104 protein-coding genes and 1 tRNA gene (2 of these 105 running past the window's edge) are annotated in these 113,221 nt (G+C 71.8%); 70 read left to right on the top strand and 35 right to left on the bottom strand.

What is annotated here, in order from left to right; translation table 11 throughout:
* Positions 1-903, bottom strand: partial view of a branched-chain amino acid ABC transporter permease gene (locus FDF13_RS11580; RefSeq protein WP_254668788.1) — the 5' portion only. The gene continues 528 nt to the left of window position 1, outside the view; only the first 903 of its 1,431 coding nucleotides appear in the window; it begins with the start codon at positions 901-903; its stop codon lies beyond the left edge, outside the window.
* A 255-nt stretch (positions 904-1,158) separates the two neighbouring features.
* Between FDF13_RS11580 and uvrB the strand changes: the two genes are divergently transcribed.
* Both uvrB and FDF13_RS11570 read left to right on the top strand, forming a co-directional pair.
* Complete coding sequence (gene uvrB / locus FDF13_RS11575) at positions 1,159-3,336, top strand: excinuclease ABC subunit UvrB (RefSeq protein WP_137319774.1); 2,178 nt, start codon at positions 1,159-1,161, stop codon at positions 3,334-3,336.
* 265 nt (positions 3,337-3,601) lie between these two features.
* Positions 3,602-4,858 (top strand): TerC family protein, encoded by a 1,257-nt coding sequence (locus tag FDF13_RS11570; protein ID WP_137319773.1) that lies wholly within the window; start codon positions 3,602-3,604, stop codon positions 4,856-4,858.
* Here FDF13_RS11570 and FDF13_RS11565 read toward each other — a convergent pair whose 3' ends face one another.
* Positions 4,859-5,152: a YciI family protein gene (locus FDF13_RS11565; RefSeq protein ID WP_137319772.1), complete on the bottom strand. Its 294-nt coding sequence runs from the start codon at positions 5,150-5,152 to the stop codon at positions 4,859-4,861.
* 105 nt (positions 5,153-5,257) lie between these two features.
* Here FDF13_RS11565 and FDF13_RS11560 point away from each other — a divergent pair, with 105 nt between their 5' ends.
* From FDF13_RS11560 to secG, 10 genes are all read left to right on the top strand, one after another.
* Positions 5,258-7,774 (top strand): RNA helicase, encoded by a 2,517-nt coding sequence (locus tag FDF13_RS11560; RefSeq protein WP_137319771.1) that lies wholly within the window; start codon positions 5,258-5,260, stop codon positions 7,772-7,774.
* Between the two features lie 113 nt (positions 7,775-7,887).
* Positions 7,888-10,791: an excinuclease ABC subunit UvrA gene (gene uvrA, locus FDF13_RS11555; protein ID WP_137320482.1), complete on the top strand. Its 2,904-nt coding sequence runs from the start codon at positions 7,888-7,890 to the stop codon at positions 10,789-10,791.
* Complete coding sequence (gene uvrC / locus FDF13_RS11550; RefSeq protein ID WP_137319770.1) at positions 10,778-12,724, top strand: excinuclease ABC subunit UvrC; 1,947 nt, start codon at positions 10,778-10,780, stop codon at positions 12,722-12,724. Before uvrA ends, uvrC begins: the two co-directional genes overlap by 14 nt.
* On the top strand, positions 12,717-13,622 hold the full coding sequence (rapZ, locus tag FDF13_RS11545; protein WP_137319769.1) for an RNase adapter RapZ: 906 nt from the start codon (positions 12,717-12,719) through the stop codon (positions 13,620-13,622). Before uvrC ends, rapZ begins: the two co-directional genes overlap by 8 nt.
* 2 nt (positions 13,623-13,624) lie before the next feature.
* Positions 13,625-14,656, top strand: a complete 1,032-nt coding sequence (yvcK, locus tag FDF13_RS11540) for a uridine diphosphate-N-acetylglucosamine-binding protein YvcK (RefSeq protein WP_137319768.1) — start codon at positions 13,625-13,627, stop codon at positions 14,654-14,656.
* 13 nt (positions 14,657-14,669) lie between these two features.
* The gene (gene whiA / locus FDF13_RS11535) at positions 14,670-15,653 is read left to right on the top strand and encodes a DNA-binding protein WhiA (protein ID WP_137319767.1); all 984 of its coding nucleotides are present in this window, start codon (positions 14,670-14,672) and stop codon (positions 15,651-15,653) included.
* Positions 15,654-15,792: 139 nt separating this feature from the next.
* Positions 15,793-16,800, top strand: a complete 1,008-nt coding sequence (gene gap / locus FDF13_RS11530; RefSeq protein ID WP_137319766.1) for a type I glyceraldehyde-3-phosphate dehydrogenase — start codon at positions 15,793-15,795, stop codon at positions 16,798-16,800.
* Between the two features lie 43 nt (positions 16,801-16,843).
* On the top strand, positions 16,844-18,076 hold the full coding sequence (pgk, locus tag FDF13_RS11525; RefSeq protein ID WP_137319765.1) for a phosphoglycerate kinase: 1,233 nt from the start codon (positions 16,844-16,846) through the stop codon (positions 18,074-18,076).
* 1 nt (position 18,077) lies between these two features.
* On the top strand, positions 18,078-18,866 hold the full coding sequence (gene tpiA, locus FDF13_RS11520) for a triose-phosphate isomerase (protein ID WP_137319764.1): 789 nt from the start codon (positions 18,078-18,080) through the stop codon (positions 18,864-18,866).
* Positions 18,867-18,944: 78 nt separating this feature from the next.
* A complete protein-coding gene (gene secG, locus FDF13_RS11515; RefSeq protein WP_137319763.1) occupies positions 18,945-19,187 on the top strand; it encodes a preprotein translocase subunit SecG in 243 nt (80 codons plus the stop codon).
* 93 nt (positions 19,188-19,280) lie between these two features.
* On the opposite strand, the gene FDF13_RS11510 is transcribed toward secG, so the two are convergent.
* From FDF13_RS11510 to tkt, 3 genes are read right to left on the bottom strand one after another with little or no spacing between them, the layout of a single operon-like run.
* A complete protein-coding gene (locus FDF13_RS11510; RefSeq protein WP_137319762.1) occupies positions 19,281-20,900 on the bottom strand; it encodes a glucose-6-phosphate isomerase in 1,620 nt (539 codons plus the stop codon).
* The gene (gene tal / locus FDF13_RS11505) at positions 20,897-22,012 is read right to left on the bottom strand and encodes a transaldolase (protein ID WP_217494857.1); all 1,116 of its coding nucleotides are present in this window, start codon (positions 22,010-22,012) and stop codon (positions 20,897-20,899) included. The genes FDF13_RS11510 and tal overlap by 4 nt, the downstream gene beginning before the upstream one ends.
* Positions 22,009-24,087, bottom strand: a complete 2,079-nt coding sequence (gene tkt, locus FDF13_RS11500; protein ID WP_137319760.1) for a transketolase — start codon at positions 24,085-24,087, stop codon at positions 22,009-22,011. The genes tal and tkt overlap by 4 nt, the downstream gene beginning before the upstream one ends.
* 271 nt (positions 24,088-24,358) lie before the next feature.
* On the opposite strand from tkt, the gene FDF13_RS11495 reads away from it, so the two are divergent.
* Both FDF13_RS11495 and FDF13_RS11490 read left to right on the top strand, forming a co-directional pair.
* Positions 24,359-25,234 carry a heme o synthase gene (locus tag FDF13_RS11495; RefSeq protein ID WP_247424990.1) on the top strand — a complete coding sequence of 292 codons (876 nt, stop codon included), beginning with the start codon at positions 24,359-24,361 and terminating at the stop codon, positions 25,232-25,234.
* A gap of 21 nt (positions 25,235-25,255) precedes the next feature.
* Positions 25,256-26,047: a bifunctional 2-polyprenyl-6-hydroxyphenol methylase/3-demethylubiquinol 3-O-methyltransferase UbiG gene (locus tag FDF13_RS11490; protein ID WP_137319758.1), complete on the top strand. Its 792-nt coding sequence runs from the start codon at positions 25,256-25,258 to the stop codon at positions 26,045-26,047.
* Position 26,048: 1 nt separating this feature from the next.
* Here the strand turns inward: FDF13_RS11490 and FDF13_RS11485 are convergent, their stop codons facing one another.
* The 5 genes from FDF13_RS11485 to FDF13_RS11465 all read right to left on the bottom strand — a co-directional run bounded on the left by FDF13_RS11485 (position 26,049) and on the right by FDF13_RS11465 (position 32,466).
* The gene (locus tag FDF13_RS11485; protein WP_254668787.1) at positions 26,049-27,962 is read right to left on the bottom strand and encodes an ABC transporter ATP-binding protein; all 1,914 of its coding nucleotides are present in this window, start codon (positions 27,960-27,962) and stop codon (positions 26,049-26,051) included.
* 1 nt (position 27,963) lies between these two features.
* The gene (locus tag FDF13_RS11480) at positions 27,964-29,697 is read right to left on the bottom strand and encodes an ABC transporter ATP-binding protein (protein WP_137319756.1); all 1,734 of its coding nucleotides are present in this window, start codon (positions 29,695-29,697) and stop codon (positions 27,964-27,966) included.
* A gap of 96 nt (positions 29,698-29,793) precedes the next feature.
* A complete protein-coding gene (locus tag FDF13_RS11475; protein WP_137319755.1) occupies positions 29,794-30,765 on the bottom strand; it encodes a heme A synthase in 972 nt (323 codons plus the stop codon).
* Between the two features lie 10 nt (positions 30,766-30,775).
* On the bottom strand, positions 30,776-31,552 hold the full coding sequence (locus tag FDF13_RS11470; protein WP_137319754.1) for an ABC transporter permease: 777 nt from the start codon (positions 31,550-31,552) through the stop codon (positions 30,776-30,778).
* Positions 31,549-32,466: an ABC transporter ATP-binding protein gene (locus FDF13_RS11465; protein WP_137319753.1), complete on the bottom strand. Its 918-nt coding sequence runs from the start codon at positions 32,464-32,466 to the stop codon at positions 31,549-31,551. Before FDF13_RS11465 ends, FDF13_RS11470 begins: the two co-directional genes overlap by 4 nt.
* A gap of 159 nt (positions 32,467-32,625) precedes the next feature.
* On the opposite strand from FDF13_RS11465, the gene FDF13_RS11460 reads away from it, so the two are divergent.
* The 8 genes from FDF13_RS11460 to FDF13_RS11425 are packed head-to-tail and all read left to right on the top strand — an operon-like array spanning position 32,626 to position 39,153.
* On the top strand, positions 32,626-33,351 hold the full coding sequence (locus tag FDF13_RS11460; protein ID WP_137319752.1) for a metalloregulator ArsR/SmtB family transcription factor: 726 nt from the start codon (positions 32,626-32,628) through the stop codon (positions 33,349-33,351).
* Positions 33,348-34,784: a Fe-S cluster assembly protein SufB gene (sufB, locus tag FDF13_RS11455; protein ID WP_295688735.1), complete on the top strand. Its 1,437-nt coding sequence runs from the start codon at positions 33,348-33,350 to the stop codon at positions 34,782-34,784. The genes FDF13_RS11460 and sufB overlap by 4 nt, the downstream gene beginning before the upstream one ends.
* A 52-nt stretch (positions 34,785-34,836) precedes the next feature.
* Complete coding sequence (gene sufD, locus FDF13_RS11450; protein ID WP_137319751.1) at positions 34,837-35,988, top strand: Fe-S cluster assembly protein SufD; 1,152 nt, start codon at positions 34,837-34,839, stop codon at positions 35,986-35,988.
* On the top strand, positions 35,985-36,308 hold the full coding sequence (locus FDF13_RS11445; protein WP_137319750.1) for a non-heme iron oxygenase ferredoxin subunit: 324 nt from the start codon (positions 35,985-35,987) through the stop codon (positions 36,306-36,308). Before sufD ends, FDF13_RS11445 begins: the two co-directional genes overlap by 4 nt.
* Positions 36,309-36,316: 8 nt before the next feature.
* A complete protein-coding gene (sufC, locus tag FDF13_RS11440) occupies positions 36,317-37,075 on the top strand; it encodes a Fe-S cluster assembly ATPase SufC (RefSeq protein WP_137319749.1) in 759 nt (252 codons plus the stop codon).
* On the top strand, positions 37,075-38,346 hold the full coding sequence (locus FDF13_RS11435; protein WP_137319748.1) for a SufS family cysteine desulfurase: 1,272 nt from the start codon (positions 37,075-37,077) through the stop codon (positions 38,344-38,346). The genes sufC and FDF13_RS11435 overlap by 1 nt, the downstream gene beginning before the upstream one ends.
* Complete coding sequence (gene sufU, locus FDF13_RS11430) at positions 38,343-38,825, top strand: Fe-S cluster assembly sulfur transfer protein SufU (protein WP_137319747.1); 483 nt, start codon at positions 38,343-38,345, stop codon at positions 38,823-38,825. The genes FDF13_RS11435 and sufU overlap by 4 nt, the downstream gene beginning before the upstream one ends.
* Complete coding sequence (locus FDF13_RS11425; protein ID WP_137319746.1) at positions 38,818-39,153, top strand: metal-sulfur cluster assembly factor; 336 nt, start codon at positions 38,818-38,820, stop codon at positions 39,151-39,153. The genes sufU and FDF13_RS11425 overlap by 8 nt, the downstream gene beginning before the upstream one ends.
* Before the next feature lie 43 nt (positions 39,154-39,196).
* On the opposite strand, the gene FDF13_RS11420 is transcribed toward FDF13_RS11425, so the two are convergent.
* Both FDF13_RS11420 and FDF13_RS11415 read right to left on the bottom strand, forming a co-directional pair.
* On the bottom strand, positions 39,197-40,201 hold the full coding sequence (locus FDF13_RS11420) for a DUF1731 domain-containing protein (RefSeq protein ID WP_254668786.1): 1,005 nt from the start codon (positions 40,199-40,201) through the stop codon (positions 39,197-39,199).
* Between the two features lie 28 nt (positions 40,202-40,229).
* Positions 40,230-41,147 (bottom strand): neutral zinc metallopeptidase, encoded by a 918-nt coding sequence (locus FDF13_RS11415; RefSeq protein ID WP_137319745.1) that lies wholly within the window; start codon positions 41,145-41,147, stop codon positions 40,230-40,232.
* A gap of 58 nt (positions 41,148-41,205) precedes the next feature.
* On the opposite strand from FDF13_RS11415, the gene FDF13_RS11410 reads away from it, so the two are divergent.
* Both FDF13_RS11410 and FDF13_RS11405 read left to right on the top strand, forming a co-directional pair.
* Positions 41,206-41,898 carry a ribonuclease H gene (locus FDF13_RS11410; RefSeq protein WP_137319744.1) on the top strand — a complete coding sequence of 231 codons (693 nt, stop codon included), beginning with the start codon at positions 41,206-41,208 and terminating at the stop codon, positions 41,896-41,898.
* A complete protein-coding gene (locus FDF13_RS11405; RefSeq protein ID WP_137319743.1) occupies positions 41,895-43,493 on the top strand; it encodes an ABC-F family ATP-binding cassette domain-containing protein in 1,599 nt (532 codons plus the stop codon). Before FDF13_RS11410 ends, FDF13_RS11405 begins: the two co-directional genes overlap by 4 nt.
* 1 nt (position 43,494) lies before the next feature.
* On the opposite strand, the gene FDF13_RS11400 is transcribed toward FDF13_RS11405, so the two are convergent.
* Genes FDF13_RS11400 through FDF13_RS11390 form a run of 3 tightly spaced genes read right to left on the bottom strand, consistent with a single transcriptional unit; the run spans position 43,495 to position 45,220 of the window.
* Complete coding sequence (locus tag FDF13_RS11400) at positions 43,495-44,517, bottom strand: SURF1 family protein (protein ID WP_137319742.1); 1,023 nt, start codon at positions 44,515-44,517, stop codon at positions 43,495-43,497.
* Entirely contained in the window at positions 44,517-44,726 is a 210-nt protein-coding gene (locus tag FDF13_RS11395; protein WP_137319741.1) for a hypothetical protein, read from the bottom strand. The genes FDF13_RS11400 and FDF13_RS11395 overlap by 1 nt, the downstream gene beginning before the upstream one ends.
* Positions 44,723-45,220, bottom strand: a complete 498-nt coding sequence (locus FDF13_RS11390) for a DUF3099 domain-containing protein (RefSeq protein ID WP_137319740.1) — start codon at positions 45,218-45,220, stop codon at positions 44,723-44,725. The genes FDF13_RS11395 and FDF13_RS11390 overlap by 4 nt, the downstream gene beginning before the upstream one ends.
* 163 nt (positions 45,221-45,383) lie before the next feature.
* On the opposite strand from FDF13_RS11390, the gene fabG reads away from it, so the two are divergent.
* The 3 genes from fabG to FDF13_RS11375 are packed head-to-tail and all read left to right on the top strand — an operon-like array spanning position 45,384 to position 47,386.
* The gene (fabG, locus tag FDF13_RS11385; protein WP_137319739.1) at positions 45,384-46,094 is read left to right on the top strand and encodes a 3-oxoacyl-ACP reductase FabG; all 711 of its coding nucleotides are present in this window, start codon (positions 45,384-45,386) and stop codon (positions 46,092-46,094) included.
* A 58-nt stretch (positions 46,095-46,152) separates the two neighbouring features.
* Entirely contained in the window at positions 46,153-46,911 is a 759-nt protein-coding gene (gene fabI, locus FDF13_RS11380; RefSeq protein WP_137319738.1) for an enoyl-ACP reductase FabI, read from the top strand.
* A gap of 52 nt (positions 46,912-46,963) precedes the next feature.
* Positions 46,964-47,386: a histidine phosphatase family protein gene (locus tag FDF13_RS11375; protein WP_137319737.1), complete on the top strand. Its 423-nt coding sequence runs from the start codon at positions 46,964-46,966 to the stop codon at positions 47,384-47,386.
* Positions 47,387-47,407: 21 nt separating this feature from the next.
* Here FDF13_RS11375 and serB read toward each other — a convergent pair whose 3' ends face one another.
* Both serB and FDF13_RS11365 read right to left on the bottom strand, forming a co-directional pair.
* Positions 47,408-48,205, bottom strand: coding sequence for a phosphoserine phosphatase SerB (gene serB, locus FDF13_RS11370; protein ID WP_175406963.1), 798 nt, complete (start codon positions 48,203-48,205; stop codon positions 47,408-47,410).
* A 51-nt stretch (positions 48,206-48,256) separates the two neighbouring features.
* Entirely contained in the window at positions 48,257-49,012 is a 756-nt protein-coding gene (locus FDF13_RS11365) for a hypothetical protein (protein ID WP_137319736.1), read from the bottom strand.
* A 41-nt stretch (positions 49,013-49,053) separates the two neighbouring features.
* Here FDF13_RS11365 and FDF13_RS11360 point away from each other — a divergent pair, with 41 nt between their 5' ends.
* Genes FDF13_RS11360 through FDF13_RS11345 form a run of 4 tightly spaced genes read left to right on the top strand, consistent with a single transcriptional unit; the run spans position 49,054 to position 52,456 of the window.
* A complete protein-coding gene (locus FDF13_RS11360; RefSeq protein WP_137319735.1) occupies positions 49,054-49,839 on the top strand; it encodes an ABC transporter ATP-binding protein in 786 nt (261 codons plus the stop codon).
* An 11-nt stretch (positions 49,840-49,850) separates the two neighbouring features.
* Positions 49,851-50,744, top strand: a complete 894-nt coding sequence (locus FDF13_RS11355) for a sulfite exporter TauE/SafE family protein (protein WP_137319734.1) — start codon at positions 49,851-49,853, stop codon at positions 50,742-50,744.
* A gap of 7 nt (positions 50,745-50,751) precedes the next feature.
* Positions 50,752-51,669: an RNA methyltransferase gene (locus tag FDF13_RS11350; RefSeq protein ID WP_137319733.1), complete on the top strand. Its 918-nt coding sequence runs from the start codon at positions 50,752-50,754 to the stop codon at positions 51,667-51,669.
* Positions 51,656-52,456: a phosphatase gene (locus tag FDF13_RS11345; RefSeq protein ID WP_137319732.1), complete on the top strand. Its 801-nt coding sequence runs from the start codon at positions 51,656-51,658 to the stop codon at positions 52,454-52,456. Before FDF13_RS11350 ends, FDF13_RS11345 begins: the two co-directional genes overlap by 14 nt.
* A gap of 16 nt (positions 52,457-52,472) precedes the next feature.
* On the opposite strand, the gene FDF13_RS11340 is transcribed toward FDF13_RS11345, so the two are convergent.
* Positions 52,473-52,874, bottom strand: coding sequence for a VOC family protein (locus tag FDF13_RS11340; protein ID WP_101650165.1), 402 nt, complete (start codon positions 52,872-52,874; stop codon positions 52,473-52,475).
* A gap of 128 nt (positions 52,875-53,002) precedes the next feature.
* Between FDF13_RS11340 and FDF13_RS11335 the strand changes: the two genes are divergently transcribed.
* Positions 53,003-53,584, top strand: a complete 582-nt coding sequence (locus FDF13_RS11335) for a TetR family transcriptional regulator (protein WP_101650167.1) — start codon at positions 53,003-53,005, stop codon at positions 53,582-53,584.
* Between the two features lie 59 nt (positions 53,585-53,643).
* Here FDF13_RS11335 and FDF13_RS11330 read toward each other — a convergent pair whose 3' ends face one another.
* Positions 53,644-54,195, bottom strand: a complete 552-nt coding sequence (locus FDF13_RS11330) for a YbaK/EbsC family protein (RefSeq protein ID WP_137319731.1) — start codon at positions 54,193-54,195, stop codon at positions 53,644-53,646.
* 223 nt (positions 54,196-54,418) lie between these two features.
* Between FDF13_RS11330 and FDF13_RS11325 the strand changes: the two genes are divergently transcribed.
* Positions 54,419-54,676 carry a type B 50S ribosomal protein L31 gene (locus tag FDF13_RS11325; protein WP_137319730.1) on the top strand — a complete coding sequence of 86 codons (258 nt, stop codon included), beginning with the start codon at positions 54,419-54,421 and terminating at the stop codon, positions 54,674-54,676.
* Positions 54,677-54,773: 97 nt separating this feature from the next.
* On the opposite strand, the gene FDF13_RS11320 is transcribed toward FDF13_RS11325, so the two are convergent.
* Positions 54,774-55,598 (bottom strand): PfkB family carbohydrate kinase, encoded by an 825-nt coding sequence (locus tag FDF13_RS11320; RefSeq protein WP_137319729.1) that lies wholly within the window; start codon positions 55,596-55,598, stop codon positions 54,774-54,776.
* Positions 55,599-55,843: 245 nt separating this feature from the next.
* Positions 55,844-56,311 (bottom strand): tRNA (cytidine(34)-2'-O)-methyltransferase, encoded by a 468-nt coding sequence (locus FDF13_RS11315; protein ID WP_137319728.1) that lies wholly within the window; start codon positions 56,309-56,311, stop codon positions 55,844-55,846.
* 1,167 nt (positions 56,312-57,478) lie between these two features.
* Here FDF13_RS11315 and FDF13_RS11310 point away from each other — a divergent pair.
* The 6 genes from FDF13_RS11310 (at position 57,479) to FDF13_RS11285 (ending at position 68,026) form a co-directional block, all read left to right on the top strand.
* Positions 57,479-59,155, top strand: coding sequence for an HNH endonuclease signature motif containing protein (locus FDF13_RS11310; protein ID WP_175406962.1), 1,677 nt, complete (start codon positions 57,479-57,481; stop codon positions 59,153-59,155).
* Positions 59,156-59,393: 238 nt separating this feature from the next.
* The gene (locus tag FDF13_RS11305) at positions 59,394-60,125 is read left to right on the top strand and encodes a porin (protein WP_175406961.1); all 732 of its coding nucleotides are present in this window, start codon (positions 59,394-59,396) and stop codon (positions 60,123-60,125) included.
* Positions 60,115-61,878 carry a DNA polymerase Y family protein gene (locus FDF13_RS11300; RefSeq protein WP_254668785.1) on the top strand — a complete coding sequence of 588 codons (1,764 nt, stop codon included), beginning with the start codon at positions 60,115-60,117 and terminating at the stop codon, positions 61,876-61,878. Before FDF13_RS11305 ends, FDF13_RS11300 begins: the two co-directional genes overlap by 11 nt.
* 40 nt (positions 61,879-61,918) lie before the next feature.
* Complete coding sequence (locus FDF13_RS11295) at positions 61,919-65,443, top strand: error-prone DNA polymerase (RefSeq protein WP_137319726.1); 3,525 nt, start codon at positions 61,919-61,921, stop codon at positions 65,441-65,443.
* Between the two features lie 157 nt (positions 65,444-65,600).
* Positions 65,601-66,911 (top strand): bifunctional o-acetylhomoserine/o-acetylserine sulfhydrylase, encoded by a 1,311-nt coding sequence (locus FDF13_RS11290; protein ID WP_137319725.1) that lies wholly within the window; start codon positions 65,601-65,603, stop codon positions 66,909-66,911.
* Between the two features lie 5 nt (positions 66,912-66,916).
* A complete protein-coding gene (locus tag FDF13_RS11285; RefSeq protein WP_137319724.1) occupies positions 66,917-68,026 on the top strand; it encodes a homoserine O-acetyltransferase in 1,110 nt (369 codons plus the stop codon).
* On the opposite strand, the gene FDF13_RS11280 is transcribed toward FDF13_RS11285, so the two are convergent.
* Both FDF13_RS11280 and FDF13_RS11275 read right to left on the bottom strand, forming a co-directional pair.
* Positions 68,027-70,078 carry an acyl-CoA dehydrogenase gene (locus FDF13_RS11280; RefSeq protein WP_137319723.1) on the bottom strand — a complete coding sequence of 684 codons (2,052 nt, stop codon included), beginning with the start codon at positions 70,076-70,078 and terminating at the stop codon, positions 68,027-68,029. It lies immediately after the preceding gene.
* Positions 70,075-70,665, bottom strand: a complete 591-nt coding sequence (locus FDF13_RS11275; protein ID WP_137319722.1) for a TetR/AcrR family transcriptional regulator — start codon at positions 70,663-70,665, stop codon at positions 70,075-70,077. Before FDF13_RS11275 ends, FDF13_RS11280 begins: the two co-directional genes overlap by 4 nt.
* Positions 70,666-70,729: 64 nt before the next feature.
* Here FDF13_RS11275 and FDF13_RS11270 point away from each other — a divergent pair, with 64 nt between their 5' ends.
* From FDF13_RS11270 to FDF13_RS11245, 6 genes are all read left to right on the top strand, one after another.
* Positions 70,730-72,019: an acetyl-CoA C-acetyltransferase gene (locus FDF13_RS11270; RefSeq protein WP_137319721.1), complete on the top strand. Its 1,290-nt coding sequence runs from the start codon at positions 70,730-70,732 to the stop codon at positions 72,017-72,019.
* Positions 72,016-73,404 (top strand): 3-oxoacyl-ACP reductase, encoded by a 1,389-nt coding sequence (locus FDF13_RS11265; protein WP_137319720.1) that lies wholly within the window; start codon positions 72,016-72,018, stop codon positions 73,402-73,404. Before FDF13_RS11270 ends, FDF13_RS11265 begins: the two co-directional genes overlap by 4 nt.
* 1 nt (position 73,405) lies before the next feature.
* Positions 73,406-74,293 carry a MaoC/PaaZ C-terminal domain-containing protein gene (locus FDF13_RS11260; protein ID WP_137319719.1) on the top strand — a complete coding sequence of 296 codons (888 nt, stop codon included), beginning with the start codon at positions 73,406-73,408 and terminating at the stop codon, positions 74,291-74,293.
* Positions 74,294-74,411: 118 nt separating this feature from the next.
* Positions 74,412-74,499 (top strand) — tRNA-Leu (locus FDF13_RS11255).
* Between the two features lie 91 nt (positions 74,500-74,590).
* Positions 74,591-75,322, top strand: coding sequence for a hypothetical protein (locus FDF13_RS11250; RefSeq protein WP_137319718.1), 732 nt, complete (start codon positions 74,591-74,593; stop codon positions 75,320-75,322).
* A gap of 54 nt (positions 75,323-75,376) precedes the next feature.
* Positions 75,377-76,042, top strand: coding sequence for a hypothetical protein (locus FDF13_RS11245; RefSeq protein ID WP_137319717.1), 666 nt, complete (start codon positions 75,377-75,379; stop codon positions 76,040-76,042).
* A 43-nt stretch (positions 76,043-76,085) separates the two neighbouring features.
* On the opposite strand, the gene FDF13_RS11240 is transcribed toward FDF13_RS11245, so the two are convergent.
* Complete coding sequence (locus tag FDF13_RS11240; protein WP_137319716.1) at positions 76,086-77,273, bottom strand: glycosyltransferase family 1 protein; 1,188 nt, start codon at positions 77,271-77,273, stop codon at positions 76,086-76,088.
* Between the two features lie 7 nt (positions 77,274-77,280).
* Positions 77,281-78,555 carry an NAD-dependent epimerase/dehydratase family protein gene (locus tag FDF13_RS11235; RefSeq protein WP_137319715.1) on the bottom strand — a complete coding sequence of 425 codons (1,275 nt, stop codon included), beginning with the start codon at positions 78,553-78,555 and terminating at the stop codon, positions 77,281-77,283.
* A gap of 153 nt (positions 78,556-78,708) precedes the next feature.
* Between FDF13_RS11235 and FDF13_RS11230 the strand changes: the two genes are divergently transcribed.
* From FDF13_RS11230 to FDF13_RS11215, 4 genes are all read left to right on the top strand, one after another.
* Positions 78,709-79,347 carry an ATP-binding cassette domain-containing protein gene (locus FDF13_RS11230; protein WP_137319714.1) on the top strand — a complete coding sequence of 213 codons (639 nt, stop codon included), beginning with the start codon at positions 78,709-78,711 and terminating at the stop codon, positions 79,345-79,347.
* Positions 79,344-80,138, top strand: a complete 795-nt coding sequence (gene fetB / locus FDF13_RS11225; RefSeq protein ID WP_137319713.1) for an iron export ABC transporter permease subunit FetB — start codon at positions 79,344-79,346, stop codon at positions 80,136-80,138. The genes FDF13_RS11230 and fetB overlap by 4 nt, the downstream gene beginning before the upstream one ends.
* Before the next feature lie 21 nt (positions 80,139-80,159).
* Entirely contained in the window at positions 80,160-80,849 is a 690-nt protein-coding gene (locus tag FDF13_RS11220; protein WP_137319712.1) for a PIG-L deacetylase family protein, read from the top strand.
* Positions 80,850-80,916: 67 nt separating this feature from the next.
* A complete protein-coding gene (locus FDF13_RS11215) occupies positions 80,917-82,281 on the top strand; it encodes a M20/M25/M40 family metallo-hydrolase (protein ID WP_137319711.1) in 1,365 nt (454 codons plus the stop codon).
* Between the two features lie 12 nt (positions 82,282-82,293).
* Here the strand turns inward: FDF13_RS11215 and FDF13_RS11210 are convergent, their stop codons facing one another.
* Both FDF13_RS11210 and FDF13_RS11205 read right to left on the bottom strand, forming a co-directional pair.
* Positions 82,294-83,235 (bottom strand): DMT family transporter, encoded by a 942-nt coding sequence (locus tag FDF13_RS11210; RefSeq protein WP_137319710.1) that lies wholly within the window; start codon positions 83,233-83,235, stop codon positions 82,294-82,296.
* 2 nt (positions 83,236-83,237) lie between these two features.
* Complete coding sequence (locus FDF13_RS11205; protein ID WP_137319709.1) at positions 83,238-83,441, bottom strand: DUF5703 family protein; 204 nt, start codon at positions 83,439-83,441, stop codon at positions 83,238-83,240.
* Positions 83,442-83,535: 94 nt separating this feature from the next.
* Here FDF13_RS11205 and FDF13_RS11200 point away from each other — a divergent pair, with 94 nt between their 5' ends.
* Positions 83,536-84,234: a histidine phosphatase family protein gene (locus FDF13_RS11200; RefSeq protein ID WP_137319708.1), complete on the top strand. Its 699-nt coding sequence runs from the start codon at positions 83,536-83,538 to the stop codon at positions 84,232-84,234.
* 34 nt (positions 84,235-84,268) lie between these two features.
* On the opposite strand, the gene FDF13_RS11195 is transcribed toward FDF13_RS11200, so the two are convergent.
* Positions 84,269-85,096, bottom strand: a complete 828-nt coding sequence (locus FDF13_RS11195; protein WP_137319707.1) for an undecaprenyl-diphosphate phosphatase — start codon at positions 85,094-85,096, stop codon at positions 84,269-84,271.
* 108 nt (positions 85,097-85,204) lie between these two features.
* Between FDF13_RS11195 and FDF13_RS11190 the strand changes: the two genes are divergently transcribed.
* Positions 85,205-86,107 carry an aldo/keto reductase gene (locus FDF13_RS11190; RefSeq protein WP_137319706.1) on the top strand — a complete coding sequence of 301 codons (903 nt, stop codon included), beginning with the start codon at positions 85,205-85,207 and terminating at the stop codon, positions 86,105-86,107.
* Positions 86,108-86,146: 39 nt separating this feature from the next.
* Here FDF13_RS11190 and FDF13_RS11185 read toward each other — a convergent pair whose 3' ends face one another.
* The gene (locus FDF13_RS11185) at positions 86,147-86,476 is read right to left on the bottom strand and encodes a hypothetical protein (protein ID WP_137319705.1); all 330 of its coding nucleotides are present in this window, start codon (positions 86,474-86,476) and stop codon (positions 86,147-86,149) included.
* 111 nt (positions 86,477-86,587) lie between these two features.
* On the opposite strand from FDF13_RS11185, the gene FDF13_RS11180 reads away from it, so the two are divergent.
* From FDF13_RS11180 to mshC, 3 genes are all read left to right on the top strand, one after another.
* Positions 86,588-87,154 (top strand): DUF3090 domain-containing protein, encoded by a 567-nt coding sequence (locus FDF13_RS11180; RefSeq protein WP_137319704.1) that lies wholly within the window; start codon positions 86,588-86,590, stop codon positions 87,152-87,154.
* Positions 87,154-87,969 (top strand): SCO1664 family protein, encoded by an 816-nt coding sequence (locus FDF13_RS11175; protein ID WP_137319703.1) that lies wholly within the window; start codon positions 87,154-87,156, stop codon positions 87,967-87,969. Before FDF13_RS11180 ends, FDF13_RS11175 begins: the two co-directional genes overlap by 1 nt.
* 66 nt (positions 87,970-88,035) lie before the next feature.
* Entirely contained in the window at positions 88,036-89,268 is a 1,233-nt protein-coding gene (mshC, locus tag FDF13_RS11170; protein ID WP_137319702.1) for a cysteine--1-D-myo-inosityl 2-amino-2-deoxy-alpha-D-glucopyranoside ligase, read from the top strand.
* Between the two features lie 31 nt (positions 89,269-89,299).
* On the opposite strand, the gene FDF13_RS11165 is transcribed toward mshC, so the two are convergent.
* A complete protein-coding gene (locus tag FDF13_RS11165; RefSeq protein WP_137319701.1) occupies positions 89,300-90,130 on the bottom strand; it encodes a proteasome assembly chaperone family protein in 831 nt (276 codons plus the stop codon).
* A gap of 25 nt (positions 90,131-90,155) precedes the next feature.
* Here FDF13_RS11165 and FDF13_RS11160 point away from each other — a divergent pair, with 25 nt between their 5' ends.
* Positions 90,156-90,824 carry an HAD family phosphatase gene (locus FDF13_RS11160; RefSeq protein WP_137319700.1) on the top strand — a complete coding sequence of 223 codons (669 nt, stop codon included), beginning with the start codon at positions 90,156-90,158 and terminating at the stop codon, positions 90,822-90,824.
* 16 nt (positions 90,825-90,840) lie between these two features.
* Here FDF13_RS11160 and FDF13_RS11155 read toward each other — a convergent pair whose 3' ends face one another.
* Positions 90,841-91,662, bottom strand: a complete 822-nt coding sequence (locus FDF13_RS11155) for a PD-(D/E)XK nuclease family protein (protein ID WP_137319699.1) — start codon at positions 91,660-91,662, stop codon at positions 90,841-90,843.
* A gap of 69 nt (positions 91,663-91,731) precedes the next feature.
* On the opposite strand from FDF13_RS11155, the gene FDF13_RS11150 reads away from it, so the two are divergent.
* From FDF13_RS11150 to arc, 3 genes are all read left to right on the top strand, one after another.
* Entirely contained in the window at positions 91,732-92,919 is a 1,188-nt protein-coding gene (locus FDF13_RS11150; RefSeq protein ID WP_137319698.1) for a site-2 protease family protein, read from the top strand.
* 68 nt (positions 92,920-92,987) lie between these two features.
* Positions 92,988-94,097, top strand: a complete 1,110-nt coding sequence (locus FDF13_RS11145) for a tRNA (adenine-N1)-methyltransferase (protein ID WP_137319697.1) — start codon at positions 92,988-92,990, stop codon at positions 94,095-94,097.
* A complete protein-coding gene (gene arc, locus FDF13_RS11140; protein ID WP_137319696.1) occupies positions 94,094-95,767 on the top strand; it encodes a proteasome ATPase in 1,674 nt (557 codons plus the stop codon). Before FDF13_RS11145 ends, arc begins: the two co-directional genes overlap by 4 nt.
* A 30-nt stretch (positions 95,768-95,797) precedes the next feature.
* Here arc and FDF13_RS11135 read toward each other — a convergent pair whose 3' ends face one another.
* Positions 95,798-96,175 carry a DUF3054 domain-containing protein gene (locus FDF13_RS11135; protein WP_137319695.1) on the bottom strand — a complete coding sequence of 126 codons (378 nt, stop codon included), beginning with the start codon at positions 96,173-96,175 and terminating at the stop codon, positions 95,798-95,800.
* Between the two features lie 104 nt (positions 96,176-96,279).
* On the opposite strand from FDF13_RS11135, the gene dop reads away from it, so the two are divergent.
* The 7 genes from dop to FDF13_RS11100 are packed head-to-tail and all read left to right on the top strand — an operon-like array spanning position 96,280 to position 102,499.
* Positions 96,280-97,830: a depupylase/deamidase Dop gene (gene dop / locus FDF13_RS11130; RefSeq protein ID WP_137319694.1), complete on the top strand. Its 1,551-nt coding sequence runs from the start codon at positions 96,280-96,282 to the stop codon at positions 97,828-97,830.
* A 1-nt stretch (position 97,831) separates the two neighbouring features.
* Positions 97,832-98,026, top strand: coding sequence for a ubiquitin-like protein Pup (locus tag FDF13_RS11125; protein ID WP_137319693.1), 195 nt, complete (start codon positions 97,832-97,834; stop codon positions 98,024-98,026).
* Complete coding sequence (gene prcB, locus FDF13_RS11120; RefSeq protein WP_137319692.1) at positions 98,023-98,829, top strand: proteasome subunit beta; 807 nt, start codon at positions 98,023-98,025, stop codon at positions 98,827-98,829. Before FDF13_RS11125 ends, prcB begins: the two co-directional genes overlap by 4 nt.
* On the top strand, positions 98,826-99,587 hold the full coding sequence (gene prcA / locus FDF13_RS11115; RefSeq protein ID WP_137319691.1) for a proteasome subunit alpha: 762 nt from the start codon (positions 98,826-98,828) through the stop codon (positions 99,585-99,587). The genes prcB and prcA overlap by 4 nt, the downstream gene beginning before the upstream one ends.
* Complete coding sequence (pafA, locus tag FDF13_RS11110) at positions 99,584-101,056, top strand: Pup--protein ligase (RefSeq protein ID WP_137319690.1); 1,473 nt, start codon at positions 99,584-99,586, stop codon at positions 101,054-101,056. Before prcA ends, pafA begins: the two co-directional genes overlap by 4 nt.
* Before the next feature lie 59 nt (positions 101,057-101,115).
* The gene (locus tag FDF13_RS11105; RefSeq protein WP_137319689.1) at positions 101,116-102,072 is read left to right on the top strand and encodes an FKBP-type peptidyl-prolyl cis-trans isomerase; all 957 of its coding nucleotides are present in this window, start codon (positions 101,116-101,118) and stop codon (positions 102,070-102,072) included.
* Between the two features lie 52 nt (positions 102,073-102,124).
* Complete coding sequence (locus FDF13_RS11100; protein WP_137319688.1) at positions 102,125-102,499, top strand: FKBP-type peptidyl-prolyl cis-trans isomerase; 375 nt, start codon at positions 102,125-102,127, stop codon at positions 102,497-102,499.
* Positions 102,500-102,580: 81 nt separating this feature from the next.
* Here FDF13_RS11100 and FDF13_RS11095 read toward each other — a convergent pair whose 3' ends face one another.
* Positions 102,581-103,594 carry a DUF3866 family protein gene (locus tag FDF13_RS11095; RefSeq protein ID WP_368074038.1) on the bottom strand — a complete coding sequence of 338 codons (1,014 nt, stop codon included), beginning with the start codon at positions 103,592-103,594 and terminating at the stop codon, positions 102,581-102,583.
* A 181-nt stretch (positions 103,595-103,775) separates the two neighbouring features.
* On the opposite strand from FDF13_RS11095, the gene FDF13_RS11090 reads away from it, so the two are divergent.
* The 5 genes from FDF13_RS11090 to FDF13_RS11070 are packed head-to-tail and all read left to right on the top strand — an operon-like array spanning position 103,776 to position 109,716.
* Positions 103,776-104,834 (top strand): YafY family protein, encoded by a 1,059-nt coding sequence (locus FDF13_RS11090; protein ID WP_137319686.1) that lies wholly within the window; start codon positions 103,776-103,778, stop codon positions 104,832-104,834.
* The gene (locus tag FDF13_RS11085; protein WP_137319685.1) at positions 104,831-105,805 is read left to right on the top strand and encodes a WYL domain-containing protein; all 975 of its coding nucleotides are present in this window, start codon (positions 104,831-104,833) and stop codon (positions 105,803-105,805) included. Before FDF13_RS11090 ends, FDF13_RS11085 begins: the two co-directional genes overlap by 4 nt.
* 35 nt (positions 105,806-105,840) lie before the next feature.
* A complete protein-coding gene (gene tatA, locus FDF13_RS11080) occupies positions 105,841-106,125 on the top strand; it encodes a Sec-independent protein translocase subunit TatA (RefSeq protein WP_137319684.1) in 285 nt (94 codons plus the stop codon).
* Positions 106,126-106,131: 6 nt separating this feature from the next.
* A complete protein-coding gene (tatC, locus tag FDF13_RS11075) occupies positions 106,132-106,968 on the top strand; it encodes a twin-arginine translocase subunit TatC (protein ID WP_265809336.1) in 837 nt (278 codons plus the stop codon).
* 57 nt (positions 106,969-107,025) lie between these two features.
* Positions 107,026-109,716: an RNA helicase gene (locus FDF13_RS11070; RefSeq protein ID WP_137319683.1), complete on the top strand. Its 2,691-nt coding sequence runs from the start codon at positions 107,026-107,028 to the stop codon at positions 109,714-109,716.
* Positions 109,717-109,734: 18 nt separating this feature from the next.
* On the opposite strand, the gene secA2 is transcribed toward FDF13_RS11070, so the two are convergent.
* A complete protein-coding gene (secA2, locus tag FDF13_RS11065; protein WP_137319682.1) occupies positions 109,735-111,996 on the bottom strand; it encodes an accessory Sec system translocase SecA2 in 2,262 nt (753 codons plus the stop codon).
* A gap of 92 nt (positions 111,997-112,088) precedes the next feature.
* A protein-coding gene (locus FDF13_RS11060) for an exonuclease domain-containing protein (RefSeq protein ID WP_254668784.1) crosses the window boundary here: on the bottom strand, positions 112,089-113,221 show its 3' portion. 571 nt of this gene lie beyond the right edge of the window; 1,133 of the gene's 1,704 nt are visible here — the last part of the coding sequence; the start codon falls outside the window, past its right edge; the stop codon is at positions 112,089-112,091.

The following is a 113,221-nucleotide window of genomic DNA, read 5'->3' as shown; positions in this document are numbered from 1 at the left end:
GCCGAAGAAGAACTGGAGGATGTAGCGCACCGTCAGCGCGAAGCCGATCGACACGATCATCATCGGCACGAGTCCGGCGCGCCGGCGGCGCAGCGGCCGCCACAGGAGCGTGTCGTTGAGGTAGCCGTAGAGGCCGCCGCCGGCGACCGCGGCGATGATCGCCAGCCACATCGGCAGGCCGAGCGCGGCGAACGCGAAGGCGAGCACCGCGCCGAGGGTGACCGTCTCGCCGTGGGAGAAGTTGTTGAGCCCGGTGGTGCCGAGGATGAGGTTGAGGCCCACCGAGCACAGCGCGAGGATGAGGCCGAAGGTCAGGCCCGCGCGCGCGCGCGCGCCGAGCACGACGCCGAAGGCGCGGCCGCCGGTGCCGGTGTCCGTGGTGGTGCCCGGCGCCGCGGTCTCCCCGGCGGTCGGCGGGGAGGAGGGCACCGCGGTGGTGTCGTCGGCGCCCGAGGGGGCCGGGGCCGCCGCGGCACCGCCGCCGGCGCCGAACTGGAAGATCACCCCGGCGCGCGTTGTGTTGCCGAAGGACACCTCCCGCGGGTTCTCCTGGCCGTCGGCGAGGCTCACCCCGTCGGGGAGCGTCGACTCGTCGAGCTCGACGGAGTACGTGCCCTTGGCGGGCACCTCGATCTGCCAGCGGCCGTCGTCCTCGGAGGTGGTCTCGACGGTGCCGGCGTCGCCGGTCGCGGTGATCCGGACGCCGGCGAGGGGTTCGCCCTCGTTCCGCAGCGAGCCGGAGATCACCGGGGCGGTGCCGCCGGCGAGGGTGTCGGTGGCGGCGACGGCGGATGCCGCCGCGGGGCCGGCGAGGAACCCGCCGAGGATCGCCAGCAGCCCGAGGGCGAGCGCGACGAGTGCCGTCCGCTTCCACCTGGGCCGACGCACGAGATCGTGTGTCACGGTATGTGCCTTCCTGGTCCACGCGCCCCGGCTCACTTCGGTGTGATGTGAGTCACAGGACAGGTGCTGAACTGGATTATGGCACACGGAACGTTTCGCGCCGTTTTCCGGCGGATCACGACTTGGCATCGGCCCCGCGGCAGGTGCGGCCGGGGTGCGCGCGACCGGTGGGGAGCCTCGTGCGGAGCGTCGTGCAGAGCGTCGTGCCAAGGGCTGTGCCGGGGGAGTGTCCGAGCCCGGCGGTAGGGTGCTCCTATGAGCTCCGCCGACGCCCCCACGCCCCCCGACACCCGCCCGCGGACCGCGCCCGAGCGTCCGGTCCCGCGGATCGGCCACCGGCCCGAGGTCGAGCGCTCGGTGGCGCCCTTCGAGGTCGTCAGCGAGTACTCGCCGGCCGGCGACCAGCCCGCCGCGATCGCGGAGATCGCCCGCCGCCTCGACGCCGGCGAGAAGGACGTCGTGCTCCTCGGCGCCACCGGCACCGGCAAGTCGGCGACCACCGCCTGGCTCATCGAGCAGGTCCAGCGGCCCACCCTGATCATGGCGCCGAACAAGACCCTCGCCGCGCAGCTCGCCAACGAGTTCCGCCAGCTCCTGCCGCACAACGCGGTCGAGTACTTCGTGTCGTACTACGACTACTACCAGCCGGAGGCCTACGTCCCGCAGACGGACACCTTCATCGAGAAGGACTCCTCGGTCAACGACGAGGTCGAGCGGCTCCGCCACTCGGCGACGAACTCGCTGCTCACCCGCCGCGACGTCGTCGTGGTGTCCACGGTGTCCTGCATCTACGGCCTCGGCACCCCGGAGGAGTACGTCGACCGGATGGTCTCGCTGCGGGTGGGACAGGAATGGGACCGCGACGCCCTGCTCAAGCGCTTCGTGTCGATGCAGTACGCGCGCAACGACCTCGCCTTCACCCGCGGCACCTTCCGCGTGCGCGGGGACACGGTGGAGATCATCCCGCAGTACGAGGAGCTCGCGCTGCGGATCGAGTTCTTCGGCGACGAGATCGAGGCGCTCTACACCCTCCACCCGCTCACCGGGGAGATCGTGCGCGAAGAGGAGATCGTCCACATCTTCCCGGCGAGCCACTACGTCGCCGGGGAGAACCGGATGGGCCGGGCGATCTCCGACATCGAGCACGAGCTCCAGGAGCGGCTCGCCGAGCTCGAGGCGCAGAACAAGCTCCTCGAGGCGCAGCGCCTCAAGATGCGCACCTCCTACGATCTCGAGATGATGCAGTCGATGGGCTTCACCTCCGGGATCGAGAACTACTCCCGCCACATCGACGGGCGCGCTCCGGGCACCGCCCCCAACTGCCTCCTCGACTACTTCCCGGAGGACTTCCTCCTCGTCATCGACGAGAGCCACGTCACCGTGCCGCAGATCGGCGGCATGTACGAGGGCGACATGTCGCGCAAGCGCACGCTCGTCGAGCACGGCTTCCGGCTGCCGAGCGCGCTCGACAACCGGCCGCTGAAGTTCGACGAGTTCCTCGACCGGGTGGGCCAGGCGGTGTACCTGTCCGCGACGCCGGGGGACTTCGAGCTCGAGCGCGGCGACGGGGTGGTCGAGCAGATCATCCGGCCCACCGGCCTCGTCGACCCGAAGGTCGTCGTCAAGCCCACGCGCGGCCAGATCGACGACCTCCTCGCGGAGATCCGCGACCGCGTCGAGCGCGACGAGCGGGTGCTCGTCACCACCCTGACGAAGAAGATGGCCGAGGACCTCACCGATTACCTCCTCGAGCACGAGGTCAAGGTCCAGTACCTCCACTCCGACGTCGACACCCTGCGCCGGGTCGAGCTCCTCACCGAGCTCCGGGCCGGCGAGTTCGACGTGCTCGTCGGCATCAACCTCCTGCGCGAGGGCCTCGACCTGCCCGAGGTGTCGCTCGTCGCGATCCTCGACGCGGACAAGGAGGGCTTCCTCCGCTCGGGCAAGTCGCTCATCCAGACGATCGGGCGCGCGGCGCGCAACGTGCGCGGCGAGGTCCACATGTACGCCGACACGATCACCCCGTCGATGCGATTCGCGATCGACGAGACCGACCGCCGGCGCGAGATCCAGATCGCCTACAACACCGAGCACGGGATCGACCCGAAGCCGCTGCTCAAGAAGATCGCCGACATCACCGAGCGGCTCCAGCGCGAGGACGAGGACACCCGTGAGCTCCTCACCGAGTTCGACTACGGCAAGGGCCGGCGCGGCTACAACGCGACCCTGACGGACGAGCAGCGCGGCCGCGCGGCCGACGGGGGCTCGCTGCGCCCGCCCGCGGCGGACCTCGCCGAGCTCATCGCCGGGCTCACCGACCAGATGCACACCGCGGCCGCGGAGCTCCAGTTCGAGCTCGCCGCGCGGCTCCGCGACGAGCTCGCCGATCTCAAGAAGGAGCTGCGCCAGATGCAGCGGGAGGGACACGGCTGAGCCGCCGGCGCGCCGGGGGCTGAACGACGGGCCCGGCCGACTGCGCTACACTGACTCCTGCTGTTGATGAGGGAGTATCCTCAACGCTGCGTCCGTCAGCACGCTCCCGTCCGCACGGGGGCCGGACGCAGAGGCCTGACGGGTGCGCGCTGCACCGCAGGCGGAGAGACTCGTGGCGGCCGACCTCATGGCGTCCTGCGCACCGCACCCCTCCCTGCGGCCGCGCGCCGGGCGCCTCCCCGCTACGGAAAGGCACGGCTCCGGCATGGAGATCACCTGGGTGACCTGGACGGTGACGATCATCGTCATCGCCGCGCTCCTCGCATTCGACTACATCTTCCACGTGCGCAAGGCGCACACCCCGACGATCCGCGAGGCCGCGGTGTGGTCGGCGATCTACGTCGGCCTCGCCCTCGTCTTCGGACTCGTGTTCTTCGCCCTCGGCGACACCGCGCACGCGGTGGAGTACTACGCCGGCTACCTCACGGAGAAGGCGCTGAGCGTCGACAACCTCTTCGTGTTCCTCGTCATCATGGCGAGCTTCCAGGTGCCGCGCGACTACCAGCAGAAGGTCCTCCTCTTCGGCATCACCTTCGCGCTCATCACCCGCACCGTGTTCATCCTCATCGGCGCGGTCGCGATCGAGATGTGGTCCGACGTCTTCTACCTGTTCGGGCTCTTCCTCATCCTCATCGCCGGCCAGCAGCTCAAGGGCGAGCTCACCGGCGACAAGGAGGACGACGAGGCCGACAACATCATGGTGCGGATGGCGAAGAAGTTCCTTCCCGCCTCCGACACCTACGACGGGGACAAGCTGTTCACCGTGGAGAACGGCAAGAAGGTGCTCACCCCGATGTTCCTCGTCATGGTGGCGATCGGCGCGACGGACATCCTCTTCGCCTTCGACTCGATCCCCGCGATCTACGGCCTCACCCAGGAGCCCTACATCGTGTTCGCGGCGACGGCGTTCTCGCTCATGGGCCTGCGCCAGCTCTACTTCCTCATCGACGGGCTGCTCGACCGCCTCGTCTACCTCGCCTACGGCCTCGCCGCAGTGCTCGGCTTCATCGGCATCAAGCTCATCCTCCACGCGCTCCACGAGAACAACCTGCCGTTCATCAACGACGGCGAGAACGTGCCGGTCGCCGAGGTCCCCACGACGACCTCGCTGCTCGTCATCGTTGCGATCCTCGGGATCACCGTCGTCGCCTCGCTGCTGAGCCCCAAGGGCCGCGCGCTGCGCGCCCTGCAGAACGCCGAGCGCTACTCGCACCGCTACACCGTGCTGCCCGAGAGCGCGAGCGCCGAGGAGCGGTCGCAGGCGGAGCAGCTCATGGACCGGTGGACGCAGGAGGCCGAGGGTGTCGACCAGAAATGGCGCGACAAGCTCCTCGACCACAAGGACAAGTATTCGCGGATCATCCGGACCGCGCACGAGGCGCGCCTCGCTGCCGCCGCACAGCGGGGCGACGACGCCGCGGTGTCGCGCCGGATCGTCGAGCAGGACGGGCCGAGCGTCTGATCAGCCCTGCGGGGCGAAGGGCCCGAACACGGGGTTCCAGGTGCGGATGGTCGTCGCCGCGATGACGTCCTCGGCCGCGTACGGGTCCTGCGCGAGGATGTCGACGATGTTCGCCCGCTCGGCGGCGGACAGGATGAGCAGCCCTCCCGGGGTGTCGTCGTCCTCGAGCGGACCGGAGGCGAGCAGCACCCCCGATTCGAGCAGGTGCGCCTGCCAGGCGCGGTGCGCCGGCCGAGCCGCCATCCGGCGCTCGGTGTCGGGGCCGTACTCGTAGGTGACAGCGAAGATCGCCATGTGCTTCTCCAGTCCGGGAGTGGGGAATAATCGGCAGGTGGGCGCCGGTTGTACCACCCGGTGCCCGCACCGCCAGTCTAGACGCCGCCCACGGAAGGAACCCACGTGCCACGCCTGCCGGAGATCCCCGCGGAGTTCGCGGACCCGGACACCGTCCACGAAGCCTTCCTCGACCACTGCAGCGCGCTCGGCATCACCCTCTACCCGGCCCAGGAGGAGGCGGTGCTCGCCGCGGTCACCGGCGACAACACGATCGTCGCCACCCCGACGGGCTCCGGCAAGAGCATGGTCGCGCTCGCCGCGCTGTTCTCCGGGCTGAGCACCGGACGGCGCAGCTATTACACCGCTCCCATCAAGGCGCTGGTGAGCGAGAAGTTCTTCGCCCTGACCGAGGCGCTCGGACCGGAGAACGTCGGCATGGTGACCGGCGACTCCGCCGTCAACCCCGATGCGCCGATCATCTGCGCGACCGCGGAGATCCTCGCGAACCAGGCGCTGCGCGAGGGCGCGCTGCTCGACGTCGGGATGGTCGTCATGGACGAGTTCCACTACTTCGCCGACCCGCAGCGCGGCTGGGCCTGGCAGGTCCCGCTGCTCCTCATGCCGCAGGCCCAGTTCATCCTCATGTCCGCCACCCTCGGCGACGTGTCCCGGATCGCCGGCGACCTCGAGAAGCGCACCGGCCGGCCCACCACCCTCGTGACCTCGGTCGATCGCCCGATTCCGCTCGAGTTCGAGTACTCCGTCGAACCCCTCCACGAGGCGCTCCACGCCCTGGTGCGGCGCGGTCGCGCCCCCGTCTACGTCGTGTCCTTCGCCCAGGCGCAGGCCGTCGAGCTCGCCGGCTCGATCGTCAGCGCGAACCTCACCACGCGGGAGGAGCGGGCGGCGATCACCGCCGAGATCAGCGGCTTCCGGTTCGGCGCCGGATTCGGCACCGTCCTCAAGCGCCTGCTGGCGCACGGCGTCGGCGTGCACCACGCCGGCATGCTCCCGAAGTACCGCAGGCTCGTCGAGCAGCTCGCCTCCGCCGGGCTCCTCAAGGTCATCTCCGGCACCGACACCCTCGGGGTGGGCATCAACGTGCCGATCCGAACCGTGCTCTTCACCGGTCTGACGAAGTTCGACGGGCGGCGCATGCGCCGCCTCCACGTCCGCGAGTTCCAGCAGATCGCCGGGCGCGCCGGCCGGGCCGGGTACGACACCGTGGGCTACGTCGTCGTGCAGGCCCCCGAGCACGTCATCGAGAACACGAAGGCCCTCGCGAAGGCCGGGGACGACCCGAAGAAGCGCCGGAAGGTGGCGAAGAAACAGCCCCCGGCGGGCTTCGTGTCGTGGTCGGAGAAGACCTTCGAGCACCTGACGACCGGCCGGCCGGAGGAGCTCACCTCGCGGATGCGGATCACGCACGCGACGATCATCAACCTGCTGTCCCGACCGGGTGCGGGCGTGCGCACGATCGCTGATTTCATCGCCTCGACCCACGACACCCCGGAGGCGCAGCTCGACATGCGACTGCGGGCCCTCCACATCGGGCGCGCACTTCTCACCGCCGGCGTCATCTCCCGCACCGTCGACGACGACGGGCGGGTGAGCTTCCGGCCGCAGACCGACCTCGGGCCGCACTTCGCGCTCAACCAGCCGCTGTCGCCCTTCGCCCACGCCGCGCTCGAGCTCTTCGACCGCGAGTCCCCGGACTACGCGATGGACGTGCTGAGCATCATCGAGGCGACGACCACGATCCAGTACGCGATCCTGCGCGGCCAGCTCGACCGGATCAAGCGCGACGAGCTCGGTGCGCTCAAGGCCGAGGGCGTCGAGTACGAGGAGCGGATGGCCGTCCTCGACGAGCTCACCTACCCGCAGCCGAACGCCGAGGTGCTCACCGCGGCCTTCGACGCCTACGCCGAGACCGCGCCGTGGGTCCGGGAGATCGGGATCGAGCCGAAGTCGGTCGTCGGCGACATGCTCACGCAGGCGATGAACTTCAGCCAGTTCGTCGCCTACTACGGGCTCGCCCGCGTCGAGGGCGGCCTGCTGCGCTACCTCACCGACGTCTTCCGGGCGCTCGTGCAGAACGTCCCGACCGAGGCGCAGACGCCCGAGCTCGAGCAGATCACCGCGTGGCTCGGGGACCTCATCGGACGCGTCGACTCGAGCCTGCTCGAGGAGTGGGAGGCCCTGCGGAACCCGGAGGACCCGGGCCAGGAGAGCCTGCTGCCGCCGCTCGACACCCGGCTGTCGGCCGACGCCCACCGCTTCACCCGGCTCATCCGCAACACGATGTTCCACCGCGTGCTTCTCGCCGAGCGGGCCGACTACGCCCGGCTCGGCGAGCTCGACGGCGCGAGCGGCTGGAACCAGCAGGCCTGGGAGGACGCGATCGAGGACTACTACGCCGAGTACGGCGAACTCGGCATCGACGGCGACGCCCGCAGCGCCGCGCTCGTCGACATCACCCCGGGTCCGGACCACTGGGAGGTGCGCCAGGTGCTCGCCGATCCCCGCGGGGACAGGGACTGGGCGATCACCGCCCGCGTCGACGTCGCGGCGAGCGACGAGGCGGACGAGGTCGTCGTCGAGGTGCTCGACGTGGGGCCGCTGGCCCCGGCCGGCACCTGAGCGGTCGCGACCGGCACGACGACGGCACACATGACGACGATGACGACGATGACGAGGGGGACGCGGGCGGCGCAGGACCCGTGTCCGAGGAGGGGAATAGAGTGACCGATGTGATGGCAGAGCAGACCGGTGAGCGCGCCCGGAGCGCGCGCGGCGTGTCGCACCTCGACACGCTCCGGGTCGAGGGCGCGCGCGCCCACAACCTCAAGAACGTCGACATCGCGATCCCGCGGGACTCGCTCGTCGTCTTCACCGGGCTGTCCGGCTCGGGCAAGTCCTCGCTCGCCTTCGACACGATCTTCGCCGAGGGACAGCGCCGCTACGTCGAGTCCCTGTCCTCCTACGCCCGGATGTTCCTCGGGCAGATGGACAAGCCCGACGTCGACCTCATCGAGGGCCTGTCCCCGGCGGTGTCGATCGACCAGAAGTCGACCTCGCGCAACCCGCGCTCGACCGTCGGCACGATCACCGAGGTCTACGACTTCCTCCGCCTCCTGTGGGCCCGGATCGGCGTCCCCCACTGCCCGACCTGCGGGGAGCGGATCACCCGCCAGACCCCGCAGCAGATCGTCGATCAGCTCCTCGAGCTGCCCGAGCGCACCCGATTCATCGTCCGCGCCCCGCTGGTGCGCGGCCGCAAGGGGGAGTTCGTCGACCTGTTCGCCGAGCTCCAGGCGAAGGGCTTCGCGCGCGCCGTCGTCGACGGCGAGCAGGTCCAGCTCAGCGAGCCGCCGGTGCTCGCCAAGCAGGTCAAGCACCACATCGCCGCCGTCGTCGACCGCCTCGTCATCAAGGAGGGGATGCGCCAGCGGCTCACCGACTCCGTCGAGACCGCGCTCGCACTCGCCGACGGCCGGATCGACATCGAGCTCGTCGACGACGGCACCGTGCGCACCTATTCCGAGCACATGTCCTGCCCGAACGAGCACCCGCTGACGATCGACGAGATCGAACCGCGCACCTTCTCCTTCAACTCGCCCTTCGGCGCATGCCCGACCTGCGACGGGATCGGGGTCAAGCTCCAGGTCGACGAGGTGCTCGTCGTCCCCGACGAGGACCTCAGCCTCTCCGAGGGCGCGATCGCGCCCTGGTCGGTGGGCAAGAGCACCGCGAAGTACTTCAACCGGCTCCTCGCCGGGCTCGGGGCGGACCTCGGCTTCGACATGAGCACCCCGTGGGCGGAGCTGACGAAGAAGCAGCGCACCGCGATCCTCGAGGGCAAGGACCACAAGGTCCACGTCAAGTACCGCAACCGGTTCGGTCGCGAGCGCACGTACTCGACCGGCTTCGAGGGCGTCTACCAGTACATCCTCCGCAAGCACGGGGAGACCGAATCGGACCACGCGCGGGACCGCTACGAGTCCTACATGCGCGAGGTCCCGTGCTCCGCCTGCCAGGGCACCCGGCTCAAGCCCGAGGCGCTGAGCGTGCGCGTCGCCGGCCGCTCGATCGCCGAGGTCTCCGCGATGGCGCTCGACCAGGCCGGGGAGTTCCTCGGCGGGCTCGAGCTCAGCGGCCGCGACGCGGCGGTCGCCGCGCAGGTGATGAAGGAGATCCGTGCCCGCATCGGATTCCTCCTCGACGTCGGGCTCGAGTACCTCAGCCTCGATCGCACCGCCGGAACCCTGTCCGGCGGCGAGGCGCAGCGGATCCGGCTCGCCACCCAGATCGGCTCCGGGCTCGTCGGCGTCCTCTACGTCCTCGACGAGCCGTCGATCGGCCTCCATCAGCGCGACAACCGTCGCCTCATCGAGACCCTCGTCAAGCTCCGCGATCTCGGCAACACGCTCATCGTCGTCGAGCACGACGAGGAGACCATCGAGTCCTCCGACTGGATCGTCGACATCGGCCCCGGTGCCGGCGAGCACGGCGGCGAGGTCGTGTATTCCGGGCCGGTCGCCGGGCTCACCGACGCCGCCCGCTCGATCACCGGCGACTACCTCGCCGGGCGCCGCCGCATCGAGCTGCCCGAGCGCCGCCGCCCGGTCGACGCGAAGCGCGTCGTCACCGTCGAACGCGCCCGGGAGAACAACCTCCGCGACGTCACCGTGAGCTTCCCGCTCGGGGTCCTCACCGCCGTCACCGGGGTCTCCGGCTCCGGCAAGTCGACCCTCGTCAACGACATCCTCTACACCGAGCTGGCGAACAAGCTCAACAACGCCAAGCGGGTGCCCGGCCGCCACAAGCGGGTGCGCGGGCTCGAGCACCTCGACAAGGTCATCCACGTCGATCAGGGACCGATCGGGCGCACCCCGCGCTCGAACCCGGCCACCTACACCGGCGTGTTCGACCATGTCCGCCGCCTGTTCTCGGAGACCGAGGTCGCGAAGGTCCGCGGCTACCAGCCGGGCCGGTTCTCCTTCAACGTCAAGGGCGGGCGCTGCGAGGCCTGCCACGGCGACGGCACGATCAAGATCGAGATGAACTTCCTCCCCGACGTCTACGTCCCCTGCGAGGTGTGCGAGGGCGCGCGGTACAACCGGGAGACCCTCGAGGCCCGGTTCAAGGGGAAGAACATCGCCGAGGTGCTCGACATGCCGATCGAGGAGGCCGCGGAGTTCTTCGCCGCGGTGCCCGCGATCGCCCGGCACCTCACCACCCTCGTCGAGGTCGGGCTCGGCTACGTGCGGCTCGGCCAGCCGGCGACCACGCTGTCCGGCGGCGAGGCGCAGCGCGTCAAGCTCGCCGCGGAGCTCCAGAAGCGCACCCGGGGGCGCACGGTCTACGTCCTCGACGAGCCGACCACCGGTCTCCACTTCGAGGACATCCGCAAGCTCCTCGGGGTGCTCCAGGGGCTCGTCGACAAGGGCAACAGCGTCATCGTCATCGAGCACAACCTCGACGTCATCGCCTCGGCCGACCACGTCATCGACATGGGGCCCGAGGGCGGTCGCGGCGGCGGCACGGTGATCGCCGAGGGCACCCCGGAGGAGGTCGCTCAGATCGCCGGCTCCTACACCGGCGAGTACCTGGCCGGGCTCCTCGGTCGACGGGCGGGCGGCAGTGGATCCGAGTGAGTACCGGCCGCGGCCCGGCGAGATCCCGACCTCGCCGGGCGTCTACCGGTTCCGCGACCCGGACCGCCGGGTCGTCTACGTCGGGAAGGCGAAGAACCTCCGTGCCCGCCTGAACTCGTACTTCGCCAATCCCGCCGGGCTCCACCCGCGGACCTTCGCGATGGTCCACACCGCGGCCTCCGTCGACTGGACCGTCGTCGACACCGAGGTCGAGGCGCTCCAGCTCGAATGGACGTGGATCAACGAGTTCGAACCGCGGTTCAACGTCATGTTCCGCGACGACAAGTCCTACCCGTACCTCGCGCTCACCCTGCGCGACGCGTTCCCGCGCGCCTTCATCACCCGCGGGAAGCGCAAGCCCGGCGTCAAGTACTTCGGGCCCTTCGCGCAGGTGTGGGCGATCCGCGAGACCCTCGACCTGCTCCTCCGGGCCTTCCCCGTGCGCACGTGCACGCCCGGGGTGTTCCGGCGCGCCCAGCGCACCGGGCGGCCCTGCCTGCTCGGCTACATCGACAAGTGCTCGGCCCCCTGCGTGGGCCGGGTGACGCCGGAGGAGCACCGCGGCCTCGCCCGGAGCATCGCGGAGTTCATGGGCGGGAACACCGGCCGCTTCATCTCCGCGCGCAAGGAGGAGATGGCCGCCGCCGCCTCCGAGCTCGACTACGAGCGCGCCGCCCGCCTGCGCGACGAGATCGCCGCGCTCGAGAAGGTCCTCGACAAGAGCGCCGTGGTGCTGTCGATGAACGCCGACGTCGACGTCTTCGCCCTCGTCGCCGAGGAGCTCGAGGCCTCCGTGCAGGTGTTCCACGTGCGCGGCGGCCGGATCCGCGGGCAGCGCGGCTGGATCATCGAGCGCCTCCAGGAGCTCGGCCCCGCCGAGCTCATCGCCGACTCCCTCCGGCAGGCGTACACCGATGTCGAGCCCGAGGCGATCCCGCGCGAGATCGTCGTCGACACCCTGCCCGCCGATCTCGACACCGTCACCGCGTGGCTGACGGAGATGCGCGGGTCGCAGGTGAGCATCCGGGTGCCGCAGCGCGGCGAGAAGCGCGCCGTGATGGAGACCGTGGCGAAGAACGCCGAGCAGGCTCTCCAGCTCCACAAGACCCGCCGCGCCTCCGATCTCACCACCCGCAGCGCCTCGCTCACCGAGATCCAGCAGGCGCTCGACCTCGCGGAGCCGCCGCTGCGCATCGAGTGCATCGACAACTCCCACACCGGCGGCCAGGACGTCGTCGGCTCGCTCGTCGTGTTCGAGGACGGGCTGCCGAAGAAGCGCGACTACCGTCACTTCGCCGTCACCGGGGACGCCGCCCGCGACGACACCGCCGCGATGTACGACGTCGTGTCCCGCCGCTTCTCCCGCTACCTCGAGAGCCTCGTGTCCGCCGAGCCCGACGAGCGCTTCGGCTACCGCCCCTCGCTGCTCGTCGTCGACGGCGCGCTGCCGCAGGTGCACGCCGCGGTCGCGGCGCTCGAGGACCTCGGCATCACCGACATCGCTGTCGTCGGCCTGGCGAAGCGGCTCGAGGAGGTGTGGGTGCCCGGCGACGAGTTCCCCGTCGTGCTGCCCCGCAACTCCGAGGGCCTGTTCATGCTCCAGCGGATCCGCGATGAGGCCCACCGCTTCGCGATCTCCTACCACCGCAAGCGCCGGGGGAGGAGCATGCGGGCATCCGCCCTCGACGGCATCCCCGGGCTCGGTCCGGCCAAGCGCAAGGCGCTGCTCGCGCGCTTCGGGTCGGTCCGGCGGATCCGGGCCGCGAGTCCCGAGGAGCTCGGCGGAGCACCCGGGATCGGTCCGGCGCTCGCCGAGCGCATCCACGCCGCCCTCGGCCCGCCGGGGGCCGCAGGCGGGGCCACCGGGGAGGACCCGGGATCGGATACCGTAGGAGCGGAAGCCACCGCAGCGGAAGGAAGCCCGGATGACTGAGCCGCCGGAGATCGTCGAGACCACCTCGCCCGCGACCGCGCTCGAGGTGCTCGTGCTCACCGGGATGTCCGGGGCCGGGCGCTCGACGGCGGCGAACGCGCTCGAGGACATGGACTGGTACGTCGTCGACAACCTCCCGCCGCAGATGATCGCCCCGCTCGTCGAGCTCGTCGCCCGGGCCGACGGCGCGCTGCCCAAGGTCGCCGTCGTCGCCGACGTCCGCGCCCGCTCGATGTTCTCCGAGCTCGAGCAGGTGCTCGTCGACTACGTCGACCAGGGGATCGGGATCCGCGTCCTGTTCCTCGACGCGAGCGACGAGGTGCTCGTGCGCCGCTTCGAATCGGTCCGACGGCCCCACCCCCTCCAGGGGGACGGCACGCTCATCGACGGGATCGAGGCCGAGCGCCGCGAGCTCGCCCCGCTGCGCAACCGCGCCGACATCACCATCGACACCTCGGACCTCAACGTCCACCAGCTCCGCGCCGAGGTGCGCGCCGCCTTCGGCCAGGACGGCGCCGCTGCGCTCAAGCTCACGGTGATGAGCTTCGGATTCAAGTACGGCATCCCCAAGGACGCCGACCACGTCGTCGACGTCCGCTTCCTCCCCAACCCCTACTGGATCCCGCATCTGCGCGGCCTCAACGGCCAGGATGCCCCGGTGTCGGACTACGTGCTGTCCCAGCCGGGCGCCCTGAGCTTCGTCGACCGCTATCTCGCGCTCCTCGACATCATCGTCGAGGGGTACCTCAGCGAGAATCGCTCCTTCGCCACCATCGCGATCGGCTGCACCGGCGGCAAGCACCGCTCGGTGGCGATCGGCGAGCAGCTCGCCCGGCGCCTCGCCGACCGCACCGAGGCCTCGGTGAGCGTCCGGCACCGCGACCTCGGACGGGAATGAGCATGGACCCGCATCCCGGGCTGATCCGCACCGAGGAGCTGCCCCTCTACCTCAGCCGACCCGCCAAGCAGCCCTCCGGCGGGCCCATGATCGTGTCCTTCGGCGGCGGGCACGGGCTCTACGCGGCCCTGCGCGCCTTCCGGCTGCTCACCGAGAACCTCACCGCGGTCGTCACCGTGGCCGACGACGGCGGCTCCTCGGGCCGGCTCCGCGAGGAGCTCGGCGGGCTGCCCCCGGGCGACCTGCGGATGGCGCTCGCCGCACTCTGCGACGACGGCGAGTGGGGCCGCACCTGGCGCGACGTCATCCAGCACCGCTTCCAGTCCCGCGGTCCGCTCGACGAGCACTCCGTGGGCAACCTCCTCATCTCCGCCCTGTGGCAGCTCCTCGGGGACCACGTCGAGGGACTCGACTGGATGGCCCGGCTGCTGCGCACCCACGGCCGGGTGCTGCCGATGTCCTCCGTCCCGCTCGTCATCGAGGCCGACGTCGCGCTCCGCCCCGGCGGGCCGACGAGCGTGATCCGCGGGCAGTCGCAGCTCGCCGCGACCCCCGGCCGGGTCGACCACGTGCGGCTCGACCCGCAGGCCCCGCCCGCCCGCCGGGAGACGATCGAGGCCGTGCGCGCCGCGCAGGTGCTCAACCTCGGACCCGGGTCCTGGTACACCTCCGTCATGCCGCACCTGCTCGTGCCCGAGCTCGCCGAGGCGATCGTCGCCTCGACGGCCTACAAGTGCCTCACCCTCAACCTGCCCGGGGCACAGGCCGAGACCGCGGACCTCACCCTCGTCGACCACCTCGAATCACTCCACGCGCACGCCCCGGAGCTGCGCTTCGACGCCGTGCTCGTCGACAGCGCGGCGGCCGCCGACGAACCCTCGCTCGCCCGCGCGGCGGAGCGGCGCTTCGGGGCCCGGCTGTGGTCGCGGCCGCTCGAGTCCCGCCGGCCCCGCGCCCACGACAGCCTCAAGCTCGCGGCATGCTACCGTGACATGCTCATCGACGCCGGAATCACTGTGGACGAGCAGTGGTGAGGAAGGAACTCCCATGGCATTGACCGCACAGGTCAAGGACGAGCTCGCTCGCCTCAGGATTACCCGCACCTCGGCGCGCAAGGCCGAGGTGTCGACCGTGCTGCGGTTCGCCGGGGCCCTGCACATCGTCGCCGGCTCGATCGTCGTCGAGGCCGAGCTCGACACCGGTGCCGTCGCCCGGCGCCTGCGCACCGAGATCAAGGAGCTGTTCGGCCACGTCGCCGAGGTCGTCGTCGTCGGCGCCTCCGGCATCCGCAAGGGCAACCGGTACCTCGTACGGGTGAGTCAGGACGGTCCGGCGCTCGCCCGTCAGACCGGTCTCATCGACGGTCGGGGGAGGCCCGTGCGCGGGCTGCCCTCCGCGATCGTCAACGGCTCGCTCACCGACTCCCGCGCCGCCTGGCGCGGTGCCTTCGTCGCCCACGGCTCGCTCACCGAGCCCGGTCGCTCGGCGGCCCTCGAGATCACCTGCCCGGGGCCGGAGGCCGCGCTGGCGCTCGTCGGCGCCGCCCGCCGGCTCGGGATCGGGGCGAAGGCCCGTGAGGTCCGCGGGGTCGACCGGGTGGTGATCCGCGACGGCGAGGCGATCGGCGACATGCTCACGAACATGGGTGCGGAGAGCACTCGGCTGGTGTGGGAGGAGCGGCGGATGCGCCGCGAGGTCCGCGCCACCGCCAACCGGCTCGCGAACTTCGACGACGCGAACCTGCGCCGCTCCGCCCGCGCGGCGGTGGCGGCCGGGGCGCGTGTCGAGCGTGCGCTCGAGATCCTCGCCGACGACGTGCCCGAGCACCTCCGCTACGCCGGGATGCTCCGGCTCCAGCACAAGCAGGCCTCCCTCGAGGAGCTCGGCCAGCTCGCCGAACCGCCGATGACCAAGGACGCGATCGCCGGCCGCATCCGGCGGCTGCTCGCGACCGCGGACAAGAAGGCCGAGGACCTCGGCATCCCCGGCACCGAGGCGAGCCTGACCCAGGAGATGCTCGAGGACTCGTGAGCCGCCCCGTGCGCAGATCGGTGCGGGGTGCGGGATTCATGTGATCTTCACTCGGATTCGACGCTCGGCTGGGGTTGTGTCCGCGGGTCTGACTAGGATGAAGCAGAACCGCCCCGAACCCCTTCAAGGAGGCACCGGCATGACCATTCGCGTGGGTATCAACGGATTCGGCCGCATCGGCCGCTCGTTCTTCCGTCAGGTCGACGAAGCAGAGAGCACGAACGTCGAGATCGTTGCGATCAACGACCTCACCGACAACGAGCACCTCGCACACCTGCTCAAGTACGACTCCGTGTGGCGGACCTTCCCCGGGGAGATCAGCCACGACGACGAATCGCTCACCGTCAAGGGTGAGCGGATCCGGGCCACCGCGATCAAGGACCCGAAGGACATCGACTGGGCCGGTCTCGGCGTCGACGTCGTCGTCGAGGCGACGGGCAAGTTCAAGACCGGGGAGGCCGCCGGCGCGCACCTCACCGCCGGTGCCAAGAAGGTCATCCTGTCCGCGCCCGGCAAGGACATCGACGGCTCGTTCGTCATGGGCGTCAACGACGACACGTACGATCCGGAGACGCAGCACATCATCTCCAACGCCTCGTGCACGACGAACTGCCTCGCCCCGCTCGCCAAGGTCCTCGACGAGGCCTTCGGGATCGAGTCCGGGCTGATGACCACGGTGCACGCCTACACCGGCGACCAGAACCTCGTCGACGGCCCGCACAAGGACCTGCGCCGGGCGCGCGCCGCCGCGATCAACATCGTGCCGACGACCACCGGCGCGGCGAAGGCCGTCGCGGAGGTCCTGCCGAACCTCAAGGGCAAGCTCGACGGCTTCGCGGTGCGCGTCCCCGTGCCCACCGGCTCGCTCGTCGACCTGACCTTCACCCCCTCGCGCAGCGTCACGGTGGACGAGGTCAACGCCGCGGTCAGGGCCGCGACCACCGGTGAGCTCGAGGGCATCCTCGACTACACCGAGGACCCGATCGTGTCCTCCGACATCATCATGAGCGACTACTCCTCGATCTTCGACGCCGGACTCACCCGGGTGCTCGGCTCCCAGGTCAAGGTCGTGTCGTGGTACGACAACGAGTGGGGATACTCGCAGCGTCTGCTCGACATGGTCGAGCTCGTAGGAAAGTCCCTCTGACCCGACCCGGCACCGGCCGGCAGCGGCACGACGAAAGGCAGCCATGAAGACCCTCGACACCCCCTCGCAGTACGCCGGGAAGCGCGTGCTCGTCCGGAGCGACCTCAACGTCCCGATGGACGGGACGACGATCACCGACACCGGTCGCATCGTCGCCTCCGCCCCGACGCTGAAGGCACTCGCGGAGGCCGGTGCGAAGGTCATCGTCATGGCGCACCTCGGCCGCCCCAAGGGCAAGCCCGAGGGCAAGTACTCGCTCGCCCCGGTCGTGCCGGTGCTGGCCGAGGCCGTCGGCCGTGCGGTCGAGTTCGCGTCCGACACCGTCGGCGAGGACGCGCGCGCCAAAGCCGCCGCCCTCGCCGACGGCGAGATCCTCCTCCTCGAGAACCTCCGGTTCAACCCGGGGGAGACCTCGAAGGACGAGGCGGAGCGGCGCGAGTTCGCCGAGCAGCTCGCCGCTCTCGCCGACGCCTACGTGTCCGACGGCTTCGGCGTCGTCCACCGGAAGCAGGCGAGCGTCTACGACATCGCCACCCTGCTCCCGGCCGCGGCCGGCGGGCTCGTCGCCGCCGAGGTCGAGGTGTGCGACCGCCTCCTCACCGATCCGGCGCGGCCCTACGTCGTCGTGCTCGGCGGCTCCAAGGTGTCCGACAAGCTCGGCGTCATCTCCCACCTCCTCGAGCGCGCCGACACCCTGATCATCGGCGGCGGGATGGTCTATACCTTCCTCGCCGCACAGGGGTATGCGGTGGGCAGGAGCCTCCTCGAGGAGGACCAGCTCGACACCGTGAAGTCCTACCTGTCCGACGCCGCCGAGCGCGGCGTCGAGATCGTGCTCCCCACCGACATCGTCATGGCGGAGTCCTTCGCCGCCGACGCCGAGCACTGGGTGCGCCCCGTCGACTCCCTCGAGGACACCCCGGCCGGAGCACAGGGGATGGGCCTCGACATCGGCCCGGACACCGCGCGCGCCTACGCGGAGCGGATCGCAGAGGCGAAGACCGTGTTCTGGAACGGCCCGATGGGCGTGTTCGAGTTCCCCGCCTTCGCCTCCGGCACCCAGGCCGTCGCGGAAGCCCTCACCGACGCCCACGGCGGGGTCGCCGACGGCCGCCTCACCGTGGTCGGCGGCGGCGACTCCGCCTCCGCCATCCGCAACCTCGGATTCGCCGACGAGCAGTTCGGCCACATCTCCACCGGCGGCGGCGCGAGCCTCGAGTACCTCGAGGGCAAGACGCTGCCCGGCCTGTCCGTGCTGTCCGACGAGGAGCGCTGAGATGAGCACCGACCGGACCCTGCTGCTCGCCGGCAACTGGAAGATGAACCTCGACCACCTCGAGGCGATCTCCACCGTGCAGAAGCTCGCATGGGCGCTGCGCGACGCGAAGGTCGACCTCACGGCCGTCGACGTCGTCGTGCTCCCGCCGTTCACCGACATCCGCTCCGTGCAGACGCTCATCCAGGGCGACTCGCTCGACATGGCATACGGCGGCCAGGACCTGTCCGCCCACGACGAGGGCGCCTACACCGGAGAGGTGTCCGGCCGCTTCCTGTCCCGCCTCGGCTGCAGCTACGTCGTCATCGGGCACAGCGAGCGCCGCGAGCACCACGTCGAGACCGACGCCCTGATCCGCTCGAAGGTCGAGGCCGCGCTGCGCCACGAGCTCACCCCGATCCTCTGCGTCGGGGAGCCGCTCGAGGTCCGCGAGGCCGGCGAGCACGTCGCGCACACGCTCGGCCAGCTCGCCGCCGCCCTCGACGGCCTCCCGCCGGAGGACCTGTCCGGGCTCGTCGTCGCCTACGAGCCGGTGTGGGCGATCGGCACCGGGAAGACCGCGACCGCGGACGACGCCGCGGAGATGTGCACCGCGCTGCGGGAGAAGCTGCGCGAGCTGCTCGGCGCGGACACCGCGCAGTCGGTCCGCCTCCTCTACGGCGGCAGCGTCAAGGCCGACAACGTCGCGGAGATCACCGAGCACCCCGAGGTCGACGGCGCTCTCGTCGGCGGCGCGAGCCTCGACCCGGACGGCTTCGCCGCGCTGTGCCGGGCCGCGACCGCCCGGTAGGCGCGGTGCTCCACCGCCCGGTGGACGCGCCGCCGCCCCTGTCCGCACTCCCATCCGCTCTCTGTTAGGCTTGCCGTCGTGACTGTTCTGACCTGGTCCCTCACGGGCGTCCTCATCCTCACCAGCCTCTTCCTCATCCTGCTCATCCTGCTCCACAAGGGCAAGGGCGGCGGCATGTCGGACATGTTCGGCGGCGGGATGAGCTCGAACCTCGGCTCCTCCGGGGTCGCCGAGCGCAACCTCAACCGCTTCACCACGCTCGTCGCGATCATCTGGGGGGCCTCGATCGTGCTCCTCGGACTCATCGTCCGCTTCGAGTAGGACGCCCCACCTCGTACACGACGGAACCCCGGACCCTGCGGTCCGGGGTTCCGTGCGTTCGCTTGTCGCGTCCCGTCCGCTGCTGCGGCGGGCTCAGGCCTCGAAGCCGAAGGCGGCGAGGATCTGCTCGATGCCCTGGGCCCGGTCGGTGAGGTGGAGGCGGAGCACCGGACGGCGGCGCTCCCGCAGCACCCGGGCGTCCCCGGCGGCCTGCGCGGCCTGGAGCTGGCCGAAGGTGAAGTCGCGGCCGGGGATGAGGAGGTCGGCTCGCGAGTCCGCGGTGATCTGGAGGAAGACCCCGTTCGGATGACCGCCCTTGTGGTACTGGCCGGTCGAGTGGAGGTAGCGCGGGCCGAAGCCGAAGGTCGTCTGCAGGCCCGTGCGGAGCGCGGCGGCCTGCCGGATGAGTGCGGCGCGGGTGTCGCTCGTCCGGTCGAGGTAGGCCTGGATCGCGACGTATCCGTACTCCTCGGCGCTGTCGGCGAGCGCGCGCAGCGCGTCCTCGAGGGTGTCGGCGCCGTCGAGCAGCTCGGGCGGGCCGAACACCGCGACCGCCCCGTGCGTGAACGCGGGCCGTTCGGCACCGGTGCCGAGGCCCCCGTCGAGCATCTCGCGGGCCCCGGCCTTCGCCGCCTCGACGTCGGGCTGGTCGAAGGGGTTGATCCCGATGCTGTAGCCGGTGATCGCGGTCGCGTACTCCCACAGGAGGAACTGGGCACCGAGCGGCGCGTCGACGGCGCACGCGAAGCCGGACATCGGCTGGTGCTCGCCCTCGGCGCGGCCGATGAACAGGAGCATCGCGTCCGCCCCCGCGTCGACGAAGCCCGGGGCGTCGATCCCCTCGACGACGACGGGTAGGATGCCCTCGCCGTCCTTGCCCGTCGATTCCGCGACGAGCTGCTCGAGCCACGCCCCGAACCCGACGATCGGGCTCGAGGTGGCGGCGACGACGAGCTTCTCCGTGTCGCGGGCGTGGGCGACGCCGAGGAAGGCGCCGAGCTGGATCGCGGGATTCGTCGGCTCGTCGAGCGCGAGCGCCGGTGCGATCTCCTGGGCCTCGGCGAGCAGCGCGCCGATGTCCGCCCCGGCGAGGCCGGACGGGACGAGTCCGAAGGCGCTGAGCGCGCTGTAGCGGCCGCCGACCTCCGGGTCGGCGAGGAACACGCGGCGGTATCCGAGCTCGAGAGCGAGCTCGTGGAGCGGTGAGCCGGGGTCGGTGACGACGACGATCCGGGAGGCCGGGTCGATGCCGGCGGCCTCGAACGCGGAGGAGAAGGCGCGGCGGTGCGAATCGGTCTCCACCGTCGAGCCCGATTTCGAGGACACGACGAGCACGGTGCGGGAGAGGTCGGTGCCGATCGCCTCGGCGATCTGGCCGGAATCGGTGGTGTCGACCACCTCGAGGGGGACGCCGGCGGTGGCGCAGATGACCTCGGGGGCGAGCGAGGAGCCGCCCATGCCCGCGAGCGTGACGATATCGACGCCCTCGGCGAGGAGCTCGGCGCGCAGCTCCGCGATCTCCGCGAGCAGACCGGTCGAGCTCGTCGGCAGATCGACCCAGCCGAGCCGGCGGGAGGCCTCGGGGGCCGCGGCGTCGCCCCACAGGGTGCCGTCGCCGACGCTGATCCGCGAGGCGACGTGGGCGGTGACGAGGTCACGGACCTCGTCGTCGAACTCGGCGGGGGAGGGGTAACCGAAGTCGATGGGGCTCATGCGCGGGCTCCTTCCAGCTGGGTGCGGACCGTGTCGAGCAGCTCGGCCCAGCTCGCGTCGAACTTCTGCAGGCCTTCCGCCTCGAGCTGCTCCATCACCTCGGCGTAGTCGATGCCGAGGGCGGCGAGCCGGTCGAACAGCGCGTTCGCCTGCCCGTAGCCGGAGCCGATCGTGTCCCCGCGCACCTCGCCGTGGTCGGCGAAGGCCTCGAGCGTCGCCTCGGGCATGGTGTTGACGGTGCCGGGCGCCACGAGCTCGCTGACGTAGAGGGTGTCGGGATAGTCGGGGTTCTTCGTCCCGGTCGACGCCCACAGCGGACGCTGCGTGTGCGCGCCGGCGGCCTCGAGCACCTCGAAGCGCTCGCTCGTGAACAGCTGACCGGCGATCTGGTGGGCGAGCCGGCAGTTCGCCACGCCCGCCTGCCCGCGCAGGCGCAGGGCCTCGTCGGTGCCGAGCGCGGTGAGCCGGCGGTCGACCTCGGTGTCGACGCGGGATACGAAGATCGAGGCGACGGAGTGGATGCCGGGGAGATCGATCCCCGCCTCGCGTGCCCGCTCGAGGCCGCTGATGTAGGCCTCGACGACCTTCCGGTAGCGGTCGAGCGCGAAGATCAGGGTGACGTTGACGCTGATCCCGCGGGCGACGACCGCGGTGATCGCCGGCAGCCCCTCGAGCGTGGCGGGGATCTTGATCATGACGTTGGGGCGGTTGATCGCCTCCCACAGCCGGGTGGCGTGCGCGATCGTCGCCTCGGTGTCGCGGGCCGCGTCCGGCGGCACCTCGATCGACACCCGGCCGTCGACGCCCCCGGAGGCGCGGTACACCGGCTCGAGGATGTCGGCGGCCTTCGCGACGTCGTCGCAGGTGAGCATCTCCACCGCGGTCTCGAGGTCGACGCCGTCCCGGGCGAGGGGCGTGAGCTGCGCGGCATAGGCCTCGCTGTCGGCGAGCGCGGCGGCGAAGATCGTCGGGTTCGTCGTCACCCCCACCACCTGCTTGTCGGCGACGAGCGCGGCGAGGCTGCCGGAGGTGATCCGGGAGCGGGACAGGTCATCGAGCCAGATCGAGACGCCGGCGCGGGAGAGCTCGGCCAGGGAGGTGGTCATGGTCATCCTTTCGCTGCGGCGAGCGCGTCGTCGGCCGCTGTCACGACCGCCTCCGCGGTGATGCCGAACTCGGTGTAGAGCCGCTGGTAGTCGGCCGAGGCGCCGAAGTGCTCGAGCGACACCGCGCGCCCGTGGGTGCCGAGGTAGCGGTGCCAGCTCAGCGCGGTTCCGGCCTCGATGCTCACGCGTGCGGCGACCGCGGCCGGGAGCACCGACTCGCGGTACTCGGCGGGCTGGGCGTCGAACCACTCGTGGCTCGGCATCGACACGACGCGCACCGCGGTGCCGCGCTCGCGCAGCGTCTGCGCGGCCTCGAGGGCGATCGCGACCTCGGAGCCCGAGGCCATGACGATGACCTCCGGGGTGCCGGGGGAGTCGAGGAGCACATAGCCGCCGCGGGCGGCCCCGGCGGCCGGCGCGTACTCGCCGCGGTCGAGGACCGGGACGTTCTGCCGGGTGAGGATCAGTCCGGTGGGCCCGTCGGTGCGGTCGAGGATCCGTCGCCAGGCGACCGCGGTCTCGTTCGCGTCGGCCGGGCGCACGACGTCGAGACCGGGGATCGCGCGGAGCGCGCTCAGGTGCTCGACGGGCTGATGGGTGGGGCCGTCCTCGCCGAGGCCGATCGAGTCGTGGGTCCACACGAACACCGTCGGGAGCTCCTGCAGGGCGGCGAGCCGCACCGCCGGGCGCTGGTAGTCGCTGAACACGAGGAAGGTGCCGTTGTACGGGCGGGTGGGCCCGTGGAGCGCGATGCCGTTGCACGCGAGGCCCGCGGCGAACTCGCGGATCCCGAAGTGGAGGTTGCGGCCGTAGGGGTCGCCGGCGAACATGTCGGAGCTGCGCTCGGTGGGGAGGAACGAGGCCTCGCCCTTGATGAGCGTGTTGTTCGAGCCGGCGAGGTCGGCAGAGCCGCCCCACAGCTCCGGCAGCAGCGGGGCGATCGCATTGAGCACCTCACCGGACGCGGCGCGGGTGGCGATCCCCTTCGCCGAGGCCTCGAACACCGGCAGCGCCTCGTCGAGATCGGCGGGGAGCTCACGGGCGAGGAGCCGGTCGAGGAGCGCGGCGCGCTCCGGCTGGGCCTCGCGCCAGGCGGTAAAGCGGGCGTTCCAGTCGGCGTGCGCGCGGGCCCCGCGCTCCCGGACGGCGCGGGCGTGCTCGAGGACGGCGGGATCGACGGCGAACTGCTCGGCCGGGTCGAATCCGAGCAGGGTCTTCGTCGCCGCGATCTCCTCCTCGCCGAGGGCGGCGCCGTGCGAGGCGCCGGTGCCCTGCGCCGTCGGCGCGGGCCAGGCGATGATCGTCGAGAGCCGGATGAACGAGGGGCGGGGATCGGCCTGGGCGGCGTCGAGGGCGGCGGCGAGGGCGTCGATGTCCTCGCGGTACTCGGTGCCGCCCTGCGTGAAGTCGACGTGCTCGACGTGCCAGCCGTAGGAGGCGTAGCGGGCCGCGGTGTCCTCGGTGAAGGCGATCGAGGTGTCGTCCTCGATGGAGATCCGGTTGTCGTCCCAGATCACGATGAGGTTCCCGAGCTCCTGCGTGCCCGCGAGCGAGGACGCCTCGGAGGACACGCCCTCCTGGAGGTCGCCGTCGGAGGCGAGGACGTAGATGCGGTGGTCGAACACCGATTCGCCGACCGGGGCGTCGGGGTCGAAGAGCCCGCGCTCCCGCCGGGCGGCCATCGCCATGCCGACGGCCGAGGCGAGCCCGGAGCCGAGCGGCCCGGTCGTGATCTCGACGCCGGCGGTGTGGCCGACCTCGGGGTGGCCGGGGGTCAGCGAGCCCCACTGGCGCAGCGCCTTGAGATCATCGAGCTCGAGGCCGTAGCCGGACAGGTAGAGCTGGACGTACTGGGTCAGGCTCGAGTGGCCGGCCGACAGGACGAAGCGGTCCCGGCCGAGCCACTGCGGGTCGGCCGGATCGTGGACCATCGTGTGCTGATAGAGGCAGTAGGCGACGGGCGCGAGGCTCATCGCGGTCCCCGGGTGACCGTTGCCGGCCTTCTGGACGGCGTCCGCGGCCAGCAGACGTGCGGTGTCGACAGCCGTGGAGTCCTTCGCGGACCAGGTCACAGGGCTCATGAGGGGGCATCTGTCCTTCTGCTCGGGGTTCGTCGACTCCGACTCTACCGGGTGGTCCGCAGTGTGCGGTACCGGTGTCCGGAACCACGGCGCGCGGACTGGCGCGGACGTCTACGAGGGGTAGAATGGTTGCATCCGGTGTCCAGAGGAAAGAGAACCCCTTTACGTGAGCAGCGACCAGCACAGCGCCGCCGAACAGGTGGAGCGTCCGCTCCGGCGGACGATCGACGAATCCCGACTCCTGGCGCGGACCGGCGGGCGCTCCCGCTTCATGGCCTTCGTCGCGCTCACCAAGCCGCGGGTCATCGAGCTCCTCCTCGTCACCACGGCACCCGTGATGTTCCTCGCCGCGCAGGGCTTGCCCAACCTCTGGCTCGTCCTCGCCACGCTCGTCGGCGGCTCCGCCGCGGCCGCCTCGGCCTCGGTGTTCAACTGCATCCTCGACCGCGACATCGACGCGAAGATGCGCCGCACCGAGAACCGCCCGCTCGTCACCGGCGAGGTGTCCCTGCGCGAAGCGATCGTGTTCGCCTTCGCGCTCGGCATCGGCTCGATCTTCTGGATGGGCGGGTTCACCAACTGGGTGGCCGCCGGTCTCACCGCCTCGGCGATCCTCCTCTACGTCGTGTTCTACACGATCATGCTCAAGCGCCACACCGCCCAGAACATCGTGTGGGGCGGCGCGGCCGGGTGCATGCCGGTGCTCATCGGCTGGTCGGCGGTCACCGGCTCGCTGTCGTGGGAGCCGCTCATCCTGTTCCTCGTCGTGTTCTTCTGGACGCCCCCGCACTACTGGCCGCTCGCCATCAAGTACAAGGCCGACTACGACGCCGCCGGTGTGCCGATGCTGCCTTCGAAGGTCCCGCCGACCTCCGTCGGCCGGCAGATCCTCGCCTACGGCTGGCTCATGGTCGCCGCGAGCCTCGCGCTCATCCCCGTCGCCCCGATGGGCCCGGTCTACATCGCCACCGCGCTGCTCTCCGGCGCCTGGTTCATGTACCTCTGCTACGGGCTCACCCGCCGGGCGAAGCAGGGCTTCCAGGGCACCCAGTTGCGCGCGATGAAGGTGTTCCACGGCTCGATCACCTACCTGTCGGTGCTCTTCCTCGCGATCGCGATCGACCCCTTCCTCAACCCCTTCATCTGAGTTCACCCGTAGGATCGGGGTATGGAGACGTCGACGAAGGACTTCTGGGAGAACCGCCTCGCCGAGGACTGGACGGAGACGGGCGTGGGCTACCGCGCGCTCGGAGCGGCGTTCAACACCTGGATGTACCGGGTCAGGCGCACGGTGTTCCTCCGCGAGATGGCCTCCGCTCCGATCGATCTCCCCACCGCCGAGGTGTTCGACATCGGCTCCGGCACCGGCTTCTACGTCGACCTCTGGCGCGAGCTCGGGGTCGCAGGGGTGACCGGCTCCGACATCACCACCGCCGCGGTGAACAATCTGCGCGGCCGCTTCCCGGACTCGGACTTCCATCCCTTCGACGCCGCATCCCCCGAGCTCCCGGTGCCCGCCGGCGCCTACGACATCGTGTCCGCGATGGACATGCTCTTCCACATCACCGACGACGCCGGTCACGCCCAGGCCCTCCGCAACGCCGCGCGCCTGCTGCGTCCCGGCGGGCTGTTCGTGTTCTCGGAGAACTTCCTCTTCGGCCCCGAGCAGCGCGGCCCGCGCCAGGTCAACCGGTCGATGCACACGATCGAGCGGGAACTCGCCGCCGCCGGCCTCGAGCCGATCCGCCACGCCCCGATGTTCGTCCTCATGAACGCTCAGGTCGACGCCCCCTGGCTGCGCCGCCGGGCGTGGGCGCTCGTCATGCGCACGGCCACCGCGGCCGGCCTCGGCGGGCTCGCGGGGCGCCTCCTCTACCCGCTCGAGATGCGCCTGCTCGCCTCCCGGCGCGAGGGACCGAGCACCGAGCTCATGATCTGCCGCAGGATCGAGCAGCAGTAGCTCAGTCCTCGATCCCGTCGAGCGAGCCGCCGGCGGCGAGCTGCGCGGCATGGAGCTCCGCATAGGCGCCGCCGCGCTCGAGCAGCTCCGCATGGCTGCCCTGCTCGACGATGTCGCCGTGGGCCATGACGAGGATCGTGTCCGCGTCCCGGATCGTGGAGAGCCGGTGGGCGATGACGAAGCTCGTCCGGCCCGCGCGCAGACTCTGCATCGCCTGCTGGAGCAGGAGCTCGGTGCGGGTGTCGACCGAGGAGGTCGCCTCGTCGAGGATGAGCACGGTGGGCCGGGTGAGGAACGCGCGGGCGATCGTGATGAGCTGGCGCTCGCCCTGGGACAGGTTGCCGCCGTCGTCGTCGATGACGGTGTCGTAGCCGTCAGGCAGGGTGCGGACGACGTGGTCGACGTAGCACGCCTCGGCCGCCGCCACGACCTCCTCCCGCGTGGCTCCGGGCTTGCCGTAGGCGATGTTCTCCTCGATCGTCCCGCCGAACAGCCAGGTGTCCTGGAGGACCATGCCCATGTGCGAGCGGAGCTCGGAGCGGCGCAGCTCCGCGATGTCGACGCCGTCGAAGGTGATCCGGCCGGAATCGACCTCGTAGAAGCGCATGAGGAGGTTGACGAGGGTCGTCTTCCCCGCGCCGGTGTGGCCGACGATCGCCGTCGTCGTGCCGGGTGCGGCGCGCAGGCCGAGGTCGGTGATGAGCGGAGAGTCCGGGGAGTAGCCGAAGGCGACGTGCTCGAAGGCGATCTCGCCGCGCGGGCGCTCGGGGAGGGTCGCGGTCCCGGTGTCCGGGGTCTCCTCCGGGTAGGACAGGAGCTCGAACACGCGCTCGGCGCACGCCGCCGCCGACTGGAGCTGCGCGGCCATCCCGCCGAGCTGCGCGAGCGGCTGCGAGAACTGGCGGGAGTACTGGATGAACGCCTGCACGGTGCCGAGCCGGAGCTGACCGGAGGCGACCTGGAGGGCGCCGACGACCGCGATGCCGACGTAGACGAGGTTCCCGATGAACTGCATCGCCGGCATCATCAGCCCGGCGAGCATCTGGGCGGAGAAGGACGCCCGGTAGACGTCGTCGTTCTCCGCGTCGAAGAGCTCCTTCGTCACACGGTCACGGCCGTAGACGGTGATGAGGTCGTGGCCGGTGATCGACTCCTCGACGCGGGTGTTGAGCACGCCGGTGGCCTTCCACTGGGCCTGGAACTGCCGCTGCGAACGGACCCCGAGGAGTCCGATGACGAGCGCGGTGAGCGGCACGGTGATGAGGGTGACGAGGGTGAGCTGCCAGGACAGCGTGAACATCATCGCGAGGACGCCGACGACGGTGAGCAGGCTCATGACGATCTGCCCGAGGGACTCGCTGAGCACCTGGTTGAGGTTGTCGAGGTCGTTCGTCAGCCGGGAGAGCACGTCGCCGCGCTTCATCCGGTCGAAATGCGACAGGGGGAGCGCGTGGACCTTCGACTCGACGTCCTCGCGCAGCCGGTACATCACCCGCTGCACGACGGAGTTGAGGATCCGGCTCGCGAGGAACATCACGAGGGATCCGAGCAGGTACACCGCGAGGGTGAGCAGCAGCGTCCGGCCGAGCGCGGCGAAGTCGATCCCGGCACCGGGCACGATCTCCATCGCTGCGACCATGTCGGCCATCGTCGTGTCGCCGGCGGCGCGGAGATCGGCGACGACCTCGGCCTGGGACCGACCGCCCTCCATCCGGCCGGACACCCAGCCCTCGTAGACGAGGTTCGTCGCCTGACCGAGGACGAGCGGGCCGAGGACGGTGAAGACGATGCCGACGGCGTTGAGCACCACGGCGCCGACGACGGCGAGGGTGAAGGGACGGAAGCGGCCGAGCAGGCGCTTCATCGTCGGCCCGAAGGCGCGGGCCTTGGAACCCGGGGCGTCCTCCATCGACATCTCAGACCCCCTCTCCGGTCGCGGCGGCGGCCTGCGAATCGATGATCTCCCGGTACACCGGGTTCGACTCCGCGAGCTCATCATGGGTGCCGAGGCCGACGATCCGGCCCTCGTCGAGGACGAGGATGGCGTCGGCGTCGCGGGCGGTCGCGATCCGCTGGGCGACGATGATCATCGTCGCGTCGACGTCCCGGGCGAGCGCGGCGCGCAGCGCCTTGTCGGTCGCGGTGTCGAGGGCGGAGAAGGAATCGTCGAAGACGAGGATCCGAGGTCGCCCGACGAGCGCGCGGGCGATCGCGATCCGCTGGCGCTGGCCGCCGGACAGGTTGGTGCCGCCCTGGGTGAGCTCGTGGTCGAGCCCCTCGGGGAGCTCGCGGACGAAGTCCGCCTGGGCGGTGTCGAGGGCCGCCCACATCTCCTCCTCGCTCGCCCCGGGGGCGGCGAAGCGCAGGGTGTCGGCGATCGTGCCGGAGAACAGGTACGCCTGCTGCGGGACGAAGCCGGTCTGCGCGTGGAGCACAGCGGGAGCGAGTGCGCGGATGTCCGTGCCGCCGATCCGCACCGTGCCGGCGTCGGCGTCGATGAGGCGCACGACGAGGGAGGCGAGGGTGGTCTTGCCCGAACCCGTGGCCCCGACGATCGCGAGGGTCGACCCGGCCGGGACCCGCACGTCGATTCCGCTGAGGACCGTCTCCTCGGCGCCGGGATAGCGGTACTCGACCCCGGACAGCTCGACCTCGCCGGGCGCCGGGGTGTCGGTCCGGGTGCCGGAGAAGTCGATCGTCACCGGGGAGTCGACGACGTCGAGGATGCGGCCGGCGGAGACCGCGGCGCGCGGGATCATCATCGCCATGAACGAGGCGATCATCACGCCCATGAGGATCATGAGGAGGTACTGGATGAAGGCCATGAGGGTGCCGACCCCGAGCATGCCCCCCTGCACCTCGAACGCACCGAACCACACGACGGCGGCCGAGGCCGCGCCGATGATGAACATCACGAGCGGGAACATCAGCGCGAACAGCCGGCCCACCCGGAGGTTGGCGTCGGTGACCGCGAGGTTGGCCTCCCCGAAGCGCTGCGCCTCGGCCGGCTCGCGGACGAAGGCGCGGATGACCCGGATCCCGGTGAGCTGCTGGCGGGTGACGGAGTTGAGGGCGTCGATGCGCTCCTGCATGACGGCGAAGGACGGGACCATGCGGGAGACGATGAACGCCATGACGACGCCGAGCACGACGACCGTGACGACGACGATCCACGACAGGCGGAAGCTCTCGGCGAGGGCCATGACGATCCCGCCGAGCGCCATGAGCGGTGCCATGACGAGCATCGTCGCGCTGAGCACGATGAACTGCTGGACCTGTCGGATGTCATTGGTGTTGCGGGTGATGAGGCCGGCGGCGGAGAAGCGGGAGACGTCCTGGTGGCCCATGTCGACGACGTGGTGGAAGACGTCGCGGCGGAGGTCGCGGGCAGCGGACATCGCGCACTTCGCGCCGCAGTAGATCGCGATCCCGTTGCACCCGAGCTGGAGGACGGCGACGACGACCATCCAGCCGCCGTAGGCCCACACCGTCGGCACGTCGCCGCGGGCGACGCCCTCGTCGATCATCCGCGCATTGAGCGTGGGGATGAGGAGCAGGCCGAAGGACTGGAGTGCCTGGAACACGACGACGCCGAGGAGGAGCCCGCGGTAGTCGAGGAGGTATCTGTTCAGGAGCGCGAGGAGAGGCACCCGGACATTCAAGCAGACCGCGCCGTCGTGCGCTCACCGGTGGCACCCAGGTAGGGCATGGGATGGCTCACGGCGGCGGTGGCGGGCCGGCTGCGGTCACACCGTCTGGTGGACCGCCTGCGGGGAGTCCGGGACGGCGGTGGCCGGCAGCGGCGCACGGCGGTAGCAGGCGTCGACGACGGCGACGGTCGCGGCGATGACGAGGCAGGCGCCCACGAGGTGGAGGGCGACGGCGGCGATCGGCAGGCCGGTGAAGTACTGGAAGTAGCCGATCGCGCCCTGCGCCGCCTCGACGAGGAGGAGCACGGTGAGCGCACGGGACAGCTCGCTCAGCCCCTGCCGTGCGGACAGGATGCGGGCGAGGACCGTCGCGCCGATGAGCATCCAGACCGGGATCGCGTGGAGGCGGGAGATCATCACCGTGTCGAGGCCGTTGCGGGCACTGATGACGTCCCCGGCATGCGGGCCGGCCCCGGTGACGAGGACGCCGAGGAGCACGACGACGACCATGAGCCCGCCGATCGCCCAGCACAGGCCGCGCAGCAGCGGGGTGCCGAGCGGCCGGGGGTCCCGGCCGGAGTCCGCGGTGCGGCGCACGAGGTAGGCCGACGCGCCGACGGCGATCGCCGAGGGGATGAAGTGGGCGGCGACGATCCACGGGTTGAGCTGGGTGCGCACGGTGAGGCCGCCGAGGAGCGCCTGGAAGGGCACCACGGCGGTGAGCCAGAACGTCAGCCAGAAGAGGTCGGGGCGGGTCCTGCGGAGGCGCCACAGGAGGACGAGGATCGCGACGCCGAGCAGTCCGAGCGCGACCCCGAGCAGCCGGTTGCCGAACTCGATGTAGCCGTGGATGCCCATCTCCGGGGTGTTGACGAGGGACTCGTCGGTGCACATCGGCCAGGTCGGACAGCCGAGCCCGGAGCCGGTGAGCCGCACGAGCGCACCGGTGACGATGATCGCCGACTGGGCGAACAGCATCGTCCACGCCGCGGCGCTCACGAGCCGGGTGACGGTGGCGGGCTGCCAGCGGGAGCCGGCGGGCGGTGCGGGGGCTGCGGGGGTCGTCATGCGGGCCATTCTACCGTCCGTCGAAGTCGAAGAAGCGGCGGGCCGCGAGCAGCCCGAGGAGCGTCCAGGCGAGCATCACCGCACAGGCGCGCAGGTCGATCGCGCCGTCGAGCACCGCGCTGCGCATGGCATCGCCGAGCGCCCCCGAGGGCGTCCACGACACGAGCCGGCCCCACAGCCCGTCGTGAGCGACGACGAGCCCGCCGACCGAGGCCATGAGCACCCACAGGAGGTTGGCGAGCGCGAGCGTCGCCTCTGCGCGCAGGGTCCCGGCGAGCACGAGCCCCCAGGTGAGCATGACCGCCGTCCCGAGCAGTCCGGCGACGACGACGGCGAGGTGGGCGACCGGGGCGGTGATGCCGAGGACGAGGGCGATGCCGCCGAGCAGCGCGAACTGGACGGCGACGACGAGGAGCACGGCGAGCAGCTTGCCCCAGATCAGGCCCGTGGTGCCGAGCGGGGTGGTGGCGAGCTGGCGGAGCACACCGTAGCGGCGGTCGAACCCCGTGGAGATCGCCTGCCCGGTGAAGGCAGTCGAGGCGATCGCGAGGCCGAGCACCCCGGAGGTCGCGACGGCGACGGGGGAGTGGCCGCCGATGCCGAGGCCGAGCACGTCGAGGATCCCGGTGAGGGACAGCCCGAGGAGCACGATGATCGGGAGCACGAGGGAGAGGAGGAGCTGCTCGCCGTTGCGGAGGATCGAACGCGCCTCGAACCCGGCCTGCGCGAGGATGCGCCGAAAGGCCGGGGAGGCCGGGGAGGAGGGTGTCGTCGCGGGCTCCGTCATCGCAGGCTCCTGCCGGTGAGCTCGAGGAACACGTCGCCGAGGGTGCGCCCGTGCAGGGAGAGGTCGTCGACCCGCACCCCACGGGCGGCGAGCTCCGCGGTGAGGCCAGCGAGCGCGGCCGGGCCGATGTCGCCGGACACGGTGAGCACGGGGCCGTGGACGGTGACGGTGCCGAACGCCTCGAGCGCGGCGGCGAGCCCGGCCGGGGCGTCGCCGGGCAGGCGCATCCGCAGGCTGTGCGCGCCGTCGGCGGCGGCGGTGAGCTCGGCCGGTGTGCCCTGGGCGATGACCCGACCGTGGTCGATGATCGTCACGGTGTCGGCGAGCGCCTGCGCATCGGCCATGTCGTGGGTGGTGAGGACGACGGCCACGCCGTCGGCGCGGAGCTCGCCGATGACCTCGTGCACGACGAGGGACGCCTGCGGGTCGAGGCCGGCGGTGGGCTCGTCGAGGAACACGAGGCGCGGACGGCCGACGAGCGCGGCGGCGAGCCCGACCCGCTGGCGCTGCCCGCCGGACAGCCGGCGGATGGTGCGGTCGGCGAAGCCGGTGATCCCGAGCCGCTCGGCGAGCGCGGTGACATCGAGCGGGTCCGCGTACATCCGGGCGAGGTGGGTGAGGACCGCGAGCGGCCGCGCGGCCATGGGCAGCCCGCCGTCCTGGAGCATGACCCCGGTGAGCCCGGCGGTGCGGGTGTGCTCGGCCACGGGGTCGGCCCCGAAGATCCGGACCGTGCCGCGCGCCGGGCGCAGGAGGCCCACCGCGCAGGCGATCGTCGTCGACTTGCCGGCGCCGTTGGGGCCGAGCACCGCGTGGACGCGCCCGGCGTCGGCGGTGAGCGAGATCGATTCGAGCGCGGGCCGGGCCCGGTAGTCGAAGCCGAGCCCGGTCAGGCTCAGGGGTGCGGTCGTCACGGTCGACCAGTGTACGCGTGGCCCCGCTCCGGGGAGCGCCCGGGCCGCGACGGGTCCGCGACCGGGGCTTAGGCTCGCCTTCGTTTACAGTGGAATAGATTACGCAACAATTGTCTTGTATAACGCAGAGCACCACCCTCGGCACCCGGAAGGAGAACCATGTCATCGCATGCCATCGCCCGGTCCGAGGACGCCCGCACCCGCCAGCGGGTGCTCGGCGCGGTGCTCGATCTCGGTCCGGTGAGCGCCTCCGGCGTGGCGAAGGTCATGGACCTCACCGCCGCGGCGATCCGCCGCCACTTCGACGCCCTCGAGGCCGACGGCCTCATCGAGGTCCGCCGGCTCGCCGGGACCCGGGCCGGCCGGGGGCGGCCCGCCCGGCAGTACGTCGTCACCGCGCAGGGCCACGAGCTGATCAGCCACACCTACGACGACCTCGCCGTCGACGTCCTCGGCTTCGTCGAGCGGCGCTCCGGCCGCGAGGCGGTCGCCGAGTTCGCCGCCGAGCACGTCGCGGAGCTCGGGCAGCGCCTGCGGGCGCGCACCGAGCGCCCCGGGCCGACCGTCGTCGGCCGGGCCCGGCAGCTCGCCGCCGCACTGTCCGCGGAGGGCTTCGCGGCCTCGGCTTCGCCGGTCGCCGTGGGCACCCCGCTCGAGGCGATCCAGCTGTGCCAGGGCCACTGCCCGATCCAGCACGTCGCGAAGGAGTACCCGGAGTTCTGCGAAGCGGAGCTCCAGCTGTTCGCCGAGCACCTCGACGTCGACGTCCGCCGCCTGTCCACCCTGGCCAACGGCGACCACGTCTGCACCACGCACATCCCGACCTCGGTCCTCAACCGCCCGTTGATCGACCAGACCGACCGCAACCAAGGAGGCTCACGGTGACCGATACCACCGAGACCAACCCGATCCTCGAAGCGAACCCCGAGCTCAAGGACATCGGCAACTACGCCTACGGCTGGCACGACTCGAACGACGCCGGCGCCGCGGCGCAGCGCGGCCTGAGCGAGGACGTGGTGCGCAACATCTCCGCCCTCAAGGAGGAGCCGGAGTGGATGCTCCAGCGCCGCCTCAAGGCCCTCAAGCTGTTCGAGAAGAAGCCGATGCCCAGCTGGGGCGCCGACCTCACCGGGATCGACTTCGACGACATCAAGTACTTCGTGCGCTCGACCGAGGGTCAGGCGCAGTCCTGGGAGGATCTCCCCGAGGACATCAAGAACACCTACGACCGGCTCGGCATCCCGGAGGCGGAGAAGCAGCGGCTCGTCGCCGGCGTGGCCGCGCAGTACGAGTCCGAGGTCGTCTACCACAAGATCAACGAGGAGCTCGAGCGCCAGGGCGTGATCTTCCTCGACACCGACACCGCGCTCAAGGAGCACCCCGAGCTGTTCGAGGAGTACTTCGGCACCGTCATCCCCTCGGGCGACAACAAGTTCTCCGCGCTCAACACCGCGGTGTGGTCCGGCGGCTCCTTCATCTACGTCCCCAAGGGCGTCCACGTGGAGATCCCGCTCCAGGCCTACTTCCGCATCAACACCGAGAACATGGGCCAGTTCGAGCGCACGCTCATCATCGCCGACGAGGGCTCCTACGTGCACTACGTCGAGGGCTGCACCGCGCCGATCTACAAGTCCGACTCGCTCCACTCGGCGGTCGTCGAGATCATCGCGAAGAAGGACGCCCGCGTGCGCTACACGACCATCCAGAACTGGTCGAACAACGTGTACAACCTCGTGACGAAGCGTGCGATCGCGGAGTCCGGCGCGACCATGGAATGGGTCGACGGCAACATCGGCTCGAAGGTCACCATGAAGTACCCGGCGATCTGGATGACCGGCGAGCACGCGCGCGGGGAGACCCTGTCCGTGGCCTTCGCCGGGACCGGCCAGCACCAGGACACCGGGGCCAAGATGGTCCACGCCGCACCGAACACCCACTCCTCGATCGTGTCGAAGTCGGTCGCCCGCAACGGGGGACGGGCCGGCTACCGCGGTCTCGTCCACGTCCACCCGGGGGCCAAGGGCGCGTCGAACACCGTGCTGTGCGACGCCCTGCTCGTCGACAACATCTCCCGCTCCGACACCTACCCCTACATCGACATCCGCGAGGACGACGTATCGCTCGGACACGAGGCGACGGTGTCGAAGGTGAGCGCCGACCAGCTGTTCTACCTCATGAGCCGCGGCCTCGAGGAGACCGAGGCGATGGCGATGATCGTGCGCGGCTTCATCGAGCCGATCGCCCGCGAGCTCCCGATGGAGTACGCCCTCGAGCTCAACCGGCTCATCGAACTGCAGATGGAAGGCGCGGTGGGCTGAGCCGGCCGTCCGCGCCCGGCCCCACCCCGTCCACGAAGGAGACAGAACACACATGACAGACACCGTGCAGAGCGCTGCCGAGGTCCAGGTACCCGTCGCCTCGCGCAGCGAGCGCACCCGGAGCTTCGACGTCGCCGATTTCCCGCAGGTCACCGGCCGCGAGGAGGAATGGCGGTTCACCCCGGTCCGCCGACTCGCGCCGCTGCTCGAGGACGCCGGCACCGGCGCCGAGCTGCGCTTCACCGAGGAGCTCCCCGCCGGTGTGTCGGTGGAGACCATCGACCTCGACACCGCCCGCGCCCAGGGCATCATGGAGCCCGAGGACCGCCCGGCCGCGATCGCCGCGGCCCGCTCCGGCGGGATCCGCCACTACGCGGTCGAGGCCGGCGCCGAGGTGCCCGAGGCCGTCGTCGTCCACGCCGACGGCGCCGGGACCGACCCGGTGCACGGCCACATCCTCCTCACCGTCGGCGACAACGCGCGCGCGACGATCGTCGTCGAGCACGAGGGCACCGCACAGTACTCCGAGCTCGTCTCGATCGTCGTCGGGGCCGGCGCGCAGCTGACCTTCGTGTCGCTGCAGCTGTGGGAGGACGGCTCGGCCCACCTCGGCCAGCACGACGCGATCGTCGGCAAGGACGCGCAGTACAAGCACATCGCGATCTCGCTCGGCGGCGACATCGTGCGGCTCAACTCCAACGTCCGCTACGACGGGCCCGGGGGAGAGGCGCAGCTCCTCGGCCTCTACTTCGCCGACGCCGGCCAGCACCTCGAGCACCGCACGTACATCGACCACAACACGCCGCAGGCGGTGTCCGACGTCATGTACAAGGGTGCACTGCAGGGCACCGATGCGCGCAGCGTGTGGATCGGCGACGTGCTGATCCGCCCCGAGGCGATCGGCATCAACACCTACGAGCTCAACCGCAACCTCGTCCTCACCGAGGGCGCCCGGGCGGACTCCGTGCCGAACCTCGAGATCGAGACCGGCGACATCGAGGGCGCAGGCCACGCGTCCTCGACCGGCCGCTTCGACGAGGAGCACCTGTTCTACCTCATGAGCCGCGGCATCGACGAGGTCGAGGCCCGTCGGCTCGTGGTCCGCGGCTTCTTCCACGAGGTCATCGGACAGATCCGCGTGCCCGCGATCGAAGAGGTCCTGTCCGCAAGGATCGAGGACGAGCTCTCCCGGAGCATGATGTGAGCGAGCTCGCCGCCTGCGCCGCGAGCGCCGTCGACCCCGGCGACGCGATCCGCGTCGTCCTCGAGGGCCGGGAGATCTGCATCGCCCGGACCGACGACGGCGCCGTGCACGCGATCGACGACCTGTGCACCCACGGCGAGGTGTCCCTCGCCGAGGGGGAGGTGTCCGGCTGCTCGATCGAGTGCTGGCTCCACGGCTCCGCCTTCGACCTCACCACCGGCAGGCCGCTCACTCCGCCGGCCTTCGAGCCGGTCGCCGTCTACCCGTGCAGCGAGCGCGACGGCATGATCTACGTCGACCCCACCAGTCCTGAACAGTAAGGAAACCCATGTCCACTCTCTCCATCCGCGACCTCCACGTCAGCGTCGAGACCGACGCCGGTGCCAAGGAGATCCTGCGCGGCGTCGACCTCGACATCAACTCCACCGAGACCCACGCGATCATGGGCCCGAACGGCTCCGGGAAGTCGACGCTGGCCTACGCGTTGGCCGGCCACCCCGGCTACACCGTGACCTCCGGCACCGCCGCGATCGACGGCGAGGACATCCTCGAGATGAGCGTCGACGAGCGCGCCAAGGCCGGCCTGTTCCTCGCCATGCAGTACCCCGTCGAGGTCCCCGGCGTCACCGTGACGAACTTCCTGCGCACCGCGAAGACCGCGATCGACGGCGAGGCGCCGAAGCTCCGCACCTGGACCAAGGACCTCTCCGAGGCGATGAAGAACCTCCGCGTCGACCCCGCGTTCGCCTCGCGCAACGTCAACGAGGGCTTCTCCGGCGGTGAGAAGAAGCGCCACGAGATCCTGCAGATGGAGCTCCTCAAGCCGCGCTTCGCGATCCTCGACGAGACCGACTCCGGCCTCGACGTCGACGCGCTGCGGATCGTGTCCGAGGGGGTCAACCGGGTCAAGGAGAAGACCGACGTCGGCGTCCTCCTCATCACCCACTACACCCGCATCCTGCGCTACATCCAGCCCGACTACGTCCACGTCATGGTCAACGGCCGGATCGCCGAGGAGGGCGGCGCCGAGCTCGCCGAGCGCCTCGAGAACGAGGGCTACGACCGCTTCCTCGGCGTGGGAGCCTGATGCTCTCGGCCGCCGAGGTGCAGCGCATCCGCAACGACTTCCCGATCCTCGCCCGCGAGGTCGGGGGGTCGCCGCTGGTGTACCTGGACTCCGGGGCCACCGCGCAGAAGCCGCAGTGCGTCATCGACGCCGAGCTCGACTTCTATGCGCACCGCAACTCCGCCGTCCACCGCGGGGCGCACAGCCTCGCGGTGGAGGCCACCGATGCGTTCGAGTCCGGGCGCACGGCGGTCGCGGACTTCGTCGGCGCCGGGATCCGCGAGATCGTGTGGACGAAGAACGCCACCGAGGCGCTCAACGTCGTCGCGCTCGGCCTCGCGCACGCCGCGGCCGGCCTCGGCGGTCCGGAGGCGCAGCGGTACCGGATCGGCCCCGGGGACTCGATCGTCGTCACCGAGATGGAGCACCACGCGAACCTCATCCCGTGGCAGCAGCTCGCCCGCCTCACCGGTGCGCGCCTGCGCCACCTGCCGCTCACCGACGACGGGCACCTCGAGCTGGGGGATCTCGAGGAGATCGTCGACACCACGACGAAGGTCCTCGCCTTCACCCACGCCTCGAACGTCCTCGGCACGATCAACCCCGTCGAGCGGCTCGTCGCCCGGGCCCGCGAGGTCGGGGCGCTCACCGTGCTCGACGCCTGCCAGTCGGTGCCCCACCTGCCCGTCGACCTCGCAGCGCTCGACGTCGACTTCGCGGCCTTCTCCGGGCACAAGATGCTCGGACCCACCGGGATCGGCGTGCTCTACGGGCGCGCCGAGCTCCTCGACACCCTGCCCCCGGTCCTCACCGGCGGCTCGATGATCACCACCGTCGACATGGAGTCCGCGGAGTTCATGCCGGCCCCGCAGCGCTTCGAGGCCGGCACCCAGCCGGTCGCGCAGGTCGCCGGGCTCGGTGCGGCCGTGGGCTACCTCTCCGAGACGGGGATGGCCGATGTCGCCGCGCACGAGGCCGAGATCGCCGGGATCCTCGTCGAGGGGATCGACCGGGTGCCCGGCGTGCGCCGGATCGGCCCGGACGCCTCGGCGGCGCGGATCGCCTCCGTCGCCTTCGACGTCGAGGGCGTCCACGCCCACGATGTCGGCCAGGTGCTCGACGACGCGGGGATCGCGGTGCGGGTGGGCCACCACTGCGCACAGCCGCTCCACCGCCGCTACGGGCTCACCGCCACCACCCGCGCGAGCGCCTCGGTCTACACCACGGCCGAGGACTGCGAGCGGTTCCTCACCGCCCTCGCCGGCGTCCGCCCCTTCTTCGGAGTGTCATGAGCGATCTCCAGCAGCTCTACCAGCAGGTCATCCTCGACCACGCCAAGCAGCGCTACGGCAACCGGCCGCTGCTCGGCGGGACCGGGATCGACCGCTCCCCGCAGTTCGGCTCCTCGCACCAGGTCAACCCGACGTGCGGGGACGAGATCACCGTGGAGGCGGAGATCGACCCCGGCACCGGCGCGCTCACCGTGCGCTGGGACGGCCAGGGCTGCTCGATCTCGATGGCCTCGGCCTCGGTCCTGACCGAGATCGCCGAGGACACCGGACCGGAGGGGTTCGCCGCCGCCGAGGCCGCCTTCCACACTCTCATGCACTCCCGCGGACAGGGGGAGGCCGACGAGGACGTCCTCGGCGATGCCGCCGCCTTCCAGGGGGTCTCGAAGTTCCCCGCCCGAATCAAATGCGCCCTGCTGTCCTGGATGGCACTCAAGGACGCACTCGCCCAGGCCCACGCCGCAGGAGGAGACCATGCCTGAAGTCATCGACCAGCCCACCAACGCCGTGCCCGAGGAGGTCCTTGAGGCACTCATGGACGTCGTCGACCCCGAGCTCGGCGTCAACATCGTCGACCTCGGCCTCGTCTACGGCACCGCCGTCGAGGAGGACGGCACCGCCGTCATCGAGATGACCCTGACGAGTGCCGCCTGCCCGCTCACCGACGTCATCGAGGACCAGGTCGCGCAGGTCCTCGAGGGGATCGTCCCGGCCTACCGCCTCAACTGGGTGTGGATGCCGCCGTGGGGCCCGGAGAAGATCACCGAGGACGGCCGCGAGCAGATGCGGGCCCTCGGCTTCAACATCTGAGCAGCACCACCGCTCTCAGCACCACCGCTCTCAGCACCACGGCTCACAGCACCGCTGCGAGCGCGCCGGGCAGCTCGGGGTGCGCGAACCGGAATCCCGCCTCGGCGAGCACCCGGCTGGTCGCATGCCGGCCGGTGAGCCCGAGCGCGGGATCCGTCGCGAGGAGCACCGCTCCGGCCCGGAGCACCGGCGCCGGGGTCGACAGTCCGAACCCGTGCGGGGCGAGCAGCGGCAGCCGTGGGGCGAGCCGCGTCCGCAGCCGGGCCATGAGCTCGGCGTTGCGGACCGGGTGCGGTGCCGCGGCGACGAGGATGCCGCCGGGCAGCTCCGGTCCGCACAGGCCGAGCGCGGCGAGCACGATCCGCAACCAGTCCTCGAGCTGGATCCACGAGAACCACTGATCACCGCGCCCCACCGTCCCGCCGAGCCCCGCCCGGGCGAGCAGCGCCAGCCGATCGAGCGCGGGGGAGTCGTGCTGGAGGACGATCGAGGTCCGCAGCACGGTGGTGCGCCGGGCATGCGCCCCGGCGGCCGCCTCCTCCCACGGGCGGGCGACCCCGGTCATCTGCGGCAGCGCGGCCGCGCCCGCAGGCAGCGGCGAGCTCTCGTCGAGCCGCGCCTCCCCGGCATCGGACCAGATCGCGGTCGTCGATCCCTGCACCCACGCCTCGACGGGCGCCTGCTCCTGCGAGGCCGCGACGAGCGCCTCGGTGGCGCGCACGCGCGAATCGCGGAGGCGCGCGATGCCCGCGGGCGTCGGCCGGGCGTCGACGAGCGCCCCGGCGAGGTTGACGATGCCGATGCGCTCCTCCGCGGTACGATCGAGCTCCTCGGCCCAGTCCCCGACGCTCCGCCCGTCCCACTGCCGGAACCGAAGGGCGGGCCCGGTGCGGCGGAGCAGCTCGGGCGAGTCGGCGGGACGCCGGGTGAGGACGACCGCCTCGGCCCCGGCGCGCTGCAGCGCACCGGTGAGGGCGGTGCCGAGCGCCCCGGTGCCGCCGGCGACGACGACGCGCATCGGGCGGGTATTTGTGTGCAGGGTGCTCATCGTCTCCTCTCCCGGCGCTGTCGGCGGCTCACACCCGGTCGACGGCGAAGGTGTTGCAGGCGCTCGGCCGGCCGTCGCGGTAGCCGCGGAGGAACCACGTCTGCCGCTGCTCGGCGGAGCCGTGGGTGAAGTTCTCCGGGATCACCCGGCCGCCGGAGGTCTCCATGATCGAGTCGTCGCCGATCGCCTCGGCCGCGGACAGCGCAGCGGAGATGTCCTCCGTGGTGAGCGGCTGCAGGTAGGGCTCGCCCGTGCTCGGATCCGGGGTCACTGCGGCGTTCGCGGCCCATACCCCGGCGTAGCAGTCGGCCTGGAGCTCGAGGCGGACCGCGTTCGACTGCGGGCCGGTCTGCCCGTCGCGGGTGCGCTGGATGTCCCCGGTGAGTGTCTGGATGTGGTGGCCCCACTCGTGGGCGACGACGTACTCTTCCGGCAGCGGCCCCTGCTCGGCGCCGAACCGGTCACGGAGCTGGGCGAAGAACGCGACGTCGAAGTACGCGGTCTCGTCGCCCGGGCAGTAGAACGGGCCCATCGCGGAGCTGCCCGTGCCGCACGCCGTCTGCCACTGGCCACTGGTGAGCACCGCACCCGGCGCGCGGTAGGCGACCCCGAGGTCGTGGACCCCCTCCTGCCAGTACTGGTTGAGGCTGTTGACCGTGCCGACGACCCGGCACTCGACGTCTTCGTTGGCGTCCTCGCCGGTGCGGCACTTCGTCGCGAGGTCGTCCCCGGTGGTCTGCCGGTCGACCTGTGAGCTGTCGGTGAAGCCCTGCCCGCCGGTGATGACCTCGGGCCCGAACACGAGTGCCATGATCACCATGATGACGAGCCCGCCGAGCCCGCCGCCGATCTTGATGCCGGGGCCGCCGAGGCCCCCGCCCGAGCGACCGCCGCCGCGCTTGGACACCTGCGAGGTGTCGAGTCTGCTGCCGGGATTGAACGTCATGGCAATAGCATAGGGTGGTCCGGGTGCATTCCATCCGCATCCCACGAAAGGACACTCTGTGACGATCACGGCCGCCGTCGACGGCTCGGCGCTGGGGAACCCCGGACCGGCCGGCTGGGCCTGGTACATCGACGACGAACGGTGGGGGTCCGGGGGATGGCCGGAGGCGACGAACAACCGCGGCGAGCTGCAGGCGCTCATCGAGCTGCTCCGCGCCACCGCCGGCACCTCCGAGCAGCTCCACGTGCTCTGCGACTCGAAGTACGTCATCAACTCGGTGACGAAGTGGATGCCGGTGTGGAAGCTCAAGGGCTGGAAGAAGGCCAACGGCGGCGATGTCCTCAACCGCGACCAGATGGAGGAGCTCGACGCCGCGCTGCGCGACCGCGACATCCGGCTCGAATGGGTCAAGGGCCACAGCAGCCACCGCCTCAACGACGCCGCCGACGCCCGCGCCCGGGCGGCCGCGGAGGCCTATCGCCGGGGCACGCCGGTGGACCCGGGCCCGGGCTTCAGCGGCCCGGGAGCCCCCGCTCGTGACGCGGAGGTCCCTGCTCGGGACCCGGAGCCCGAGCGCGCGCCGGTGACGGTGTCGTGCCGGCTCGACGCCGAGCTCGCCGACCGGATCGTCGAGCGCGCGCAGGCCGCCGCCCGCAGACCTCAGGACGAGCTCGCCGAGCTCATCGCACTCGGCATGGAACGGAAGTACGGCATGGAGGACCAGCACGGCATGGAACGGAAGCACGCATGATCGCCGTCTCGGATCTCGAGGTCCTCGTGGGCTCGCGCACTCTCATGACCGATGTCTCCTTCCGCGTCGACACCGGCGACAGGGTGGGCCTCGTGGGCCGCAACGGCGCCGGCAAGACCACTCTGACGAAGGTCCTCATGGACGAGTTCGCCCCGAACGCCGGGACCGTCACCCGGTCGGGAACGGTCGGCTACCTGCCGCAGGACCCGCGCTCGGGCGACCCCACGGCCTCGGGCCGGGAGCGGATCCTGTCCGCCCGGGAGCTCGACGTGCTCGTGCGGCGGCTGCGCAGGGCCGAGGAGCAGATGTCCGACCCGGACCCCGACGTCATGTCGAAGGCGATCGACCGCTACCCGCGGATCGAATCGGAGTTCGTCGCCGCCGGCGGCTACGCGGCCGAGTCCGAGGCCTTCGCGATCGCTGCGAACCTCGGCCTCGACGAGGAGCTGCTGTCCCGAGAGCTGCAGACGCTGTCCGGCGGCCAGCGCCGCCGCGTCGAGCTCGCCCGGATCCTGTTCGCGGCCCCGGACACGATGATCCTCGACGAGCCGACGAACCACCTCGACGCGGAGTCGGTGCTGTGGCTGCGCGACTACCTCAAGACCTACGCCGGCGGGCTCGTCATCATCTCCCACGATCTCGATCTCATCGACGAGGTCGTCAACCGCGTGTTCTTCCTCGACGCCAACCGGCAGTGCATCGACATCTACGCGATGAACTACCGCCAGTACCTCAAACAGCGTGAGGCCGATGAGCGGCGCCGCCGGCGCGAGCGCTCGAACGTCGAGAAGAAGGCCGCCGCGCTGAGCGCGCAGGCGGACAAGATGCGCGCCAAGGCGACGAAGACCGTCGCGGCGCAGAACATGGCGAAGCGGGCCGAGCGGATGCTCTCCGGGCTCGAGGCGGAGCGGGCTGCGGAGAAGGTCGCCCACCTCCGGTTCCCGGCCCCTGCCGCCTGCGGCCGCGTGCCGCTCACCGCGGAGGGACTGAGCAAGTCCTACGGCTCGACCGAGGTGTTCACCGGCGTCGACCTCGCGATCGACAAGGGCACCCGGGTCGTCGTGCTCGGGTTCAACGGCGCAGGCAAGACCACCCTGCTCAAGATCCTCGCCGGGCTCGAGGCGCCGGACTCCGGGGAGGTCGTGCCCGGCCACGGCCTCAAGCTCGGCTACTACGCGCAGGAGCACGAGACGCTCGACCACGACCGGACGGTGCTCGAGAACATGCAGCGCAGCTCGCCGCACCTCGACGACACCGCCGCGCGCTCCGTGCTCGGCTCGTTCCTGTTCTCCGGCGATGACGTCCACAAGCCGGCCGGCGTGCTGTCCGGCGGCGAGAAGACCCGGCTCGCGCTCGCGACGCTCGTCGTGTCGAGCGCGAACGTGCTGCTCCTCGACGAGCCGACGAACAACCTCGATCCGGCCAGCCGCGAGGAGATCCTGTCGGCGATCCGCCGATATGAGGGCGCGATCGTCCTCGTCACCCACGACGAGGGCGCGGTCGCCGCACTCGGTCCCGACCGCGTGCTCCTCCTCCCCGACGGCGACGAGGACCTCTGGGGCGAGACCTACCTCGACCTCGTCAGCCTCGCCTGAATCAGTAGCCCTGGGAGTCGAGGAGGGCGTCCTCGAGCTCCTCCTCGGTCCGCTGCCGCTGCGGGCTCCGGGACGACTGCGGGCTCCGGGGATCCGCCCGGCCGGGCCGCGTCGTCCTGCCTCCGCCGTAGCGCCCGGCTCCTGTGCCGACGCCGGCCGAGCGCCGGCCGCCGCGGGCGAGGGCGGCCTTGTCGACGACGACGTACTCGGTCGGTGCGGCGTCCGCGGCCTGCTCACTGCGTGCGGCGTCGAGTGCGCGCTTCTCCCGGCGGGCGGCGTAGACGACGCCGGCGAGGATCATGATCCCGAACACGATCCACTGGAACGTGTAGGACAGGTGGGAGCCGGGGTCGGTGCTCGGCGGCGGCAGGGGAGTGAGGCCGTCGTCGGCGGGGGCCGGGTCCTCGGCGCTGAGCTGCCCGTAGGCCTCGGTCACGGGGGAGTCCATGCCCGGGATGGCATCGGGGTCGATGGCCCGGATCAGGCCAGGCGGATTGGAGTCGCCGCTCGCGTCCTGGCACGGGCGCAGCCACATCTCGACGTCGACCTCGCCGGCCGGCGGTGCGGGGAGCGCCTCGGGTGCAGGTGCGGATCCCTCGCTCGTCGTCGGCACCCAGCCGCGGACCACGGCGATGGTGTCCCCGGAGTCGAGCACGAGCGGGACGACGACGTAGAAGCCGGCCTGGTTCTGCAGGCTCCGGTTGCGTGCGAGCACCGTCGCCCCGGGGTCGTAGGTGCCGGTGACGGCGACCTTCGCCCACTCGGCATCGACGGGCAGAGGGGCGGTGCGGTCGGGGAGGACCTCGGGAAGCGGCCGGGCCGCGCCGTGGTAGTTCGTCTCGATCCGCTCGATCTCCGCATCCCGTGCGGCACGGCGGTGGTCCTGCCAGTTCGCGAGGAATCCGCAGGCGACCGCGGCGACGATCGCGAGCGCGATGTAGCCCAGCCAGCGTGCGGAGAGGACGAAGCGGTAGCCGCCGCGCTCGGCGGGCGGGGGAACGGGCTGGGGCGTGGGTTCGGCCATCACCCGGCGCCCTCCGGGATCTCGGCGACGGGGACGTCGTCACGGAGCAGGCTGCGGATCTGCAGGTATTCGTGGAGGTGCGTGCGGTGGTCCGGGCAGGCGAGCCAGACCTTGCGCCGCTCCGGGGTGTGGATGCGCGGGTTGTTCCACAGGAGCGCGAACTCCGCGGTCCGGGTGCACGCCTTCGCCGAGCACGTCATCGCCGTCATCCTCCGTTCCCCTCTCCTGTCCCACCGTATCGCCCGGCGTCGGGGCCCCCGTCATCAGGGGCGCTGCCGGTGTCGCCGTCGATGACCTCGCCATCGATGATCTCCCCGTCGTACACCCCGTCCGCGGCGGTCGCCGCGGTGGGCGGGGGCGCGGCGGTCGCCTCGGACCCGGCTCCGGCATCAGCGGTGCCTGACCGGGGGCCATCCACGGGCCCCGGAGCCAGCGCCTCGAGCGGAGCGGAGTCGATGACCGCGCCGCCGGATTCGGTGCCGCGGGCGCGCGCCGCATTCGCGATGAGCACCGCGACCCACGGCAGCACGATCGCGCCGGCGGCGAAGAACCACCGCCAGGGGCTCGGGGTGAGGACCGCGAGGAGGAAGCAGAGCATGCGGATCCCCATCGAGATGAGGTATCGCACGGTCCGCGTGTGGATGTCCTGCTCATGGGACACCTCGGCCTCGGTGATCCGTTGGGCGTGCGTCCTGTGGGCCATGGCCTTCCAGCACTCGGGGGGGTGAGGCACGCGCGCGCGTGCTCCTGGCTACAAAAGCATACTCCCCGATTGTCGGCGGCGTACTCATGGAGCGCGCAGGTGCGTTAGGTTGGAGACCCGCCCTCGGGCGGCCTGCAGCAGTCGGCGAACAAGGAGAGCGACAGTGTCGGATTCGCGCGTAGTACTCGTCACCGGTGGCAACCGGGGGATCGGGCGGAAGATCGCCGAGGCGTTCCTCGCCGCCGGTGAGAAGGTGGCCGTGACCTCGCGGAACGGCGACGCCCCCGACGGCGCGCTGGCGGTGTCCGCCGACGTCACCGACCCGGACTCCCTCGACGCCGCGTTCACGCGGATCGAGGGGGAGCTCGGCCCGGTCGAGGTCGTCGTCGCGAACGCCGGGATCACCCGCGACACCCTCCTCATGCGGATGTCCGACGAGGACTTCGACGCCGTGATCGACACGAACCTCGGCGGCGCCTTCCGCACCGTCAAGCGCGCGATCACCGGGATGATCCGGGCGAAGAAGGGCCGCATCGTGCTCATCTCCTCGGTGTCCGGGCTCTACGGCGTCGCCGGCCAGGCGAACTACTCGTCCTCGAAGGCCGGACTCGTCGGCCTCGCCCGCTCGATCACCCGCGAGGTCGGCGCCCGCGGAATCACCGCGAACGTCGTCGCCCCCGGGTTCGTCCGCACCGAGATGACCGATGAGCTGCCGGAGAAGCAGCAGAAGGAATACCTCGCGACGATCCCCGCCAAACGCTTCGCCGAGGCCGAGGAGGTCGCCGCCGTGGTCCGCTGGATCGCCTCGGACGAGGCCTCCTACATCTCCGGCGCCGTCATCCCGGTCGACGGCGGCCTGGGCATGGGACACTGACACCGCACACCGAGTCCACACGCACACCGCGTACTCCACGCGAGAGGAAGACAACATCATGGGAATTCTCGACGGCAAGCGCATCCTCGTCACCGGCGTGCTCACGGAGGCCTCGATCGCCTTCGCGGCCGCCCGCCTGGCCCAGGAGCAGGGGGCTGAGGTCATCCTCTCCTCGTTCGGCCGGCAGATGAAGATCACCTCGGTCATCGCCGAGCGGCTGCCGCAGCCCGCGCAGGTCATCGAGCTCGACGCGACGAACGAGGACGACCTCGCCGCGCTGCCCGAGCGGCTCGGCGGAAACATCGACGGGATCGTCCACGCGATCGCCTTCGCCCCGAAGGACGCGCTCGGCGGGGTCTTCCTCGACACCCCCTTCGAATCGGTGTCGAACGCCGTCCACGTCTCCGCGTACTCGCTCAAGGCGATCACCGTCGCAGCCCGCCCGGTGCTCAACCGCGGCGCCGGCGTCGTCGGCCTGACCTTCGACGCGACCGTCGCCTGGCCGGCCTACGACTGGATGGGCGTGGCGAAGGCCGCGCTCGAGTCGACCTCGCGCTACCTCGCGAAGTACCTCGGCGGCGACGGCATCCGCGTCAACCTCGTCTCCGCCGGCCCGCTCAAGACGACCGCCGCGAAGTCGATCCCCGGCTTCGACGCGTTCGAGGACGTGTGGGGCACCCGCGCCCCGCTCGGCTGGGAGCAGACGGACACCGAGCCGGCCGGCAAGGCGATCGTCGCCCTGCTCTCCGACTGGTTCCCGGCGACGACGGGCGAGATGGTCCACGTCGACGGCGGGCTCCACGCCACCGGGGCCTGACACCCGTGCCCCTCTTGGTGCTCGCCCGCCACGCCACCGCCGCGCCCCCCCGGTGGCCGACTTCGATCGGCCGCTCACCGCGGCGGGCTTCGCCGAGGCGGCCGCGGCGGGCGAGCACCTCACCCGGTACCCGCTCACGCACCTCGTCGCCTCCGCCGCGCTGCGCACCGTGCAGACCGGCGAGGCCGTCGCCCGCGCCCTCGCGGACGCGCCGGTGCTCCACGCCGACCGGGCGCTCTACGAGGCCGACATCGACGCCTGGCTCGAGGTCATCGACTCGATCCCGGAATCGGCGACCGGGGCGTACATCGTCGGGCACGAGCCGACGGTGAGCGCCGTCATCGGACACCTGTGCCCCGCGCTCGGGGTGCCGCGGCGCTTCCGCCCGAGCTCGATCGCGGTCTTCGACCTCCCGCGCTGGGGACTGGCCCCCGGAGACTATCCGCCGCCGGAGATCCGGAACTTCAAGGACTGACCGGCGCACCGGCCCCGGCCGTCAGCCGATCGGCTCCCCGGTCAGCGCGGCCCACACGGCATCCATCCGCCGCACGGTGAGTGCGGCGTCGGCGACCTCGGCGAGCGCCGGCTTGGCGCAGAACGCGATCCCGAAGCCGGCGGCCTCGACCATCTCCGCGTCGTTCGCCCCGTCGCCGATCGCCACGGTGCGCGCCGGATCGATGTCGAGCCGCTCGCACAGCACGCGTAGCTGGTCGGCCTTCGCCCGCCGGTCGATGATCGGACCGTCGACCTCACCGCTGAGCAGGCCGTCGCGCACCGCGAGCCGGTTCGCGAGCACCTCGGCGATCCCGAGCTCCGCCGCGACCGGCACGACGACTTCGGCGAACCCACCGGACACGAGCGCGACCACCCCGCCGGCGCCCTGCACCGCGGCGACGAGCTCCGGCACGCCCGCGGTCAGCGTGACCTGCTCGCGCACCTCGGCGAGCACGGACTCCGGGAGCCCGGCGAGCGCGGCGACCCGCGCGCGCAGGCTCGCGGCGAAGTCGAGCTCCCCGCGCATCGCCTCGTCGGTGATCCGGGCGACCTCCTCGCGGACCCCGGCGTGCTCGGCGATGAGCTCGATGACCTCCTCGTTGAGGAAGGTCGAGTCGACGTCCATGAGGACGAGCTGCGGCGGGGCCTCACTCAGCGCCTCGGGCACGACGAACACGTCCGCATCCGGGTGGGCGGCGGACTCGGCGGCGACGATGGTCTCCAGACCACCGGCATCGACGAGGCGCGAGCTCACGGTCCAGTCGGCGCCGGCGGGGTGGATGAGGCTGATCCTGTGCATGACAGCGATTCTACGGAGTCGCCGGCCGAACGGTTCCCCTGCAGTCGCGTGTCACCCGATCCCGTTGTCGCGGCTCACCGCGGTGACCACGGCGGCCGCCGCGCGGTGGAGGCGGGCGAGCATGTCGCCGAACTCCGCGGGCCCCACGGTCGCAGGCGCCAGGACGGGCGACATCGCGTGATGGATGTCGAGTGCGGCATGGAGCAGCGGGGCCTGCTCGGGCCGGGCGAGCAGAACGGTGAGCTCGGCGCGCGGGGCGGCCGCGCTCATGTCCGCCTGCCAGTCCCGCCACTGGAGGTTGCGCATCTCCGCCGGGACGCCGTCGCCGAGCGCCTCGACGAGGGCGAGACCCTCCATCACGGTCTCGCGCAGGGTGCGGGCCGCCTCGGGCACGCTGCGGACGTCGAGCGGGGCGTAGGGCACCCGGGCGCACGCGAGCACCCGGAGGTTGGCCTCCCCGTCGAGGACGAGCACCGCATCGGACACGCCGGACGATTCGGTGACGGCGACCGCGGTGGCGCGGGCGAGGGTGCGGCGCGCGGACTTCTCCACCCGCGGCACCGTGGACGGGAAGGTCGGGTGGAGCAGCGCCAGGCGCAGCCGGTCGACCCGGCGGGCGCGCAGGGCCGGGAGGAGGAGCAGCAGGCCGGTCGGCGGGTCGGAGTCGTAGACGGCGTCCTCGAGGACGAGCGGAACGGGCATCCCGGCGTCGAGCAGCACCTGCGCGCAGTCATCGGGGGAGAGCCGACCGGCGAGCGCGGCATCGACCGTGAGCGAGGTGAGGAGGGTCGCCAGTGCGGTGTCCATCCGCCACAATCTAGCGCACCGTGTGCGCTAGAGTCTGCACTATGAGCGATGTGCTGGAATTTGCAGACGTCCACGTCCGGCGGGGGACGAACTTCCTGCTCAGCGGACTGTCCCTCGAGGTCTCCGAGGGGCAGCACTGGGTGGTGCTCGGCCCCAACGGCGCCGGCAAGACGACCTTCCTCGAGCTCGCCGCCGGGCGCATGCACCCGACCTCGGGCCGGGTCGACATCCTCGGGGAGCGCCTCGGCCGGGTCGACGTGTTCGAGCTGCGCCCGCGCATCGGCTACACCTCCTCGGCGCTGGCCGCCCGGATCCCCGGCTCGGAGAAGGTCACCGACATCATCCTCACCGCCGCCTACGGCGTGCTCGGCCGGTGGCGCGAGGAGTACGACGAGCTCGATCTCGACCGGGCGCGCGATCTCCTCTCCGCCTTCGCCGTCGAACGCTTCGCCGACCGGCCCTTCGGCAGCCTGTCCGAGGGCGAGCGCAAGCGCGTTCAGATCGCCCGCTCCCTCATGACCGATCCCGAGCTCCTGCTCCTCGACGAACCGGCCTCCGGCCTCGACCTCGGCGGGCGCGAGGAGCTCCTCCAGGCGCTCGGCGAGATCCTCGACGGGAAGTACGCGCCGACGACGGTCATGGTCACCCACCACGTCGAGGAGATCCCCACCGGCGTCACCCACGCCCTCCTCCTCAAGGACGGCGCGGCGGTGGCGGCCGGCGCGATCGACTCGACGCTGACCTCGGAGAACCTCAGCACCACCTTCGGCACCGAGGTCACCCTCGGGCGCGAGGGCGGGCGCTACCACGCGCGGGCGCGCGGCTGAATGGCTGCTGCATGACCGTCCTCGAAGCGGCCCTCGTGCTGCTCGCCGGACTCGGTGCGGGCACGATCAACGCGATCGTCGGCTCGGGCACCCTCATCACCTTCCCGGCACTCGTCGCCTTCGGCGTGCCGCCGGTGACGGCGACGATGAGCAACGCCGTGGGCCTCATCCCCGGCAACATCGCCTCCTCCTTCGGCTACCGCGAGGAGCTCCGCGGCCAGGGCAGGCGGCTGCTCCAGCTCCTGCCCGCCTCCCTCGCCGGCGCGCTGCTCGGCGCCTACCTGCTGCTCACCCTGCCCGAGGACGCCTTCATCACCATCGTCCCGGTGCTCCTCGTGTTCGCGCTCCTGCTCGTCGTCGGGCAGCCGGCGCTCCAGCGCTACCTCAAGAAGCGCAAGGCGATGCGCGCCGACGCCCGCGGGGAGGCGGGGAGACGGTCGGGGAGGCCGGTGGTAGTACGGGCTGACGCCGAGGTGCCGGCAGGCTCCGATGCGGAGTCCGGTGCGGCGCCGGGCACGGTGCCGGGCCCGCCGGCGCTGTCGACCGGCCGGATGCTCGCCGTCGTCCTCGCGGTGTTCCTCACCGCGATCTACGGCGGCTACTTCGCCGCCGCGCAGGGCATCATCCTCATCGCGCTCCTCGGCCTCCTGCTGCCGGAGCCGCTGCAGCGCCTCAACGGCGCGAAGAACGTCCTCGTCCTCGCGGTGAACACGGTGGCCGCCGCGGTGTACATCATCGTCGGCTTCGACCGGATCGACTGGCTCGCCGTGCTCCTCATCGCGATCGGCTCGCTCATCGGCGGGTACTTCGGGGCGCGCATCGGGCGCCGGTTCAGCCCGGTGCTGCTCCGCGCGATCATCGTCGTGCTCGGCCTCGTCGCGCTGTGGCGCATCCTGCAGATGTGAGCGGCGGATGAACACCCCGCGCAAGCCGGCGCTCACCGACGCGCAGATCCTCGCGCTCGCGGAGTCCGCGGGCATCGCCGCCGCACGGATCCGCTTCTTCACCTCCGCCGACGACCCCGCGGTCGCCGACTACACCCGGCTCACCGACGTGCGGCTGCGCACCCTGCGCGAGCCCGAGCGGGGCCTCTTCATCGCGGAGAGCTCGAAGATCATCGAGCGCGCGATCGCCGCCGGCCACGTGCCGCGCTCCTTCCTCATGACCCGCAAGTGGTTCGCCGCGCTCACCGAGATCATCGCCGGGACGGACGCGCCGGTGCTCATCGGCGAGGACGCCGTCGTCGAGGAGCTCACCGGCTACCACCTCCACCGGGGCGCGCTCGCCGCGATGCACCGGCCGGTGCTCCCCGCGCTGCCCGAGGTGCTCGCCGGCGCCCGCCGGGTCGTCGTCGTCGAGGACGTCGTCGACCACACGAACCTCGGGGCGATCTTCCGCTCCGCGGCAGGCCTGGGCGTCGACGCGGTGCTCATCACCCCGCGCAGCGCCGACCCGCTCTACCGGCGGGCGATCCGCGTGTCGATGGGCACGGTGTTCCAGGTCCCGTGGACGCGTCTCGACTCCTGGCCGGCCGACATCGACCGGCTCCACGAGCTCGGCTTCCACACCGCCGCGCTCGCGCTCGAGGACGACTCGGTGCCGCTGCGCGAGTTCGCCGCCCGGGCACCTGCGCGCACCGCGCTCATCATGGGCACCGAGGGCGACGGCCTGCAGCGCAGGACGATCACCGCGGCGAACTCGACCGTCCTCATCCCCATGGGCCACGGCGTCGACTCCCTCAATGTCGCCGCCGCGACCGCGGTCGCCTGCTACGCCCTGCAGCCGGACGACCCCGACCTCGTGACCACCGGAGACGATCGTGACCGCTGATCCCACCGCCGACCTCACCCGCGCCCTCGAGGCCGCTCGGATCACCGGGGAGGTCGGCACGCCGCGCGAGGGCAACCTGTCCCACATCCAGCGGTTCCTCGACCAGGAGACGCACTTCCACTTCGGCGTGCCGCTCACCCGCGACTGGGACTACGACGCGGTCTTCGACCTCATGGTCGACCGGGTCGGGATCTCCGCAGATCGGGCGCACACCGCCGGTCAGGACACGATCTCGACCGCACTGTGCCTCGCGGCCTCCGCGCGCTTCGCGGCGGTGCTCGGCGAGGTCGCGCGCGGCGGCGGGCGGATCCTCTTCGGCTCCGGACACCCGGCCGGCATGGTGCCCGTCCACCAGGCCTTCGCCCGGGCCGCGGAGGCCGCCGGGGCCGAGGTCGTTCGCGCCACCGGACCGATCACCGTCGACACCGATGGGGGAGACGTCCGGCACCTCGGCGGGGTATGGGTCTGGCACCAGCACGGCGGCGTACCGCACACCCACTCGCCCGAACCGGTGGCGCATCTGCTGGCCGAGCTCAGCCGCCGCGGCGAGGCACCGCCGGACCTCGTCGTCGCCGACCACGGCTGGGCCGGGTACGCCGGCGGGCGGGGCCTGCGTGCGATCGGCTTCGCCGACTGCAACGATCCGGCCCTGTTCGTCGCCGAGGCGCAGGGCCAGGTCGAGGTCGTCGTCCCGCTCGACGACGACATCGAGCCGCAGCTCTATCTGCCGCTCATCGAGTTCATCCTGCAGCGCGCCGGCCTCCCCGCCGAGGGGATCGCGCTCTAGGTGAAGGCGGCGTGCTCTAGGCGAAGGCGGCGGCGAACTCCGGGCTCGGCTCGATGGGCTGGATGATGTCGACGAGCACCTCGTCCGGGCCGGCGACGATGAAGTGCCGCTGACCGAAGTCCTCGTCGCGCAGTGGGAGGACCGGGGTGAGCCCGTGCTCCCGTGTCAGGCGCTCGTGCACGGCGTCGACGTCGTCGACCTCGATGTTGACGATGATGCCGCGCGGGACCGCCCGGAAGGGTTCGGGAACGGTGGGGTGGTCGAAGCGGAGCACGGCGAGCTCGTGGTCGCCGAGCCGCATGCTCACGTACCAGTCCGCGGCGAACGTCGGGGTGAAGCCGAGCACCTCCCGGTAGAAGGCCGCCGTCCGGGCGACATCGGGGGTCATGAGGACTGGGTAGCAGCCGGTGACGGTCATGAGGGTCTCCTCGCGGGGATGCGGGGTCGGGTGGACCGGAGGATCCGGTGACGGATGCGCCGGTGTTACGTACACTGTGTACGTAACGTGTTCAGCATACATACACCGTGTACGTAAAGGAACTGTCGATGCCCCGTGCCTCTGTCACCGATGCGCTCCGCACCGCGAAACAGATCCGTGCCTCCGCCGAATCCCTCTTCGCGCGCGAGGGATTCGCGCAGGTCGCGCTCGAAGACGTGGCGAGTGATGCGGGGGTGACGCGCGGCGCGGTCTACCACCACTACCGGAACAGGGCAGGGCTGTTCCACGCGGTCGCCGCACACCTGCAGTCGCGGGTGGCCGAAGCGGTCGTGGAAGCGGCCGAGCAGGCCGGGGCCGACCCGTTCCGGCAGCTGAGCGCCGGCTCGCATGCCTTCCTCGACGCCATCACCTCGGTCTCCGCGGCGCGCATCCTCCTCGTCGATGCGCCGGCGGCGCTCGGCTGGGACGAGTGGCGGCGACTCGATGCCGAGCATGCGGGAGCGCACCTGTCCGATGCGCTCACTGCGGCCGGGGTGCCGGAGGGACGACGCGAGGCGATCGCGGCCGGGCTGTCCGGGGCGATGAACGAGCTCGCGCTCTGGGTGTCGCGCAGCTCCGGCGCGAGTACGGCCCGGGAGCAGGCGCACGCAGCGCTCGACCAGCTCCTGCGCGGCGTCGAGGCGGGCTGAGCGCGGCGTCCCCTGCGCCGGTCCCCGTTCCGGCGTACGTCCGGGCGGAATCTCCGGACTCAGACCTCGAGAGCGAGGTCCTCGATCACCTCGGCGCCGGGGAGGCGTGCGAGCTCGGACCCGGGGAGGATGATCTTCGAACCCCGGATGCCCGAGCCGATGATCACCTCGTCGGCGGCGACCACGCGGGCATCGACGAGCAGTCGGTAGCCCTCCGGGAGGCCGATCGGCCCGATGCCCCCGTACTCCATGCCCGATTCCTCGACCGCCCGGTCCATCGGCAGGAACGAGGCCTTGCGGACGTCGAGGAGCTTGCGGACCCGCTTGTTGACGTCGGCGCGGGTGTGGGCGAGCACGAGGCAGGCGGCGATGCGCTCGTCGCCCGCGCGGGTGCCGGCGACGAGGACGCAGTTCGCGGAGTGCTCCGGGGCCAGGCCGTAGGCCTCGGTGAGGGCTGCGGTGTCCGCGAGGTCCGGGTCGATGGGGAACACCTCGGCGGTGAGATCCGCCGGGAGCGCGGCGAGCGCCTCGGCGGTGGGAGCGGCGACGAGCTCGGGGGTGTCGCGGGCGGGCACGGCGGTCACGGTGTCGGGCAGGATGCTCCAGGTCATGGCACCCACGATAGGACAGGCCGGCGTGCAGGTGCAGGCGCGGTGTCATGATCGGTCGGCGTGTTCGGGTTCGCCCCGGTTCGACGCGTCCGGTATAGTGGATCGTCGGTCCTCCGTGGGACCGGACCGGATCCGAGCAGGATCCGAGCACACGAATTTGAGCACTGGCAGGCGGATGAGGATCCGCATCAGGGCTCACAGGAATTCAACGCGAAGGACATTCATGAAGAAGGACATCCACCCGGAGTACGACGTCGTCGTGTTCAACGACCTCTCCTCCGGCACCAAGTTCCTCACCCGCTCCACCGTGAAGAGCGACAAGACCATCGAGTGGGAGGACGGGAACACCTACCCGCTCATCGACGTCGAGATCTCCTCGGCCTCGCACCCGTTCTACACCGGCAAGCAGCGCATCCTCGACTCCGCCGGCCGCGTCGAGAAGTTCAAGGACCGCTACAAGGGCTTCGGCAAGCGCAAGTGACGCACGCCTGAGACGAGCGCAGGGCCCCGGGATCGAACCCCGGGGCCCTGCGCTATTCACCGCTGCCGACTGCGCACCGAAAGGGTGCGACGGCCGGTCAGCTGCGCGTGACGGTGATGTCCGCGTGCGGGAAGCAGCGGACGGCGGGGTGGAGGAGCGAGCGGACGCCGGTCGCGTTCTCGATCGCCGCGGCGATGCCGTGGGCGACGGTCTCCTTGGCCCGCGCGACCGCCTCGGGCACGGCGAGTCCGGTGGCCAGCCCCGCGGCGATCGCCGAGGCGAACGAGCAGCCGGCACCGTTGACGAGGTGGTCGTTGACCTTCTTCGTGGCGAACACCGTGACCGACTCGCCGTCGAACAGCACGTCGACCGCATCCTCGCCGGCGAGGCGGGCGCCGCCCTTGACGACGACGTTCTTCGCACCCATCGAGTGGATCGCCCGGGCCGCGTCGACCATGTCCTCGACGCTCGTGAGCTCGGCCGTGCCGGTCAGGGTCGCGGCCTCCTCGAGGTTCGGGGTGATCACCGTGGCGAGCGGGACGAGGTTCTCGACGAAGAGGTCCTTGAGGTCGACCATGGTGCCCGCGCCCTTGCACACGAGGACCGGGTCGAACACGTAGGGCAGGTGGTTGTCGCGCAGGCGCTCGGCGAGGACGAGCGCGGAGTCGACGGAGCCGAGCATGCCGGACTTGATGACGTCGAAGTCGTGGACGGCGAGCGCGGAGTCGAGCTGGCGGTTGACGACCTCGGGCTCGATGAACTCGATGACGTGGTTGAACCCGTCTTCGGGGTCGAAGGTGACGATGCACGTCACGGCGGCGGTGCCGAACACGCCGTACTCCTCGAACATCTTGAGGTCGGCGGCCAGGCCCGCGCCGCCGGAGACGTCCGAGCCGGCGACCGTGAGGGCACGAGCGATCATGAGGTGGATCCTTCCGTGGTGGGGCAGTGGGGTGCGATGGTGGAGGTGGGCGGTGCGACGGCGCGGAGCCGTGCGCGCGGTGCACGATGGATCCACTGTACTCCTCAGTCCGCAGTGCACACGGTGATCGGTGAGCCGTGATCCGGAGTGGGCGGTGAGCAGTGATCCGAGTGGGTGCGGACCGTTCCGAGTGGAGCGCACGTGTCGTCGATGCGCACTGGTCTCGCCGGGCGGGGTGTGCGGGCTCAGGTGCCGCCGGGGTAGCCGAGCTGGCGCCACGCCTCGTACACCGCGATCGAGGCGGAGTTCGCGAGGTTGAGCGAGCGTCGGGACGGCTGCATCGGGATGCGCACGGTGAGGTCGACATGGTCGTCGGCGAGCACCTCGGCGGGGAGTCCGACGGACTCGCGGCCGAACAGGAGCACGTCGTCGCCCGTGTACTCGACGGTGTGGAACGCGGTGTCGGACTGGGCGGTGAAGGCGATGACGCGGCGGTCCCCGAGCGTGTCCCACAGGGCGTCGAGGTCCGGGTGGACGGTGACGTGCGCGAGGTCGTGGTAGTCGAGCCCGGCGCGGCGCAGCTTGGCATCGGAGAGGTCGAAGCCGAGGGGCTCGACGAGGTGCAGGTGCGCGCCGGTGACCGCGGCCAGGCGGATCGCGTTGCCGGTGTTGCCCGGGATCTCGGGGGTGCAGAACACGATGCTGAGATTCATCACCGGCCCAGTGTATGCGCGCGGGCGCTGCGAGCCGGGATGGGAGTGCGCATCGGTCCGGACGGGTCCGGTTCGGGGCGGGAGCGGTGGCGCCGAGTGCCGAGGTGCGGCAGGCGGGGCAGATGGGGCGATGGGGGCGTCCCTGCAGGGCCGGGCGTCCCTGCTGGGACGTCGACTCATCGCGATCCCGGCCCTCCCTGGTGCAGCTCGATATCGTGCCCTCCGCTGCGGTATCAGTTCTCTGCGATGCCGGTTCGGTGCCGCGCCGGTTGGTCGTCATGCCGGTCGGGTGTCGTGGTGACTCACTATGACGTCCCCGCTGTGACGTCCATTCGGAGTGAAGCGTCCGGTTCGAGCCGCCGTTGAGCATCCCGGTCGATTCTGGCTGCTTCCAGTGTGGTGCTCGCTTCGCGACGTCACAGCGGGGACGTGAAGGCGAGGACGTCACCGCAGGGACGTGAAAGCACGTAGGGCGTCACGGTGGGGACGTCACAGCGGGGTGACGGCGAGGGCCTGTGCCGGGCGCCGATGGAATGCACGCGGCCGGTTGGACGGGGACGTCACAGCGGGAACAGTGCTGTGATTTCGGATCCGGAGAAGTGCTGCCCTCACGCGAGGGCTCCGGCGGCTCTCATGGGTGGGTGCCCCGCTGGATGAGGACGAGGTGGGCAATCACTTCGGGACCGGGTCGGTCGTCTGGGCGTGGCCGGCGGGGTATCCGGGGCGCCGGGGCGAGGCGCGTGACGATTGAGGACCGCGCGCTGATTCGATGACCTCCCGGTGGAGCCGCGAGGCACCGATGCCGTATCGAGCAGTAGAACTGTAATAGAACGGCGTAATCGAACCCGTGTCAGTGCCTGCCGATAGCGTGTTCTCATCTCGAGAAGACTGGGCTGCGTTGCCCACCCGAAGGAGGAGATCACGATGAGAGCACCGACGGCGGAAGATGCACGGCCGATGGGGAGCAGTGGGGTGCCGGGGAATGCCGCATTACTGACGCCGGCGCCTCATGGGCACGGGCTGAGCGCGCATGCGAACGGGATGGACGAGGCCGAGGATATGAGACGTGGTGGGGAGGTGCCCGATGCTGACCGGACGGCGGAGCAAGCTCGAAGTCAGGCAGCGGATCGAGCTGCAGGTGAGACGGCGGAGTGCGCCGTCGGTCCGATGTCGGAGCGGACGGGGGACGGGACAGCGGCGCCTGCGTCCGAGGCGCCCGAGGAATGGGAATCCGGCGACGACCCGGATGAACGTGCCGAACTCGTCCGTCGGATCCGCAGTGCCGCGGCGCAGATGACCCAGTCGCAGGCGCAGTTCGTCGCTCTCCTCGACCGGATCGATCAGGACGGCGCCTGGGAGGGCTGGGTCGGTATCCGGAGCTTCGGGCACTGGGTGGCGTTCGCATGCGAGATGACCCCGCACACCGCGCGGGAGTACATCCGGGTCGCCCGTGGCCTGCGCGAGTTCCCTGAGGTCACCCGACTCTTCGGGGAGGGTCGGGTGTCGTATTCGAAGGTTCGTGAGATCACCCGGCTGGCGGGTCGGATCGATGAGGCGGAGGCGGCGCGGATGTGCCGGGTCGCGACCTCGGCGCAGCTCTCCCGGATGATCTCGACCTTCCGGCGGATCGCGCCGGACGCGGCCGGGGTGGTCAAGGAGCTCCCCGGTGACGTGTTCCGCATCGAGCCGCTCCCTGCCGGGCGCGCACGGATCACGATCGAGCTGCCCGAGGCCGAGGCCGCCGAGGTCATGGCACTGGTGGACGCGGCCGTCGACCGGACGATCACCACCGCCCACCGGCGGGCGCGGGGAGAGGGAACGGACGGTGAGGCGGGCGAGGGGATGAGCGGCGAGGCCGATGGTGGCGAGAACACGGAGGAACCTGCGCCGGAGCCGATCTCCCGGGTCGACCGGTTCCTCGACCTCATCCGGATCGGATCGCGGAGCGGCGAGGAGGCCGGGGCGACGTCCCGCCGGGCCGAGGTGCACGTTCACGCATCCATCGCGACCGTCGCCGGCGCGGACCCTGCCTCCGAATCCGCTGCGGGGCGGGTCGAGGCGGAGGATGCGAACATCGGCGCGACAGCCGGGGCACACCGCGACACGGGCGATGAGCCGACCGAGGCCGTGGACAGCAGTGAGCCTCGCGCGGTGTCAGAGGCCGACGTCGCCTGCATCGAGGGGTACGGCGCGGTGACCGCCGCCACCGTCGGCCGGCTGAGCTGCGGATCGCCGCTCGTGGGCGCCCTCATCGATGCATCCGGCGACGTGCTCGCCCTCGGCCGGACGAAGCGCCTGGCCTCACATCGCCAGCGGCGGGCCCTCGCGGTGCGCGACATCGGCTGCCGATTCCCCGGCTGCTCGCGCACCCGGCTGCTCGAGGCGCACCACATCCGACCGTGGTCCGAGGGCGGCCCGACGGACCTCGACAACATGCTCCTGCTCTGCCGCTCGCACCACATCGCGATCCATGAGCACGGCGTGTCCATCGCCCGGCGCGCGGGCGAGGTTCCTGACGGCGGCGCTCATGATGACGACGCTCATGATGGCAACGCTCATAGGGGCGCAGCGCGGACCGATCGGCATCCCGGCGTCGGTTTCGTCTTCACTGCCGCGGGTGCCGAGCTCATGCCGGCGTGGAGCGAGACGGATGACGTCGGGGTGTTCGATACTGCCTGGCTGTCCTGGGACGACTACGACCGGGTCGCCAATCATCCGGAACGCATCTGCACCCTCGGCGGCGGGGAGGGGTTCGATCTCCACGAGTGCGTTCGCTGGATCTTCGACGCCGCCCGGCTCCACGGTGACGGCCTGCCGCGCGATGAGGCCGAGGTCGCCGCCTGACCCAGCGGCTGCGGATCGGGGATCGGGGTCGGGCGGCTGCCGGCTGGGGTCCGGTGCCGGGGCGTGGGTGCCGGTGTGCTGGTGCCGTGGCGGCTGGGCTGTGCTCGTGCGGCGATCATGCCGCGTTCGAACGGTGGCCTGGCCGCGTGCGAGCGAAGAGCTGAGTATGTTCGAACGGCGACCGGATGCCCTTCGAATCCCACTTGAATGATTAGAACTGACGTTCGATACTGGATGCATGTCCGCCGACCCCGTGCACGCGATCAGTGCCCTCACCGAACAGCTCACGCGCCTGCCGGGGATCCGGACGGCCTCCGAGCTGTTCGCCGGGCACCCGCCGTACGCGGTCGACGCCCCGCTGCGGCCGCTCTTCCAGCGCGGCGGGCTGCCGCGCGGCGAGATCCTCGCCATCACCGGCGAGCACTCCTTCTCCCTCGCACTGGCCGCCTGCGCCGCCGCTACGCGGGAGCAGCTGTGGTGCGCCGTCCTGGGCATGGGGGAGCCTGCCGTCGCCGGGATCGCCGACTTCGGCATCGATCTCTCCCACTTCGTCAACCTCCGCACCCCGCTCCAGGACTGGCTGCGGGTGACATCGATCCTCGTCGAGTCCTTCGACATCCTCATCGTCCGGCCCGGTTTCGCCCCGACCCCGGGAGACCGGCAGCGTCTGCTCGCCAAGGTCCGGGAACGGCGGATGACCCTCATCACCCTCGACGAGTTCCCCGGCACCGGCGAGCGGCTCGGCGTCCGCGACGTCCGCTGGGAGGGCACTGCTCGAGGCGCCGGCCGCCTCGAGCAGTGCACGGTCACCGTCCACGGTTCGCGCACCGGCACCCACACCCTCCTGCTCCCGGCCCCCTCCGGCCGGGCCGAGCACCCCGCTCCGATGCCGGGGGCCGAACACTCCGTTCCAGCGGTGGGGGTCGCGCACCCCGGCGGCCCTGTCCCGAGGATCCACAGTGTCGACTGAAGCAGCGTCTGCCGAGTCCACGGCTCCTGCCGAGCTCCCCACCGCGCCGGCCGAGGCCCCGACACCTGCCGAAGCCCCGGCTCCTGCCGAACCACCTGCCTCTGCAGCCTCCACCTCCCAGCGCGTGTCCGTCCATCGCACGGTGGTCCTCGCAGTGCCGGACTGGCCGGCGGTGGCGGCCGGGATCGCGCACGGGCTGAGCACGGCCGCGCCCGCCGCCGTGCTCCGGGCCGGGCGCATCATCTCCTGCAATGCGCCCGCGCGCGCCTCGGGCGTGGAGACCGGGCTCAACAAGCGCGCCGCCCAGCTGCGCTGTCCCGAGCTCACCGTCATCCCCTGGGACCCCGAGGTCGACCACCGGGTGTTCGCCGCCGGGATCGGCGTGCTCGAGGACCTCGTCGCCCGGTTCACCCTGCTGTCCCCGGGCGTGGTGAGCATCCCGGCCCTCTCCCTGCGCCGCACCCACGCGAGCGAGGAGTCCGCGGTCGAGGAGCTCCTCACCGGCCTCACCGACTCCACCGGCTGGGAGTTCTTCCCCGGCATCGCCGACACCGCCTTCGCCGCGCTGCTCGCCTCCCGCACCGCCACCCGCGTGCCGCCGGGCCGGACCGCCGCCTTCCTCGCCCCGCTCCCCATCTCCTCCCTCACCGCGGTCGACGCCCACGCCTACGCCGAGCTCGTCCCACTGCTCGGCCGGCTCGGGCTCACCGCGCTCGGTCGGTTCGCCCAGCTCGCGGAGGCCGACGTCCATGCGCGGTTCGGCACCCTCGGCCGGCGCGCCCACCGGCTCGCCCGCGGTCTGCCCGACCGGATCCCCGCCGACCACGTGCGCGCCCGCGAGTTCCGGGTGCACAGCCCCCTCGACCCGCCGAGCGGCCGCAGCGACGTGCTGTCCTTCCACGCCCGCACCCTCGGTGCCGAGCTGCTCGGCACCGTCCGCGCCGCCGGCCTCGTGTGCACCCAGGTGGACATCGAGCTCACCGCGACGACGGGGGAGACCTGCCGGCGCACCTGGCGCCTCGAGGACATGGACGAGTCGATGATCGCCGACCGCCTCCGCTGGCAGGCCGAGGGGTGGCTCGCCGCCGGGGGAGCCGGCACGGGTGCCGACAGCCGGGGCGGACCCCGTACCCGAGGCGCCCGCCCCGATCGCACGGCTCGCACTGCCCGCCCCGACCGCACCGCCCGGGCCGTTCCCGAGAACGGGGAGGACCCCGGCCCCGACCCGACACTCGTCAGCGGGGAGGACGGGATCTGCGCGATCGGGCTCGCCGCCGCGGAGCTCCTCAGCCCCCTGGGCACGCAGCAGAGCCTGTTCGACCAGCACCCGGGACGGATCGCGCACACCCTCGAGCGCCTCCAGGGCCTGTTCGGCCCCGACGCCGTGCTCGTCCCCGGCCTGCAGGGCGGCCGCGATCCGGCGGAGACGAACCTCTGGACACCCTGGCAGCAGCGCCCCCGGCCCGAGCGCGACCCCGAGGCCCCTGGCCGGGCGCGGTGCCGGCTCCCCGCCCCACGCTCGTCGAGCACACCCCGGTGGATCTGCTCGACGAGCGCGGCGCCACGATCGTCGCCCGCCCCGCCGGACTCGACAACGTCCCGACGCTGCTCCGGATCCCCGGCACGGGGACGGTGCGCGTGGTCGACCACTCCTCGGCCTGGCCGGTGGAGGCCGGCTGGTGGGACCGGAGCACGGCCCAGTACCGGGTGCGCCTCCAGGTCGTCGCCGAGGACGGGGCCGCCTACCTGCTGAGCAAGGAGAGCGGCCGCTGGTACCTCACCGGGAGATACGCATGAACGACTTCTTCAACCCGCGCACCCCGTGGTCCGAGCTCGAGCGGCGGCTCTCCGGCCGGCCGGACCCGCGGGCGGACCGGAAGAGCCGGGAGCCGGACCCCGATGCCGGGTCCACAGTTCCCGGGGCCACAGGTCCCGTGTCCGTGGGGCCCGGCGGCTCGGATGGACCGGCCCGGTACGCGGGCCGGGGCGCCCGCACGCGCCCGGGACAGCCCGGCGCCCCCACCGCTCGCGCCGGCGCCCGCACGCCCCCGGGACGTGCCATCCCCGCAGGCGCCGACGGCTCCGACGCCCCGGCCTTCTCCCGCCCCGACCGGTACGCGGAGGACGACCAGCACAGGAGCTCCGACCAGCAGGGGAGCTCCGACCACTCCCTCCTGCCCGCCCGCACACCCGCCCTCCTGCCCGCCCGCACCCCGTGGGCGGAGCTCCACGTGCACTCGGACTTCAGCTTCCTCGACGGCGCCTCGGAGCCGGAGGAGCTCGCCGCCACCGGCGCCCGGGCCGGGCTCACGGGGATGGCGCTCACCGACCACAACGGGCTCTACGGCGCGGTCCGCTTCGCCCAGGCCGCCGCCGAGGCCTCCCTCCCCACGGTGTTCGGCGCCGAGCTCTCCCTCGGGCTCACCGCGAAGATCCCCGGCCAGATCGACCCGCAGGCCGAGCACCTCCTCGTCCTCGCCCACGGGGTCGACGGCTACCGCACCCTGTCCGCGGCGCTCACCGCCGGCGCACTGGCCGGGGAGAAGACCCGGCCGGTGTTCGACCGCGCCGGCCTCGCCGCCGCGGCGGGCGACTGGACGATCCTCACCGGCTGCCGCAAGGGCCCCCTCCTGCCGCACCTCGACGATCCCGACGGCGGCCTCGGCGCGCTCCGCCGCCTCGTCTCGGAGTTCGGCCGCGACCGGGTGGTCGTCGAGCTCACCCGCCACGGCCTGCCCACCGACGACGCACGGATCGCCCACCTGTGCGAGCTCGCCCACCGGGCGCGGCTGCCGGTCGTCGCCACCAACGCCGTCCACTACGCGACCCGGGCCCGCTTCGCCGACGCCCAGGTGCGCGCCGCGGTGCGCTCCCGCCGCTCCCTCGAGGCGGTCGCCGGCTGGCTGCCGCCCACCGCCTCGGCGCGCATCCACACCGGCGAGGAGATGCGCGAGCGCTTCCCGGCCGCCGCCCTCGACACCGCCGTCCGGCTCGCGGCGAGCCACGCCTTCGAGCTCACCGCGGCGCGTGCCGGGCTGCCCGATGCCCCGATCCCCGCCGGGACCGACGAGGCGACCCACCTGCGTCGGCTCGTCGAGGCCGGCGGGCTCGGGCGCTACGGCACCCGCACCGCACACCCGCGCGCCTGGGAGCAGCTCGACCGGGAGCTCGCGACGATCGAGACGATGGGGTTCTGCGGCTACTTCCTCATCGTCCACGACATCGCCCGGTTCTGCCGCGAGCAGGACATCTTCTGCCAGGGCCGCGGCTCGGCGGCGAACTCCGCGGTCTGCTACGTCCTCGGCATCACCGCCGTCGACGCCGTGCGGTTCCGGCTCCTCTTCGACCGCTTCCTCGCCCCCGACCGCGCCGGCTACCCGGACATCGACATCGACATCGAGTCCGGCCGCCGCGAGGAGGTCATCCAGTACGTCTACCGGCACTACGGCCGCCACCGCGCCGCCCAGGTCGCCAACGTCATCACCTACCGCGCGAAGTCCGCCGTCCGCGACGCCGCCGCCGCCCTCGGATACGACCCCGGCCAGCAGGACGCCTTCTCCACCGGCATCAACCGCTGGTCGACCCTGCCCGATCCGGCGGACACCGCGGTGCCCGCCCCGGTGCTCGAGGTCGCCGCCGGACTCCTCGGCACCCCGCGCCACCTCGGCATCCACTCCGGCGGCATGATCCTCGCCGACCGGCCGATCGGCGAGGTCGTGCCGATCGAGCCGGCGACGATGGAGGACCGCACCGTCGTCCAATGGGACAAGGACGACTGCGCGGCGATGGACCTCGTGAAGTTCGACCTGCTCGGCCTCGGGATGCTCACCGCGCTCCACGAGATGGTCGACCTCGTGGCTCGGCACACCGGCGAGCGCATCGACCGGGCGGCGATCCCGCAGGAGGACCCGCGCGTGTACGACATGCTCTGCGCCGCGGACGCGGTGGGCGTGTTCCAGGTCGAGTCCCGCGCCCAGCTCGCGACCCTGCCCCGGCTGCGCCCGCGCACCTTCTACGACCTCGCCGTGCAGGTCGCGCTCATCCGCCCCGGCCCCATCCAGGGCGGCTCCGTCCACCCCTACATCCGCCGCCGGCAGGGCCTCGAACCCGTCGAGCACCTCCACCCGCTGCTCGAGAACGCACTCGACAAGACCCTCGGGGTGCCGCTGTTCCAGGAGCAGCTCATGCAGATGGCGATCGACGTCGCCGGCTTCACCGGCCCCGACGCCGACGAGCTCCGCCGCGCGATGGGCTCCCGCCGCTCACGCGCCCGGATGGAGCAGCTCGCCGAGCGCTTCCACACCGGGTGCGCCGCCCGCGGGGTCGCCCCGGACACCGCACAGGCGATCTTCGACAAGATCGCCGCCTTCGCCAACTACGGCTTCCCCGAGAGCCACGCCATCAGCTTCGCCAACCTCGTCTACGACTCCGCCTGGTTCAAGTGCCACCACCACGCGGCGTTCACCGCCGGCCTCCTGCGCTCCCAGCCGATGGGCTTCTACTCCCCGCAGTCGCTCATCGCCGACGCCCGCCGCCACGGGGTGACGATCCGTCCCGTCGACGTCAACGCCTCGGCCGCCCTCGCCGACCTCGAACCGGACCCGGACTCCACCGGTGGGCTCGCGATCCGGGTCGGCCTGGAATCCGTGCGCGAGGTGGGGGGCGCGGCCGCGACGATCGTCGCCGAGCGCGAGGCGGCCGGGCCCTACGCCTCGATCGCCGACCTCGCCCACCGCACCGGGGTCGAGGTGCGGGTCCTCGAGGGGCTCGCCTCCGCCGGCGCCTTCACGGGGTTCGGCGTCGACCGGCGCCAGGCGCTGTGGCTCGCCGGCTCGCTCGCCGGCGCCGGGCCCGGCGTGCTGCCGGGCACCGCACCCGTCACCGCCGCCCCCACCCTGCCGCTCATGAGCGCGTTCGACGTCACGCTCGCCGAGCTGTTCGCCACCGGCCTCACCGTCGAGGGATACCCGACCGCCCAGCTGCGCAGCGCCCTCACCGCCCGCGGGTACGCCTCGACGGAGGACGCCCGGGCGACCGCGGACGGCTCCCGGATCACCGTGGCCGGGATCGTCACCCACCGACAGCGGCCGGCCACCGCCTCGGGCATCACCTTCATGAACATCGAGGACGAGTTCGGGATGCTCAATGTCGTGTGCACCCCGGGACTGATGAAGCGCTTCGCCCCGATCTCCACGAGCCGCAGCACCCTCGTCGTGACCGGGCAGCTGCAGCGTGCCGGTGAGGTGGTGAGCCTCTACGCGCACCGGCTCCACCCGCTCGAGGTGCAGCTGCCCTCCCGCTCCCGGGACTTCCGCTGAGGCGCACCGGAGTGCGACGCCGGGAGTCGGCGCCGGACCTGCCCACCGCTCGCACATGACGCAATGTGACGGAAGATGACAGCCAGATGACATCGGGTGCCGCCGGGACCGCGCTCCCGGGCGAGAGTGGGAGGCACACTGCGATGAGGAGGAACCCATGAGCGAGCTGTCGTTCGAGACCCGGCAGATCCACGCCGGCCAGACCCCGGATCCCACGACGGGCGCCCGGGCCCTGCCGATCTACCAGACCACGTCCTACGTCTTCGACTCCGCGCAGACCGCAGCCGACCGCTTCGCGCTCGCCGACCTCGGCCCGATCTACACCCGGATCGGCAACCCGACCGTCGCCGTCGTCGAGGACCGGATCGCGGACCTCGAGGGCGGTGTCCAGGGCCTGCTGCTCGCCTCCGGCCAGTCCGCGGAGTTCCTCGCGCTCATCAACGTCGCCGGGGCCGGCGACCACATCGTCGCGAGCCCCAGCCTCTACGGCGGCACCTACAACCTCCTCGACGTCACCCTGCGCAAGCTCGGCATCGAGACGACCTTCGTCGCCGACCCCGACGATCTCGAGGGGTGGCGGGCCGCGGTCCGCCCCAACACCAAGGCGTTCTTCGGCGAGGTCGTCTCCAACCCCCGCTCCGACGTCCTCGACATCGCCGGCGTCGCCGAGGTCGCCCACGCCGCCGGCGTGCCCCTCATCGTCGACAACACGCTCGCCACCCCCTACCTCGTGCGCCCGATCGAGCACGGCGCGGACATCGTCGTCCACTCCGCCACGAAGTACCTCGGCGGGCACGGCACCGCGATGGGCGGCATCATCGTCGATGCCGGCACCTTCGACTTCTCCCGCGACCCCGAGCGCTTCCCCGGCTTCAACACCCCGGACGCCTCGTACAACGGCGTCGTCTACGCCCGCGACCTCGGGCCGGACTCGCCGTTCGGTGCGAACGTGTCGTTCGGGATCAAGGCGCGCGTGCAGCTGCTCCGCGACCTGGGCCCGGCGCTCTCCCCGTTCAACGCCTTCCTCCTCGCTCAGGGCCTCGAGACCCTGAGCCTGCGCATCGAGCGCCACGTCGCCAACGCCGACCGCGTCGCCGCCTGGCTGGAGGACCACGCTCAGGTCGAGCGCGTCGTGTTCGCCGGCCTTCCGTCGAGCCCATGGTACGAGCGCGCACAGAAGTACCTGCCGAAGGGCGTCGGCTCGGTGCTGTCCTTCGACATCGCAGGCGGCTACGACGCCGCGGTGCGCTTCGTCGACGCGCTCGAGCTCCACTCGCACGTCGCGAACATCGGCGACGTCCGCTCGCTCGTCATCCACCCCGCCTCCACAACGCACTCCCAGCTCGACGAGGCCGCGCAGGCCGCCGCCGGGGTCAGCCCGGGTCTCGTCCGGCTCAGCGTGGGCATCGAGGGGATCGAGGACATCATCGCCGACCTCGAGAAGGGCTTCGCCGCCGCGCGCGGCTGAGCCGCATGCCGGTCACCGGACGCACGGGACTCGCCGGATTCACCGACCTCGTCCTCGAATCCGGGTACGTGTTCGAGGAGCTGCACATCGCCTACGAGACCTTCGGCACGCTCAACGCGGCATGCACGAACGCGGTCCTCATCGAGCACGCGCTCACCGGCGACGCGCACGTGACCTCCGGGGTCGCCGAGCCCGCGACGGCCGAGCACCCGAGCTCGTTCGCCCCCGGATGGTGGGAGGAGGTGATCGGCCCGGGCCGGCCGATCGACACCGACGAGTTCTTCGTCGTGTGCGCGAACGCGCTCGGCGGGTGCAACGGCAGCACCGGGCCGACGACCATCCACGCCGACGGGCTGCCCTACGGCTCGCGCTTCCCCGCGCTCACCGTCCGGGACCTCGTCACCGCCGAGCTCGCGCTCACCGACCGGCTGGGCATCGAGTCCTGGCACGCGGTGATCGGCGGTTCGATGGGCGGGGCGCGCGCGCTCGAGTTCGCGCTGCTCGCCCCGGAGCGTGTGCGCAAGGCCACGGTGCTCGCCGCGCCGGCGTACTCCGACGCCGACCAGATCGCGTGGGCGCACACCCAGATCCAGGCGATCGCCCTCGACCCGGACTACTGCGGCGGGGACTACTCCGCGCTCGGCCGGTTCCCCGCCGCGGGGCTCGGGCTGGCACGCCAGATCGCCCACCTGACCTACCGCAACGACGTCGAGCTCAACCAGCGGTTCGCGAACGCGCACCAGTTCCCGCGCCCGGCCGGGGCGCCGGACACGTACTACTCGATCCAGAGCTACCTCGACCACCAGGCGCGCAAGCTCGTCCACCGCTTCGATGCGGAGTCCTACCGGGTCCTCACGGCGGCCCTGCGGGACCACGACGTGCGCCGGGGCCGGCACTCCGACCTCGCCGAGGCGCTCGCCGGCGCTCGCAGCGAGTTCCAGGTCATCGGCATCTCCACCGACCGGCTCTACCCGCCGGCGCAGGTCGCCGAGCTCGCGGCCGCGCTGCCGGGCACCGTGACCCACCACACGATCGAATCGTGGGCGGGTCACGATGGCTTCCTCACCGAGGGGCAGAAGGTCGGTCGGCTGGTGCGCGGCTTCCTCGAGGACTGATCAGCCCTTCCGGGTCCGCTCCCGGTGGAGCACCTTCTCGTCGACCGGATGGTCGGCCTGCGCGCGGGCGCGCCGGTAGTGCTCGCGCGCCTCGGTCTGGCGCCGGGCCTCCACGCCCTCGGCGATCGTCGCGCGCCGGTGCTCGGGGCCGTAGCCGAACGCGGCCACGAGGTCCGCGGCGTTGCCGGCGAGCTTGGCGCACAGGCGGTTGATCGCCGGGCCCACCTGCCGGGCGCGGTTCATCGAGAGCCGCCCGTACATGATGTGCCAGCCGATGCTGCGCTCAATGAGCGTGAGCCCGTAGAGGTCGCGGATGCGGCGGAGCGCCTTGGCCTCGTCCGCCCGCCGGGGGTCGTCGTCGAAGGTGTGCATCGCGGTGTTGAGCGCCTGCCACTTGAGGAGCTCGACATAGGCCTTCGCCGCTTCGATGAGCTCGTGCTGGTTCTCGTTGAGGAGCGCGGCGGCCTCCTCCTTGGGGAGCTTGGAGGCCGGACGCAGATTGCTCGCGAGCTCGGCGACCATGGTGTCGACGCGCGCGGACAGGAGCAGCTCCTGGAGCCGCCCCGAGCGGATCCGGCGCTCGGTCAGCCCCGGGGTGAGCACCTCACCGATCGTGCGCCCGACGTTCGCGAGCCCCGAGCGGTAGAGGGAGTGCTCGGCGGCCTGCGTGCCGATGAAGCGCGCCACCCCGCCGACATCGATGTTCTTGAACTCCGCGGCGTAGTCGCCGAGCAGCCGCTTGCCGACGAGCTGGAGGAGGACGGTGTTGTCGCCCTCGAAGGTGACGTAGACGTCGAGGTCCGCGCGCAGCCCGGTGAGGCGGTTCTCCGTCATGAATCCCGCCCCGCCGCACGCCTCGCGGCACTCCTGGAGGACGTCGAGGGCGTCCCAGGTCGACGTCGCCTTGAAGCCGGCCGCCTGGGTCTCGAGGAGCTGGCGGGCCTCGTCGGAGTCGTCCTCGCCGGAGAACACACGCTGGAAGGAGGCCAGCAGCACCTCGTGCGCGATCGCGTTCGCGTAGGTCTCCGCGAGCAGCGGCATGAGGCGGCGCTGGTGCTGCTGGTAGTCCATGAGCACGACCTCCTCGGTGTCGTCGGCCCCGGTGAACTGCCGGCGCTCGAGGCCGTAGCGCACCGCGATGTCGAGACCGAGCTTCGCGGCCACGACCGCTGCTCCGTCGAGCGACACGCGCCCCTGGACGAGGGTGCCGAGCATGGTGAAGAACCGGCGCCCGGGGGAGTCGATGGGGGAGGAGTACGTGCCATCGGGGGCGACGGCGCCGTAGCGGTCGAGGAGGTGGGTGCGCGGCACCCGCACGTCGGCGAAGGCGAGCCGGCCGTTGTCGACCCCGAGCAGCCCGCCCTTGCGTCCGTCGTCCTCGATCGACACGCCGGGCATGGGTTCGCCGTCCTCGGTCCGGATCGGGACGAAGAAGGCGTGCACGCCGTGGTCGACCCCGGCGGTGATGAGCTGGGCGAACACGACGGCGGCCCGGCCGTGCGCGGCGGCGTTGCCGATGTACTCCTTCGTCGCGGCCCGGAACGGGGTGGTGATGACGAACTCCTCGGCCGCCGGGTCGTAGACCGCGATGGTGCCGAGCGAGGCGACGTCGGAGCCGTGCCCGATCTCGGTCATCGCGAAGCAGCCGAGCAGCTCCCCGCGCTGGGCGGGCAGGAGCCACTGCGCGTGCTGCTCGGCGTTGCCGAGGTGCTGGATCGCCCCGCCGAACAGCCCGTACTGGACGCCGGCCTTGATCTGCAGGCTCGGGGAGGCGGTCACCGATTCTTCGAACGCGGCGACGTAGCCGGCGTGGTCGTTCTCCCCGCCGAGCTCAGTGGGGAGGGAACGCAGGGTCGAGCCGGATTCCGCGAGCGCGCGGACGCCGCGCAAGGTGGCCTCGCGCATCTCGTCGAGGTCGCCGGTGATCGGCGGCACGGTGTCGGGGTGCTCGACGAGCGTGCGGCCGCGGCGGCGCTCGGAGGCCCACCGGCCATCGAGCAGGTCGCCGAGCACGGACGGGTCGATGGTGAGCGGGGTCTTCGTGCGGTTCATCGGTGTACCTCCATGAAGCTGCGGCTGGAATCCCACAGCCAGGTCGTGAGTCGGGTGGTGAAATCGTGGCGGTCGCGCGGGTCGAGGAGCCACTGCTCGGTGCACGAGCGGACGAAGCCGAGCGCGCCGGCCGCCCACTGCACCTCGGCCTCCCGGGTCAGCCCCATGCGCACGCAGAGCAGGTCGGTGACGTCGGTGAGGAAGCCGCGGGCGGGGGCGCCGCCGGAGACCGCGGAGTCGCAGAAGCGGTAGACCTCCGGGGAGCCAGCGGCGAGCGCGGTGAAGGCGTCGATCATCGCCTCGAGAGCGGCGCGGGAGTCGCCTTCGGGGGCGTGGGCGGCGGCGAGCGAGCGGCGGATGGTGTGCATCGCCCAGTCGCCCATCGCCGCCTGGAGGCCAGAGCGGTCGCCGAAGTAGCGATAGAGGACGGTCTTCGTCGTGCCCGAGCGGGCGGAGATCTGCTCCATCGAGAGGTCCGCCCCGTGCTCGGCGACGACGTGCCGGACCGTGCGCAGCAGCTCCCGGTGCCGGCGTCGGCGGTGGTCGTCCCAGCGGGCGGAGCGACCGTCGGATGTGACGGGTTTCATGCGTCAGACAGTATCAGGTACTGTCGGTAACGGTTAAACGTCCCCATGTTCCCAGGAGGAACCCATGACGCATCGCAAGGCCGCCGTGCTCGGCGGCAACCGCATCCCGTTCGCCCGCTCGAACAAGGAGTACGCGCACGCCTCGAACCAGGACATGCTCACGAGCGCCCTCGACGGCCTCGTGGCCCGCCACGGGCTGGCCGGACAGCGCCTCGGCGAGGTCGCCGGCGGCGCGGTCCTCAAGCACTCGAAGGACATCAACCTCACGCGCGAGGCGGTGCTCGGTTCCGCGCTGAGCCCCGAGACCCCTGCGTTCGACCTCGGGCAGGCCTGCGCCACCGGGCTCGAGGCGGTCGTGTCGATCGCCGGCAAGATCAAGCTCGGCCAGATCGACTCCGGGATCGCCGGCGGCGTCGACTCCGCCTCCGACGCCCCGATCGTGGTGAGCGAGGAGCTCCGCAGCATCCTCCTCGAGCTGTCCCGCGCGAAGTCCGTGCCGCAGCGGCTCAAGACGCTCTCCCGGCTGCGCCCGGCCGACCTCGCACCCCAGGCCCCGACCACCGGAGAGGCCCGCACGGGCAAGTCGATGGGCGAGCACCAGGCGCTCTCGACCGCCGACTGGGGCATCACCCGGCAGGCCCAGGACGAGCTCGCCGCCGCTTCCCACGCCAAGCTCGCCGCCGCCTGGGACCGCGGCTTCTTCGACGACCTCGTCACCCCGTTCCTCGGGGTCACCCGCGACACGAACCTGCGCCCGGACTCCACCGTGGAGAAGCTCGCCGGTCTGAAGACGGTGTTCGGCAACTCCCTGCCGGTCGAGCCGACGATGACCGCCGGGAACTCCACCCCGCTCACCGACGGCGCCTCGACCGTGCTCCTCGGCAGCGAGGAATGGGCGGCCGAGCAGGGGCTGACGCCGCTGGCCTACATCGTCGACGCCGAGGCTGCCGCAGTGGACTTCGTCGACGGCGCGGAGGGGCTCCTCATGGCCCCGGCCCACGCGGTCCCGCGCCTGCTCGCCCGCAACGGCCTGACCTTCGCCGACTTCGACGTGTTCGAGATCCACGAGGCCTTCGCCGCCACCGTGCTGTGCCACCTCGCTGCCTGGGAGAGCGAGGAGTACTGCCGGGACGTGCTCGGCCTGCCCGCCGCGCTCGGCCCCATCGACCGCGAGCGGCTCAACCCGCTCGGCTCCTCGCTCGCCGCCGGCCACCCCTTCGCCGCGACCGGCGGACGGATCATCGCGAGCGTGTCGAAGCACCTCGCGGAGACCGGGAAGCGCCGCGCCCTCGTGTCGATCTGCGCCGCCGGCGGCCAGGGCCTCACCGCGATCGTGGAAGGAGCGCGAGCATGAGCGACCGCTACATCTCCGTCGTCAACGGGCCACTCAAGGGCATCGTCAAGAGCCTCGGCCTGCCGGCACCGGTCGAGCTCCGCCGCTTCGACCCCGCGGACCCCCGCCACGGGTACCTGACGGAGCCGATCCTCGTCGTCGGGCCGGCCGCCTCGGCCGACCCGATCGCCGAGCTCCTCCTCGGCGCCGACTTCGAGGTCGTCCGCACCGCCACCCCCGGTCAGCGGTACTCCGCGATCATCGGGGTGTTCACCGGGATCGACGACCCGTCCGAGCTCGGTCCGACCGCCCTGGCGATCGGCGCCGGCATCAAGCAGCTCGCCCGGTGCGGGCGCATCGTCACCATCGCCGAGGCCGCCGGGCTCACTCCCGAGGAGGCCGCCGGCACGACGGCTGCGGCGAACGCCGCACGCAATGCCGTCACCGGGATCACGCGCTCACTGGCCCACGAGATGCGCGCCGGGGCGACGGCGAACGGGATCGTCCTCGACGGCGTCGACGTGCTGGCGCCCTCGGCCGTGTCGGCCCTGTGGTTCCTCCTGTCCGCGAAGTCGGCCTACGTGTCCGGCCAGTTCCTCACCGTCGACTCCGCGCGCGGCACCGCGGTGACCGCGCGGGAGTTCGCCGCGACCCGCACCTCGGGGGCCGAGGGAGCCGCTCCGCTCGCCGGCCGCACCGCAGTGGTCACCGGGGCGGCCCGGGGGATCGGCGCCTCGATCGCCGGGACCCTGGCCCGTGACGGCGCCCGCGTCATCGGCGTGGACGTGCCGGCCGCCGGCGATTCGCTCGCCCGGACGATGAACGGGATCGGAGGGGTGGCCCTCCAGCTCGACATCACCGCCCCGGACGCCGCGGCGACGATCGCCGCACAGGTCCGCGGACCGATCGACATCCTCGTCCACAACGCCGGGATCACCCGCGACAAGCTGCTGGCGAACATGGACGGAGCGCGGTGGGACTCGGTGATCGCGGTGAACATCGCATCCCAGCTCCGGATCAACTCAGGCCTCACCGAGCTCGGCGCCTGGGGCGAGCACCCGCACGTCGTGTCCCTCGCCTCGACCTCGGGCATCGCCGGCAACCGGGGGCAGACGAACTACGCCGCCTCGAAGGCCGGTGTGATCGGTTTGGCCGCCGGCGCGGCCGCGGAGTTCGCCGCGCTCGGCGGCACGATCAACGCCGTCGCCCCGGGCTTCATCGAGACCGAGATGACCGCGAAGATGCCCGTCCTCACCCGCGAGCTCGCACGCCGCGTCTCCAGCCTGCAGCAGGGCGGGACGCCGCAGGACGTCGCCGAGGCGATCGCGTACCTCGCCTCGGACGCCGCCGGTGGCATCAACGGCCGCGTGCTCCGCGTGTGCGGCCAGAACATGGTGGGAGCGTGACATGACGGGATCCGAGCGCACGACGCACGAGAGCTCCGGCGAGCACCAGTCCTCGATGCTGCCGATCTACGGGCGGGCGCTGCTGGGCATGCTGCCCGGCCGGCGCCGCTCCGCCCAGGTGCCCGGCGGGGAGCTCAGCAGCACCGTGGTCATCGACCCCGCCGAGGTCGCCCGGTTCAGCCGCGTCGTCGGGGCGCCGGTCGGCAACCGCGTCCCACCGGCCTACCTCCACGTCCTCGGCTTCCCGCTGAGCATGCGGCTGATGACCGATCCGCGGTTCCCCGTGCCCGCCATGGGCATGGTGCACATCCGCACCGCGTACACGCAGCTCCGCCCGGTGGAGGTGGGGGAGGAGCTCACCCTGACCGTCGGCGTCGAGGAGCCGCGGGCCCATGACCGCGGCACCGAGATCGGTTTCCGCGTGCGTGGATCCGTCGCCGGCGAGCCGGTGTTCGACGAGACCTGGGTGTGCCTGGCGAAGGGTGCCGCCCCCCCCGGCGCCGCACCGGCCGCCGAGCGGGAGCGGAAGGATTTCACCGCGCCCGTGCCGACCGCCGAGTGGCGGCTCGCACCGGCGATCGGGCCGCAGTACGCCCGGGTGTCCGGGGACTACAACCCGATCCACATGAACCCGCTGGCGGCCAAGGCGTTCGGGTTCCCGCGCTCGATCGCGCACGGGATGTACACCGCTGCCCGCGGCTTCGCCGCCGCCGACGTCCGGCTCGACGCCTTCCGCTGGGAGTTCGAGTTCGCGAAGCCGATCGTGCTGCCCGCTCGGGCGGCCTTCCGGGTCACCCGGCGGGAGGCCGACGGCAGTGTGGACTATGCGGTGTGGAACCCGAAGTCCGGCAAGCCGCACCTGCTCGCAGCGGTCGCACCCCTGCGCTGAGGCACTGCAGGGGCCTCCCGCGGGTGCCCGACCGGAACGGCCGATATGACATGCAACACATTCGGCCGTTCCGGTTTGGCCTCGCCCGAAAATGTGTGTAAAGTTCTATCTGTTGCCTGCGCGGGTGGCGGAATTGGTAGACGCGCTAGCTTGAGGTGCTAGTGCCCAACTTATCGGGCGTGGGGGTTCAAGTCCCCCCTCGCGCACAGGAACACAGGCCCCGGAGAGATCCGGGGCCTGTTGCTTTCCCCGTTCGGCTCCGGCCCTACAATCGGGATACCGGAAGGGGGCGGACGCATGGAGGAGACCACCCGTGCGCTGCTCTCCCTGCTCCTCGAGATCGGACCGCTCACCCTGCTCGCCGCGGTGAGCCCCGTCGTGTTCATCAACGCGACGACCATCGTCACGACGATGGACCGGCGTGCCGCCTCCCGCTATGTGCTCGGCAACGCCGCCGTGCTCCTGGCGATCGGGATCGTCAGCGCCGGCATCCTCGGCGCGAGCCTCACCGCCGTCATCGAGCGCGAGGTCCTCTCCGGTGTGTTCCAGGGCCTCGTCGGCGTCGCCCTGCTCGTCTACGGGTCCGTCCTCGTCAAGCGCTACTGGGCCTCCACCGGGGGCCGCCGTCGCGCGGAGCGCACCGGGTCCACCGCGGCGAAGTCGCCGGCGACCGAGGCCGTCGAGGCCGTCGGCAGCGCCCGCTCCCGGGGCACCCTCGTGTGGGGAGCGGCGACGATGGCGACGAACTACACCTCGCTGCCCCTCTACATCGCCGTCACCCAGGACATCGGCGGAGCGCCCTTCGGGGTGTGGTGGAAGGCTCCCGTCCTGCTGTTCGTCATCGCAGTCATCTCCACACCTGCGTGGCTGCCGTCCGTGCTCGCGCGCACCGCTCCGCAGCGCATGGCCCGGATCCAGCGCCGGCTGGCCTCGCGCGCGCCGCGCCGGTGGCCGATCACCCCGCTGCTGCCGATCGTCGCATGCCTCGCCGGCGGCGGCTGGCTGCTGTGGATCGCCGTGCGCGCCTGAGACGATAGGCTCGATCCGTCATGACACCGCCGTCTGCGAAGGGGACCAGGGCCGTTGACATCAGATGACCGCGCCGCACCGGACCGGGAGCGCTACTCCGCCGCAGCCCTGCGGGCCGGGATGCTGTGGCTCTATGCCGAGGCGCACGGCCTCGCCACCGCCGCGGTGCCCGGGTCGTCCGAGCCCGAGGAGGACTCCGACCTCGGCGAGGCCGCCGCGGCGATCCTCAGCGAGCAGGGCGCCTCGGCGTCCCGCATCGCCCGCTGCCGCGCCGGCATCCGGGCAGCCCTGCGGGTGCTCGCCGCCGGGACCGCCGCGGAGTTCTCCGCCGAGGCGTACGACCGGACGCGGCAGACCGTGATCGCCGGTGAGCACTCCGCCGGCCTGCCCGGTCACCGGATCTGGCCCCCGACGAGCCAGACCGTGCGCCGGACGCTGGGGGAGGGGTACTGGAACTCCGCTCTCCGGGCGGTGGGCCTCCCGGTGTCCGGCCGCGGCCGCGCCCGCGGCGCCTCCCGGTACTCCGAGGAGGACTACCGGGCCGCGGTGCGCGACTTCCTCACCGCCGCCGAGCGCGCGGGCACCCCGACGAGCTTCGTCGCGTATCAGGACTGGGCGCGCGCGGAGAGCACCACGGGCGCCCCGCGGCCGTCGGGCGCCGGCCTGCGTGCGCACTTCGGCGGCTGGCAGGCGGCGCGGGACGCCGTCGATCCTGCCTGAGGAGCGCCGGCCTGAGGAGAACCGGGCTCGGTGAGCGTCCGACTCAGCGGGCGCGGGGCATCGGGCGGCCGAGGAGCTTGATCCGCCACGCGGGCTCCACGTGGTTCGTCCAGTGGCGATCGATCGCGAGCTCGTAGAACTCGACCAGTCGCTCCGTCGCCGCCCGCCAGCTGTACTGCTCGGTGCTCGCCCGGCCCTGCGCGCCGAGGCGCTCGCGCAGCTCCTCGTCCTCGAGCAGGCGCGAGATCTGCCGGGCCATGTCCGGGGCATCGTTCGGCTCGAACAGCAGCCCGTCGACGCCGTCCTGCACGGCGAAGGGGATGCCGCCGGCGCGCGCCCCGACGACCGGCACCCCGGAGGCGAGCGACTCGAGTGCCACGAGTCCGAGCGTCTCCGTCGTCGACGGGAACACGAAGACGTCGGCCGAGGCGTACGCCGCGGCGAGCTCCTTGCCGCTCATGTAGCCGGTGAACACCGTTCGCGTGCCGGCGAACGCGCGCTGGAGCTCCGCTGCGTGCGGGCCCGAGCCGACGAGGGCGAGCCGCGTGTCCTCCGGGAGCCGGGCCATGACCGCGCGCAGCACCCCGAGGTCCTTCTCCTTCGACAGCCGCCCGACGTAGATGAGGAGCCGGTCCTCGGGATGTCCGTCGGTGAGCCGCGCACGCATGTCGGGTGAGGCATTGGCCGGCGTGTAGCCGATGGTGTCCACGGCCCGCGGCCACAGGTCGATGTTGCGGATGCCCGCCGCCCCGGCCTGTTCGACCATCTGCTGGGAGGTGCAGAGGTTGACCTCGGCGAGGTTGTGGATCCAGCGGATCCACCGCGTCGTCGTGTCGGTGATCCACTCGAGCCCGAGGCGCTGGGTGTACTCCGGCACGTCGGTGTGGAACGACGCGAGCATCGGCAGGTCGCGGCGCTTCGAGGACATCGTGCCGTAGGCGGCGAGCCACACCGGATTCACCGCGTGGACGACGTGCGGATGGAACCGCTCCATGGTGCGGGCGATGCTCGCCGTCGGCAGGCCGACCCGGAGCTCCGTGTACCACGGCTTGAAGGCGACGGATGCCACCGGGACCACCCGGAACCCGGCATAGCGGGCCGGCGGGTTCCCGGGAGCGAACACGACGACCTCGTGCCCGAGCTCGGCGAGATGGTCCAGGGTGCCCATGAGGCGGGTGACCACACCGTCGATCTTGGGGAGGAAGACCTCGGTGAAGAGCGCGATCCGCACCGGGGTCTCAGCGCCCGGCGGCGGTCGGCACGGCGGCGGGACCGGCGGCCCCCTCCTCGGTCCCGGCGAGCGAGGGCGGGACGCCCTCGTGGGTGGTCCGGTTCCACAGGGAGCGGGCCGGGATCCGCGACAGGTCCGCCCGGTCCCGGTAGCGCTTCGCCGTCTCTTCGACCTCGAGGAGCAGACCCTCGGACAGGGTCGTCGGCTGCAGGCCGAGGTCGAGGAAGGTGGCGTTGACGACGTGGAGCTCGTTCTCCGGCGACTCCTGCCGCGGGTTCGGCACGAGCTCCATCGTGGCCCCGGTGATCTCGCAGATGAGGGCCGCGAGGTCGCGCACCCGGTGGGTCTCGGTCATCTGGTTGAAGATCTTCACCCGGTCGCCGGCCTCCGGCGGGTTGGCGAGCGCGATCTCCACGCAGCGCACCATGTCCTGGATGTGGATGAAGGCACGCGTCTGGCCGCCGGTGCCGTGGACGGTGAGCGGGTAGCCGACGGCCGCCTGCATGAGGAAGCGGTTGAGCACGGTGCCGTAGTCGCCGTCGTAGTCGAAGCGGTTGACGAGGCGCTCGTCCTGCTTGGTCTCCGCGGTGTTCGTGCCCCAGATGATGCCCTGGTGGAGGTCGGTGATGCGCAGCCGGTCGTTCTTCGCGTAGAAGGCGAAGAGGTGCTGGTCGAGCACCTTCGTCATGTGGTAGATCGAGCCCGGGTTCGTCGGGTAGAGGATCTGCTGGTCGATGGGGTACGGGTCGACCGGGTTGCCCTCGGCGTCCTCCGTCGCGGTGACCTGGACATCGAGATAGCCCTCCGGGATCTTCATCCCCGCGGTGCCGTACCCGTAGACGCCCATCGTGCCGAGGTGCACGAGGTGGACGTCGAGGCCGGACTCGACGACCGCGGCGAGGAGATTGTGGGTGGCATTGACGTTGTTGTCCACGGTGTAGCGCTTGTGGCCGGCCGACTTCATCGAATACGGCGCGGCACGCTGCTCGGCGAAGTGGACCATCGAATCCGGCGCGGTGCGCGCGATGAGCGCGAGCAGGCCCCCGGGGTCCTGCGCGAGATCGAGGTCGACGAACTCGATGGTCCTCCCGCTGACCTCGTGCCACGCGGCGATCCGCTCCTCGATCGAGCTGATCGGGGTGAGCGACTCCGCCCCGAGCTCGGCGTCGATGGCCCGCCGGGACAGGTTGTCGACGATGACGACCTCGTGGCCGCGAGCCGACAGGTGCAGTGCCGTGGGCCAGCCGCAGAAGCCGTCCCCGCCGAAGACGATGGTCTTCACTCGGTTCTCCTCGTTCGTGTTCCGGTTGCGTAGTGGTGCGGGATCGTGGGTGTGCGGGTGCGGAGCATGTCCGCATCCTCCGATCACCCTAGCCCCTGCACCGGCGCCGAGGTCGCAGGCACCCCGGTCCCGCGCGGTCCGTAGACTGACCGCATGCCGGTCTTCGAGCTCGAACAGGTGCGCTTCCGCGGCGTCCTCGACATCCCCGCGCTGCGCATCGAGACCGGGGTCACCGCGGTGACCGGACCCTCCGGCGCGGGCAAGTCGACGCTCCTGAGGCTCCTCGACGACCTGCGCGAGCCGGAATCCGGCACGATCCGCCACCGCGGCACCGACATCCGGGAGATCCCCGCGATCGAGCTGCGCCGGCGGGTCCCGATGCTCTCCCAATCGCCGGTCGTCGTGCCGGGCACCGTGCTCGACAACCTCGCCCGCGCCCATCGGCTGCAGGAGCGTCCCGATCCCGCACCGGACGCCGCCGCCGAGGCGCTCGCCGCCCTCGGCCTGACACAGGACCTCGACGCCGATGCCGGGGTGCTCTCCGGCGGCGAGCGCCAGCGCCTCGCCCTCGCCCGGCTCCTGCTCCTCACGCCCGACACCGTGCTCCTCGACGAGCCGACCTCCGCGCTCGACGAGGACACCGCGCTGCGCGTCATGGGGACCCTGGTGCGGCTGCTCGCCGCGGGCGGCACCGACATCGTGCTCGTCACCCACAGCAGCGCGCTCGTCGACGCCTGCGCCGAGCACCGGGTCGTCGTCTCCGGGGGCACCGCGCGGCAGGCGGCGCGATGAGCGGCGGCCTCGTCGTGCTCGGCTGGCCGCAGGTCGGCCTCGCCTTCGTCATGGTGCTCGTCGTGCTCCTGCTCATGGTGGCGACCCGGGTGGGCCGGCGCGGGGAGATGCTGTGGGCGTGCCTGCGGATGACCGTGCAGCTCGTCCTCGTCGGACTCGTGCTCGGCTGGGTGTTCGCCCACCCCAGCTGGTGGCTCACCGGGCTGATCTTCGCGCTCATGCAGGTGTTCGCCGTCGCCACCATCCTCGGGAAGTTCCGCGGCCGGCTGTCGCTCGGGCTGCGCCGCGTCGTCGTCCTCGCCTCGACGGCCGGGACCACCGGCGCGGTCGCCTGGTTCCTGTTCGTCGTCGTCGGGCTCAGCCCCTGGTACGAGCCGCGCTACGTCATCCCGATCGCCGGGATGCTCATCGGGAACTCGATGACCGGCATCACCCTGGGCCTCAAGGCGCTCGTCGACGGGATGCGCGAGAACCGCGACGCGATCGAGGACGCGCTCGGCCTCGGCGCCGCGCCGCGTGCCGCCATCGCTCCGCTCGTCCGCTCCGCCTTCGAGAGCGCGCTCATGCCGACGATCAACAGCATGCTCGGCACCGGGATCGTGTTCCTGCCCGGCATGATGACCGGCCAGATCCTCGCCGGGGTCGACCCGATGACCGCGATCGGCTATCAGATCGCGATCCTCCTCGGTATCGTGGGAGCCGTCGGCACGACGGTGTTCCTCGCCCTCGTCCTCGGCGCGCGCACGTACTTCGACGCCCGCGACCGGCTCCGCGACGACCGCATCCGCTGACCCCGATCCGAAAGGACGCCCATGCTCGACACCCTGCCGGAGGACTTCGACTCCGTCCTCCTCGTCATGGCCCACCCGGACGACCCCGAGTACGGCTCGGCGGCAGCCGTCGCGCGCTGGCTCGCCGAGGGGAAGCGCGTGGGCTACGTGCTCGCGAGCCGCGGCGAGGCCGGCATCGCCGGGCTCCCGCCCGCGGATTCCGCGCGGATCCGGGAGGCCGAGCAGCGCGCCGCCTGCGCCGCGATCGGAGTCGAGCACCTCGTGTTCCTCGACGAGCCCGACGGCTCGATCATGTACACCCGTGAGCTGCGGACCGCGATCGCCGAGGAGATCCGGCGGTTCCGCCCCGAGGTCGTCATGGTGCTCAACTTCCACGAGACCTTCGGGGGCCGGCACCCGAACTCTGCCGACCACCGGCACGTCGGACTCGCAGCGCTCGACGCGGTGTCCGACGCCGGGAACGAGTGGATCGTCCCCGGCGAGCGCTACCAGGGTGTGAAGTACATCCTCGAGTTCGCCGGCGAGCCCACCCACGTCGTCGACGTCGACGGCCACGTCGATGCGGCCGTCACCTCGCTCATGGCCCACGAGCGCTACCTGCAGGCGCTCTCCGACGCCCCCGTCGAGGAGCAGGCGCGCGCCCAGATCGAGCGCGCCACCGCCGTCGAGGGATTCGACACCCCGCACATCGCCGTCCGCCTCTACGGCTGACACCACGGCCGAGAACCCGGCCGACACCGCCCGCCCGCACCACGCCGACCACCGACCGAGGACCCCGATGACGTCTCAGACCCCCGACCCCAGCTCCCCGCAGTCCACCGCGCAGCAGGACACCGGCGCGCAGATCCCGAGTGCGGAGTCCGAGGTGGTCGGCATCTGCCGCGAGCTCATCCGCTTCGACACCCAGAACTGGGGCGGGAACACCGCTCGGCCGGAGCGCCCCGCCGCGGAGCGGATCGCCGAGTGGTTCGCGGAGGTGGGCCTCGACTCGGAGATCTTGGAGTCCTCGCCGGGCCGGGCGAGCCTCGTCGCCCGCATCCCCGGCAGCGATCCCGGCCTCCCGGCCCTCGTGGTCCACGGCCACACCGACGTCGTGCCCGCCGACGCCGCCGAGTGGGCCGTCGACCCGTTCTCCGCCGAAGAGCGCGACGGCCTGATCTGGGGCCGCGGCGCGGTCGACATGAAGGACATGGACGCGATGATCATCGCCGTCGTGCGGAACTACCTGCGCACCGGCCTGCGCCCCCGCCGCGACCTCATCATCGCGTTCTTCGCCGACGAGGAGGCCGGCGGCACCTACGGCGCACGCTGGATGGTCGAGAACCACCCGCACCTGTTCACCGACGCGACCGAGGCCGTGTCCGAGGTCGGCGGCTACTCCGTCGACCTGCGCGGTCAGCGGGTGTACCTCGTGCAGACCGCGGAGAAGGGGATCGCCTGGCTCAAGCTCGTCGCCCGCGGCACGGCCGGCCACGGCTCGCAGATCAACGAGGACAACCCGGTGACCAAGCTCGCCGCCGCGGTCGCCCGGATCGGTGCGCACGCCTGGCCCGAGCAGCTCCCACAGGCCACCGAGGACCTGCTGCGCGGCGTGTCCGACATCACCGGTGTGCCCTTCGGCGCGGAGACCTACCCGGAGCTGCTCGCCGAGCTCGGTTCGGTCGCGAAGTTCGTCGGCGCCACCCTGCGCAACACCTCGAACCCGAGCCTGCTGTCCGCCGGCTACAAGCACAACGTCATCCCCTCGACGGCCGAGGCGCTCATCGACTGCCGCACCCTGCCCGGTGAGCACGACGCCCTCATGCGCACGGTCCGCGAGCTCGCGGGCAGCGACGTCGAGGTGCTCACCGAGATCGAGGCGCCCGCCCTCGAGGCGCCGTTCTCCGGGCGGCTCGTCGACACGATGACGACCTCCCTGCTCGCCGAGGACCCCGGGGCGCGGGTGCTGCCGTACACGCTGTCCGGCGGCACCGACAACAAGTCGCTGGCCGCGCTCGGGATCCACGGCTACGGATTCGCGCCGCTGCGCCTCACCGGGGACCTCGACTTCCCGGCGATGTTCCACGGTGTCGACGAGCGCGTGCCGGTCTCCGCGCTGACCTTCGGCACCCGGGTGCTCCACCGCTTCCTCCTCGAGGCCTGAGCGGCGTGGACCTCAGGTGCGCCGGCGCCGGGGGAGCGAGGCGATGAGCACGCCGGAGAGCACGATCGCCATCGCGAGGTAGGTCGTCCACGTCACCGGGGTCGCGGCGGCGGGGAACAGCAGGTCGATGACGAGCGAGCCCACGAGGCTGCCGAACAGCGAGGTCAGGCTGAGCAGGAGGACCCCGAGGTGCTCGACGGAGACCGTCGTGATCCCGATGAAGGCCACTCCGATGACACCGCCCATGAGCGTCCACCACTCACCGGGCAGGTCCGGCAGGCCGGTGAAGCGGACGCCGGCGGCGAGCAGGCAGAGTGCCACGGCGACGAGGAAGATCGACCCGCCGAGGAAGTTGATGAACGTCGCGGTCGCGGCCGAGGCCGAACGCAGCTTGATCCGACCGTTGGCCGCCTGCTGGAAGGCGGTCATCGACCCGGCGAGGAACGGCAGGAACGGCGCCCACCAGCTGATGCCGTGCTCGAGCACGCCGCTCGGGGACACGACGACCCCGACGAGCACCACCGCCACACCGAGCACCCGCTGGAGGCTGAGGGACTTCCGTCCGCCCGGGGGCAGGGAGGTGTTGTCGACGACGAGCGCGCCGGCGAGCTGACCGGAGACGAACGCCATGGTGAACACCGCGACGCCGAACAGCGGCACCGTGATCGACTGCGCGATGACGACGGCGGCGCCGCCGAGGCCGCCGAGCGTCATCCACCACGGGACCTCCTGGGAGCGCAGAAGCCGCACGACGAGGGCCAGCCCGCGACGGGTGCGCGGGGAGACGAGGGCGACGACGAGCATGACGAGCAGGCCACCGAGGAAAGACACCGTGGCGGCGAACAGGCCGTTGCCGGTGATCCCGGCGAGGGCGGCGTTGGCGTTGCCCTGCACGGCCATGCCGAACCCGGCGAGCGTCGTCGCGACGGCGCTGAGGAGGAGGGGGAGCCGCACGATCAGGCGGTGCGCTGCACGCGGATGATGCGGCGGCGCAGCCACACGGTGCGGGATCCGCCCATTCCGATCCGGGTCCGGGCGAGCTCCCAGCGGCCGTACTCGGCCTCCTCGGTGAGCAGGGTGCGGGCGTCGCTGCGGGTGGTGTCGCGGGCGAAGCTGATGGTGCGGAACTCGTACTCCACCGGGGTCCGGGTGCGCTTCATCGTTCCTCCGCGAAGTGAGTGCAGCAGTGTGCTGGGCCTGTCGATCGGTGATCGAGCGTCACTGTACCACCGGGCCGTGGGCTAGCCTGGGCGCATGGTCCACATCGTCCTCGTCAGGCACGGCGAGAGCTCGGCGAACGCCGCCGGGGTCCTCGCCGGCCGCACGCCCGGCGTGTCGCTCACCCCGGCCGGGGAGCAGCAGATCCGCGGCCTCGCGGAGATCTTTCCCTTCCGCGCCGTGACCGAGGTGCGCTGCTCCACGGTGCAGCGCTGCCGCGAGACCGCTGCGCTGCTCCTGACCGGGATCACCGCGCCCGGGGTGCGCGAGGCGCCCGAGTTCGCCGAGGTCGACTACGGGACGTGGTCGGGCCGCCGGCTCGCCGAGCTCAAGGAGCTCCCCGAATGGCAGCGGGTCGCGCGCTCGCCGTCGTCGATGGAGTTCCCGGGGGGCGAATCGCTGCGCGATGCCGCCGCCCGCGCCGTGACCGGGGTCGACGCCTTCGTCGCCGACCTCCGTGCCCGTCAGGTGCCCGACGCCGGAGCGGGGGATGCAGGGGGAGCGGGCGGGACGCGGGTGCCGGTGGGCGTCGTCGTGGCGCACGGCGACATCATCAAGGCGGTGCTCGCCGCCGCGCTCGACATGCCGCTCGACGCGTTCCAGCGGATCGCCGTCGCACCCGGCTCGCTCAGCGTCGTGACGTACCCGGAGACGGGCTACCCGACGGTCACCGCGATGTCGGTGACGGCCTCCGGCCGCACGGGTGAGGCGGGAGCCGTGGGCGGCGGCCGCTGAGCGCACCCGGCTCGGACCGCCGATCCCGCCGGAATCAGACCGCGGAGAGCACTCCGGTGCCGAGCAGCACGAACACGAGGAGGCCGAGCGCCACCCGGTACCAGACGAAGATCGCGAACGACTTCGTCTGGATGAACTTGAGGAACCCGACGATGACGACGTAGCCGACGACGAAGGACACGGCGGTCGCGAGGACCGTCGGACCCCAGCCGAGCACCATCGGCTCGCCCAGGCTCTTGACGAGCCCGTAGAACCCCGAGGCCATGACGGCCGGGACCGCGAGCAGGAACGAGTAGCGGGCGGCCGACTCGCGGGTGAATCCCATGAGCCGGCCGGCGATGATCGTGCCGCCGGAGCGCGACACGCCCGGGATGAGCGCCATCGCCTGGGCGAGGCCGTAGACGATGCCCTGCCCCCAGGTCATGTCCTCCAGGCCGCGCTCGCGGGAACCGACCCGGTCCGCGATGCCGAGGATGATGCCGAACACGATGAGCATCGCGCCGGTGATCCAGAGGTTGCGCAGCACGCTGTCGATCGCGTCCTGGAACGCGAGGCCGAGCACCCCGATCGGGATCGAGCCGAGGATGATGAGCCAGCCGAGGCGCGCCTGCGGGTCGCCCTTCTCCCGCCGTCCGACGAGCGAGGCGCACCAGGAGCGGATGATCCCGACGATGTCGCTCCAGAAGTAGACGAGGACCGCGGTCTCGGTGCCGATCTGCACGATCGCGGTGAAGAACGCCCCCGGGTCCTCGCCCGGCAGGAGGAACTCGCCGACGATCCGCAGGTGGGCCGACGAGGAGATCGGGAGGAACTCGGTGAGTCCCTGGACGACGCCGAGCACGGCAGCGATCAACCAGTCCATCAATGTCCTTCTTCGCAGGAGACGTCGCCACGAGGGGCGACGAGGCGGCCTCACCTGCACGGGAGGCCCAGACCAGGGTAGTCCTCCGGTCGGGTAACCTCAATGAATATGCGCATCAACCGTGTGGGAACGTCAGGTCTCGAGGTCTCCGAGCTCGGTCTGGGGACTTTCGAATGGGGGCACCGCGTGAGCGCGGAGACCGCCCAGGAGCTCGTCGACGCCTACGCGGAGGCGGGCGGGACGGTGCTCGAGCTGCCGTCCTTCGCCTCCCCGGCCGCCGAGGTCGTGGGGAGCCTGAGTCTTCCCTCCGAGATCGCTCTCATCGCTCGTGTCGGGGTCGATGTCGACACCCGCGGCGCGCGCCTGTCGCTCGGCCGCCGCACGATCCTCACCCAGGTCGAATCGCTCCTCCGGCGGACCGGCCGCGATCGCCTCGATGTGCTCGTCCTCGAGGGCTTCGACGCCCAGGTGCCGTTCGCGGAGACCGCCTCGGCGCTCGATACCGTGCTGCGCAGCGGGGCGGTGGTCCACGTCGCGGCGGCCCACCACACCGGTTGGCAGCTCGCGGTGCTGCGCGCCGCCGGGATCCCCCTCGTCGCGGCCCTGTCCGAGCTCTCGCTCCTCGACCGCCGTGCCGAGAGCGAAGTGCTGCCGGCAGCGGAGTACCTGGGGATCGGCGTCATCGCCGGTTCCGCGCTCGGCCGCGGGATCCTGCCCGGCCGATACGCCACCGGGGTGCCGCGCGACTCGCGCGCCGCCGGTGCCGGACGCGAGTGGGTGACGGAGAAGCTCACCGCGGAGTCGGAGCAGGTCATGGCCGGGGTGACGAAGGCCGCCGCCGGGCTCGGGGTGTCGCCGCTCGATGTGGCGCTCGCCTGGAACCGGGCGCTGCCGGTGGCGTGCTCGCTCGTCGGTCCGCGCTCGGTCGCGCAGCTGCGCGAGATCCTCGACAGCGAGTTCGTGCTCGAGCCGGAGATCCGCGACGCGCTCGATCAGATCTCGGACCCCTGAGGCCGGCGGTGCGGCTCGCCGTGGAGTGACGCCGCGCGCTCAGCGCACGGAGTCGTCGTCCTCGTCGTCGAAGTCATCATCATCATCGTCATCGTCATCGTCGAAGTCGTCGTCCTCGTCATCGTCCTCGAGATCGTCGTCTTCGTCATCGTCCTTGGCGTCCTCGACGTCGTCGAACAGCTCGAACGGGGTGACCTCGTCGAACGCGGTGTAGAGCGCGTCCTCGTAGAGCTCGAACGCGTCGGCGAGCGCCATGTAGCTCGCCTCCACCCGCGGGTCGGTGTCGGAGGTGCGGTGCGCGGCTGCCGCGTAGTGCTCGCGAACAGCGGAGAGGAAGTCTTCGAGTGCCACGTGCGGTTCAAGGCTCATGCCCCAAATGTACCCCCACCCGGCGCACCGGCGTAACCCTTCCGGGTCGCGGTCCGTCCGGGCGTCATCCCATGTGAAGCGGTGCGGGAGGCCGTGTCATAGGCTGGGGGCATGGCTGCGCAGGTATTCGATCATCCCGCCCCGGACAGGTTCGTCGTCGGGACCGTCGGGCTGCCCGGCGAGCGGACCTTCTTCCTCCAGGCCCGGACCGATCAGCGGGTGACCACCGTGACGCTCGAGAAGGAGCAGGTGGAGATGCTCGGGGAGCGGATGAACGAACTCCTCGACCTCGTCCGCTCGAAGTCCTCGGATCCCCAGTCGATCCCGCTCGCACCGCGCGAGGAGCTCATCGACAACGCCGGTCTCAGCGTGCCGGTCGAATCGGAGTTCCGGGTCGGCACGATGAGCCTGGGCTGGGACACCGTCGCCGAGCACATGGTCGTCGAGTGCTTCGAGTTCACCCGCACCGACGCCGAATCCGGGACGAGCGCCGAGCCCGACGACGAGTCCGAGGACCGCGACCGGCTGCGCGTGGTGCTCAGCGCGGCCCGCGCCCGCGAGTTCTCCCGCCGCGCCGACCAGGTCGTCAACGCCGGTCGGCAGGACTGCCCCTTCTGCTCGCTGCCCCTCGACCCCGAGGGCCACATCTGTCCGCGGGCCAACGGGGTCGCCCGCTGATGTCCTCGGCGCAGGCGGCGCGCGACCTCCTGCTCTCCGGTGCGATCGAGCAGCTCGGCCGCATCCCCGGTGCCTCGAACGACACCCGCCTCGTCACCGTCGCGGACGGCGATGCGGTGCTGCGTGCGGTGTACAAGCCGACAGCGGGGGAGCGACCGCTCCACGACTTCCCCCTCGGCTCGCTCGCCGGGCGCGAGGTCGCCTGCTCCGTCCTCGCCGCCCACTGCCCGTTCGTCGAGGTCCCGCCGACCGTGCTCCGGGAGGATCTCCCGTCGGGCCCCGGCTCGCTCCAGGCCTACGTCGAGTCCGCCGGCGATCCCGAGGACCTCGTCACGGTGTTCGCCCCGGACGCCGTGCCCGCCGGCTGGGCCCCGGTCCTCCGCGCCGTCACCGCCGAGGACGAGGAGGTCGTCGTCGCCCACGCGCTGACCCCGGCCCTGCGCGGGCTCGCGCTCTTCGACGTCATCACGAACAACGCCGACCGCAAGGCCTCCCACGCACTCCACGGCCACTACCGGCCCGCTCCCGGCGTGGAGCCGGAGCTGTTCGGGATCGACAACGGGCTGTCCTTCCACGTCCGGCCCAAGCTCCGCACGATCCTCTGGGGCTTCGCCGAGGAGCCGCTGACCGCGGGGGAGCGGGATGCGCTCGGCGCCCTGCTCGCAGCGCAGGACGAGCTCGCCGCCGCTCTCGCCCCGGTCATCGCCGCGGCGGAGATCGATGCGCTGTTCGAGCGGATCGCGGGCCTGCTCGTGCACGGCCGGATGCCGGGGGTGCCGCACACCCGCACCCCGATCCCGTGGCCGCCGCTCTGAGTCCGCGCGGCGCTCTGCGCGCACCCGGCTTTGCCCGGTCTCGACCGGGCTGTCTATGGTTGAGTGGTGAAAACCTGGTCAGCACCCGCAATCCCTGAGATCGGCACCGTCGGCGACGCCCCCGTGGTCTTCTGCACCTCGGCCCGCGGCCCCGTGTCCTCGCCCCGGAAGCAGGCCGAGGCCCGCCTCTACGTCTGCGGGATCACCCCGTACGATGCGACGCACCTCGGACACGCCGCGACCTACGTCGCCTTCGACGTGCTCGTGCGAGTGTGGCGCGACGCCGGGATCGCCGTGAACTACGTGCAGAACACCACCGACGTCGACGACCCGCTCCTCGAGCGCGCCACGGCGACCGGGGTGGACTGGCAGGAGCTCGCCCGCGAGCAGACCGAGCTCTACTTCGCCGACATGGAGGCACTGCGGGTGATCCCGCCGGACTCCTACATCGGAGCCGTCGAATCCGTCGACCGGATCGCCGCGGCCGTGCAGCGGCTGCTCGACTCCGGCGCGGCCTACCAGCTCGACAGCGGCGACGTCTACTACCGGATCGCGACCGCGGTCCAGCCGCCCTTCGGCACGATCTCCGGCTACGACCGCCCCACCATGCTCGAACTCTTCGCCGAGCGCGGCGGCGACCCGGACACGCCGGGCAAGGAGGATCCGCTCGATGCACTCCTGTGGCGCGCCCGGCGCGACGGCGAGCCGAGCTGGGACGGCGGCGACCTGGGACCGGGTCGACCCGGCTGGCACATCGAGTGCGCCGTCATCGCCGAGGAGTACGTCGGCCTGCCGCTCAGCGTGCAGGCCGGCGGCAGCGACCTGATCTTCCCGCACCACGAGATGGGTGCCGCCCACGCCTCGGCGCTCACCGGCACGGAGCTCGCGCGCACGTACATGCACACCGGCATGGTGGGGCTCGACGGCGAGAAGATGAGCAAGTCGAAGGGCAACCTCGTGTTCGTGTCCGCGCTGCGGGCCGAGGGCGTGGACCCGATGGCGATCCGGCTCGTGCTCCTCGCCCACCACTACCGCAGCGATTGGATGTACGAGGACGCGCACCTCGCCGGGGCCGCCCGTCGCCTCGAGGCATGGCGGGAGGCCGCCGGCCGCGCCTCCGGGATCCCCGCGGCCGAGGTCATCGCCAACCTCCGCCAGGAGCTCACCGACGACCTCGACTGCCCGGCAGCGCTGTCCGTCGTCGACGACTGGGCCGCCGCCGCGGGCAGCGGACCGGCCGACGAGGACACCGCGCGCATCCGGGACGCGATCGACGCCCTGCTCGGCGTCGTCCTCTGAGCCCCACCCGGCCCGCCGGCGCGGGTTCTGCTCAGTCCTCGCGCCGACGCCGGTCGAGGTAGCGCTCGAACTCCCGCGCGATCGCCTCGCCCGAGGCCTGGGGGAGCTCGGTGGCGTCTGTCATCCCCTCGATCCGGGCGACGTGCTCGGCAAGGTCCTCGTCGCTGTCGACGAGCGCGTCCGTGCCGGTCTCCCACGCCCGGGCCTCGTCGACGAGCTCGTGCTGGTCGACGACGAGCCCGGTGAGGTCCTCGAACGCGCCGAGCATCGCGAGGACCGCCTTGGGCGACGGGCTCGAGGCGGCGTACGCCGGCACCGCGACCCACTGCGAGACGGTCGGCAGGCCCGCTTCCGCGAGCGTCGTCGCGAGCACTCCGAGGATCCCGACGGGCCCGGTGTACTCGCTGCGCTCGATCTCCGGCTCGGCGGCCAGCTCGGGATCCTCCGCGGTCGTCGACACCGGCAGCGGCCGCGTGTGCGTGACGTCGGCGAGGAGCGAACCGAGGAGCACCACCCGGTCGCCCTCGGTCAGCCGTTCCCGGACCCGGCCGATGTACTCCTGCCAGCGATAGGACGGCTCGGTGCCGATGATCACCTCGATCTCCAGACCGGTGCCCGGCACCGTGCCGGTGTGGGTGGTGCAGCCGGGCCACTCGATGTGCGGGCCGTCGGCGTCGCGGGTGAGCACGGGGCGGATGAATGTCATGTCGAAGTAGTCGTCGCCGGAGAACAGGGTGCGCCCCTGGAGTCCCCAGACCGCGACGAGGTGGCGCGCGGTGTCGACGGCGGCCTCCCCGGCGTCGTTCCAGCCCTCGAAGGCGATGACGACGAGCCGGCCCGGGCCGGATGGCAGAAAACTCATGGATCCAGATTACGCTGGTGCGCATATGGACACCTTCGCTGCGGTCCTCTGGGACATGGACGGGACCCTCGTCGACACCGAACCGTACTGGATGAGGGCGGAGACCGACCTCATGCACGCCCACGGCCTGAACTGGGACGAGGAGAAGGGCCTCCTCATGGTCGGCAACGACCTGCTGACCTCGGCCCGGATCCTCGTCGACCACGGCCTGCCGCTGCCGCCGGAAGAGATCGTCGAGATCCTCCTCGACGCGGTGATCGAGCAGGTGGCCGAGCACGTGCCGTTCCGCCCCGGGGCCCGCGAGCTCCTCGACGCGCTCCGTGCCGCCGACATCCCGTGCGCGCTCGTCACGATGTCGTACCGGCGGCTCGCCGAGGCCGTCGTCGCGGCCTGCCCGCCGGGCAGCTTCCGCGCACTCGTCACCGGCGACGAGGTGCCCGCCGGCAAGCCCGATCCCGCCCCCTACGTGCTCGGCGCCGAGGCGCTCGGCCTGGCTCCGGAGGACTGTGTCGCGCTCGAGGACTCGATCCCCGGGCTGACGAGCGCCGAGGCCGCCGGCACGCTCGCGCTCGGCGTTCCCCACCTCGTCCCCATCCCGGAGGCTCCGGGACGGGTGCTCCTGCCCGGGCTCTCCGGGATCGGCCCGGTCGAGCTGCGGGAGATCGCCGGGAGGATGCGCTCCGGGCGCATCTGAGCCCCCGCGACCCGGATCAGCTCAGCAGGTCCGTCCCTGCGATCGCGGTGATCGGCGGGGGCTCCGGCGGGGTGTTGCCCCAGGCCGGGCACAGCGGCTTGAAGTGGCACCACCCGCACAGCGGCGACTTCCGTGCCCGCCACCGGCCCGAGCGGGCGCTGGCGGTGATGTCGTCCCAGATGCCGAGCACCTCCGCCTCGGTGCGCTCGACGTCGGCGAGCGTCGGGTGGAAGCTCTTGATCGAGCGGCTGCCGAGGTACATGAGCTGCAGGGTGTGGACGAGGACCCCGTCCATGCGATGCCGCAGGAGTGCGTAGAAGCGCATCTGGAACTCCGCCTCGCGCCCGTACTGCGGCTTGGGCTGCTTGCCGGTCTTGTAGTCGACGAGCCGCACCTGCCCGCCCGGGGCGACGTCGACCCGGTCGATGAAGCCGCGCAGCACGAGTCCGCTGTCGAGGGTGACGGAGACGAACCGCTCCCGCTCCGCCGGTTCGAGCCGGTCGGGCAGTTCGAGCCCGAAGTACGCCCGCAGCAGCTCGGTGCTCTCCCGGAACAGGACGTCGACGGCCTGCTCGTCCGGGTACATCGCGGCGACCTCCGGGTCCTTCGCCGCGAGCGTGGCGTACCGGCCGGGCAGCAGACCGGCCGCGGTGTCGAGCGTGCGCTCGGCGGCCGGTGCATCGAAGAGCTGCTCGAGGACCGCGTGGACGAGGGTGCCCTTGAACGCGGCCGGCGAAAGCGGCTCCGGCAGCCGGTCGACGGTGCGGAACCGGAACTTGAGGGGGCACTGCACGAAATCGTTCGCCCGGGACGGGGAGAGTGCTGCGAGTTCGACCATGCCTGCACTCTACCGAGGGGTGCGGACACGGCACCCGGCACCGGCCTCACGCCCGTTAGGATGGACCCCATGTCGGACACCACCTCAGCGCGTCGCGCGCCCGGAGCGTCGCGCGGCCTGCACCTCGGGCGCGTCCTCGGCGCACCGGTGCTGCTCGCCTGGTCGTGGTTCCTCGCCGCCGTCGTCATCACCGTGCTGTTCCGGCCGTGGCTCGCCTCCGTCCGCCCCGACCTCGGCTGGGGCACGTGGCTGGTCGCCTTCGCCTACGCCGTGCTCCTGTTCGGCTCGGTGTTCCTCCACGAGCTCGCCCACGCGGTGGCCGGTCGCGCATCCGGGCAGCGGGTCGCGGCGATCGAGCTCAACGTGTGGGGCGGCTTCACCCGCTTCGAGCCGCGGATCGAGGAGGACTCCGTCCGCGCGGCGACGACGAGCTTCGTCATCTCCATCGTCGGCCCCGTGGTCAACCTCGTGCTCGCCGGGATCGGCTGGGGAGCGGTGCAGTTCACCGAGGTCTGGTCGGTGCCCTGGCTGCTCCTCATGGCGCTGACCTTCGCCAACCTCGCCCTCGGCGTCATCAACCTGCTGCCCGGCATCCCGCTCGACGGCGGCTGGGCGCTCCAGGCGCTCCTCTGGCGCGCCACCCGCAGCCAGTACCGCGGCACCATCGTCGCGAGCTGGGTCGGCCGCCTCATCGCCGTGGCTTTCGTCGCCTGGTCGCTGCTCACCCCGCTGCTCGCCGGGCGCCGCCCCGACCTCGTCACCGTGCTGTGGATGAGTGCGATCGCGATCATGCTCTGGGTCTCCGCCGGGGACGCCGCCACCCACGCCAAGCGCGCCCGGCGGATGGAGACCTACGACCTCTCCCGTGTGATCCAGCCGGCGATCGCGGCGACCGGGGACGCCGACGTCGAGCAGACGCTGGCCTTCGCCGACCGTGCCCTCACCGGTTCGGGACCCGGTGCCGCGCACCCGGTCCCGCTCATCGTGGTCCTCGACGAGACCGGGCTGCCGTTCGGTCTGCTCGATCGGCACGCGGCCTCGCAGGTCATCGCCGCGCCCGGTCCGCCCGCCCAGGTCAGGGACTTCGTGAGGCCCTTCGGCGCGTGGATCGGGGTGCCCCGCGACATCACCGCGCCCCACCTCCTCGAATCGCTCACCCACCGGCCCAAGGCCGAGTTCTGCCTCGTCATGGACGGCAGCACGCTCACCGGGGTGATCGATCTCCAGGAGTTCTTCGACGAGCTCCTCGCGGACTGATCCGCCGGGGTGTCCGGTCCTCGACCCGCCCGCGCGCCCGTGCCGGGCGGACGACTAGAGTGGAGCCGATGACTTCCACCGATGACCCCAGCGGCCCCGTCCGCACCGACCCCGCGTCGACCGGCGCGGCCGCCCGCCGCGGCCCGCTGCGCATCGGCGACAAGGTGCAGCTCACCGACCCCAAGGGCCGCCTGCACACGATCGCGCTCGAGCCGGGTCGGCAGTTCCACACCCACAAGGGCTCCATCGACCACGACGAGCTCATCGGCGGCGCCGAGGGCACGATCGTCCACACCACCGGCGGCGTGCCCTACCAGGTGCTCCGCCCGCTGCTCGAGGACTTCGTCATGTCGATGCCGCGCGGTGCCGCCGTCGTCTATCCCAAGGACGCCGCCCTCATCGTCACCCTCGGCGACGTCTTCCCCGGGGCCACCGTCGTCGAGGCCGGGGTCGGCTCCGGCGCCCTCACCCTCTCCCTCCTGCGCGCCGTCGGGGACGCCGGGCGCGTCCACTCCTTCGAGCGCCGTGAGGAGTTCGCGCAGATCGCCGCGGGCAACATCGAGGACTTCTACGACGGCCCGCACCCCGCGTGGCGGCTCACCATCGGCGACCTCGCCGAGGAGCTGCCCGCGCAGTTCGCACCCGGCACCGTCGACCGCGTCGTCCTCGACATGCTCGCCCCCTGGGAGTGCCTGCCCGCGGTCACCGCCGCGCTGGCCCCCGGGGGCGTGCTCGCCTGCTACGTCGCCACCGTCCCGCAGCTCTCCCGCACCGCGGAGGCGCTCCGCGAGTCCGGGGACTGGACCGAGCCCCGCGCGATGGAATCGATGCTCCGCGACTGGCACCTCGAGGGCCTCGCGGTGCGCCCCGAGCACCGGATGATCGCCCACACCGGTTTCCTCCTGTTCGCCCGCCGCCTGTCCGCCGGCACGAGTCCGCTCGAGCGCCGCCGCCGCCCGCAGGGCAGCGAGCCGAGCGCGGAGGACCGGGCGGCCTGGGAGGACGGCGAGATCACCGCCCAGGCGATCGGCACCCGCGAGGCGACCGGCAAGAAGCTGCGCCGCGTCATGCGCGAGGCCGGCTCCCGCAGCCGCATCGCCGAGCGCACCCGGCCACCCGGGGCCGCCCCGGGCGCCGGCACCCCCAGCATCGACCGCACACCGGAGGAGGACACATGACGGAGGACCACCGGACCGCCGAGCTCAGCGCGGTGCGCAAGGACGCCGCCCAGCTGCGCCAGCAGCTGTTCAACGCCTCGAAGCGCAACGACGCCCTGTCCCGCACCCTCAAGACGGCGCGGGAGGAGCTCGTGCGGATCCGCACCGAGGCCGAGCGCCTGTCCGAGCCGCCGAACTCCTTCGGCACGGTGCTCGCCGTCGTCGACGGCCCCGCGGACACCCGCGCGCTCGACGTGCTCGTCTCCGGCCGTCGGATGCGCGTCGCGATCACCCCCGACCTCGACGTCTCCACCCTCGTCCCCGGCGCCGACGTCCGGCTGTCCGAGGGCCTCGTCGCCCTCGAAGCGGTGGGCTTCGCCGACGCCGGCACCGTCGTGCCGGTGCGCGAGGTGCTGCCCGACGGACGGATCCTCATCGGGGCGCCGGGCGACGACGAGCAGATCCACCGCCTGTCCGGACCGCTGCGCTCCGAGGGCGTGCGCCCGGGCGACGCGGTGCTCGTCGACACCCGCACCCACTTCGCACTCGAGAAGGTCGAGAAGCCCGAGGTGGCGTCGCTCCTGCTCGAGACCGTGCCGGACATCTCCTACAACGACATCGGCGGCCTCGAGGACCAGATCGACATGATCCAGGACGCCGTCGAACTGCCCTTCGAGCACCCCGACCTCTACACCGAGCACGGGCTCAAGCCGCCCAAGGGCATCCTCCTCTACGGCCCGCCCGGCTGCGGCAAGACGCTCATCGCGAAGGCTGTGGCGAACTCGCTGGCCCAGCGCCGCGCGGGGGAGGGGACCCGGTCCTACTTCCTCAACATCAAGGGCCCGGAGCTGCTCGACAAGTACGTCGGCGAGACCGAGCGTCAGCTCCGTCTGATCTTCTCCCGCGCCCGGGAGAAGGCGACCGCCGGTTCGCCCGTCGTCGTGTTCTTCGACGAGATGGAGTCGCTGTTCCGCACCCGCGGCACCGGCAAGTCCTCCGACGTGGAGACGACGATCGTGCCCCAGCTGCTGAGCGAGATCGACGGCGTCGAGCGGCTCGACAACGTCATCGTCATCGGTGCGTCGAACCGTGAGGACCTCATCGATCCGGCGATCCTGCGGCCCGGCCGGCTCGACGTCAAGATCCGGATCGAGCGGCCCGACGAGCAGGCCGCCGCCGACATCTTCTCGAAGTACCTCACCGCCGATCTGCCGCTCCACGCCAGCGTCCTCGAGTCCGCCGGGGGCTCGCGCGCCCAGGCGGTCGAGCAGCTCATCACCGCGTGCGTCGAGCGGATGTACGCGCGCACCGCGCGCAACGCCTTCGTCGAGGTCACCTACGCGACAGGCCAGAAGGAGCTGCTCCACTTCGCGGACTTCGCCTCCGGGGCGATGATCTCCAACGTCGTCGACCGTGCCAAGAAGCATGCGATCAAGTCCCTGCTCGCCGACGGGGAGCGCGGCCTGACCTGGGAGCACTTCGAGCGTGCGATCGGCGAGGAGTTCTCCGAGCACGAGGACCTGCCGAATACGACGAACCCGGACGAGTGGGCGCGGATCAGCGGGAAGAAGGGTGAGCGCATCACCCACCTGCGGATGGTCCAGCACGAGTTCTCCGGTGCGCCGCTGGGCACGACGCCGCCCGGCGGCGGAGACGTCGTCACCGTCGAGGGCGACTCCGGCCTCGTGTGAGGCCGGGCCACCGCGTCCGGAGCCCGGGCCTCAGCGCCCGGAGCGTCCGGCGACGGCGGTGGCGATGAGCCGCCAGCCGACGAGCGTGACGAGGTTGAGCGAGGCGGCGACGACGACGAACGGCCCGGCCGTGCCCTCACCGGTGAGCGCGCGCACGACGAGTCCGAGGAGCACCGTCGTCGCCCACACGCCCACCCCGGTGCGCAGCGGCGCCAGCGGCGCCGCCCACACGGCGTTGAGCAGCCAGGCGGCGAGCAGCCCGAGCACGAACGGCCAGGCGGTGCCGATGATCCCGTCGACGTCGAGGTTCTGCGCGTGCGTGTAGTAGCCGACGATGGTGAACAGCACCACGAGCACGAGGTCGACGACGAGGGCGATGAGCAGGTGTGATTTCTTCTTCGCGGCCACACGAGCAGTGTAATGGGCGCGGGGGTGCGCGCACGTCCTAGAGTGGGGAGCGGACAGGCACCGGCCGCACCCGCACGCCGGATCCGAGGAGAGGAGATGACGACATGCTCAGGGTCGAGAGGATCATGGGGGCGGAGACCGAGTTCGGGATCTCCCAGCCCGGCAACCCGCACGCCAACCCGATGCGGGACTCCGCGCGCGTCGTCGACGCCTACGCGGGACCGCGCGGGCTCAAGTCGAGCCAGAGCTTCTGGGACTTCGAGACCGAATCGCCGCTCGCCGATGCCCGCGGCTTCCTCATGAACGTCGCCGACGCCCACTCCTCGCAGCTCACCCACCTGCCGCAGGCCGAGCCCGAGGCGCAGTACCTCGCCAATGTCATCCTCCCCAACGGGGCGCGCCTCTACGTCGACCACGCCCACCCGGAGTACTCCTCCCCGGAGACCCTGACACCGCGCGACGTCGTGCGCTGGGACCGCGCCGGGGACCTCGTCGCGCTCGCGGCCGTCGAATCGCTGGCCGCCGGGCCCGAGCCGGTCAACCTCTACAAGAACAACACCGACTCCAAGGGCTCCTCCTACGGCGCCCACGAGAACTACCTCGTCGATCGCGCCGTGCCCTTCGACGACATCGTCACCGGCATCACCCCGTTCTTCGTCACCCGCCAGATCCTCTGCGGCGCGGGCCGCGTGGGGATCGGCGTGCACGGCGACGCGCCCGGCTACCAGATCTCCTCCCGGGCGGACTTCTTCGAGGCCGAGGTCGGACTCGAGACCACGCTGCGCCGCCCCATCGTCAACACCCGCGACGAGCCCCATGCCGACCCCACCCTCTACCGGCGCCTCCACGTCATCCTCGGCGACGCCACCCTCGCGGAGCCCGCGACCCTCGTGCGCTTCGGGACCACCTCGCTCGTCCTCGGCCTCATCGAGTCCGGCGCGGTGCCGCACCTCGAGCTCGCCGACCCGCTCGACTCGCTGTGGACGGTGTCCCACGACCTCACCCTGTCCACCCGCCTGCCCCTGGCCGACGGCTCGGCCCTCACCGCGCTCGAGATCCAGCGGATCTACCTCGATGCCGCGCGGACCGCCGCCGGGCCGGACCCGGATCCGGACACCGCCGAGGTCCTCGCGGAGTGGGAGCGGTTCCTCGACGCGCTCGCCCGCGACCCCTTCGAACTCTCCGACAGCATCGACTGGGTCGCGAAGCTCGCGATGCTCGAGCAGTACCGGACGCGGGAGAACCTGCCCTGGGACCACCCGAAGCTCGCCCTCATCGACGTCCAGTACCACGACGTCCGGCCGTCGAGGGGCCTGTTCCACCGGCTCGAATCGGCCGGCCGGATCACCCGCCTCACCACCGCCGAGGAGGTCGCCGCCGCCCTCGACACGCCGCCGGAGGACACCCGCGCCTGGCTCCGCGGCCGCGTGGTGGCACGCTTCACCGCCGAGCTCGTGTCCGCGAGCTGGGACTCGCTCATCCTGTCGACCGGCGGCGAGGCGCTCGTCCGCCTGCCGCTGCGCTACCCGCTCAAGGGCACGCGCGCGCTCGTCGGGGCCGCGATCGAGGAGGCGGAGTCGCCGGCGGCGCTGCTCGCCGCCCTCGGAGTCACTAGACTCGGGGGAACAGCCCACCGAGACAGCAGCGAGGTATGAGATGAGCAGCGGCCAGGAGCAGATCCGCACCACCCGCAAGGACGACGTCGAGCCGGTCGACGCACCCGTCGCCGCGCAGGCGCAGACCCAGGTGAATACCGAGGCGGTCGACTCGATCCTCGACGACATCGACAGCGTGCTGGAGTCGAACGCCGAGGAGTTCGTCCGCAACTTCGTCCAGAAGGGCGGCCAGTGACTCCCGGCTTCGACCCCGCCTACCTGAGCTCGACGACCAACTCGTTCATCGCCTTCGCCCGGGCGACCGCCCCCGAGGTGCTGCCGTTCGGCGAGAGCGGTGCGCAGCTCCCCGCCCCGCAGGTGCCCGAGGGCACGACGATCGTGTCGTTCAAGACCGCCACCGGGGTGCTCATGGCCGGCGACCGGCGCGCGACGATCGGCAACGTCATCGCCAGCCACACCATCGAGAAGGTCCACGCCGCGGATTCGACCTCCGTCATCGGCATCGCCGGCACCGCCGGGCTCGCCCTCGAGCTCATCCGGCTGTTCCAGCTCGAGCTCGAGCACTACGAGAAGATCGAGGGCACCCCGCTCTCGCTCGTCGGCAAGGCCAACCGGCTCGCCTCGATGCTGCGCGCCAACCTCGGCCTCGCGATGCAGGGCCTCGCGGTGGTGCCGCTGTTCGCCGGCGTGGAGCCCGGCGCCGACCACGGGCGGATCTTCAGCTTCGACGTCACCGGCGGGAAGTACGAAGAGGTCAACTTTCACTCGATCGGATCCGGCTCCGGGTTCGCCCGGGGGGCGCTGAAGAAGCTGTGGAGCCCCGATCTCGACTCGCCGGCGGCGATCCGGGTCGCCGTCGAGGCGCTCATCGACGCCGCCGACGACGACTCCGCCACCGGGGGACCGGACTTCATGCGCCAGGTCGCCCCCGTCGTCCACCTCGTCGACGCCGCGGGCACCCGGCAGGTGCCGCAGTCGGAGGTCCTCGACATCGCCACCGCCGTGGTGGCCACCCGCGCGGAAGGAGAGCGCGCATGAGCCAGCCGTTCTACGTCTCACCCGAGCAGCTGATGAAGGACCGGGCGGAATTCGCCCGGAAGGGGATCGCGCGCGGCCGCTCGGTCGTCGTGCTCCGCTACGACGAGGGCATCGTCCTCATCGCCGAGAACCCGTCCTCGACGCTCCACAAGATCGCCGAGATCTACGATCGGATCGGCTTCGCGGCCGTCGGCAAGTACAACGAGTTCGAGACCCTGCGGCAGGCCGGGGTGCGCTACGCCGACCTCCGCGGCTATTCCTACGACCGGGCCGATGTCACCGCGCGCGGCCTCACCAACGCCTACGCGCAGACCCTCGCCGGCGTCTTCACCACCGAGTCGAAGCCCTTCGAGGTCGAGATCGTCGTCGCCGAGCTCGGCGTCACCGCCGCCGGGGACCGCCTCTACCGGCTGTCCTACGACGGCTCCGTGGCCGACGAGAACGAGCACGTGGCGATCGGCGGCCAGGCCGACGCGATCTCCACCCAGCTCTCCGGCGTCCACACCGCCGACCGGCCGCTGCCCGCGGTGTTCGCGCTCGGCGTGCGCGCCCTGTCGCCCGCCGACGGGGCGCCGATCCCCGTCACGAGCATCGAGGCCGCCGTCCTCGACCGGACGACCGGCAGCCACCGCACCTTCCGCCGCCTCGACGACACCGCGATGGCCGAGCTGCTCGCCCTCGCCGCGGGCACCGACGCGCAGCCGGGCACCGACGCGCAGCCGGGGAGCACGCAGCCACCGGCGGAGGACGCACAGTGAAGCGGATCTTCGGCCTCGAGACCGAGTACGGCATCGCGTTCACCCAGGGCGAGGGGAGGCGCCTCGGGCCCGAGGAGATCGCCCGCTACCTGTTCCGACCGGTCGTCGAGTGGGGCCGGTCCTCCAACGTGTTCCTCCCCAACGGCGCCCGCCTCTACCTCGACGTCGGCTCCCACCCGGAGTACGCGACCGCCGAGTGCGACGTGCTGCCCGATCTCCTCGCGCAGGACGCCGCGGGGGACGCGATCATGGTCGATCTCCTCGCCCGCGCCCAGGCCGCGATGGCCGCCGACGGGGTGGACGGCACCGCCCACCTGGTGAAGAACAACACCGACTCCGCAGGGAACTCCTACGGCAGCCACGAGAACCTCCTCGTGCGCCGCTCGATGGACTTCACCCACCTCACCTCGGTGCTCCTGCCCTTCCTCGTCACCCGGCAGCTCATGGTCGGCGCCGGGGCGGTGATCCCGCGTGCGGTCGCCACCGACCTCCGGCCGGCCGACTCCAACCGCGCCGCCCCGCATAGCCCGCACACCGCTCCCACCGATCCGGGCAGGGACCTCGTCTACGGGCTGTCGGCCCGCTCCGACGTCATGTGGGAGGGCGTGTCCTCGGCCACCACCCGCTCCCGGCCGATCATCAACGCCCGCGACGAGCCCCATGCCGACGCGGAGAAGTACCGCCGTCTCCACGTCATCGTCGGCGACTCCTCGATGACGCAGACGACGACGGAGCTCAAGGTCGGCTCCGCCGCGCTCGTCCTCGACCTCATCGAGTCCGGCGCCCCGATCCGCGACCTCAGCCTCCGCAACCCGATCCGCGACATCCGGCACGTCGCCCGCGACCTCACCGGCCGACACGTCCTCGAGCTCGTGTCGGGGGAGCGCCTCACCGTGCTCGAGCTGCTCTCGATCTACCTCGAGCGGGCCCGCGCGCTCGTGGCCGCCGGCGACCACAGCCTCGGCTCCGACGCGTCCGCCGCGCGGGTCATCGACCTGTGGACGCGGATCCTCGCCGCCGTGGAGAGCGGGGACTTCACCGGCGTCGACACGGAGCTCGACTGGGTCATCAAGCGCGGCCTCGTGCAGCGCTACCTGCAGCGCTCGGAGGCCGGGCTCGCCGACCCGCGGATCGCGCGCCTCGACTTCGCCTTCCACGACCTCACCCCGGGGTCCGGCATGCTCGCCCGCCTCGAGGCCGCGGGGCTCGCCGCCCGTGTGGTCCCCGAGGACACGGTGCGCGCCGCCGTCGACGCCCCGCCGGCCACGACGCGCGCGGCGATCCGCGGCCGGTTCGTGCGCGCGGCGCACGCGGCCCGCCGCGACTTCACCGTCGACTGGGTGCATCTGCGGCTCAACGACCAGCTCCAGCGCGCCGTCGTCCTCAAGGACCCGTTCGCGGCATCGAACGACTCCGCCGACGCGCTCATCGCGGGGCTGGGGGAGGCTCCGGGCGCGCACTCAGTGTGAGCCGCTAGGATCGTGGGGGCTCTTCGCCCTGCCCTGCCCCTCGTGGAAAGGACGCCTTCGTGCGCACCACTCTCATCAGTGCCCTGAGCATCGCCGTGCTGGCCCTCGCCGGCTGCGGCGACTCGGGATCGGATCCGGCCGGCGAGACCCAGGCGGTCTCCACCGCCGAGGCCAAGACCACCTCGCTCGACGGCGTCACCGTCGAGGGCGAGCCCGACGCCGAGCCGACGGTGTCCTTCGAGACCCCGCTCGTCATCGAGGAGTCCGCGCACACCGTGCTCTCCGAGGGCGACGGCGAACCGGTCGCCGAGGGACAGCAGGTCACGGCGAACATGACGATGGTGTCCGGGACGAGCGGTGAGGTCATCGAGTCGAGCTATCAGGCCGAGTCGCCGTCGGGCTTCCCGATGGACACCGCGCAGATCAACCAGGCGCTGTTCGACGCGCTCGTCGACGTGCCGGTCGGCTCCCGCGTGCTGCTGAGCCTCAACGGCAGCCCGCAGTCCGGGCAGCCTGCCGAGACCCTGATCTACGTCGTCGACGTGGTGAGCGCCGAGGAGATCCCGGAACCGCTCGAGCGCGCCTCCGGTGAGCCGCAGGAGCCCGTCGAGGGCCTGCCCGAGGTGTCCACCGACGACGCCGGCGTTCCGAGCATCACCCAGCCCGAGGGCGACGCCCCGGCCGAGCTCGTCGTCGAGCCGACGATCCTGGGGGAGGGCGCCGAGGTCTCCGAGGGCCAGACCGTGAGCGTCCACTACTCCGGCTGGCTGTGGGACGACGCCTCGCAGACCTTCGACTCGAGCTGGGACCGCGGCGAGCCCTTCGCCGTCGAGGGCGTGGGCGCGGCCCCCGTCATCGACGGCTGGAACGAGGCGCTCATCGGGCAGAAGGTCGGTTCCCAGATCCTCGTCGTGATCCCGCCGGAGAAGGGCTACGGGGCGCAGGGCTCCCCGCCGTCCATTCCCGGCGACGCCACCCTCGTGTTCGTCATCGACATCCTGTCGGCCGTCGGCTGACCGGCAGCCGCCGCACCCATCCACCATCTCCCGTCCCGGAAGGACAGCAGACATGGCCAAGAGCAAGCCCGAGATCGATTTCCCCGGCGACCAGCCGCCCACCGAGCTCGAGATCGTCGACGACGAGATCGGCACCGGTGCCGAGGCGAAGGCCGGAGACACCGTCGCCGTCCACTACGTCGGCGTCACCCACTCGACCGGTGAGGAGTTCGACTCCTCGTACAACCGCGGCGCCCCGCTCGAGTTCCGGCTCGGCGTCGGCATGGTCATCGCCGGCTGGGACCAGGGCATGCAGGGGATGAAGGTCGGCGGTCGACGCACCCTGCGGATCCCGCCGCACCTCGCCTACGGCGACCACGGCGCCGGCGGCGTCATCGCCCCCGGGGAGAGCCTGATCTTCGTGTGCGACCTCGAGAACGTGCGCTGACACCGCGCTCGCAGCGGCACTGAGCCGAGACCGCGCACGGCGCAGTCGTCCGCCCCCTCCGGGCAGGCGACGGCGCCGCTGTCATCCGGCGAGCGCGCGGGCCGCCCAGCGCCCGGCGGCCGCGGCGGAGAGGAACGAGGCGGCATCCGCGGTGAGACCGCGGCCCATCGTCGACAGCCGGACGGGGGAGCCCTCGAGCGCTTCGAACAGCCCGTCGAGCTCGACGTCGACGAGCGTGTGGGCGGCGAGTTCGGCGCGCTGGGAGGCGAGCGCCTCGGCGACGATCCGCGGGTCGGGGTCGCACGCCGCCGCCACGGAGTCCGGCAGGGTGGCGAGGTCGGGCAGCGGCACCGTGCAGCCCGGTCGAGCGCCCCGGCCGACTGCGGTGAGCGTGTGATGGGAGATCCCGAAATGGCGCCCGCGGGCATCGGCGTTCGACATCCGGGCCACCGCCACGGGCAGCCCGCCGAGCAGCGCGGCGGCGTCGAGGTGGTCGCCGACGACCATGCCGGAGAACCCGAACGGGGTCCCGGTCCCGAGGTTGCCCGGGCCCTGGCTGACGATCGTGATGTCCGCGCCGGCGACGTGGCGGGCCGCGAGCAGGGCGGAGTGGACGGTGACGGCCTCGTGGTCCCCGCCCCACGCCTGGCCGACGCTCAGCGTGTCGGCGAGCCAGCCGGCCTCCTGCAGCCCTGCGACCGCCTGGGAGAACGGCAGCGGGAGCGCCGCCCCGTCGGTCATCGCATAGGCGACCCGCAGCTCCGGGTCCTCCGCCCGGATCCCGGCGAGGATCGCGGGCAGCGCCGAGTGGAGGTCGGCGACGAGCACCGGCATCCCGTCGATGCCCGTCGCCTGCGCGAGCGTCGCATGGTGCTCGGACTCCTGGTCGTCGACCCCGAGCACCATCGTCTGGGTGGGGGAGTAGCGGTCCTTGACGAGGTGCCCCGGAGCCGGAGGCGGGTCCGCGGGGAGCGCCTCGGGCAGGACGACGACGAGCGCGAATCCGCCGGTGCCGAGCCCGCGGGCGAGGGCGGAGACGTTGAGGATCACGGTGTCGCCGGGCTCCGGGGTGCCGACGAGCCCGGTGTAGGCCACTGCGCGGACCTCTCCGGCACCGGTTGCCCCCGGGCTGCCGTCAGCGCCCGGGAGGGGTTCGGTGAGGGCCGCGCGGACCTCCCTCACCCCGGGCCGATCGCTGCTCACGGACACGACATGCGCACGACGCCAGTGGATCATATGCCCACCGTACCCGGTGCGTGCCTGTAGCGTGGTGGGCGTGAACGATGCCGACTCCCGCGTGCGCGAGCAGACCGAGCGGATCCTCAACCTGCTCATCGCGCTGCGCGCCGCCTCCGGGTGGATCGACCGCGATTCCCTCAAGGCGTGCATGGACGAGTACGCCGGCCTCAGCGACGCCGCCTTCGACCGCGCCTTCTCCCGCGACAAACGCCTGCTCCGCGACCTCGGGATCGAGATCAGCACCGCGACCTGGGACGACGAGTTCACCGGACGCAACGGCTACGGCTACCGGATCACCTCCGACGACTACGAGCTGCCCGAGATCGACCTCACCCCGCAGGAGGCCGCGGTACTCTCCGTCGCGAGCCGCTTCTGGCAGGACTCGGCGCTCGGCGAGGCGAGCGGGCGGGCGCTCCACAAGCTCCGGGGTCTCGGCATCGACCTCGCCGAGAGCACGGACCCGCTGCCTGCCCGGATGCGGTTCGGCACCGAGACCTTCGCCGCGGCGCTGTCCGCGGTGAACGCCCGGCGCGCCGTGCGCTTCTCCTACCGCAAGCCCGGCGGCGTCGCCGGGGAGCGGCGGCTCGAGCCCTATGCGCTGCTCACCCGCGGCGACCGCGTCTACCTGCTCGGCCGCGACCTCGACAAGGAGGAGATCCGGACCTTCCGGCTCTCCCGCATCTCCGGCACCCTGTCCCGAGTGCACGGCCGGAAGGACGGGGACTACACGGTGCCGGAGGACTTCCGGCCCGGCGACTGGTTCCGACCGGTCCACGCCTCCGGAGCGAGCACGACCGCGCACCTGCGGCTGCGACCCGGCAGCGGCGACCCGCTGCGCCGCGCCGGCACGCCCGCCGGCACCGACGATGCCGGCTGGGACCTCCTCGCACTCGGCTACGACGATCCGGAGGAGCTCGCCGCGACGCTGGTGGGCTTCGGGCGGGCCGTCGAGGTCGACTCGCCCGCCGACCTCGCCGACGCCCTGGAGCGGATGCGCGGGACCACGCTGGCTGCGCTGACCGCCGCACAGGACGCCCCCGTGGCACCGGACACGCCCGTGAAGGCCGACGCACCCGACACGGAGGAGCGCGCATGACGACGACCGCCTCGACGCGCCTCGCCCGCCTGCTCGGGCTCGTGCCCTACCTCATCGAGAACCCCGGCGCGGATCTCGAACGGACCGCCGCGGTGTTCGGCGTCACCGTCGCCGAGCTCGTCGACGACCTCGAGCTCCTCTTCGTCACCGGCCGGCCCGGCCGCATGCCCGACGACCTCATCGAGGCGAGCTGGGAGGACGGCCGCATCCACCTCGGCAACGCCGACGAGGTGTCCGTGCCCGTGCGTCTCACCCGCGATGAGTCGACGAGCCTCCTCGCCGCCCTCGACTACCTCGCCTCGCTCGATCCGGACCGCCAGGCCGCGATCGCCTCCACCCGGGACAAGATCCGCACCGCCGCCGGGCTCGAGGACGAGCGGCCGAGCATCGACGTGGGCGTCCCCGAGCTCGACCGGGAGCTCGCTGCGGAGATCCGCGGCGCCGCGGCCGCCGGCACCGGCCTGGACATCCGCTACTACGTGCCCTCCCGCGACGAGCTCACCGCCCGCACCGTCACCCCGCGCTCCCTGCGGCTCACCGGGCAGTGGTACATGGACGCCTACTGCCACACCTCCGGCGGGGAGCGGTCCTTCGCCGTCGACAACATCCGCAGCGCCGCCCCCGCGACAGCACCCGCCGCCCCGCCCGCGCCGACGGGCGAGGCCGATGCGGGCTCCGGAGCCGGTGCCGGCCCCGAAGAATCCGGCACCGCGGTCACCCTGGCGCTCGCCCCGGCGGCGGCCTGGCTCGCCGACGAGCTCGATCCGCTCGACCGCGCCCACGACACGCACGGCCCCGGCACCGTGACGATGACGCTCCGAGTGCTCTCCGACACCTGGCTCACGCGCCTCCTGCTCCAGCACGGGCGTCACGTGCTCGCCGTCTCCCCTCCCGAGGCCGCCGACGGTGCCATCTCAGCGATCGCCGGCACCGCTCCGGGCGCGGATGATTCCCAGGTCGGCAGGGACTAGACTGGGTCCCTGAAACCGCTTCCTGAGGAGTCCGCATGCGCCCCGAGCCGATCCACATCATCATCCTGCTCGTCGTCATCCTGCTGATCTTCGGCGCGCCCAAGCTCCCGATGATCGCGAAGAACCTGGGCAAGTCGATGAAGATCTTCAAGTCCGAGGTCAAGGATCTGCGCAACGACGACGACCGCGGCACCGCCGAGCGGCACGAGATCACCGACGCCCCCGAGCGTCCCGCAGACCCGAACCGGTCCGCCGAGCGCACCGCCGAGCCCGTCGATTCCACCCGCACCCCCGGCGACGAGCAGCGCCCCCGTCCCTGACCGGTGGTGAAGATCTCCCGTCCCGGCGGCCTGCCGGGAGGCGGCCGTGCCCGCGCGGCCAACCCCGAGAAGCGGATGCCGCTGGCGGGGCACCTCGTCGAACTCCGCAACCGCGTCCTCCTCTCCGTCATCGCCCTCGGGCTCGGCGCCGTCGTGGGCTGGTTCCTCTACGATCCGGTCCTCCAGTTCCTCCAGGCCCCGGTGATGGAGGTGTCCGCGCAGGACGGCCGCGTCGCGGAGGTCAACTTCGCCGGCGTCGCCTCCCCCTTCGACATGAAGGTCAAGGTCGCGGTCTTCATCGGCTTCTTCCTCACCTCCCCGTTCTGGCTCTACCAGGTATGGGCCTTCATCGTGCCGGGCCTGACGAAGAAGGAGAAGCGCTACTCCCTGGGCTTCCTCGCCGCCGCGATCCCGCTGTTCCTCGCCGGCGCCGCGCTCGCCTCGTTCGCCCTGCCGAACGCCGTGCGCACGCTCACCGCATTCACCCCCGAGGGTGCGACGAACATCATCCCGGCGCAGGACTACCTCAACTTCGTCATGCTCATCATCGTCGTGTTCGGCATCGCCTTCGTGCTGCCGGTCCTCATGGTGGGCCTCAACCTGCTCGGTCTGCTGTCGGCCGACACCATCCGCAAGTCGTGGCGCTGGGTCGTCGTGCTGATCTTCGCCTTCGCCGCGATCGCCACCCCGACCCCCGATGCGATCTCGATGTTCTTCCTCGTCATCCCCATGACTGCACTGTTCGTCCTCGCCTGGGTGCTGTGCTGGCTCGGCGACCGGCGGCGGAAGGCGCGGATGATCGCCGAGGGCACCTGGGAGGATCCCGCCGAGCTCGACGACTGAGCCGCGGGCGGCCCGGAGGGCGGCGGACGCGCACCTCGAGGCGGTAGAGTCGAGGGCATGGACGACCGCATCCCGCCTGCTCAGGCCTACGCCGCATCGCGGAAGCGCGCAGCGGAGGCGGCCACCCCGTTCGGACGCTTCACCGCCGCGCTGTCCTACGGACTCGACCCGTTCCAGGAGCAGGCGTGCCGGGCGCTGGCCGACGGGAGATCCGTGCTCGTCGCCGCCCCGACCGGCGCCGGCAAGACCGTCGTCGCCCAGTTCGCGGTGCTGCTCGCCACCGAGCAAGACGTGCGCGTCTTCTACACCACCCCGATCAAGGCGCTGAGCAACCAGAAGTTCGCAGAGCTCAGCCGGGAGTACGGGGCGGACCGGGTCGGACTGCTCACCGGCGACGTCTCGATCAACCGGGACGCGCAGATCGTCGTGATGACGACCGAGGTGCTGCGCAACATGATCTACTCCGGCACCGACCTCAGCTCCCTCGGCTACGTCGTGCTCGACGAGGTCCACTACCTCGGCGACCGGTTCCGGGGACCGGTGTGGGAGGAGGTCATCATCCACCTGCCCGCCCATGTCGCACTCGTCAGCCTGTCGGCCACCGTGTCCAACGCCGAGGAGTTCGGCGCCTGGCTCCGCGAGGTGCGCGGGCACACCGAGGTCATCGTCAGCGAGCACCGGCCGGTGCCGCTGTACAGCCACGTCGCCGTCGGCACCGACCTCCACCCGCTGTTCCAGGCCGGGGCGCCCGGGCAGGTCAACCGCGACCTCGAGATGGCGGTGCGGCCCTTCGTCTCCCGGGGTTCCCGGCGGGACCGTCGCCGGCCCATGCACGCACGCTTCCAGCGGCCCTCGCGCACCGCGCTCATCCGCGAGCTCGACGAGGACGACCTGCTCCCGGCGATCTTCTTCATCTTCTCCCGCAACGGCTGCGATGCCGCCGTCGAGCAGTGCCTCGCCGCCGGCCTCGACCTCACCGACACGGCGGAGAAGCGTCACATCATGGCCCGCCTCGAGGAGCTCCACGACGAGCTCGGCTCCGAGGACCTCTCCGTGCTCGGCTACCACACCTTCTCCACCGGTCTCATCCACGGCTTCGGAGCACACCACGCGGGCCTGATCCCGCAGTTCAAGGAGCTCGTCGAGGAACTGTTCGTCGACGGCTGCCTGCGCGCGGTGTTCGCCACCGAGACCCTCGCGCTCGGCGTCAACATGCCGGCGCGCACCGTCGTGCTCGAGAAGCTCACGAAGTTCAACGGCGAATCCCATGTGCAGATCACCCCGGGGGAGTACACCCAGCTGACCGGACGCGCCGGACGGCGCGGGATCGACGTCGAAGGCCACGCCGTCGTCGTCTGGCACCCGAGCACCGAGCTCGCCGACATCGGCTCGCTCGCCTCGAAGCGCACCTACGCGCTGCAGAGCCGATTCACCCCGACGTACAACATGACGGCGAACCTGCTCGCCCGGCTGACCGAGCACGACGCCGCGAAGGTGCTCGAGACCTCGTTCGCCCAGTTCCAGGCGGACAAGGGCGTCGTCGGCCTGGCCCGGCGGGTGCGCCGCAACGAGGAGGCGCTCGCAGGCTACCGGACGTCGATGGAGTGCGAGCGCGGGGACTTCGAGGAGTACGTGCAGCTGCGCCGCACCCTGTCGGAGATGGAGAAGCGGGCCAGCCGCTCACGCACGAAGATCAAGCAGCGGGAGACGATCGAGTCGCTCGGCCGGCTCAAGCACGGCGACGTCATCGTGCTGCCCTCGAAGCGGATCGACGGCACCGCCGTCGTCATCACTCCGATGAGCAGCCGGGACGGCGAGCTACGGCTGCCGACCGTGCTCACCGAGCAGGGCAAGGTGTGGCATCTGCGCATGCACGAGATCACCGAGCCCGCCGTGGTGCTCGGACGCCTCAAGATGCCCAAGCGCTTCAACCACCGGCAGGCATCGGAGCGCCGCGCGCTGCGCGATTCCCTGCTCGCCGCGATCGCCGACGGCCGTGTCGCACAGCCCAGCGAGGCCGCGCCGCCGGCGAAGGGCGCCCGGGTCCAGTCCGAGGAGATCGCGCTCGTCCGCGAACAGCTCCGCAGCCACCCATGCCATTCCTGCCCGGACCGCGAGCACCACGCCCGGTGGGCGGAGCGGGCCGCGAAGCTGCAGCGGGACACCGCCTCGCTGACGAAGCAGATCGAAGGGCGCACGACCTCGATCGCGCAGGTGTTCGACCGGGTGCGCCGCGTGCTCACGACCCTCGGGTTCCTCCCCGACGACGCCCGCATCCTGCGCCGCATCTACGGGGAGCGGGACCTCCTCACCGCGCTGAGCGTGCGCGCCGGGCTGTGGGACCCGCTGTCGGAGCCGGAGGCCGCGGCCTTCGCCTCGAGCCTCGTCTACCAGGCCCGGCGCACCGAGGGGTACTTCAACCCGCGGATCCCCTCCGCGAGCCTCGAGCACGCGCTCGTCGAGCTGCGGAGCACCTGGCAGAACCTCTACCGGCTCGAGGTCGACGCGGACCTGCCGGTGACCCCGGAGCCCGAGTTCGGCCTCGTCGAACCGATCTTCCGATGGACCGAGGGGAAGTCGCTGTCGGCGGCGCTGGCCGGATCCGACATCGCCGCCGGGGACTTCGTCCGCTGGGCCAAGCAGACCCTCGACCTGCTCGGGCAGGTCGCCGACGTCTGCGAACCCGCGACCGCGGTGGTCGTGCGCCGCGCGGCGGACGCGATCCGCCGTGGGGTCGTCGCGGACTGAGACCCCGCGGGGCGGCTGTCAGCGACCGATGCGCCGGACCACGGACTCGATGTCGGAGCCGAAGGTCGAGTCCGTCGACAGGTAGGTCCACGTCGAGGACGGCCGCTTGAGTCCGTAGGCGGGCAGGTCGATGCCCGCGTCGGTGAACTCCGCCTCCTCCACGACCTCGGTCGCGCGCTCGAGGACATCGGTCCAGAACCCGGAGAACGCGCCGATCGATTCGGAGTTGAATGCCTCGTGCGGCTTCTCCCGGGCGAGCGTGCGCAGGTGGATGCCCTCGCGCAGATCGTTGAGGAACGCGAGGTGCTCGACCCATCGGTTGTCGAGGGTGAAGAGCAGGACTTCGCGGATCGCGGCGTCGACGGTGTCCTCCCCGTGCGCCTCGTCGAGCTCCTCGACGCGGTCCGGCAGCTCCGCGCGGACCTCGGAGATCCCCGCCTCGCCCTCCCGGATCGCCTTCCGGCGCTCGAGGACGAGCTCGCGCTGCTGGGCCATGAGCTCGTTGAAGCGCCAGGTGTCGCGGTGGACCGCGGTGTTCTCGCCCTCGGCCATGCGCTGGGCGTGCTCGACGAGCTGGGCGGCGCGCTTCGAGGCGATGTGGCCGTGCTCGTCGCCCTCCTCGATGAACCGCTGGGCCTCCGGCACGCGGCTCATGAGCTCGTCCTCGAGGCTGGTGAAGAACACCGAGGAGCCCGGGTCGCCCTGGCGGCCGGCGCGGCCGCGCAGCTGGTCGTCGAGGCGGGAGGACTGGTAGCGGCCGGCGCCGATGACGAGCAGCCCGCCGGATTCGGCGACGGATTCGTCGGCGAGCCGGATGTCGGTGCCGCGCCCGGCCATCTGGGTGGACACGGTGACCGCCCCGGCCCGCCCGGCGCCGGCGATGATCTCCGCCTCTGCGGAATCGTCCTTCGCGTTGAGCACCTGCGCATCGATCCCGCGGGTGCGCAGCCGCTCGGCGAGGCTCTCGGACTCCGCCACCGAGCGGGTGCCGATGAGCACGGGGCGGTCCGCGGCGTGCTGCTCGACGACCTCGTCGACGATCGCGCGCTCCTTCGACTCCTGGAAGGTGTAGAGACGGTCCGGCTCGTCGACGCGGATGACCTCGAGGTGGGGGTCGACGGGCACGATCTCGAGTCCGTAGAACTCGCGCAGGTCGTCGCCCACGGCGACCGCGGTGCCGGTCATGCCGCACACCGTGTCATAGCCGTGGATGAGCTCCTCGACGGTCATCTGGTCGAGGATCTCTCCGCTGTCCGTCGTCGACAGCTGCTCCTTGACCTCGACGGCGGCCTGCAGCCCGTCGGGCCAGCGCTGGAGCTCGGCCACCCGGCCGCGGGAGTCGGAGATGAGCTTGATGGCGCCGTCGACCACGAGGTAGTCGACGTCGCGATGGACGAGCGCGGAGGCGTAGAGCGCGAGGTTGACCGCGGCGAGCGTCGCCGAGTCGTCCCCGAACAGGTCGACGTCGAGCTCCTCCTCGACCCGGTCGATCCCGGCGTCGGTGAGCGACACCGCCTTCCGGTCGGGGCTGATCTCGTAGTGCTCGCCGGCCACGAGTCCGGCGACGAGCGCGGCGATCTCCGCGTCCCCCGCCTCGTGGCTGGTGGACCCGGCGAGGACGAGCGGGACGCGCGCCTCGTCGATGAGCACGGAGTCGGCCTCGTCGACGATGACGACGTCCCGGCCGGGCACCCGGATCTCCGCGTCGTCGAGCACGAAGCGGTCCCGCAGCACATCGAACCCGACTTCGGTGACGGAGGCGTAGACGACCTCGGAGCGGTAGGCGGACCGGCGCTCCTCCTCGGTCTGGGTGCCGGAGATCGCGGCCGACTCGACACCGAGCAGATCGAACAGCGGCCTCATCCAGGCCGCATCGCGCACCGCGAGGTAGTCGTTGACGCTGACGAGGTGCACGCGGCGCCCCTGCAGGGCGTAGCCGGCGGCGGCCATCGCGCCGACGAGGGTCTTGCCCTCACCGGTGAGCATCTGCACGATCGAGCCCTCGAGCAGCCCGATGAGGCCGGTGATCTGCTCGTCGTAGGGGCGCTCGTCGAGAGTGCGCTCGGCGGCCTCGCGGGCCAGCGCGGCGAACTCGGTGAGCTGGGTCCGCCGCTCGCCGGTCTCGAAGATCTCCCCGGCCTTCACGGTGATCTCCGCGTCGCTGAGCTCGGCGTACTCCTCGCCGAGCCGTTCGATCTCCGGACGGCTCCTGCTGAGCCAGCCGATGCGCCTGTCGGCCTGGGCGCCGGGCCGGTTGAGCAGTCGGGCGAAGAATCCCATCGCGCATGTCCTCCACAGGGGTCGGGTGTCGGTCCCAGTGTACGCAGGGGACGAGGTGTCCCCGCGCATCCTCCGGGCGGTCGTCGGCGCGGTCAGGCGCCGAGCCGGGGAGCGGGTCCGCGGCGCGGTTCGAAGGGCCACGAGGGGTCGACGACGGCATTCGGACGGCCGCGCCCGCGCAGGTACTCCTGGAACGAGGCGGCCTGTTCGCGCTTCCACCCGATCTGCGCGGCGTGGAGCGCGGCGGGGGAGTGGGCGGCGATGTCGGGATGGGCCGCGGCGATCGCGAGGGCGATCCGGACGGCCGCCTCGGCGTCGGCGAGGGCCTCGTGCGCCTGGGAGAGCTCGACGCCCCAGTTCTGGGACACCGCGGTGAGCGTGCGCGGCCCCCTGCGGAACTGCTGGGCCCGCCTGTCGAGGACGAAGGTGTCGATGACGGGCGGGCAGACTGCGCGGGCGTCGGGTTCGGCACCGGCGCGCTCGGCCTCGTACTGGAGGATCGTGAGGTCGTAGACGACGTTGTGGCCGACGAGCATGCCGCCGGCTCCGCGGATGGCGGCGACCTTCGCGAGGATCTCCGGCACCGCCTCGGCGACCGGCCGGCCGTGCGCGCGGACGTGCTCGGGGGTGATGCCGTGGATGCGCACCGAGGCGGCCGGGATCTCCACCCCGGGATCGACGAGCCAGGTCAGCCGTTCGACCGGGGCGCCGGACTCGAACCGGACGAGCGCGGCGCTGACGATGCGCGCGGTGTGCGGATCCGTCCCCGTGGTCTCGAGGTCGAAGCCCCACAGGGGGGCCTCGGTCCAGACCTCCCCGGCGGACTGCTCCCCGGTATGGGCGGCGGCCGGGACACCTGCGGGTGGGGCGACGTCTGCCGGCGGGGCACCGAGCGCGGCGAGCAGGCGTTCGGCGCTCTGCGTCAGACCGTGGCGGGCGGCGAGCTCGCGCAGGGCGACGGGATCCGGATCACCGCCGGCGGCCTCGACGAATCCGGCCACCGGGAGATCCTCCCGGCAGCTCATCACCGTGTGGTTGGCCTCGACCGCGGCGCGGTGCTCGAGGATCGCCGCGGCGCGAAGCGGCGACAGTCCGTGGGCGCGTTCGCCGGCCTCTGCGGCGGCGGCGAAGATCCCCGGCAGGTCGCCGTAGCCGGAGAGCAGGGCGGCCGCGGTCTTCTCCCCGATGCCCGGCACCCCGGCGAGCCCGTCGGAGGGGTCGCCGC

This window comes from Brevibacterium sp. CS2 (assembly GCF_005280295.1).
Taxonomy (GTDB): Bacteria; Actinomycetota; Actinomycetes; order Actinomycetales; family Brevibacteriaceae; genus Brevibacterium; species Brevibacterium pityocampae.
This window is presented reverse-complemented; position numbering and strand designations above follow the sequence as displayed.

Bases quoted from the DNA above. Each gene is read 5' to 3' on its own strand.
- uvrB (WP_137319774.1), top strand. From the start codon at position 1,159: ATGAGCTCCGCCGACGCCCCCACGCCCCCCGACACCCGCCCGCGGACC.
- FDF13_RS11570 (WP_137319773.1), top strand. From the start codon at position 3,602: ATGGAGATCACCTGGGTGACCTGGACGGTGACGATCATCGTCATCGCC.
- FDF13_RS11565 (WP_137319772.1), bottom strand. From the start codon at position 5,152: ATGGCGATCTTCGCTGTCACCTACGAGTACGGCCCCGACACCGAGCGC.
- uvrA (WP_137320482.1), top strand. From the start codon at position 7,888: ATGGCAGAGCAGACCGGTGAGCGCGCCCGGAGCGCGCGCGGCGTGTCG.
- rapZ (WP_137319769.1), top strand. From the start codon at position 12,717: ATGACTGAGCCGCCGGAGATCGTCGAGACCACCTCGCCCGCGACCGCG.
- yvcK (WP_137319768.1), top strand. From the start codon at position 13,625: ATGGACCCGCATCCCGGGCTGATCCGCACCGAGGAGCTGCCCCTCTAC.
- whiA (WP_137319767.1), top strand. From the start codon at position 14,670: ATGGCATTGACCGCACAGGTCAAGGACGAGCTCGCTCGCCTCAGGATT.
- gap (WP_137319766.1), top strand. From the start codon at position 15,793: ATGACCATTCGCGTGGGTATCAACGGATTCGGCCGCATCGGCCGCTCG.
- pgk (WP_137319765.1), top strand. From the start codon at position 16,844: ATGAAGACCCTCGACACCCCCTCGCAGTACGCCGGGAAGCGCGTGCTC.
- tpiA (WP_137319764.1), top strand. From the start codon at position 18,078: ATGAGCACCGACCGGACCCTGCTGCTCGCCGGCAACTGGAAGATGAAC.
- FDF13_RS11510 (WP_137319762.1), bottom strand. From the start codon at position 20,900: ATGAGCCCCATCGACTTCGGTTACCCCTCCCCCGCCGAGTTCGACGAC.
- tal (WP_217494857.1), bottom strand. From the start codon at position 22,012: ATGACCATGACCACCTCCCTGGCCGAGCTCTCCCGCGCCGGCGTCTCG.
- tkt (WP_137319760.1), bottom strand. From the start codon at position 24,087: ATGAGCCCTGTGACCTGGTCCGCGAAGGACTCCACGGCTGTCGACACC.
- FDF13_RS11495 (WP_247424990.1), top strand. From the start codon at position 24,359: ATGGCCTTCGTCGCGCTCACCAAGCCGCGGGTCATCGAGCTCCTCCTC.
- FDF13_RS11490 (WP_137319758.1), top strand. From the start codon at position 25,256: ATGGAGACGTCGACGAAGGACTTCTGGGAGAACCGCCTCGCCGAGGAC.
- FDF13_RS11485 (WP_254668787.1), bottom strand. From the start codon at position 27,962: ATGTCGATGGAGGACGCCCCGGGTTCCAAGGCCCGCGCCTTCGGGCCG.
- FDF13_RS11475 (WP_137319755.1), bottom strand. From the start codon at position 30,765: ATGACGACCCCCGCAGCCCCCGCACCGCCCGCCGGCTCCCGCTGGCAG.
- FDF13_RS11470 (WP_137319754.1), bottom strand. From the start codon at position 31,552: ATGACGGAGCCCGCGACGACACCCTCCTCCCCGGCCTCCCCGGCCTTT.
- FDF13_RS11460 (WP_137319752.1), top strand. From the start codon at position 32,626: ATGTCATCGCATGCCATCGCCCGGTCCGAGGACGCCCGCACCCGCCAG.
- sufD (WP_137319751.1), top strand. From the start codon at position 34,837: ATGACAGACACCGTGCAGAGCGCTGCCGAGGTCCAGGTACCCGTCGCC.
- sufC (WP_137319749.1), top strand. From the start codon at position 36,317: ATGTCCACTCTCTCCATCCGCGACCTCCACGTCAGCGTCGAGACCGAC.
- FDF13_RS11435 (WP_137319748.1), top strand. From the start codon at position 37,075: ATGCTCTCGGCCGCCGAGGTGCAGCGCATCCGCAACGACTTCCCGATC.
- sufU (WP_137319747.1), top strand. From the start codon at position 38,343: ATGAGCGATCTCCAGCAGCTCTACCAGCAGGTCATCCTCGACCACGCC.
- FDF13_RS11425 (WP_137319746.1), top strand. From the start codon at position 38,818: ATGCCTGAAGTCATCGACCAGCCCACCAACGCCGTGCCCGAGGAGGTC.
- FDF13_RS11420 (WP_254668786.1), bottom strand. From the start codon at position 40,201: ATGAGCACCCTGCACACAAATACCCGCCCGATGCGCGTCGTCGTCGCC.
- FDF13_RS11415 (WP_137319745.1), bottom strand. From the start codon at position 41,147: ATGACGTTCAATCCCGGCAGCAGACTCGACACCTCGCAGGTGTCCAAG.
- FDF13_RS11405 (WP_137319743.1), top strand. From the start codon at position 41,895: ATGATCGCCGTCTCGGATCTCGAGGTCCTCGTGGGCTCGCGCACTCTC.
- FDF13_RS11400 (WP_137319742.1), bottom strand. From the start codon at position 44,517: ATGGCCGAACCCACGCCCCAGCCCGTTCCCCCGCCCGCCGAGCGCGGC.
- FDF13_RS11395 (WP_137319741.1), bottom strand. From the start codon at position 44,726: ATGACGGCGATGACGTGCTCGGCGAAGGCGTGCACCCGGACCGCGGAG.
- FDF13_RS11390 (WP_137319740.1), bottom strand. From the start codon at position 45,220: ATGGCCCACAGGACGCACGCCCAACGGATCACCGAGGCCGAGGTGTCC.
- fabI (WP_137319738.1), top strand. From the start codon at position 46,153: ATGGGAATTCTCGACGGCAAGCGCATCCTCGTCACCGGCGTGCTCACG.
- serB (WP_175406963.1), bottom strand. From the start codon at position 48,205: ATGCACAGGATCAGCCTCATCCACCCCGCCGGCGCCGACTGGACCGTG.
- FDF13_RS11365 (WP_137319736.1), bottom strand. From the start codon at position 49,012: ATGGACACCGCACTGGCGACCCTCCTCACCTCGCTCACGGTCGATGCC.
- FDF13_RS11360 (WP_137319735.1), top strand. From the start codon at position 49,054: ATGAGCGATGTGCTGGAATTTGCAGACGTCCACGTCCGGCGGGGGACG.
- FDF13_RS11355 (WP_137319734.1), top strand. From the start codon at position 49,851: ATGACCGTCCTCGAAGCGGCCCTCGTGCTGCTCGCCGGACTCGGTGCG.
- FDF13_RS11350 (WP_137319733.1), top strand. From the start codon at position 50,752: ATGAACACCCCGCGCAAGCCGGCGCTCACCGACGCGCAGATCCTCGCG.
- FDF13_RS11340 (WP_101650165.1), bottom strand. From the start codon at position 52,874: ATGACCGTCACCGGCTGCTACCCAGTCCTCATGACCCCCGATGTCGCC.
- FDF13_RS11335 (WP_101650167.1), top strand. From the start codon at position 53,003: ATGCCCCGTGCCTCTGTCACCGATGCGCTCCGCACCGCGAAACAGATC.
- FDF13_RS11330 (WP_137319731.1), bottom strand. From the start codon at position 54,195: ATGACCTGGAGCATCCTGCCCGACACCGTGACCGCCGTGCCCGCCCGC.
- FDF13_RS11325 (WP_137319730.1), top strand. From the start codon at position 54,419: ATGAAGAAGGACATCCACCCGGAGTACGACGTCGTCGTGTTCAACGAC.
- FDF13_RS11320 (WP_137319729.1), bottom strand. From the start codon at position 55,598: ATGATCGCTCGTGCCCTCACGGTCGCCGGCTCGGACGTCTCCGGCGGC.
- FDF13_RS11315 (WP_137319728.1), bottom strand. From the start codon at position 56,311: ATGAATCTCAGCATCGTGTTCTGCACCCCCGAGATCCCGGGCAACACC.
- FDF13_RS11310 (WP_175406962.1), top strand. From the start codon at position 57,479: ATGTCGGAGCGGACGGGGGACGGGACAGCGGCGCCTGCGTCCGAGGCG.
- FDF13_RS11305 (WP_175406961.1), top strand. From the start codon at position 59,394: ATGTCCGCCGACCCCGTGCACGCGATCAGTGCCCTCACCGAACAGCTC.
- FDF13_RS11295 (WP_137319726.1), top strand. From the start codon at position 61,919: ATGAACGACTTCTTCAACCCGCGCACCCCGTGGTCCGAGCTCGAGCGG.
- FDF13_RS11290 (WP_137319725.1), top strand. From the start codon at position 65,601: ATGAGCGAGCTGTCGTTCGAGACCCGGCAGATCCACGCCGGCCAGACC.
- FDF13_RS11285 (WP_137319724.1), top strand. From the start codon at position 66,917: ATGCCGGTCACCGGACGCACGGGACTCGCCGGATTCACCGACCTCGTC.
- FDF13_RS11280 (WP_137319723.1), bottom strand. From the start codon at position 70,078: ATGAACCGCACGAAGACCCCGCTCACCATCGACCCGTCCGTGCTCGGC.
- FDF13_RS11275 (WP_137319722.1), bottom strand. From the start codon at position 70,665: ATGAAACCCGTCACATCCGACGGTCGCTCCGCCCGCTGGGACGACCAC.
- FDF13_RS11270 (WP_137319721.1), top strand. From the start codon at position 70,730: ATGACGCATCGCAAGGCCGCCGTGCTCGGCGGCAACCGCATCCCGTTC.
- FDF13_RS11265 (WP_137319720.1), top strand. From the start codon at position 72,016: ATGAGCGACCGCTACATCTCCGTCGTCAACGGGCCACTCAAGGGCATC.
- FDF13_RS11260 (WP_137319719.1), top strand. From the start codon at position 73,406: ATGACGGGATCCGAGCGCACGACGCACGAGAGCTCCGGCGAGCACCAG.
- FDF13_RS11250 (WP_137319718.1), top strand. From the start codon at position 74,591: ATGGAGGAGACCACCCGTGCGCTGCTCTCCCTGCTCCTCGAGATCGGA.
- FDF13_RS11230 (WP_137319714.1), top strand. From the start codon at position 78,709: ATGCCGGTCTTCGAGCTCGAACAGGTGCGCTTCCGCGGCGTCCTCGAC.
- fetB (WP_137319713.1), top strand. From the start codon at position 79,344: ATGAGCGGCGGCCTCGTCGTGCTCGGCTGGCCGCAGGTCGGCCTCGCC.
- FDF13_RS11220 (WP_137319712.1), top strand. From the start codon at position 80,160: ATGCTCGACACCCTGCCGGAGGACTTCGACTCCGTCCTCCTCGTCATG.
- FDF13_RS11215 (WP_137319711.1), top strand. From the start codon at position 80,917: ATGACGTCTCAGACCCCCGACCCCAGCTCCCCGCAGTCCACCGCGCAG.
- FDF13_RS11205 (WP_137319709.1), bottom strand. From the start codon at position 83,441: ATGAAGCGCACCCGGACCCCGGTGGAGTACGAGTTCCGCACCATCAGC.
- FDF13_RS11200 (WP_137319708.1), top strand. From the start codon at position 83,536: ATGGTCCACATCGTCCTCGTCAGGCACGGCGAGAGCTCGGCGAACGCC.
- FDF13_RS11195 (WP_137319707.1), bottom strand. From the start codon at position 85,096: ATGGACTGGTTGATCGCTGCCGTGCTCGGCGTCGTCCAGGGACTCACC.
- FDF13_RS11190 (WP_137319706.1), top strand. From the start codon at position 85,205: ATGCGCATCAACCGTGTGGGAACGTCAGGTCTCGAGGTCTCCGAGCTC.
- FDF13_RS11185 (WP_137319705.1), bottom strand. From the start codon at position 86,476: ATGAGCCTTGAACCGCACGTGGCACTCGAAGACTTCCTCTCCGCTGTT.
- FDF13_RS11180 (WP_137319704.1), top strand. From the start codon at position 86,588: ATGGCTGCGCAGGTATTCGATCATCCCGCCCCGGACAGGTTCGTCGTC.
- FDF13_RS11175 (WP_137319703.1), top strand. From the start codon at position 87,154: ATGTCCTCGGCGCAGGCGGCGCGCGACCTCCTGCTCTCCGGTGCGATC.
- FDF13_RS11165 (WP_137319701.1), bottom strand. From the start codon at position 90,130: ATGAGTTTTCTGCCATCCGGCCCGGGCCGGCTCGTCGTCATCGCCTTC.
- FDF13_RS11160 (WP_137319700.1), top strand. From the start codon at position 90,156: ATGGACACCTTCGCTGCGGTCCTCTGGGACATGGACGGGACCCTCGTC.
- FDF13_RS11155 (WP_137319699.1), bottom strand. From the start codon at position 91,662: ATGGTCGAACTCGCAGCACTCTCCCCGTCCCGGGCGAACGATTTCGTG.
- FDF13_RS11150 (WP_137319698.1), top strand. From the start codon at position 91,732: ATGTCGGACACCACCTCAGCGCGTCGCGCGCCCGGAGCGTCGCGCGGC.
- FDF13_RS11145 (WP_137319697.1), top strand. From the start codon at position 92,988: ATGACTTCCACCGATGACCCCAGCGGCCCCGTCCGCACCGACCCCGCG.
- arc (WP_137319696.1), top strand. From the start codon at position 94,094: ATGACGGAGGACCACCGGACCGCCGAGCTCAGCGCGGTGCGCAAGGAC.
- dop (WP_137319694.1), top strand. From the start codon at position 96,280: ATGCTCAGGGTCGAGAGGATCATGGGGGCGGAGACCGAGTTCGGGATC.
- FDF13_RS11125 (WP_137319693.1), top strand. From the start codon at position 97,832: ATGAGCAGCGGCCAGGAGCAGATCCGCACCACCCGCAAGGACGACGTC.
- prcA (WP_137319691.1), top strand. From the start codon at position 98,826: ATGAGCCAGCCGTTCTACGTCTCACCCGAGCAGCTGATGAAGGACCGG.
- FDF13_RS11100 (WP_137319688.1), top strand. From the start codon at position 102,125: ATGGCCAAGAGCAAGCCCGAGATCGATTTCCCCGGCGACCAGCCGCCC.
- FDF13_RS11085 (WP_137319685.1), top strand. From the start codon at position 104,831: ATGACGACGACCGCCTCGACGCGCCTCGCCCGCCTGCTCGGGCTCGTG.
- tatA (WP_137319684.1), top strand. From the start codon at position 105,841: ATGCGCCCCGAGCCGATCCACATCATCATCCTGCTCGTCGTCATCCTG.
- FDF13_RS11070 (WP_137319683.1), top strand. From the start codon at position 107,026: ATGGACGACCGCATCCCGCCTGCTCAGGCCTACGCCGCATCGCGGAAG.
- secA2 (WP_137319682.1), bottom strand. From the start codon at position 111,996: ATGGGATTCTTCGCCCGACTGCTCAACCGGCCCGGCGCCCAGGCCGAC.